The sequence below is a fragment of the Sphingomonas hylomeconis genome (assembly GCF_025370105.1).
Classification (GTDB): Bacteria; Pseudomonadota; Alphaproteobacteria; order Sphingomonadales; family Sphingomonadaceae; genus Sphingomonas; species Sphingomonas hylomeconis.
Genome location: NZ_JANQBK010000010.1, coordinates 1 through 96,025, shown reverse-complemented (window position 1 = coordinate 96,025; position 96,025 = coordinate 1). Strand labels below are relative to the sequence as shown.

91 protein-coding genes are annotated in these 96,025 nt (G+C 65.8%); 65 read left to right on the top strand and 26 right to left on the bottom strand.

Going from position 1 to position 96,025, the window contains the following annotated elements; all coding sequences use genetic code 11:
* Positions 1-70: 70 nt before the first annotated feature.
* The 3 genes from NV401_RS12800 to mtaB are packed head-to-tail and all read right to left on the bottom strand — an operon-like array spanning position 71 to position 2,906.
* Positions 71-709, bottom strand: a complete 639-nt coding sequence (locus tag NV401_RS12800; protein ID WP_261294823.1) for an inner membrane-spanning protein YciB — start codon at positions 707-709, stop codon at positions 71-73.
* Positions 706-1,635, bottom strand: coding sequence for a signal recognition particle-docking protein FtsY (ftsY, locus tag NV401_RS12795; protein ID WP_261294822.1), 930 nt, complete (start codon positions 1,633-1,635; stop codon positions 706-708). Before ftsY ends, NV401_RS12800 begins: the two co-directional genes overlap by 4 nt.
* On the bottom strand, positions 1,632-2,906 hold the full coding sequence (mtaB, locus tag NV401_RS12790; RefSeq protein ID WP_261294821.1) for a tRNA (N(6)-L-threonylcarbamoyladenosine(37)-C(2))-methylthiotransferase MtaB: 1,275 nt from the start codon (positions 2,904-2,906) through the stop codon (positions 1,632-1,634). The genes ftsY and mtaB overlap by 4 nt, the downstream gene beginning before the upstream one ends.
* Between mtaB and NV401_RS12785 the strand changes: the two genes are divergently transcribed.
* Positions 2,905-3,483, top strand: a complete 579-nt coding sequence (locus NV401_RS12785) for a DUF924 family protein (RefSeq protein WP_261294820.1) — start codon at positions 2,905-2,907, stop codon at positions 3,481-3,483. The two genes, mtaB and NV401_RS12785, sit on opposite strands and share 2 nt — an antisense overlap.
* Positions 3,484-3,516: 33 nt before the next feature.
* On the opposite strand, the gene NV401_RS12780 is transcribed toward NV401_RS12785, so the two are convergent.
* Positions 3,517-5,133, bottom strand: a complete 1,617-nt coding sequence (locus NV401_RS12780; RefSeq protein ID WP_261294819.1) for a putative bifunctional diguanylate cyclase/phosphodiesterase — start codon at positions 5,131-5,133, stop codon at positions 3,517-3,519.
* 278 nt (positions 5,134-5,411) lie between these two features.
* Here NV401_RS12780 and ffh point away from each other — a divergent pair, with 278 nt between their 5' ends.
* The 6 genes from ffh to NV401_RS12750 all read left to right on the top strand — a co-directional run bounded on the left by ffh (position 5,412) and on the right by NV401_RS12750 (position 10,362).
* Positions 5,412-6,926, top strand: a complete 1,515-nt coding sequence (ffh, locus tag NV401_RS12775) for a signal recognition particle protein (RefSeq protein ID WP_261294818.1) — start codon at positions 5,412-5,414, stop codon at positions 6,924-6,926.
* A 112-nt stretch (positions 6,927-7,038) separates the two neighbouring features.
* Complete coding sequence (rpsP, locus tag NV401_RS12770; RefSeq protein WP_261294817.1) at positions 7,039-7,488, top strand: 30S ribosomal protein S16; 450 nt, start codon at positions 7,039-7,041, stop codon at positions 7,486-7,488.
* A gap of 57 nt (positions 7,489-7,545) precedes the next feature.
* Positions 7,546-7,686 (top strand): hypothetical protein, encoded by a 141-nt coding sequence (locus tag NV401_RS12765; protein WP_261294816.1) that lies wholly within the window; start codon positions 7,546-7,548, stop codon positions 7,684-7,686.
* Positions 7,649-8,191, top strand: coding sequence for a ribosome maturation factor RimM (gene rimM / locus NV401_RS12760; protein WP_261294815.1), 543 nt, complete (start codon positions 7,649-7,651; stop codon positions 8,189-8,191). The genes NV401_RS12765 and rimM overlap by 38 nt, the downstream gene beginning before the upstream one ends.
* A 405-nt stretch (positions 8,192-8,596) precedes the next feature.
* On the top strand, positions 8,597-9,919 hold the full coding sequence (locus NV401_RS12755; protein WP_261294814.1) for an AAA family ATPase: 1,323 nt from the start codon (positions 8,597-8,599) through the stop codon (positions 9,917-9,919).
* Entirely contained in the window at positions 9,919-10,362 is a 444-nt protein-coding gene (locus NV401_RS12750; protein WP_261294813.1) for a hypothetical protein, read from the top strand. The genes NV401_RS12755 and NV401_RS12750 overlap by 1 nt, the downstream gene beginning before the upstream one ends.
* Positions 10,363-10,799: 437 nt before the next feature.
* Here the strand turns inward: NV401_RS12750 and NV401_RS12745 are convergent, their stop codons facing one another.
* Positions 10,800-11,705 (bottom strand): NAD(P)/FAD-dependent oxidoreductase, encoded by a 906-nt coding sequence (locus NV401_RS12745; RefSeq protein ID WP_261294812.1) that lies wholly within the window; start codon positions 11,703-11,705, stop codon positions 10,800-10,802.
* A gap of 82 nt (positions 11,706-11,787) precedes the next feature.
* On the opposite strand from NV401_RS12745, the gene NV401_RS12740 reads away from it, so the two are divergent.
* The 8 genes from NV401_RS12740 to NV401_RS12705 all read left to right on the top strand — a co-directional run bounded on the left by NV401_RS12740 (position 11,788) and on the right by NV401_RS12705 (position 19,131).
* Positions 11,788-12,063 (top strand): AbrB/MazE/SpoVT family DNA-binding domain-containing protein, encoded by a 276-nt coding sequence (locus NV401_RS12740; protein ID WP_261294811.1) that lies wholly within the window; start codon positions 11,788-11,790, stop codon positions 12,061-12,063.
* A complete protein-coding gene (locus NV401_RS12735) occupies positions 12,060-12,437 on the top strand; it encodes a type II toxin-antitoxin system VapC family toxin (protein WP_261294810.1) in 378 nt (125 codons plus the stop codon). The genes NV401_RS12740 and NV401_RS12735 overlap by 4 nt, the downstream gene beginning before the upstream one ends.
* Entirely contained in the window at positions 12,434-13,162 is a 729-nt protein-coding gene (gene trmD / locus NV401_RS12730; RefSeq protein ID WP_261294809.1) for a tRNA (guanosine(37)-N1)-methyltransferase TrmD, read from the top strand. Before NV401_RS12735 ends, trmD begins: the two co-directional genes overlap by 4 nt.
* Before the next feature lies 1 nt (position 13,163).
* On the top strand, positions 13,164-13,553 hold the full coding sequence (gene rplS / locus NV401_RS12725) for a 50S ribosomal protein L19 (RefSeq protein WP_261294808.1): 390 nt from the start codon (positions 13,164-13,166) through the stop codon (positions 13,551-13,553).
* A 185-nt stretch (positions 13,554-13,738) separates the two neighbouring features.
* Positions 13,739-14,479, top strand: coding sequence for an energy transducer TonB (locus NV401_RS12720; protein ID WP_261294807.1), 741 nt, complete (start codon positions 13,739-13,741; stop codon positions 14,477-14,479).
* Between the two features lie 49 nt (positions 14,480-14,528).
* The gene (locus tag NV401_RS12715; protein ID WP_261294806.1) at positions 14,529-15,125 is read left to right on the top strand and encodes a DNA-3-methyladenine glycosylase I; all 597 of its coding nucleotides are present in this window, start codon (positions 14,529-14,531) and stop codon (positions 15,123-15,125) included.
* Between the two features lie 379 nt (positions 15,126-15,504).
* Positions 15,505-16,890 carry a DUF418 domain-containing protein gene (locus NV401_RS12710; protein WP_261294805.1) on the top strand — a complete coding sequence of 462 codons (1,386 nt, stop codon included), beginning with the start codon at positions 15,505-15,507 and terminating at the stop codon, positions 16,888-16,890.
* Between the two features lie 24 nt (positions 16,891-16,914).
* Complete coding sequence (locus tag NV401_RS12705; RefSeq protein WP_261294804.1) at positions 16,915-19,131, top strand: S9 family peptidase; 2,217 nt, start codon at positions 16,915-16,917, stop codon at positions 19,129-19,131.
* Between the two features lie 113 nt (positions 19,132-19,244).
* Here NV401_RS12705 and NV401_RS12700 read toward each other — a convergent pair whose 3' ends face one another.
* From NV401_RS12700 to NV401_RS12690, 3 genes are read right to left on the bottom strand one after another with little or no spacing between them, the layout of a single operon-like run.
* The gene (locus tag NV401_RS12700; RefSeq protein WP_261294803.1) at positions 19,245-20,192 is read right to left on the bottom strand and encodes an aldo/keto reductase; all 948 of its coding nucleotides are present in this window, start codon (positions 20,190-20,192) and stop codon (positions 19,245-19,247) included.
* Positions 20,193-20,203: 11 nt separating this feature from the next.
* Positions 20,204-20,401 (bottom strand): hypothetical protein, encoded by a 198-nt coding sequence (locus NV401_RS12695; RefSeq protein WP_261294802.1) that lies wholly within the window; start codon positions 20,399-20,401, stop codon positions 20,204-20,206.
* A 19-nt stretch (positions 20,402-20,420) separates the two neighbouring features.
* Positions 20,421-20,699: a hypothetical protein gene (locus tag NV401_RS12690; RefSeq protein ID WP_261294801.1), complete on the bottom strand. Its 279-nt coding sequence runs from the start codon at positions 20,697-20,699 to the stop codon at positions 20,421-20,423.
* 122 nt (positions 20,700-20,821) lie between these two features.
* On the opposite strand from NV401_RS12690, the gene NV401_RS12685 reads away from it, so the two are divergent.
* From NV401_RS12685 to NV401_RS12660, 6 genes are all read left to right on the top strand, one after another.
* On the top strand, positions 20,822-21,781 hold the full coding sequence (locus NV401_RS12685) for an ArsR/SmtB family transcription factor (protein WP_261294800.1): 960 nt from the start codon (positions 20,822-20,824) through the stop codon (positions 21,779-21,781).
* Positions 21,778-22,719, top strand: a complete 942-nt coding sequence (gene metF, locus NV401_RS12680; RefSeq protein WP_261294799.1) for a methylenetetrahydrofolate reductase — start codon at positions 21,778-21,780, stop codon at positions 22,717-22,719. Before NV401_RS12685 ends, metF begins: the two co-directional genes overlap by 4 nt.
* A 131-nt stretch (positions 22,720-22,850) precedes the next feature.
* Positions 22,851-23,897 (top strand): homocysteine S-methyltransferase family protein, encoded by a 1,047-nt coding sequence (locus NV401_RS12675; protein ID WP_261294798.1) that lies wholly within the window; start codon positions 22,851-22,853, stop codon positions 23,895-23,897.
* 123 nt (positions 23,898-24,020) lie between these two features.
* The gene (gene metH, locus NV401_RS12670) at positions 24,021-26,693 is read left to right on the top strand and encodes a methionine synthase (protein WP_261294797.1); all 2,673 of its coding nucleotides are present in this window, start codon (positions 24,021-24,023) and stop codon (positions 26,691-26,693) included.
* Positions 26,694-26,810: 117 nt separating this feature from the next.
* Positions 26,811-28,934 (top strand): metallophosphoesterase, encoded by a 2,124-nt coding sequence (locus NV401_RS12665; protein ID WP_261294796.1) that lies wholly within the window; start codon positions 26,811-26,813, stop codon positions 28,932-28,934.
* A gap of 215 nt (positions 28,935-29,149) precedes the next feature.
* Positions 29,150-30,085, top strand: coding sequence for a right-handed parallel beta-helix repeat-containing protein (locus NV401_RS12660; protein WP_261294795.1), 936 nt, complete (start codon positions 29,150-29,152; stop codon positions 30,083-30,085).
* 7 nt (positions 30,086-30,092) lie between these two features.
* On the opposite strand, the gene NV401_RS12655 is transcribed toward NV401_RS12660, so the two are convergent.
* Genes NV401_RS12655 through NV401_RS12645 form a run of 3 tightly spaced genes read right to left on the bottom strand, consistent with a single transcriptional unit; the run spans position 30,093 to position 33,165 of the window.
* A complete protein-coding gene (locus tag NV401_RS12655; protein ID WP_261294794.1) occupies positions 30,093-30,497 on the bottom strand; it encodes an excalibur calcium-binding domain-containing protein in 405 nt (134 codons plus the stop codon).
* Between the two features lie 35 nt (positions 30,498-30,532).
* Positions 30,533-31,549, bottom strand: a complete 1,017-nt coding sequence (locus tag NV401_RS12650; RefSeq protein WP_261294793.1) for a phytanoyl-CoA dioxygenase family protein — start codon at positions 31,547-31,549, stop codon at positions 30,533-30,535.
* Positions 31,510-33,165: an alkaline phosphatase family protein gene (locus NV401_RS12645; RefSeq protein ID WP_261294792.1), complete on the bottom strand. Its 1,656-nt coding sequence runs from the start codon at positions 33,163-33,165 to the stop codon at positions 31,510-31,512. The genes NV401_RS12650 and NV401_RS12645 overlap by 40 nt, the downstream gene beginning before the upstream one ends.
* Before the next feature lie 67 nt (positions 33,166-33,232).
* On the opposite strand from NV401_RS12645, the gene NV401_RS12640 reads away from it, so the two are divergent.
* The 4 genes from NV401_RS12640 (at position 33,233) to NV401_RS12625 (ending at position 38,666) form a co-directional block, all read left to right on the top strand.
* The gene (locus NV401_RS12640; protein WP_261294791.1) at positions 33,233-35,257 is read left to right on the top strand and encodes a protein-disulfide reductase DsbD family protein; all 2,025 of its coding nucleotides are present in this window, start codon (positions 33,233-33,235) and stop codon (positions 35,255-35,257) included.
* A gap of 148 nt (positions 35,258-35,405) precedes the next feature.
* A complete protein-coding gene (locus NV401_RS12635; protein WP_261294790.1) occupies positions 35,406-36,902 on the top strand; it encodes a circularly permuted type 2 ATP-grasp protein in 1,497 nt (498 codons plus the stop codon).
* Between the two features lie 16 nt (positions 36,903-36,918).
* Entirely contained in the window at positions 36,919-37,854 is a 936-nt protein-coding gene (locus NV401_RS12630) for an alpha-E domain-containing protein (protein ID WP_261294828.1), read from the top strand.
* Positions 37,854-38,666, top strand: coding sequence for a transglutaminase family protein (locus tag NV401_RS12625; protein WP_261294789.1), 813 nt, complete (start codon positions 37,854-37,856; stop codon positions 38,664-38,666). The genes NV401_RS12630 and NV401_RS12625 overlap by 1 nt, the downstream gene beginning before the upstream one ends.
* Positions 38,667-38,705: 39 nt before the next feature.
* Here NV401_RS12625 and NV401_RS12620 read toward each other — a convergent pair whose 3' ends face one another.
* A complete protein-coding gene (locus tag NV401_RS12620) occupies positions 38,706-39,494 on the bottom strand; it encodes an arginyltransferase (protein WP_261294788.1) in 789 nt (262 codons plus the stop codon).
* A gap of 307 nt (positions 39,495-39,801) precedes the next feature.
* The gene (locus tag NV401_RS12615) at positions 39,802-41,034 is read right to left on the bottom strand and encodes a threonine ammonia-lyase (protein ID WP_261294787.1); all 1,233 of its coding nucleotides are present in this window, start codon (positions 41,032-41,034) and stop codon (positions 39,802-39,804) included.
* A gap of 58 nt (positions 41,035-41,092) precedes the next feature.
* Here NV401_RS12615 and NV401_RS12610 point away from each other — a divergent pair, with 58 nt between their 5' ends.
* From NV401_RS12610 to NV401_RS12600, 3 genes are all read left to right on the top strand, one after another.
* Positions 41,093-41,935 carry an NAD(P)-dependent oxidoreductase gene (locus tag NV401_RS12610; RefSeq protein ID WP_261294786.1) on the top strand — a complete coding sequence of 281 codons (843 nt, stop codon included), beginning with the start codon at positions 41,093-41,095 and terminating at the stop codon, positions 41,933-41,935.
* Positions 41,935-43,578: an amidohydrolase gene (locus NV401_RS12605; protein ID WP_261294827.1), complete on the top strand. Its 1,644-nt coding sequence runs from the start codon at positions 41,935-41,937 to the stop codon at positions 43,576-43,578. Before NV401_RS12610 ends, NV401_RS12605 begins: the two co-directional genes overlap by 1 nt.
* Before the next feature lie 87 nt (positions 43,579-43,665).
* A complete protein-coding gene (locus tag NV401_RS12600) occupies positions 43,666-43,992 on the top strand; it encodes a GIY-YIG nuclease family protein (RefSeq protein WP_261294785.1) in 327 nt (108 codons plus the stop codon).
* Positions 43,993-44,187: 195 nt separating this feature from the next.
* On the opposite strand, the gene ctrA is transcribed toward NV401_RS12600, so the two are convergent.
* Together ctrA and NV401_RS12590 are read right to left on the bottom strand one after the other, a co-directional pair.
* Positions 44,188-44,901 (bottom strand): response regulator transcription factor CtrA, encoded by a 714-nt coding sequence (gene ctrA, locus NV401_RS12595; RefSeq protein ID WP_261294784.1) that lies wholly within the window; start codon positions 44,899-44,901, stop codon positions 44,188-44,190.
* 239 nt (positions 44,902-45,140) lie between these two features.
* Positions 45,141-46,052, bottom strand: a complete 912-nt coding sequence (locus tag NV401_RS12590; protein ID WP_261294783.1) for a LysR family transcriptional regulator — start codon at positions 46,050-46,052, stop codon at positions 45,141-45,143.
* A 270-nt stretch (positions 46,053-46,322) separates the two neighbouring features.
* On the opposite strand from NV401_RS12590, the gene NV401_RS12585 reads away from it, so the two are divergent.
* Both NV401_RS12585 and wrbA read left to right on the top strand, forming a co-directional pair.
* Positions 46,323-47,039: a pirin family protein gene (locus tag NV401_RS12585; RefSeq protein ID WP_261294782.1), complete on the top strand. Its 717-nt coding sequence runs from the start codon at positions 46,323-46,325 to the stop codon at positions 47,037-47,039.
* A gap of 135 nt (positions 47,040-47,174) precedes the next feature.
* Positions 47,175-47,777, top strand: coding sequence for an NAD(P)H:quinone oxidoreductase (gene wrbA, locus NV401_RS12580; protein ID WP_261294781.1), 603 nt, complete (start codon positions 47,175-47,177; stop codon positions 47,775-47,777).
* A gap of 59 nt (positions 47,778-47,836) precedes the next feature.
* Here the strand turns inward: wrbA and NV401_RS12575 are convergent, their stop codons facing one another.
* Positions 47,837-48,637, bottom strand: a complete 801-nt coding sequence (locus NV401_RS12575) for a M15 family metallopeptidase (protein WP_261294780.1) — start codon at positions 48,635-48,637, stop codon at positions 47,837-47,839.
* Positions 48,638-48,666: 29 nt separating this feature from the next.
* Here NV401_RS12575 and NV401_RS12570 point away from each other — a divergent pair, with 29 nt between their 5' ends.
* Entirely contained in the window at positions 48,667-49,368 is a 702-nt protein-coding gene (locus NV401_RS12570; protein WP_261294779.1) for an RluA family pseudouridine synthase, read from the top strand.
* A 42-nt stretch (positions 49,369-49,410) separates the two neighbouring features.
* Here NV401_RS12570 and arfB read toward each other — a convergent pair whose 3' ends face one another.
* Entirely contained in the window at positions 49,411-49,833 is a 423-nt protein-coding gene (gene arfB / locus NV401_RS12565) for an alternative ribosome rescue aminoacyl-tRNA hydrolase ArfB (protein WP_261294778.1), read from the bottom strand.
* Positions 49,834-49,898: 65 nt separating this feature from the next.
* On the opposite strand from arfB, the gene NV401_RS12560 reads away from it, so the two are divergent.
* The 3 genes from NV401_RS12560 (at position 49,899) to NV401_RS12550 (ending at position 52,915) form a co-directional block, all read left to right on the top strand.
* Positions 49,899-50,381 carry a GAF domain-containing protein gene (locus tag NV401_RS12560; RefSeq protein WP_261294777.1) on the top strand — a complete coding sequence of 161 codons (483 nt, stop codon included), beginning with the start codon at positions 49,899-49,901 and terminating at the stop codon, positions 50,379-50,381.
* Positions 50,382-50,495: 114 nt separating this feature from the next.
* Positions 50,496-51,509: an RcnB family protein gene (locus NV401_RS12555; protein WP_261294776.1), complete on the top strand. Its 1,014-nt coding sequence runs from the start codon at positions 50,496-50,498 to the stop codon at positions 51,507-51,509.
* A gap of 86 nt (positions 51,510-51,595) precedes the next feature.
* Positions 51,596-52,915 carry a cation:proton antiporter gene (locus NV401_RS12550; RefSeq protein WP_261294775.1) on the top strand — a complete coding sequence of 440 codons (1,320 nt, stop codon included), beginning with the start codon at positions 51,596-51,598 and terminating at the stop codon, positions 52,913-52,915.
* A 91-nt stretch (positions 52,916-53,006) separates the two neighbouring features.
* On the opposite strand, the gene NV401_RS12545 is transcribed toward NV401_RS12550, so the two are convergent.
* Together NV401_RS12545 and NV401_RS12540 are read right to left on the bottom strand one after the other, a co-directional pair.
* On the bottom strand, positions 53,007-54,296 hold the full coding sequence (locus NV401_RS12545; protein WP_261294774.1) for a M20/M25/M40 family metallo-hydrolase: 1,290 nt from the start codon (positions 54,294-54,296) through the stop codon (positions 53,007-53,009).
* Positions 54,296-54,751, bottom strand: coding sequence for a universal stress protein (locus NV401_RS12540; RefSeq protein ID WP_261294773.1), 456 nt, complete (start codon positions 54,749-54,751; stop codon positions 54,296-54,298). Before NV401_RS12540 ends, NV401_RS12545 begins: the two co-directional genes overlap by 1 nt.
* Positions 54,752-54,893: 142 nt before the next feature.
* Between NV401_RS12540 and NV401_RS12535 the strand changes: the two genes are divergently transcribed.
* From NV401_RS12535 to lpdA, 5 genes are read left to right on the top strand one after another with little or no spacing between them, the layout of a single operon-like run.
* Entirely contained in the window at positions 54,894-56,207 is a 1,314-nt protein-coding gene (locus NV401_RS12535) for a pyruvate dehydrogenase complex dihydrolipoamide acetyltransferase (protein WP_261294772.1), read from the top strand.
* A gap of 1 nt (position 56,208) precedes the next feature.
* Positions 56,209-56,436 (top strand): hypothetical protein, encoded by a 228-nt coding sequence (locus NV401_RS12530; RefSeq protein WP_261294771.1) that lies wholly within the window; start codon positions 56,209-56,211, stop codon positions 56,434-56,436.
* Complete coding sequence (locus NV401_RS12525) at positions 56,429-56,809, top strand: acyl-CoA thioesterase (protein WP_261294770.1); 381 nt, start codon at positions 56,429-56,431, stop codon at positions 56,807-56,809. The genes NV401_RS12530 and NV401_RS12525 overlap by 8 nt, the downstream gene beginning before the upstream one ends.
* Positions 56,810-56,826: 17 nt before the next feature.
* Positions 56,827-57,249 (top strand): hypothetical protein, encoded by a 423-nt coding sequence (locus NV401_RS12520; protein WP_261294769.1) that lies wholly within the window; start codon positions 56,827-56,829, stop codon positions 57,247-57,249.
* A complete protein-coding gene (gene lpdA / locus NV401_RS12515; protein ID WP_261294768.1) occupies positions 57,246-58,646 on the top strand; it encodes a dihydrolipoyl dehydrogenase in 1,401 nt (466 codons plus the stop codon). Before NV401_RS12520 ends, lpdA begins: the two co-directional genes overlap by 4 nt.
* 56 nt (positions 58,647-58,702) lie before the next feature.
* Here lpdA and NV401_RS12510 read toward each other — a convergent pair whose 3' ends face one another.
* A complete protein-coding gene (locus tag NV401_RS12510) occupies positions 58,703-59,527 on the bottom strand; it encodes a lectin OAA family protein (protein ID WP_261294767.1) in 825 nt (274 codons plus the stop codon).
* Between the two features lie 361 nt (positions 59,528-59,888).
* Here NV401_RS12510 and NV401_RS12505 point away from each other — a divergent pair, with 361 nt between their 5' ends.
* Positions 59,889-61,163 carry a Xaa-Pro dipeptidase gene (locus NV401_RS12505; RefSeq protein ID WP_261294766.1) on the top strand — a complete coding sequence of 425 codons (1,275 nt, stop codon included), beginning with the start codon at positions 59,889-59,891 and terminating at the stop codon, positions 61,161-61,163.
* A gap of 98 nt (positions 61,164-61,261) precedes the next feature.
* On the opposite strand, the gene dapA is transcribed toward NV401_RS12505, so the two are convergent.
* Complete coding sequence (dapA, locus tag NV401_RS12500; RefSeq protein ID WP_261294765.1) at positions 61,262-62,143, bottom strand: 4-hydroxy-tetrahydrodipicolinate synthase; 882 nt, start codon at positions 62,141-62,143, stop codon at positions 61,262-61,264.
* Positions 62,144-62,230: 87 nt separating this feature from the next.
* Here dapA and NV401_RS12495 point away from each other — a divergent pair, with 87 nt between their 5' ends.
* Complete coding sequence (locus NV401_RS12495) at positions 62,231-64,225, top strand: lytic transglycosylase domain-containing protein (protein WP_261294764.1); 1,995 nt, start codon at positions 62,231-62,233, stop codon at positions 64,223-64,225.
* A gap of 66 nt (positions 64,226-64,291) precedes the next feature.
* Here the strand turns inward: NV401_RS12495 and NV401_RS12490 are convergent, their stop codons facing one another.
* Positions 64,292-64,909 carry a hypothetical protein gene (locus NV401_RS12490; RefSeq protein ID WP_261294763.1) on the bottom strand — a complete coding sequence of 206 codons (618 nt, stop codon included), beginning with the start codon at positions 64,907-64,909 and terminating at the stop codon, positions 64,292-64,294.
* 84 nt (positions 64,910-64,993) lie between these two features.
* Here NV401_RS12490 and smpB point away from each other — a divergent pair, with 84 nt between their 5' ends.
* From smpB to NV401_RS12455, 7 genes are all read left to right on the top strand, one after another.
* Positions 64,994-65,476, top strand: a complete 483-nt coding sequence (gene smpB, locus NV401_RS12485; protein ID WP_261294762.1) for an SsrA-binding protein SmpB — start codon at positions 64,994-64,996, stop codon at positions 65,474-65,476.
* A 61-nt stretch (positions 65,477-65,537) separates the two neighbouring features.
* Complete coding sequence (locus tag NV401_RS12480; RefSeq protein WP_261294826.1) at positions 65,538-66,044, top strand: DUF2062 domain-containing protein; 507 nt, start codon at positions 65,538-65,540, stop codon at positions 66,042-66,044.
* Positions 66,045-66,134: 90 nt separating this feature from the next.
* Positions 66,135-68,195: a M13 family metallopeptidase gene (locus NV401_RS12475; protein WP_261294761.1), complete on the top strand. Its 2,061-nt coding sequence runs from the start codon at positions 66,135-66,137 to the stop codon at positions 68,193-68,195.
* Positions 68,196-68,271: 76 nt separating this feature from the next.
* Complete coding sequence (locus NV401_RS12470; RefSeq protein ID WP_261294760.1) at positions 68,272-70,689, top strand: hybrid sensor histidine kinase/response regulator; 2,418 nt, start codon at positions 68,272-68,274, stop codon at positions 70,687-70,689.
* Between the two features lie 83 nt (positions 70,690-70,772).
* Entirely contained in the window at positions 70,773-71,126 is a 354-nt protein-coding gene (locus NV401_RS12465; RefSeq protein ID WP_261294759.1) for a response regulator, read from the top strand.
* Positions 71,127-71,346: 220 nt separating this feature from the next.
* Positions 71,347-72,456, top strand: coding sequence for a recombinase RecA (gene recA / locus NV401_RS12460; RefSeq protein ID WP_380816752.1), 1,110 nt, complete (start codon positions 71,347-71,349; stop codon positions 72,454-72,456).
* 257 nt (positions 72,457-72,713) lie between these two features.
* On the top strand, positions 72,714-73,352 hold the full coding sequence (locus NV401_RS12455; RefSeq protein ID WP_261294757.1) for a glutathione S-transferase family protein: 639 nt from the start codon (positions 72,714-72,716) through the stop codon (positions 73,350-73,352).
* Positions 73,353-73,479: 127 nt separating this feature from the next.
* On the opposite strand, the gene NV401_RS12450 is transcribed toward NV401_RS12455, so the two are convergent.
* Positions 73,480-74,799 carry a dicarboxylate/amino acid:cation symporter gene (locus tag NV401_RS12450; protein ID WP_261294756.1) on the bottom strand — a complete coding sequence of 440 codons (1,320 nt, stop codon included), beginning with the start codon at positions 74,797-74,799 and terminating at the stop codon, positions 73,480-73,482.
* An 83-nt stretch (positions 74,800-74,882) separates the two neighbouring features.
* On the opposite strand from NV401_RS12450, the gene NV401_RS12445 reads away from it, so the two are divergent.
* The 5 genes from NV401_RS12445 to NV401_RS12425 all read left to right on the top strand — a co-directional run bounded on the left by NV401_RS12445 (position 74,883) and on the right by NV401_RS12425 (position 81,147).
* The gene (locus NV401_RS12445) at positions 74,883-76,139 is read left to right on the top strand and encodes a M24 family metallopeptidase (RefSeq protein ID WP_261294825.1); all 1,257 of its coding nucleotides are present in this window, start codon (positions 74,883-74,885) and stop codon (positions 76,137-76,139) included.
* Positions 76,094-77,035 (top strand): diacylglycerol/lipid kinase family protein, encoded by a 942-nt coding sequence (locus NV401_RS12440; protein ID WP_261294755.1) that lies wholly within the window; start codon positions 76,094-76,096, stop codon positions 77,033-77,035. The genes NV401_RS12445 and NV401_RS12440 overlap by 46 nt, the downstream gene beginning before the upstream one ends.
* Before the next feature lie 108 nt (positions 77,036-77,143).
* The gene (locus NV401_RS12435) at positions 77,144-77,554 is read left to right on the top strand and encodes a VOC family protein (RefSeq protein WP_261294754.1); all 411 of its coding nucleotides are present in this window, start codon (positions 77,144-77,146) and stop codon (positions 77,552-77,554) included.
* Between the two features lie 157 nt (positions 77,555-77,711).
* Positions 77,712-80,378 carry an alanine--tRNA ligase gene (gene alaS / locus NV401_RS12430; protein WP_261294753.1) on the top strand — a complete coding sequence of 889 codons (2,667 nt, stop codon included), beginning with the start codon at positions 77,712-77,714 and terminating at the stop codon, positions 80,376-80,378.
* Between the two features lie 109 nt (positions 80,379-80,487).
* The gene (locus NV401_RS12425) at positions 80,488-81,147 is read left to right on the top strand and encodes a hypothetical protein (RefSeq protein ID WP_261294752.1); all 660 of its coding nucleotides are present in this window, start codon (positions 80,488-80,490) and stop codon (positions 81,145-81,147) included.
* A gap of 5 nt (positions 81,148-81,152) precedes the next feature.
* Here the strand turns inward: NV401_RS12425 and NV401_RS12420 are convergent, their stop codons facing one another.
* A complete protein-coding gene (locus NV401_RS12420) occupies positions 81,153-82,979 on the bottom strand; it encodes a cation:proton antiporter domain-containing protein (RefSeq protein WP_261294751.1) in 1,827 nt (608 codons plus the stop codon).
* A gap of 39 nt (positions 82,980-83,018) precedes the next feature.
* Between NV401_RS12420 and NV401_RS12415 the strand changes: the two genes are divergently transcribed.
* Positions 83,019-84,227 carry an FAD-dependent oxidoreductase gene (locus NV401_RS12415; RefSeq protein WP_261294750.1) on the top strand — a complete coding sequence of 403 codons (1,209 nt, stop codon included), beginning with the start codon at positions 83,019-83,021 and terminating at the stop codon, positions 84,225-84,227.
* A 4-nt stretch (positions 84,228-84,231) separates the two neighbouring features.
* Here NV401_RS12415 and NV401_RS12410 read toward each other — a convergent pair whose 3' ends face one another.
* Positions 84,232-85,455, bottom strand: coding sequence for an NADP-dependent isocitrate dehydrogenase (locus tag NV401_RS12410; protein ID WP_261294749.1), 1,224 nt, complete (start codon positions 85,453-85,455; stop codon positions 84,232-84,234).
* A gap of 143 nt (positions 85,456-85,598) precedes the next feature.
* Here NV401_RS12410 and NV401_RS12405 point away from each other — a divergent pair, with 143 nt between their 5' ends.
* The 4 genes from NV401_RS12405 to tsf all read left to right on the top strand — a co-directional run bounded on the left by NV401_RS12405 (position 85,599) and on the right by tsf (position 89,477).
* Complete coding sequence (locus NV401_RS12405) at positions 85,599-86,330, top strand: phosphatidylserine decarboxylase (RefSeq protein WP_261294748.1); 732 nt, start codon at positions 85,599-85,601, stop codon at positions 86,328-86,330.
* A gap of 7 nt (positions 86,331-86,337) precedes the next feature.
* The gene (gene pssA / locus NV401_RS12400; RefSeq protein WP_261294747.1) at positions 86,338-87,150 is read left to right on the top strand and encodes a CDP-diacylglycerol--serine O-phosphatidyltransferase; all 813 of its coding nucleotides are present in this window, start codon (positions 86,338-86,340) and stop codon (positions 87,148-87,150) included.
* Between the two features lie 401 nt (positions 87,151-87,551).
* Positions 87,552-88,457, top strand: coding sequence for a 30S ribosomal protein S2 (gene rpsB / locus NV401_RS12395; protein ID WP_261294746.1), 906 nt, complete (start codon positions 87,552-87,554; stop codon positions 88,455-88,457).
* Between the two features lie 87 nt (positions 88,458-88,544).
* The gene (gene tsf / locus NV401_RS12390) at positions 88,545-89,477 is read left to right on the top strand and encodes a translation elongation factor Ts (protein WP_261294745.1); all 933 of its coding nucleotides are present in this window, start codon (positions 88,545-88,547) and stop codon (positions 89,475-89,477) included.
* 87 nt (positions 89,478-89,564) lie between these two features.
* Here the strand turns inward: tsf and NV401_RS12385 are convergent, their stop codons facing one another.
* Positions 89,565-90,344 carry an SDR family oxidoreductase gene (locus NV401_RS12385; RefSeq protein ID WP_261294744.1) on the bottom strand — a complete coding sequence of 260 codons (780 nt, stop codon included), beginning with the start codon at positions 90,342-90,344 and terminating at the stop codon, positions 89,565-89,567.
* Between the two features lie 254 nt (positions 90,345-90,598).
* Here NV401_RS12385 and pyrH point away from each other — a divergent pair, with 254 nt between their 5' ends.
* The 7 genes from pyrH to NV401_RS12350 form a co-directional block, all read left to right on the top strand.
* Positions 90,599-91,321: a UMP kinase gene (gene pyrH, locus NV401_RS12380; protein WP_261294743.1), complete on the top strand. Its 723-nt coding sequence runs from the start codon at positions 90,599-90,601 to the stop codon at positions 91,319-91,321.
* Between the two features lies 1 nt (position 91,322).
* Entirely contained in the window at positions 91,323-91,880 is a 558-nt protein-coding gene (gene frr / locus NV401_RS12375) for a ribosome recycling factor (RefSeq protein ID WP_261294742.1), read from the top strand.
* Entirely contained in the window at positions 91,877-92,632 is a 756-nt protein-coding gene (locus tag NV401_RS12370) for an isoprenyl transferase (protein ID WP_380816765.1), read from the top strand. The genes frr and NV401_RS12370 overlap by 4 nt, the downstream gene beginning before the upstream one ends.
* Positions 92,629-93,435, top strand: coding sequence for a phosphatidate cytidylyltransferase (locus NV401_RS12365; RefSeq protein ID WP_261294741.1), 807 nt, complete (start codon positions 92,629-92,631; stop codon positions 93,433-93,435). The genes NV401_RS12370 and NV401_RS12365 overlap by 4 nt, the downstream gene beginning before the upstream one ends.
* Positions 93,432-94,589, top strand: coding sequence for a 1-deoxy-D-xylulose-5-phosphate reductoisomerase (locus NV401_RS12360; RefSeq protein WP_261294740.1), 1,158 nt, complete (start codon positions 93,432-93,434; stop codon positions 94,587-94,589). Before NV401_RS12365 ends, NV401_RS12360 begins: the two co-directional genes overlap by 4 nt.
* The gene (gene rseP, locus NV401_RS12355) at positions 94,586-95,719 is read left to right on the top strand and encodes an RIP metalloprotease RseP (protein WP_261294739.1); all 1,134 of its coding nucleotides are present in this window, start codon (positions 94,586-94,588) and stop codon (positions 95,717-95,719) included. Before NV401_RS12360 ends, rseP begins: the two co-directional genes overlap by 4 nt.
* A gap of 78 nt (positions 95,720-95,797) precedes the next feature.
* Positions 95,798-96,025, top strand: a 228-nt coding sequence (locus tag NV401_RS12350; RefSeq protein ID WP_261294738.1) for a hypothetical protein, incomplete at its 3' end; no start/stop codon positions are given.

Here is a 96,025-nt window from a genome sequence, read left to right as displayed (position 1 = left end):
CGCTGCGGTTGCGTTGCCGGCCCACCCCCTCCGTCGCGCTACGCGCGCCAGTTCCCCGTTCCGGGGAGGATCACCCCTCCGGCGGGACCGGCGGTTTCTCCGCCACCGTCAGCCCGTGCTTCAGCAGCATCGGCACGTTGGCGAAGGCGAAGATCAGCGTCAGCGGCACCGCCCCCCACAGTTTGAAGCCGGCCCAGATCTTGGTGTCGGAATCCGGCAACGGCGCATAGGTGCGCCAGACATATTCGTTGAGCAGCGCCATCGCGACGAAGAAGATCGCCCAGTTGCGCGTCAGCTTGCGCCAGCCGGCGGCGTTAACGCCGGGATAGGCGGTATCGAGCAGCATCTGCAGCAGCGGCTTGTTGGTCGCCAGGCCAAAGGCGAGGATCGCGGCGAACATCGTATAGACGAAGGTCGGCTTCATCTTGATGAACGTGCCGTCGTGAAAATACAGCGTCAGCCCGCCGAACACGAGCACCAGCGTGCCCGAAATCCACAGCATCGGCGAGATATGCCCGGCCTTGAACTTGGACACGATCATCGCCGCGGCGCTGGCGATCATGAACGCGACGGTGGCGCTGAGCAGCTTGGTCAGCGCGATGCCGGGAGCGAACATGTTGACCAGGAAGAAGACGGCGAGCGGGCCGATATCGATCGCGAGGCGCAGGCCCGTGGAGATCGGCGCGCGGGTAGGGGTGGTGGCGGTCATTTGATTGCCCCTTCGACGCCGGCAATGATGCGCGCCACCTCGTTCGGATCGAACGGGCGCAGATCGCCCATCTGTTCGCCGACGCCGATCGCATGGATCGGCAGGCCGTATTTCTCCGCCGCGGCGACCAGCACGCCGCCGCGCGCGGTGCCGTCCAGCTTGGTCATGACGAGACCCGTCACGCCGGCATCCTTGCTGAACACCTCGATCTGGCTGAGCGCGTTCTGGCCGGTGGTGGCGTCGAGCACCAGCACCACGTCATGCGGCGCCGCCGGATTGAGCCGGCCGAGCACGCGCCGGATCTTGCTCAGCTCGTCCATCAGCTCGCGCTTGTTCTGGAGGCGCCCGGCGGTGTCGACGATCAGCACGTCGGTGCCGATCGCGGTGGCCTGCTTGACCGCCTCGTAGACGATCCCCGCCGCGTCGCCACCTTCCTTGCCCGAGATGATTGGCACGCCGACCCGCTCGGCCCAGGTGGCCAGCTGGCCGATCGCGGCGGCGCGAAACGTGTCGCCCGCCGCCAGCATCACGGCATAGTCCTGCTCCATCAGCAGGTGTGCGAGCTTGGCGATCGTCGTCGTCTTGCCCGAACCGTTGACGCCGATGACAAGAATTACCTGCGGACGGGGAAACGCCTCGATCTCGAGCGGCTTGGCGACCTTGGCCAGCACCTTCTCGATCTCTTCCGCCACGATCAGGCGGATGCCGAGCTCCTCCATATTGCGCTCGAAACTGCCCTCGGCGAGCCGCGCGCGGATCCGCGCCGCGGTCTGCGGCCCGAGATCGGACGCGATCAGCGCTTCCTCGATATCGTCGAGCGTCGCGGTGTCGAGCCGCGCGGCGCCGAGCCCCGCGAGATTGCCGATCAGGCGATCCGAGGTGCGCTTGAAGCCGCCGAGCAGCTTGTCGTGCCAGGCGGTGCTCATGCGGCATGCTCCAGCGTGGGCAGGGGGGTGGCGTGGAGGATGGATTCGGTCATGCCGGTGATAGTCACTTCCTGAATGCTGCCGACGGGTAACGCGTCGCAGCGTATTTCGGCGAAATTGGGCGTATGGCCGCGGTCCCCGGGGCGTTCGACGAGCACGGATTGCGTGGTGCCGATCATCCCGCCGAGCCACGCCGTGCGGCGGTTGGCGCCGGCTGCGCGCAGCGCCGCCGCGCGCGCCTTGCGCAGCGCCGGGTCGACCTGCGGCATGCGCGCCGCCGGCGTGCCGCTCCGCGGCGAATAGGGAAAGATATGCGGATGGACCACGTCGCAATCGTCGATCAGCGCCAGCGTATTGGCGAACATTGCGGCATCCTCGGTCGGGAATCCCGCGATCAGGTCGGCGCCGATCGCGATTCCCGGGCGCGCCGCCTTGAGCCGCTCGGCCAGCGCGACCGACTGCGCGCGCGAGTGCCGCCGCTTCATGCGCTTGAGGATCAGATCGTCGCCGGCCTGCAGCGACAGATGGACGTGCGGCATGATCCGCGCTTCCTGCGTCAGCAGCGCGAACAGCCGGTCGTCGATCTCGATCCCGTCGAGCGAGGACAGGCGCAGCCGTTCGAGCGCGGGCACATCGCGCAGGATCCGCTCGACCAGCAGGCCGAGCGTCGGCGCACCGGGCAGATCGGGGCCGTAGCTAGTGAGGTCGACGCCGGTCAGCACCACCTCGCGGTGCCCCGCCGCGACCAGCCCGGCGATCCGTTCGACCACCGCGCCGGCCGGCACGGAGCGGCTGTTGCCGCGGCCATAAGGGATGACGCAGAAGGTGCAGCGATGGTCGCAGCCATTTTGCACTTCGACAAAGGCGCGCGCATGCGCGGAAAAGGCGGCGGCGAGCGGCGCTGCGGTATCGCGCACCGTCATGATGTCGCCGACCACAACCGGCATATGCGTGGCCCAGGCCGGCGCCGTCAGCTTTTCGGCATTGCCGACCACCCGATCGACTTCGGGCATCGCGGCGAAGCCGGTGGGGTCGATCTGCGCCGCGCAGCCCGTTACGACGATCTCCGCGCCCGGCCGATCGCGCCGCGCCTTGCGGATCCGGTCGCGCGTTTCGCGCACCGCATTGTTGGTCACCGCGCAGCTGTTGACCACGACGATATCGCGCCCGGACACGAGCGCGCGGATCGTTTCGCTTTCCGCGATGTTCAGGCGGCAGCCGAGACTGATGATGTCGGGATCGGCATGGTTGATAGCCGGAGAGGTGGACATGAGCGGTGATCTAGTTGCGAAGCCCCACGAAGTCCACGACGACGCCCAGGAAGTGCTGTCCTTCTGGTTCGAGGAAGTGCCGCCGGAACGGTGTTTCGCCCGCGATGCCGCGCTGGATGCGGCGATCGCCGATCGTTTCGCGCGCATCCGCGACGAGGTCGTGGCGGGCGAGGCGCACGGCTGGCGCGGCGATGCCGAGACGCTGGTGGCGGCGGTGATCGCCGCGGATCAGTTCTCGCGCCACCTGTTTCGCGGCAGTGCCGAGGCGTTTGCCGGCGATGCCTTGGCGCTGAACCTGGCGCGCGAGGCGATGCGCCAGGGCTGGGACCGGGAGCTGACGGTGGAGCAACGGACCTTCCTGTACATGCCGCTGATGCACGCCGAGGATCGCGCGGCACAGGCCGAAAGCATCGCCGCGTTCGAGGCGCTGGGCGATGCAGACAATCTCAAATTCGCGCGGGATCATGAAGCGGTGATCGCCCGGTTCGGGCGCTACCCCGGCCGCAACGCGGCGCTGGGGCGCGTGTCGACGGCCGAAGAGGTCGCGTTTCTGGCGGGGGGCGGCGCGGATTGGTGATGTCCCGGCCCACCGGTCAGGGTGGGGAGAGGGTCAGCCGGCCCGCCGCTGGCCGTCCTGCGCCAAGGGCGCCTCGGCCACGCGCAGCAACCGGTTTTCCGCCAGCATGCGCCGCGTATTGCCGGCGCTGAGCGGCGGCCCGTACAGATAGCCCTGGCCCTTGGCGCAGCCCATCTCCCTCAGCCGCACCTCGATCGCGGCATCCTCGATCCCCTCGGCAGTGATCGGCAGGTTGAGGCTGTCGCCCAGCCCGACGATCGCGCCGACGATCGCCGCGCTTTCGCTATTGTCGTTGATCGACAGGATGAAGCTCTTGTCGATCTTGATGCGGTCGAACGGCAGCGCGCGGAGATGCGCGAGGCTGGAATAGCCGGTGCCGAAATCGTCGAGCGCGAGCGCGATGCCCTGGTTCTTGAGGCTGCCGACGATCGATTGCGCCAGCGCGAGATTGTCGAACAGCGCACTCTCGGTGATTTCCACCTCGAGCCGGCTGGCCGGAAAGCCGGTTTCGGTCAGCGCCTTGATGATCTTCTGTGCCAGCCAGGCGTCTTTCAGCTGGCATGGCGAGATGTTGACCGACAGCGACAGGGCGGGATCCCAGTCGCGCGCGGCGGCGAACGCCTGGCGCATGATCGACAGCGAGAGATCGCCGATCATGCCGGTTTCCTCGGCGATGTGGATGAACTTGTCGGGCGCGATCAGCCCGCGCGTCGGATGTTCCCACCGCGCCAGCACTTCGAACCCGGTGAGATGGCCGGTGGCGAGATCGATCTGCCGCTCGAAATAGGGCACGATCTCCTGCCGCGGGATCGCCGCACGCATGCCGTTTTCCAGCTCGTTGCGCGCCTGCAGGTCGCGCTCCATCGAGCGATCGAACCAGGCATAGCGATTGCGGCCGGAATTCTTCGTCGCATACATCGCGATATCGGCTGAGCGCATCAGCGCATCGATGCTCATGCAATCGAAATCGGACCGCGCGATGCCGATCGACGCGGAGATATGCACCTGCAGCCCCTCGACGTGGAGCGGCTGCGCGAGCTGGCTGATCAGCCGCTCGGCGATCCGCTCGACCGTATCGGGATGATCGCGATCGAACAGGAAGCCGCAGGCGAATTCGTCGCCACCGAACCGCGCGGTCAGCGCGATCGGCGGCATCGCCGCGGCGATCTCCCGCGCGACGAGCTGCAGCAGCGCATCGCCCGCGGCGTGGCCGTGCATGTCGTTGACCGATTTGAAATGGTCGAGATCGAGCATGATCAGCGCCATCGCCTTGCCGCGTTTCTCGGCCCGCAGCACCATCGCCGCGCCCTCTTCGGCCAGGCAGCGGCGGTTGAGGAAGCCGGTCAGCGGGTCCTTCGACGCCAGCAGCTGCGCGCGTTCCTCGGCGGCGGTGCGCACGTTGACCTCGTCGGCGAGCTCGCGGTGCCGGCGCCAGCCGAACAGGATCAGCGCGACGTTGAGCAGCAGCGCGATGACCAGCGGCTGGTCCGGCCCCTCGCCGCCGCCCAGATAGTTGCGCAGCGCCGCCGACAGGACCGCGCTGCCGGTGCCGACGAACAGCAGGATCGCGGCAACCGTGATCGCGCCGGTGATCAGGTCACGGCGCGGGGCAGGTGCGGTGTCGGTAATGTCATCGCTCTCGAGCGCCATGCGAATAAGGGCCTTGCGGTCGGGTGGAGCGGGCGGGATGACACAGGCTGGGTGTAGATCGGGTTAAGGCGCGCGCATCGCCCACAATTTGATCGCGCATGATGGCGCTGCGGGCATAGGTTGCACTCGATGGCCGCATCCGCTAGGGGCCGTGGCGACCGCTCGTCTCGGACGAAGCGCAAAGGCAGCCCAAGGGCTACGCCGGCCGACGAGGTTTCGTCCGCCGGCGCGTTTTGCGTTTAGCCTGAGGCGTATCGTTCGCAAGGAAAGGTATTGGAGTGTTCGATAGCCTGAGTGATCGCCTTGGCGGCGTGTTCGATCGGTTGCGCGGCCGTGGTGCGCTGACCGAGGCGGACGTGCGCGCGGCGATGCGCGAGGTGCGCGTCGCGCTGCTCGAGGCGGACGTCGCGCTGCCTGTGGCGCGCGATTTCGTCGACAAGGTGACCGAACAGGCGATCGGCCAGAACGTGCTGCGCTCGGTCACGCCGGGGCAGCAGGTCGTCAAGATCGTCAACGACGCGCTGGTCGAGATGCTCGGCGGCGACAATGCCGACGCGGCCGAACTCGATCTCGGCGTTACGCCGCCGGCGGTGATCATGATGGTCGGCCTGCAGGGTTCGGGCAAGACCACGACGACCGCCAAGATCGCGTTGCGCCTGAGCGGCGGGCGCGGCGGGCGCGAGCGCAAGAAGGTGCTGATGGCGTCGCTCGACGTCAACCGCCCGAACGCGCAGGAGCAGCTCGCCGTGCTCGGCACGCAGGCCGAGGTGCAGACGCTGCCGATCGTCGCCGGCCAGCAGCCGGTGGACATCGCGCGGCGCGCGCTGCAGGCCGCGAAGCTGCAGGGCTATGACGTCCTGATGCTCGACACCGCCGGCCGTCTGCACGTCGATCAGGCGCTGATGGACGAGATGCGCGCCGTCGCCGATGTCGCGCAGCCGGCGGAAATCCTGCTCGTCGTCGATGCTCTGACCGGGCAGGACGCGGTCAACGTCGCGCAGAACTTCTCGGAGCAGGTGCCGCTGACCGGCGTCGTGCTGACCCGTATGGACGGCGATGCGCGCGGTGGCGCGGCGCTGTCGATGCGCGCCGTCACCGGCAAGCCGATCAAGTTCGCCGGCGTCGGCGAGAAGCTCGAGGCGATCGAGGCGTTCCATCCGGGCCGCGTTGCCGGGCGCATCCTCGGCATGGGCGACGTGGTCGGCCTGGTCGAGCGTGCGGCAGAGGCCGTCGAGCAAGGCGAAGCCGAAGCGATGGCCGCCAAGATGGCCAAGGGTCAGTTCGACATGGACGACCTGCGCGCGCAGCTCGGCCAGATGCGCCGCATGGGTGGCCTCGGCGCGCTCGCCGGCATGATCCCGGGCATGAAGAAAGCGCAAGCGGCAATGGCCGCGGGCAACGTCGACGAGAAGATCCTGCTGCGCATGGACGCGATGATCACCTCGATGACCAAGAAGGAACGCACCAAGCCCGAGCTGATCAACGCCAAGCGCAAGATCCGCATCGCCAAGGGCTCGGGCACGACCGTGCAGGACGTCAATAAGCTGCTCAAGATGCACATGGAAATGGCATCGGCGATGAAGAAGATCCGCAAGATGGGCGGCTTGAAGGGCCTGGGCGCGATGTTCGGCAAAGGCGGCATGGGCGGCGGCGGCATGGGCGGTGCCGGCGGCCTGGGCGGGCTGGGCGGCCTTGGCGACATGCTCGGCGGCGCCGGCGGGGGCGGGCTTCCCGGTCTCGGCGGCGGCAATGCGAAGCTGCCCCCCGGCTTCGACAAGCTTTTGAAGAAATAACCCGCCCGAGCGGCCATTCCGGCGACGTCGGAATCCAGCCGCAAGGGCGGACCCTATCCACCAATCGACCCCGGTATCTGCCGGGCAACAAGATCAACGAAGGAAGAATATCATGGCAGTCAGCATTCGCCTTACCCGTGGCGGTTCGAAGAAGCGTCCGTACTACAAGATCGTCGTGGCCGATGCCCGCGCGCCGCGCGACGGCAAGTTCATCGAGAAGATCGGCACGTACAACCCGCTGCTCGCCAAGGATGACGAGAAGCGCGTCGTGCTCGACGGCGAGCGCGCCAAGCATTGGCTGAGCGTCGGCGCGCAGCCGACCGATCGTGTCGCCCGCTTCCTCGATGCCGCCGGCGTCAAGGAACGCGCCGCACGCAGCAACCCGAACAAGGGCAAGCCGGGCGAGAAGGCCGTCGAGCGCGCCGACGAGCGTGCGACCAAGGCCGAGGCAGCCGCTGCTGCCGCCGCCGAAGCCGCAGCACAGCCGGCGCCGGAGCCCGAGGTCGAGACCGAGGCCGTTGCCGACACGGCAGAAGCCGAGCCGACGACCACCCAGGCCTAAGCGGCACCAACATGGGCATCGCGCGTTCCAGCACCTTCAACAGTGCAGGAGTGCGTGATGCCCATCGTCGATCCGGAAACGCCCGATCACGACCCCAAGGATGACGGCGACGCGACCAACCAGGGCGTCTCCGCCACCGATCCCGCCGAAGGATCCGACGATGCCCCCGCCCAAGACGACGGCTCCCCAGCCGGCTGACCGCGCGCCCGGCGACACGGCCGACGCGCCGGTGACGCTCGCGGTGGTGATCGGCGCGCACGGCGTTGCCGGCGAGGTCCGGCTGAAGGTGTTCAGCACCGATCTCGGCGCCTACAAGATCTTCAATGATGGCGCGCTGACGCTCAAGTCGACGCGCCACGGCAGCAACGGCACGATCGCCCGCATCGCCGAGGTGACCGATCGCAACGCCGCCGAGGCGATGCGCGGCACCGAACTCACCGTCCCCCGCTCGGCGCTCCCGCCGCTCGCCGAGGGCGAATATTATCACACCGATCTGCTCGGCCTGCCGGTCGTCTCGACCGAGGGCGAGCCGCTCGGCACCGTCGTCGCGATCGACGATTTCGGCGCCGGCGACGTGATCGAGGTCGAACGGCCGGCGGTCGACGGCAACAGCGGCAAGCGCTTCATGGTCCCGATGACCGCCGACGCGGTGCCGGACTGGAATGGCGAGCGGATGCTGGTCGATCCGGCGTGGATTGTTTGATCGGGCTGTAATTGTCTGTTGTTTGGGCGGTAAGGCTAAAGCTCACTAACGTTCGATATCTGTAGGTAGCTGACAGGCCGATTGGGGTGCAAATGGATGCGTCAGCCGGAACCGCGCGAGGCTAATCATTGTTCCCCAACCGGTTATATTGAAAAGCGGCAGATCAATGGATAACTATTAGTGAGGTTAGGGTTGCGAACTTCAGCATAGCATCCGCGCTTTTTTTGAACAACTAGCTCAATCGCCCCCGCTGTTATCAATATTTTGGTGTAAGGAAACGATATTACATCCGAGAATGTTGATCGTTCTAATTTCTGCCAAACGTCGATAATCGATTAACCGGATCGTTCCTTGGGTGACAACGCCCCCTAATTTTCGTAGCGTCTGACATGGGGAGGGCGTTTGATGCCTACGCTTAACATTAGTGAATTTTCCTGCCTCACAGAGGCGAGTTTCACCTTGGCTCCGGTAAATGTCATCATTGGGCCGCAAGGCAGCGGTAAAAGCGTAACGACAAAGCTATTTTACTTTTTTGCTGATATTTTATCGAATGCGATTCAGTATGCCGAGCGTGGAGACAGCATTGACGATGTAAAGAAGATTTTGTCGAAACATTTTGCGCTATGGTTTCCGCCGTCTGCTTGGGGGCCGGGTCGATTTAACATAACCTATACAGCTGACATGTTTACCGTTCGTGTTCTGCGGCGACGGCGAAACAATAAGTTATCCGATGAAGTTGCTATAACGTTTTCTGAGTGGTTTTACGACCTTTATGAAGGGATCCTTGATGTTTTTAAGGATGTTAGAGAGGGCGGCGCCGCCGGAATAGATGACACGTTAAATGTCAATGCGGTGTTGGATCGCAGTTATCGTGCAAGGGATATTGCGAACCGTCGGATAATAAAGTCTCTCGGAGACGAATATCTAGCTCAGCAGACGTTCATTCCTGCTGGACGTGCATTCTTTACAAGTATCGGTAGATTGGTCGCAGGCTTCGAGCAAGCAGGTAGCCTTGATCCTGTTACTATCAAATTTGCTAAGCTGTTTGCCGGCATCCGTGATCGGTCGAGTCGTCGCTTCAACGCAGGTCAAGCTTCAAGATTGGGTACTGACTTCGTCGAAAGAAGAGCAATGTTTATGGACAAGCTTTTCGGTGGTTCCGTGGTGTTCGACGACGAGACCGAATTTGTTGAGACAAAAGACGGTCGAAAGGTTCCATTCACCGCACTATCTAGTGGTCAGCAGGAACTGCTGCCAATGTGGTCTCTCATGGATTATTTTGGGGAGGTCGACGCTTTAAGAGCAGGGCGGCATACAGCTTCGATAGCGCCTAGGGAACTAGTCTATATTGAGGAACCAGAGGCTCATCTTTTTCCATCTGCTCAAAGTTTGCTCATGGAATTTCTCATTGGATCAATTGCCTCTGAGAGAAACAGGCGCAGTTTAATTATAACAACGCATAGTCCATACATTATGGGCAAGCTAAATGTTTTTTTGAAAGCCGGGCAATTGTCTAGGCGCAAAAAAAGAAACCTCGATATAAATGCAATTATTCCACGAGAATGTTGGCTTAACGAGGTGAACCTATCTGCGTTAGCGATCCAGGATAATCAGATAGTCGACTTGATTGATGAAGAAGGCCTTATCGACGCAACATACCTTGATGGTGTGTCGGAGGACATTTCAAGGGAGTTCTCAAGTCTTCTCGCGATCGAGGCTGAAATATAATGGCTAACGATAAGTGTACTACTCCTACGCGCAATTCAAAGATAAAAGTAGAGGAAAATGGGAGAGTAGCCGTATTTACAAACGAAGAAAACAGCAAGTTTAAGGTGATTGAGATCGATGGTTGCCTGATAACTGCAGGGGTTCGGGCGGATTATATGGTTTCAAAGGGAAAATCTGTTTCGGTAATTGTAGAGCTCAAGGGAAAGGATATTTCCCATGCTTGCGATCAGCTTTTTGCTACTGTCGAGCATGATGCTGTTAAGGAGATAATAAATCCCCAAGTTGGATTTCTTATTATCTGCAGAAGATTCCCTCGCTTCGATACTTTTGTTGCGAAAGCCAAGACGCGGAGCGCTAGGCAATACAAAGCTGGATTTCACGTGATATGCAATAAAGGCGAGTTTGATATCGACCGGGTCGCCGCAATTGACGGTCCATACTAGGGATTAGATGTATTGGTCTCGGCTTATTTTTAGATTAGAGATTTTGTATGCCTTTGGACGATCAATCCATATTCGCCGCGGGGGGTATCGTGACGTTTTAGGCGGAGTTCAGCCCTCAGTTGGCTTGGTAACGTTTTGCTGCCTATTCGGCAGGATATACCATTTCGAAATGCGCCGGCGAGGCAGGTACGGGTCCAGTAGGATCTATATATCTGCTGTGTTCAGCAGCGGCGTGCCAGCTCTAAAGCCTAGCGTCACATCCGCGCCCAATAGCTGCATCTAAAACGGACAGTTTTAATACGTCGTTGATCAACCGACATCGTGTCACTATCGCGACACCAAGCGATGACGAAGTTTCTAGCTACTCTTTCGGAAGAGCGAATTGCTCACGGCGTCAGGTTCTGGGCATCTCCCACCGGCCGCCGCCTCCCGTCCCTTCACCGCCTGATCGGCCGCTGCTCCGCCAGCAGGTTGCGGATCGTCGTGGCGGCGACGCCGGCTTCGCCCATGGCGTGGCTGATCTGGTCGAGGCCCTTCACCACGTCGCCCGCGGCGAACAGGCCGGGGATGGAGGTGCGCTGGTGCTCGTCCACCTCCAGGCAGCCATCCTGCGATGCATTGGCGCCGGCGGCGACCGCGAGCTTGGAGCGGATCACCGAGCCCAGCGCCGGATAGATGCTGTCGAACGTCAGCGGGCCGGCGGGCGTCTCCACCGCGATCCGGTCGCCGGCGATACGGATCGGCGTGCACGGGCCGTCGACATGCACGATGCCCGCCTCGTCGAGCTTGGCGCGGCAGGCATCGTCGAGCTCGTGCGCGGCGCCCGGCGCGATCAGCGTGATGTCCGGGGTGAAGCCGCGCAGGAAGATCGCCTCGCGCATGCCATGGTCGCCGGTGCCGATCACGCCGACGCGCTTGTCGGTCACTTCGTAGCCGTCGCAGATCGGGCAGTAGCGCAGCAACCCGCGCTGCAGCGCCGCGTCATGCTCGGCGGGGTCCATGTCCGGGCGGTTGTTGACCACGCCGGTGGCGAGCAGCACGGTGCGCGCTTTGGCCGTGCGGTCGCCGATCTGCACGTCGAACCCGCCCGCGACCGGCACGATCGCGGTGACCTCCGCCTGCTCGCGCGTCGCGCCGTATTTCTCCGCCTGTTCCAGCATCAGGCGGAGCAGTTCGGTGCCGGCCACGCCCGCGGGATAGCCGGCATGGTTGTGCGTGCACGGGATCAGCGCCGCGCGGCTGCTGCCGCAGTCGAACAGGCGGATCGAAAGGTGGAACCGCGTGAGGTAGATCGCCGCGGTGAGCCCGGCGGGGCCGGCGCCGATGATGATGCAATCGTCCATGACCGCGCTACGCGCGGGGCCGGGCGTTGTTCCTTGACGAGGGGAGGGCGTGTATATACATGGCGTGTATACGGAGGCGGCCATGGACGACGACATCTATCTCGGGACAACCTTCAAGTCGGGCAATTCGGTTGCCTTGCGGCTGCCCAAGGGTATGGGCATCCCGGAAGGCACCGAAGTGCGCATGGTGAAGGAGGCGCCGTTGGCGTTCAGGGTCGAGGCGGTGGAGGCACCGCGGCGGACGATCGACATCAGCGGGTTCGCGGGTAAGGCACCCGGGGCGAAGCTCGTCCCGCATGGTGACTTCGACGAGCGGCCCAGCACGATCGCCAAGCGACTGGCCGCGCGCGACACGTGACGCAATTCCTCATCGACGCGGACATGGCGATCTATGCGATGTCCGCGTTGCGCTCACGGCTGAACGAAAGACTGGCAGCGTGCCACCCGGGCGATGTGGCGATCTCGGCGATCAGTTTTGCCGAGATCGCCGTCGGCACCTTCGTCGGCAAACCGCCGAGTCCGGCGGTGCTGGACGCCTTTGTCCGCGTGATCCCGATCCTGCCGTTCGACGAGCGGGCCGCGGGTGAATATGCGCGACTGCCCTTCAAGCGCGCGCGCTTCGACCGGTTGCTGGCCGCGCATGCGCTCAGTCTCGGCGCGACTGTGGTGACCAACAACGAGGCCGATTTTGCCGACGTGCCCGGCCTGCGCATCGAGAACTGGACGCTATGACCTTCGCCGCCACCGTCCTCACGCTCTATCCCGACATGTTTCCCGGCCCGCTTGGCACTTCGCTCGCCGGGCGCGCGCTGGGCGAGGGGAAATGGTCGCTCGATGCCGTCAATATCCGCGACTTCGCGACCGACCGGCACAGCACGGTCGACGGCACGCCGGCCGGGGGCGGGGCAGGGATGGTGCTGCGCGCCGACATCCTCGCCGCGGCGATCGACAGCGTCCCCGCCGGTCCGCCGATCCTGGCAATGACCCCGCGCGGTGCACCGCTGGCCCAGGCCCGCGTCCGCGCGCTGGCCGACGGGCCCGGCGTGACGATCCTGTGCGGCCGCTTCGAAGGCTTCGACGAACGCATCTTCGAGGGCCGGCAGGTCGAGCAAGTGTCGATCGGCGACTATATCCTCTCCGGCGGCGAGATGGGTGCGCTGGTGCTGCTCGACGCTTGCATTCGGCTGCTGCCCGGCGTAATGGGCGCGGCATCTAGCGGCGTGGACGAGAGCTTCGAAGGAGGCCTGCTCGAATATCCGCAGTATACCCGACCAGTAGAATGGGAAGGGCGCACGATCCCCGAAGTGTTGCGATCGGGGGATCATGCGAGGATTTCGGCATGGCGCAAGTCGATGGCCGAGACCGACACACGGCTAAGGCGGCCGGATCTTTGGGAGCGCCATATCGGCGCTCGGGTCCAGTCGCCCTCTGGCGCGCGACGACAGAAGGACGAATGAGATGAATCTCATCCAGACGATCGAAGCCGAGAACATTGCCAAGTTTCTCGAGAACAAGAAAATTCCGGAATTCCGCCCGGGCGACACGCTGAAGGTCGGCGTGAAGGTCGTCGAAGGCGAGCGCACCCGTGTCCAGAACTACGAAGGCGTGTGCATCGCGCGCTCGAACAAGGGCATGGGCAGCAACTTCACCGTGCGCAAGATCAGCTTCGGCGAAGGCGTGGAGCGCGTCTTCCCGCTTTATTCGCCGAACATCGACAGCATCGAAGTCGTCCGCAAGGGCGCCGTGCGTCGCGCCAAGCTGTATTACCTGCGTGGCCGCACCGGCAAGTCGGCGCGTATCGCCGAGCGCCGCGACATGCGTCCGGCCAAGGGCACCGCGGCCGAGTAATCGGACCGGCCTCGAGCTGACGAAAGGGTGCGGAGACGATGGTCTCCGCGCCCTTTTTTCGTGTGCGGGTCTATCCAACCCGATAGGCTTTCCCGGCCTGCGCCGGGGAAGCGCTGGCGGTAGCGGTACGTTCATCCGCTGCAGCCTAAACGCGCGTCGCCGCGTTGAGCGGCCGGAAGGTAAGCATGGCGTTCGTTCAATCCTCGCGAGCCGATCGCCTCCGCGGCGCGGCGATCGCGATCGCGCTGCAGGGGCTGATCGGCTATGCGCTGATCGCCGGGCTGGCGGTCGGCTTCCCGCAGGCGATGACCGATACGCTCGACACGTTCAACGTGCTGCCCGCGCCGCCGCCCCCACCGCCGGAGAAGATCCAGCCGAACCGCGTGGTCAGCAAGAAGGCGGAAGGTGCCGCCTCGCCGCCCAACCTGCGCTCCCGGGCGACCGAGATCGTGGCCCCGCCGCCGATCGTCCAGCTCCCGCCGCCGCCGACCATCGTCGCGGCGGAGAAGCCCGGAATCGGCAATCAGGCCACCTCGGGCAATGCCGACATCCCCGGCCCGGGCACGGGCAGCGGCGGAGTCGGCAACGGCACCGGCAGCGGGCGTTATGGCGATGGCGACGGCAATGGCGGCAGCGAAATCCCGCCGCGCCAGATCAAGGGCCGGATCAAGGATTCGGATTGGCCGCACGAACTGTCCGATGAAGGGATCGGCGGCCGGGTCTCGGTGCGCTACGTCGTCACGGTCGATGGACGCGCGACGGACTGCGCGATCGCGCGGTCCAGCGGCAGCCGCCAGCTCGATCTGCTGACCTGCCGGCTGATCGAGGAACGCTTTCATTTCACCCCGTCGCTGGATGCCAGGGGCCGGCCGGTGGAGTCGATGATCATCCAGAACCACGATTGGGTGAACGGGATCAATCAATAGCCGTCACTCTGCGCGTGACGGCTGGGGACGCGCCGCTTAGGGTCGTGCGATGAGCGATCTCACCCGCTGCCCCTGGTCCGAAAGCTCGGACATGATGCGCGCCTATCACGATACCGAATGGGGCGTGCCCGAATATGATTCGCGCGCGCTGTGGGAGAAACTGCAGCTCGACGGCTTCCAGGCCGGGCTGTCGTGGAGCATCATCCTCAAGAAGCGTGACGCGTTTCGCGAGCTGTTCGCCGGCTTCGATCCCGCGCAGGTCGCGGCGTTCGACGCCGCCGATATCGAGCGGCTGGTAATCGACGAACGCATCATCCGCTCGCGTGCGAAAATCGTCGCGACGATCGGCAATGCCCGCGCCTATCTCGCGATGCAGGAAGCGGGCGAGGATTTTGCCGATTTCGTATGGGGCATGGCGGGCGGCACGCCGATCCTGGGTGACGGCGTGCACGTGCCGGTCAAGTCGCCGCTATCGGAGGATATGTCCAAGGCGCTCAAGAAGCGCGGGTTCAAGTTCGTCGGGCCGGTGATCGTCTATGCCTGGCTGGAGGCCTGCGGGGTGGTCGACGATCATCTCGCGACCTGCTGGCGGCACGCCGGCCATATGCCATCGTCCCCGGGCGCGTCGTCTCCGGGGCATGCCTAGGTCCGTCATGCCTAGGTAATCCCCAAAGCCGTCATCCTGACGAAAGTCAGGATCCATTTCTCCCCACGGGCGATCGGACATGAGGCGCGATGGATCCTGACTTTCGTCAGGATGACGTTCGGGGAGGGGGCAGGCCCCAGACACGGCGACCATGACCGCCATGACGATGACCACGCCACATGCCATCATCCCCAGGCGCGTCGCCCCCAGGCGCGTCGATCCCGATACGTCATCCCAAAGTCCATCACCCTCAGTTCCGTCATCCTGACGAAAGTCAGGATCCACTTCTCCCCCCCGGACGATCGGACGTGACGCGTGATGCATCCTGACTTTCGCCAGGATGCCGCTAGGAGAGGGGGCAGACCGACCAACGAGAACCATGACCGCCATTACGATGACCACGCCCGCCGAACCCGATGGCGCGCCGCGTATCGCGGTGCTCGATATCCTGCGCGGGATCGCGATCCTCGGCATCCTGTTCATGAACATCAACGACATGGGCGGTTCGCTCTGGGCGTCGACAGGCGATATCCGCCATTTCGGCTGGACGACCGCTGACCAGATCGCCTGGTGGCTGCGCGAAGTGTTCGCCAACGGCACGGCGCGCTGCCTGCTGGAAATGCTGTTCGGCGTCGGCATGGTGATCCTCACCGAGCGCGCTGCCGCTGCGCTCGGCGACCATGCGGTGTGGCGCGGCTATTACCGGCGCAACATCGTGCTGTTCCTGTTCGGGCTGGCGCATCTCTTCATCCTGCTCTGGCCCGGCGACATCCTGCATACGTACGGGCTGGCGGCGATGGTCGCCTTCCTGTTCCGCCGCCTGCCGCCGCCGGCCTTGCTCGGTATCGGGCTGCTGATGGCGCTGTCGCAACTGGCCGGGTTCGGGGTGGCGCTGCACGGCGCGCAGCAGGCGCGGATCGATGTGCCGCGGCTCGAGGCCCGGCGTGCCGCGGGCGCGACGCTGACGGCGAGCGAAACCGGCACGATCACACGGTACAACAAGGCGATCGCCGATCAGGCCAAGGCGAAGGCCGAACAGGCACGGCGCATCGCGCGCGAAGATCGCGATCGCGCGGCTGCCACCGGCACGTTCGCCAGCTGGGCCGGCAATGCCTGGCGCAATATCGCGTTCATCTGGGGCCTATCCGACGGGATCGGGACGGGCGAGTTCCTTGAGCCGCTGTTCGTCTGGGAGGCCGCGGCGACGATGCTGATCGGCGCCGCGCTGTTCAAATGGCGGGTGATCCCGGGCGGGCGATCGCGGCGCTTCTATCTCGGCATGACGATCACGGCCTATGCCGTCGGCCTGCCAGCCCGCACGATCGCGGCCTATTGCACGACGCGCTTCGACAGCTATCCCTACCTGATCTACGCGACCAGCGAAGTGACGCGGCTGGCAACGACGCTAGGGCATATCGGGCTGATCAATCTCGCCGTCACAGGCGTCGGCGGCGCGGCGCTGCTGCGGCCGTTCGTCGCGGCCGGCCGCACCGCACTGACGCTCTACGTGCTGCAGACGATCATCGGCCTGTGGATGCTCTATCCGCCGTTCGCGCTGGGCCTGTACGGCAAGAGCGGCTGGGCCGGGCTGATGCTGAGCGCGTTGGCGATCAACCTCGCCTTGCTGTGGCTGGCCAATGCCTGGATGGGCCGCTTTGCGATCGCGCCGGTCGAATGGGCCTGGCGCTCGATCGTCGAGCGGCGGCGCCTGCCGTGGCGCAAGACCCGCGACAGCGGCCGGGCGGCTGGTATAGCGGCGGTGTGATGCGTTCGAGACTGGAGATATGGAATGGCGAAATCGTGGCTTCTGGCGGGCGCGATGCTCGCCTGCATCGGGGCGCCGGTCATGGCGGCTGACGCCCCGGCGCAGAAACTGACGCTCAAGCGCGTGTTCGGTTCGCCCGATTTGTCCGGGCCGCAGCCGCAATCGCTCAAGCTGTCGCCGGACGGCACGCTGCTGACCTCGCTCCGCCCGCGTGCCGACGAGAAGCAGCGCTTCGATCTCTGGGCGCTCGACACGCGCACCGGAGTCGAGCGGATGCTGGTCGATTCCAAGAAGGTCGGCAGCGGCGCGGAGCTGTCCGAGGCCGAGAAGATGCAGCGCGAGCGCGATCGCAGCATCAGCGGCAAGACCGGCATTGTCAGCTATGACTGGTCGCCCGACGGCAAGACGATCCTCGTGCCGATCGACGGCGATCTCTATCTCGCCGGCCTCGACGGCAAGGTGACGCGGCTGACCGAGAATGTCGGCGGTGCGCTCAACCCCAGGATCAGCCCGGCGGGCGGCTTCGTCTCTTATGTGCGCGACCAGAACCTCGTCGTGCAGCCCTTGGGCGGCGCGCCGCGTGCGCTGACCGCGGAGGGCACGGGCACGGTCCATTGGGGCGAGGCCGAGTTCGTCGCGCAGGAAGAGATGGGGCGTCGCACCGGCTATTGGTGGGCGCCGAGCGACACGCTGGTGGCGGTCGAGCGGTTCGACGAGGCGCCGGTCGGCATCTTCACGCGCGCGGCGATCGGCGCGAACGGCACCAAGACGTTCGACCAGCGCTATCCTGCCGCGGGCAAGCCCAACGTGACGGTCGAGCTCTATGTGATGAAGCCCGACGGCACGGGCCGGGTAAAGGTCGATCTCGGCCGCGAAACCGACATCTATCTCGCGCGGGTGGATTGGACGCCGGACGGAAGCGCGCTGCTGGTGCAGCGGCAGAACCGGTCGCAGACCGTGCTGGACGTGCTCAAGGTCGATCCGGCGACGGGCAAATCGGTCGTGCTGTTCAGCGAGAAGGCCAAGCCCAACAGCTGGGTCAATCTCAGCGACGCCTACCGGCTGCTCGACGACGGCAGCCTGATCTGGACCTCGGAGCGCGACGGCTATGCGCATCTCTATCGCCTCAAGGGCGGCAAGTGGACGCAGCTGACCAGGGGCGCCTGGGTGGTCAACGATCTGGTCGGCGTCGATCAGGGCCGGGGGCGGCTGTTCTTCACCGGCAACAAGGATGGGGTGCTGGAGAAGCATCTCTACAGCGTCGACATTGCACATCCCAACGTCGTCGCGCGGCTGACCGAACCGGGCTGGTGGAACAGCGCGACGATGGACACGGCCGCCTCGCGGATGATCGTGTCGCGCTCCAATCCCGATCAGCCGACCCAGGTCTATCTCGCCGATGCGGCGGGCAAGCGGCTGTCCTGGGTCAACGAGAATGCGCTGAAGCCGGGCCATCCCTATTATCCCTTTGCCGGTCAGCATCAGCCGACCAAGTTCGGCACGCTGAAAGCCGCCGACGGCAGCACCCTCTTTTGGGAAATGATCACCCCGCCGCTCGAGGCTGGCAAAAAATACCCGGTCTTCTTCGAACATTATGGCGGGCCGCATTCGCAGACGGTGAGCCGCAACTGGGGCGGGGCGCTGCACCAATATCTCGTCGCGCAGGGCTATATCGTGTTCATGATCGACAATCGCGGCTCGGCCAATCGCGGCATGGCGTTCGAAAGCCAGCTGTACCGCGCGGCGGGGACGGTCGAGGTGGCGGATCAGTTGCTCGGCGCGGCATGGCTGAAGCAGCAGGCGTTCGTCGATCCGGCCCGGATCGTCACCTATGGCTGGTCTTACGGCGGCTATATGACGCTCAAGATGCTCGAGGCGTCACCCGGCACGTTCGCCGCCGGCGTGGCGGGCGCGCCGGTGACCAAATGGGAATTGTACGACACGCATTATACCGAGCGTTACATGGGCGATCCGGTGAAGGACGCGAAGGCGTACGCTGCATCGAGCGCGTTGACCGATGCGCCCAAGATCCGCGATCCTTTGCTGCTGATCCACGGCATGTCGGACGACAATGTGTTCTTCGAAAATTCGACCGCACTGGCCGCGCGGCTGCAGGCCGAGGCCGTGCCGTTCGAGATGATGTTCTATCCCGGCTTCACGCACCGCGTGTCGGGGCCGCAGGTCGGCGAGCATCTGTGGACGACGATCCTGGATTTCTACGCCCGGCGGCTGGGGAAGTAGCGCTCCCCCAGTCCCGTCATCCTGAACTCGATTCAGGATCCATCGCGCCAAACGAACGATCGCCCGCGAGGCACGATTGATCCTGACATTCGTCAGGATGACGGACTATTGGATTACGCCCCCGCCATGCTCAGCCGCTCGAGCTGATCATCGCTCAGCTCCAGCGCGATCGCGCCAAGCAGATCCTCGACCTGCTTGATGCTGGTGGCGCTGGCGATCGGCGCGGTCACGCCGGGCTGTGCCGCCAGCCAGGCCAGCGCGATCTGCGCCAGGCTCGCGCCGGTTTCCGCCGCCACCGCGTCCATCGCCGCCAGCACGTCCGCCTTGCTGTCGAGCAATTCGCCCATCCGCCCGCCGCGCACGCTCTGGCCGAGATCGTCGGCGCTGCGATACTTGCCCGTCAGGAAGCCGGAAGCGAGGCCGTAATAGGGCACCACGCCGATATTGTTGACGACGCAATAATCCTGCAGCTCGCCTTCGAATTTCTGGCGGCTGACCAGGTTATATTCGGGCTGCAGCACGTGGTAATGCGGCAGCCCGTGCGCCTTGGCGGCGTCGTTGGCAGACTTGAGCCGCTTGGCGTGGAAATTGGACGCGCCGAGCGCGCGGATCTTGCCCGCATCGATCAATTTGCCGAACGCAGCGAGCGCGTCCTCCTGCGCGACGGCATCGTCGTCCTGATGTGCGAAATACAGATCGATCGTGTCGACGCCCAGCCGCCGGAGCGAGGCATCGCAGGCCGCGGCGATGCGCGCGGGGGCGAGTTTTTCGCCGCCCTCGCCCGGCAGCATGCCGACCTTGGTGGCGATCAGCACGTCGCCGCGCTTGCCGCTGCTCTTCAGCCAGTTGCCGATCATCGTCTCGGATTCGCCGCCCTGATGACCAGGCACCCAGGCGGAGTAGACGTCGGCGGTGTCGATCATTGTGCCGCCGCCGGCGACGAACGCATCGAGCACGGCAAAGCTTGCATCCTGGTCGGCGGTCCAGCCGAAGACGTTGCCGCCGAGGACGAGCGGCGCGATGTGCAGATCGGTCGCGCCGAGGCGCCGGAGAGAGGTCATTGTGCCAATTCCTACTGAGGTTGGGCCTCGTTTTCGCCGTCGATACTAACGGCGTTGGCATCGACGCTGTTGGCGTCGAGCATCGCAGCGGCGTCGTTCAACTGCTGCTGTTCGCTCTGGCTGACCGCGCCGGGCGCGTCGTCGCCGGCGCCGCAGGCGGCAAGGAGGAGAAAGGCGGCGAGCGCCATTGGCTTGATCGACACGCGCATTCTCCCCCGGAGTCGTCGGTTAATCGGCGATCGCGTTGCCGGCATCCTTGAGCGCTTCGCCCGTGGTGTCGGCAGCGTCGTCAGCGGCGTTGCTCAGCGCGGCGGCGCTATTGTCCATCGTCGCTTCGGCCGAACCGAAAGCACGATCGGCGGCGGCATCGGTATCGTTGATCGCTTCGCCGAACGTCGCGTTGGCATCGGCCGAAATCTGGTCCGCAGCCTGCGCGGTTTCGTTCTGCGCGGCCGGCGAGCAAGCGGCGAGCAGGGCAACACCGGCGAGCGAAAAGAGCGTCTTCATGAATGTTTTCTCCGGAAAGAGACTAGAGTGATGATGGCCGCCAACGCTAGCGCGCGCGAAATGGGTCCGCAATCGCTTCCGCGTTGACCTCATATAAAGATATCTTTATATGTCGTCGGATCATGACCATCGCCCTCGATATCTTTCGCGCATTGGCCGACGGGACGCGGCTGCGCATCCTCGCGTTGCTGCGCTCGATGGAATTGTCGGTCGGCGAACTGGCGCAGGTGCTCGGGCAGAGCCAGCCGCGCGTCAGCCGTCACGTCAAGATCCTGTGCGATGCAGGCCTGGCCGAGCGACGCAAGGAAGGCAGTTGGGTGTTCGTCGGCGTTGGCGGGGCGGCGAGGGTCGCGCCGGTCGTCGCGGCATTGGATGCCTGGAACGCGGTCGAGCCGGATCACTGGGCGGTGGCGGATGCTGCGCGACTGGCGGCGGTGCGCGCCGATCGCGCCTCCTCCGCAGCCGGCTGGTTCGAGGCCAATGCCGGGCAATGGGACGCGATCCGTTCGCTCCACGTCGCGGAAGAGCAGGTCGAGGCGGCGATCGCGGATGTGCTGGGCGACGTGCCGATCGGGCAACTGATCGATATCGGCACGGGCACCGGGCGGATGCTCGAACTGTTCGGGGGGCGGGCGACACACGCGCTGGGGATCGATCGCAGTTCGGAAATGCTGCGGCTCGCGCGCGCCAAACTTTCCGAGCGCGGGATCGACAATGCCGAGCTGCGCCAGGCCGATCTGTATGCGCTGCCCTTGGGCGATGGCGCGGCAGATGCGGCGATCATCCATCACGTGCTGCATTTCGCGCAACAGCCGGGCGCGGCGATCGCCGAGGCGGCGCGCGTACTGAGCCCGGGCGGGCGGTTGCTGATCGCCGATTTCGCGCCGCACGACCGCGAGGAATTGCGCTCGCGCGACGCGCATACGCGCCTGGGCTTTTCGGACGAGCAGATCGCCGTCTGGTTTGCCGCCGCTGGCTTGATGCCGGTGCGGACCGAGACGCTGGAGGGCGGGGCGCTCACGGTGAAATTATGGCTTGCGCGCAAGGGCGCCGAGCAATTGCATGAGGTACGTGCGGCATGAGTATTTCGGTTTCGCAGCTCGAAGAGGCGCGGCGCGCGCTCGACGCGCCCCTGTTCGCCGATCTCGCGGGCGACACGGAAATGTCGTTCGAATTCTTCCCGCCCAAGACGGAGAAGATGGAGGAGACGTTATGGGCGTCGATCAAGACGCTCGAGCCGCTCGGCCCGCGGTTCGTGTCGGTGACATACGGCGCGGGCGGATCGACGCGCGAGCGGACGCACGCCACGGTGGCGCGGATCCAGCGCGAGACGTCGCTGTCGGCGGCGGCGCATCTGACCTGCGTCGAGGCGACCAAGGAGGAGATCGACCAGGTCGCGCGCGACTATTGGGCCGCCGGGGTACGGCATATCGTCGCCCTGCGCGGCGACAGCCCGACCAGTGGCCAGGCCTATGCGCAACATCCCGGCGGCTATGAGAATGCCGCCGCGCTGGTGGCCGGACTGACCAAGCTGCATCCATTCGAAATATCGGTCGCCGCCTATCCCGAATGCCATCCGGATTCGGGCGATGCGCAGATCGATCTCGATAACCTCAAGCGCAAGTTCGACAACGGCGCGACGCGCGCGATCACCCAGTTCTTCTTCCAGCCGGAAACCTTCTTCCGCTTCCGCGATGCGATGGCCAAGGCCGGGATCAAGGGCGAGGTGGTGCCCGGGATCATGCCGGTGACCAACTTCGCCAGCGTCCAGCGCATGGCGGCGATGTGCAATACCGAGGTGCCGGCCTGGATGGGGCGGCTGTTCGACGGGCTGGAGGATCATGCCGGCGCACGGCAGCTGATCGCCGCGACGCTGGCCGCCGAATTGTGCCGCAAGCTCTATGCCGGCGGGGTGAAGCAGTTCCACTTCTATACGCTGAACCGCGCCGAGCTGACCTATGCGATCTGCCATCTGCTGGGAGTTCGCGCGGCGGCCGGGGCGAAGGCCGAGGCGGCGTAGCTCTTCTTATCCCCCTCCCGCTTGCGGGAGGGGCTAGGGGAGGGCCTGTCCTCCCAAGGGGTGGCCGATTTTATAACAGGCCCTCCCCCAACCCCTCCCGCGCGCGGGAGGGGAGTCAAAAGGAAATGACGATGACGATCCGCGAAACATTCCTGGCCGAGGCCGCCAAGCGCGTGCTGATCACCGATGGCGCGTTCGGCACTGAGATCCAGAACTGGAAGCTCACCGAAGCCGATTATGCCGGCGATCTGGGGCTCCCGAAGGACCAGAAGGGCAATAACGACATCCTCGCGCTGACCAAGCCCGAGGTGCCGGAGACGATCACGCGCGAATATCTCGAGGCGGGATCGGATATCGTCTCGACCAACACGTTCAGCGCCAATCTGATCAGCCAGGCGGATTATGCCGCGGAGCATCTCGTGCGCGAGATCAATCTCGCCTCGGCGCAGATCGCGCGGCGGCTGGCGAATCAGTTTGCGGCGCAGGATGGCCGCCCGCGCTTCGTCGCCGGCGCGATCGGGCCGACCAACAAGACGCTGTCACTGTCGCCCGACGTCAACGATCCGGGCTTTCGCGAGATCACCTTCGATTACCTGAAGGACGTCTATCGTGAGCAGATCGATGCGTTGCTGGAGGGCGGGGTGGATTTCATCCTGATCGAAACGGTGTTCGATACGCTGAACGCCAAGGCCGGGGTCATGGCGGCGCTTGAGGCGGCCGATGCGCTGGGCCGCGACGTGCCGATCATGCTGTCGATGACGCTGACCGATCTCAGCGGGCGCAATCTCTCCGGTCATACGGTCGAGGCGTTCTGGCATGCCGTGCGCCACGCCAAGCCGGTAACGATCGGGCTCAATTGCTCGTTCGGGGCGGAACAGCTCCGGCCACATGTACGCACGCTCAGCGATATCGCGGACACGTTGATCATGGTCTATCCCAATGCCGGCCTGCCCAACGAACTGGGTGAGTATGACGAGCAGCCCTCGACCACCGCGGGCCTCGTGCGCGAATGGGCGGCGAACGCGCAGGTCAACGTGCTCGGCGGCTGCTGTGGCTCGACACCGGCGCATATCGCGGCGATGGCCAAGGCGGTGCAGGGCCTGCCGGCGCGGGCCATCCCGGTGCCGCCGGTAAAGACCAAGTTGGCCGGGCTCGAACCGATGACGATGGCGGCTTAACTCCCCTCCCGCTTTGCGGGAGGGGCTAGGGGAGGGCCTGTCCTCTCGCACTCCGACCGATTTGACGACATGCCCTCCCCCAACCCCTCCCGCAAAGCGGGAGGGGGGAAGAAGAAAAAGACGATGACCACGACCATTTCCGCGACCAATTTCGTCAATATCGGCGAGCGTACCAACGTCACCGGCTCGGCCCGCTTCAAGAAGCTGATCATGGCGGGCGATTATCCCGCCGCGGTCGAGGTCGCGCGGCAGCAGGTTGAGAGCGGCGCACAGGTGCTCGACGTCAACATGGACGAGGGCCTGCTCGACGCGGAATATGCGATGACCACGTTTCTCAAGCTGATCGCGGCGGAACCGGATATCGCGCGCATCCCGTTCATGGTCGACAGCTCGAAATGGTCGGTGATCGAGGCGGGGCTGAAATGCGTCTCTGGCAAGCCGATCGTCAATTCGATCAGCATGAAGGAGGGCGAGGAGAAGTTCCTCTACGAAGCGCGCAAGTGCATGCAGTACGGCGCCGCCGTGGTCGTCATGGCGTTCGACGAGGCCGGCCAGGCCGACACGCAGGCGCGGAAGATCGAGATCTGCGAGCGTGCTTATAAGGTGCTGATGAGCATCGGCTTCCCGCCCGAGGACATCATCTTCGATGCCAATGTGTTCGCGGTCGCGACAGGCATCGAGGAGCACAACAATTACGGCGTCGATTTCATCGAGGCGGTGCGGGAAATCCGTCAGCGTTGCCCGCACGTGCATTTCTCGGGCGGCCTGTCCAATCTGAGCTTCTCGTTCCGCGGCAACGAGCCGGTGCGCCGCGCGATGCATTCGGTGTTCCTCTATCACGCGATCCCCGCCGGGCTCGACATGGCGATCGTCAATGCCGGCCAGCTCGACATCTATGACGATATCGATCCCGACCTGCGCGAGGCGTGCGAGGACGTGATCCTCAACCGGCCGGCGCGGACACCCGACGAGACGCCGACCGAGCGACTGATCGCGATCGCCGAGAAGTTTCGCGGCACCGACGCGGTGGCGGAGAAAGCGGCCGCCGAATGGCGCTCGCTCGAGGTCGGCAAGCGGCTGGAATATGCTTTGGTCAAAGGCATCGACGCGCATGTCGTGGAAGATACCGAGGAATGCCGCCAGCTCTTCGCACGACCGATCGAGGTGATTGAGGGGCCATTGATGGACGGGATGAACGTCGTCGGCGACCTGTTCGGCTCGGGCAAGATGTTCCTGCCGCAGGTGGTGAAGAGTGCGCGCGTGATGAAGAAGGCGGTGGCGCATCTGCTGCCGTTCATCGAGGCGGCCAAGGAGCCCGGCGCGCGCGGCAAGGGCAAGATCATCATGGCGACCGTCAAGGGCGACGTGCACGATATCGGCAAGAACATCGTTGGCGTCGTGCTGCAGTGCAATGGCTTCGACGTGGTCGACATGGGCGTGATGGTGCCGTGGACGGATATCCTCAAGGCGGCGAACGAGAATGACGCCGACATGATCGGCCTGTCCGGTCTGATCACGCCGAGCCTCGACGAGATGGTAACCGTCGCCGAGGAGATGAAGCGGGCAGGGATGACGATGCCGCTGTTGATCGGCGGCGCCACCACGTCGAAGGTGCATACCGCGCTGCGCATCGCGCCTGCCTATGACGGGCCGGTGGTGCACGTGCTCGATGCCAGCCGTGCGGTCGGCGTGGCGTCGACCTTGGTCAGCGACACGATCCGCGACGATTTCGTGCAGAAGACCGCGGACGAATATGAGGCGGTACGCGTGGCGCGCGCCAATAAGGGGCAGAACGACCTGCTGCCCTTGGCCAAGGCACGCGCCAATCCGTTCGCCGCCGACATGACGCTGAAGCCGGGCGCGCCGCTCAAGCCCGGCGTGCACGTCTTCCGCGACTGGGATCTCAAGGATCTGCGCGAGCTGATCGACTGGACGCCGTTCTTCCGCGCCTGGGAGCTGGCCGGCAATTATCCCGCGATCCTGACCGACGCGGTGGTGGGCGAGAGCGCGACCTCCCTGTTCGCCGATGCGCAGGCGATGCTCGACAAGATCATCGACGAGAAATGGCTGACGGCGCGCGGCGTTGCCGGGCTATGGCCGTGCGCGCGCTGGGAGGACGATGTCGTGATCGACCTCAAGGGCGATTTCAATGCCGATGAACTGCGCGGCTTCGACATGCTCAATCTGGTCGACGGCACGGATATCGTGCGGCTGCCGTTCCTGCGCCAGCAGATCGCCAAGCGCGAGGGACGGGCCAATATGTGCCTGGCCGATTTCATCGATCCCAAGGGCGACTGGATCGGTGGCTTCGCCGTCTCGATCCACGGCATCGAGCCGCACCTGGCCAAATTCAAGGCGGCGATCGACGATTATAGCGACATCCTGCTGAAAGCGCTGGCCGATCGCCTGGCCGAGGCGTTTGCCGAACGGCTGCACCAACATGTGCGCATGGATCTGTGGGGCTATGCGCCCGACGAGCAGCTGACCAACGAAGCGCTGATCCGCGAGCAATATCGTGGCATCCGCCCAGCGCCCGGCTATCCGGCCTGCCCGGAGCACAGCCTGAAGATTCAGTTGTTCGAGATGCTCGACGCGCACAAGGCGACCGGCGCGACGTTGACCGAGAGTTTCGCGATGCTGCCGACCGCGGCGGTATCCGGCTTCTATTTCGGGCATCCGCAGGCGGAGTATTTCGGCGTGGCGCGGATCGGCCCAGATCAGGTCGAGGATTATGCTCAGCGGCGCGGGGTGGATCTGGCGACAGCACAGCGCTGGCTGCGACCAAACATAGATTAGGAATATGCCTTTATTTCATAAATGTATAATATATACCATGTGAAAGTGTCACTGTTATCGTCTTTTGGTGTCATGACCGGAGGTTAGGCCGCGGCTTCACCAAAGGGGGTCGCGACCATGACTGACAAACCAGAAGACGTTCACGAACCAATCGATTCGATGGCATCGCCGATCGACCAGTTCACCGCCGCGCAGCACAGCCGCCGCAACATCATGAAATGGGGCTCGATGTTGTCGGCGCTGAGCGTGACCGGGGTGCTCGCCGCGTGCGGCAGCGATGCCGACAACCAGCCGCTGCCGTCGCCGACGCCGACCCCCACGCCGGCCGCCTCGGCGCAAGTGTCGAGCTTCGGGTTGGCAGTGCTGCCCGATACGCAATTCTATTCGCGCTATGCGGTGGCCAGCAACAACCAGTTCAACCGTCTGTACGGCAGCGAGCCGTTCCGCGCGCAGACCGAATGGCTGGCGAAGAACGCTGCCGCGTTGAAGATCCCGTTCGTGATCCATGTCGGCGATGTCGTCGATCAGGTGGGGCAGGAGCCGGAATGGGTCGTCGCCGACGCCGCCATGAAGGTGCTCGAAAACGCCAAGCTGCCCTATTCGATCCTGGCCGGCAATCACGATGTGCGCGCCGATCGCGGCTATGATCCGGCACTGCCCGATCTCGGCACCGACGCCGATCGCGACCTGGCCAATGAGCCCTATCTGAAATGGTTTCCGACCACGCGTGCGCAGCAGCAGAAGACATTTGGCGGGCGCCATCGCAGCGGCTTCCACGAATATCACACGTTCGAGGCAGAGGGGCAGAAGTTCCTCGTCCTCGCCATGTCATGGCGCACCTCGCAGGCCGGGATCATCTGGGCGCAGAACGTGCTCAACGCCAATCCGACGCTGCCGTGCATTCTCGTGTGCCACGAGCTGCTCGGGATCGCCAATGACGCGGTCAGCCCGCAAGAGGGCGACTACGGCAAAATGCTGTGGGAAAACCTGATCCGTTCGAACGACCAAATCTTCATGACGTTGAACGGCCATATCCACGGCTCGTCGCGGCTGACCAAGAAGAACGATTTCGGCAACGACGTGCTCGAGATGGTGGTCGATTACCAGATGGCCTATCAGGGCGGCAACGGCCTGATGCGCTACTACGAATTCGATCTGACCAACAACAAGATCCACGCTTTGTCCTTCTCGCCCTGGGTGCCGCAGAAGCCGAAGGACACGCTGAACGCGTTCGATCAGGCGATGCTGACCGAGGACAATCACCAGTTCACGCTGAGCATGAACTTCGCCGAGCGCTTCAAGCGGTTCGCCCCGACCTTCAAGGCAGCGACGGCATCCAACCTGTCGCTGACAGCGGCGACGACGAAGCTGATCACGGACGGCTTCACGAGCGTGCCGGCACCGGCCGCAGCGCCTGCCGCCAACGCAGAGGATTACGCCAAGGTCGCCGGTACCACGGCACACTGGCGCTTCTATGGCGGCACCACAGGTGCGGCCGTACCGGTCGGCCAGGTGATCGCCGATGCCTCGGGCAACAACAACCCGCTGAAGCGCGCGCCGCTCAACGTGCCGGCGAACAACACTGCGCAGGCAGCGGACGTGACATGGAGCGACGATCACCATTATTTGTCGTCGGCACCGGGATCGGTGGTGTTCACCAACACCGCCAATGCGCCGCGGCTCAGCTATTTCTGGACCGACGTCGCCGCGCAGATGAACGACGACGCCTTCGAGCAGGGCTATACGATCGAGGCGTTCGTCAAGATTTCCAAGGATTGGACCGCGGCGAACAATGCCTGGATGAACGTGATGACGCGTGGCGGCCGCCGCGACGCCATTCCGGGGTGGGCCGGCAGCTATGGCGACTCGCCGCCTGTCCAGTTCGCGGTATCCAACCTGCGCGAGATCCAATGGGAAGTGCCGTCGGTCACCGCGGCCGGCCCGGTACGGTCGCGGACTGCATGGTCGGGCGAGATCCTGGTCGATCGCTGGATGCACATGGCCTTCGTCAACGATCCCGCAACCAAGATGATCACGATGTACATCGAAGGCGCGCCGGTGCTGCGCAACGCGACCGACGCGGTCGGGCTGCCCAATAACGGCCTGCCCTGGGTGGTCGGCGCTGGTGCGTCGAACATGGCCAGCCCCGGCGGCGGGTTCCTGGGGGCAATCGGCGAAATCCGCATCGTGCCCAAGCCGCTGCTGCCGGCACAGTGGCTGACCGCGCGCGCGCCGAAGTGAACTGAAACCGAGGGCTGATGCGCGCGCTGACATAAGCGCGCGCGGGGGGGTGGGCCGGCGGTCCGCCCCCATTCCGGCATGCGCCGGCGTATCCTTTTGAAACGACGGACAGAGCCGGTAACGTTTCGCGCGGGAAAGCGCGCGTATTAACCGGCTTTTCCCCTTCGCGGCCGGCGCGGGGCGGGGCAGGCTGCTGGCGAAGGAGCTTTCCCGCCATGCGCCACCACAATCTTGCCGCCCTGACCCTTGCCCTGGCCGCGCCTGCCGCCGCGCAGCAGGGGCAGGCCCCGTTCGTCATTGCCGAGACCGGGCAGGGCTATGCGACGATCGACGATGCCGTCGGGGCGGTGCGGATGGGGACGGCAACGATCCTGATCGCGCCGGGCGTCTACCGCCAATGCACTGTACAGGCGGGCGGGCGGATCACGTTCAAGGCGGTACGGCCGGGCACCGCGATCTTCGAGGGCGAGACCTGCGAGGGCAAGGCGGCGTTCGTGCTGCGCGGGCAGGAATCGATCGTCGACGGGCTGGTCTTTCGCGGGATGCGCGTGCCCGACGGCAACGGCGCCGGGATCCGCACCGAGATGGGCAATCTCACGGTGCGCAATTCGATGTTCCTCGACAGCCAGGAGGGCATTCTCGGCGGCGAGCCGACCAACCAGAAGATCGTGATCGATCGCTCGACCTTTTCCGGGCTCGGCCAATGCGACGAGACGGTCGATTGCGCGCATGCCATCTATCTCGCCAACCAGGGTTCGGTGACGATCACCCGTTCGCGCTTCGAACGCGGCACGGGCGGGCATTACGTCAAGCTGCGCACGCCCAATGTGTCGATCAGCGACAACAGCTTCGACGACAGCGCAGGCAAGAAGACCAATTACATGATCGACCTGCCCGAGGGCGGGACCGGGCTGATCGCGCGCAACACGATGGTGCAGGGGCGCAACAAGGAAAATTGGACCGGCTTCATCGTCGTCGCGGCGGAAGCGCGCAAATATCCCTCCGCCGGCCTGCGGATCGAGGGCAATAGCGCCAGCCTGGCGCCGGGCGAGACGCGCAGCCCGGTCTTCGTCGCGAGCTATGGCCGCGACCGGCTGGCGCTGGGGGCGAATCGGTTGGGCGCGGGGATCAGGGCGTTCGAAACGCGCTGAGCCCGCGCTACATCTCGATCTGCGGCGTTTCTGGATTGGGATCGGGCGGTGTCGGCGGTGCCTCGGCCGGCGGCGCGCTCTGCTGGGTCGAGGAAGCGAACGTCGGCGCGCTGTCTGCCGGCGCGCTCGTCATGTCAGGCGCGCTCGTCATCTCAGGCGCCGCGGCACCGCCCACCGGCTCGCAGGCGATGCCGTTCATGTTCGGATCGAGCGCCGGGCGATAGCCCGGCTGGCTTGCGCGCAAAGGTGCGGCATTGGCGGCGCGGACCGCGTCGCAATCGGCGTAAAGCACGGCGGGCGCAGCTTCGGCGACCGGCGCGGAAACCGGCACTTTGGGGGCCGTCGCGGCCCAGATGGCGGCGAAGAGCAGGACGCAGGACACGAAGGTCAGCAGGATGAAACGAGGGGTCACGCGGCGGGCATAGCCGGCAGGGCGTTGCCGTTCGGTTACCGCCACACCGGATGATCGACCAGATCGGGCGGATACATCGTGATATAGTGCGCGAGGCGCGGCCGGGTCGTGCGGTTCGCGCTCGCGCCGTGCGGCAGTTCGTTGCGCCAGATCACCAGGTCGCCGGCACCGGCGGGAACGGTGGTGGCCTGATCGGACAGATCGACCGCGCGCGGATCGGCGTCGCCCAGCGCGTCGAGCCACGGCGCGAGGCGATGATGAAACCCGCGCACGACCTGCAACGCGCCCTGATCGGCGGCGGTGTCGGTGAGATACAGGATGCCGCCCATCGACAGCGGGATCGGCTGCGCGATGCTGGTGTCCCAGTGCAGGTGCGGGCCGGGAAACGGGTGCCGCGTCGTCTCCGGCGGATTGAAGCTCAGCCGGTCGGTGGTCGCCCAGAGATCGGCGGTACCGAACAGCTGCGCGAACGCCTTGTGGATGCGCCGCGCGCGACGCGCGGGTTCTAGCGCGGGATGCTGGAAGACCTGCAGCATGATGCCCTGTGTGGGCCGGCCGTACCAGGTGGCGGGATCGTCGGGCGACGCGCCCAGTCGCTGCCACAGCAGCCGTTCGGCGGCCTTCGCTTCGTCCGCCGTGATCGCCGCGCGCAGCACGACGACGCCGTCTTCGTGCCATTGCGCAAGATCGTCCGCATCGAGCACCGGCGGCATCGCCGCGATATCGGCGAGCAGGTCGCGCGTCGCCGGGGGCGGCGGGTCGCCGGCCAGCCAGGCATGATAGCGCGCCACTTTCGCTGGATCGGGCGCGCCGGCGGTGGCCAGCACCCAGACCGCGAAGGTCGCAAAATCGGGCCGCTCACGCAGATAGGTGGCGACCTGCTCGATGCCCAGGCCGAGCGTGTCGAGCAGCAGCCGCGCCTGCGCCGGCGGCACGTTCGGCGCGCCGGGCTGGAAGGTGCGCTCGGCCCATAGCGCGTCCAGGCCAAGGACGGCCGGTTCGGCCGCCGTCGTCACCGGCAGACTGCGCCGCCGCGTGTCAGATCGAGGCATTTGCCGTCCACGCCGGGCAACGGCAGGCCGATCGTATGCGCCAGCGTCGGCGCGATATCGACCGTTTCGATCCCGCCGGCATGATCGAAGCCGGTCATGCCGGCACGCCAGAACAGGATCGGCACGCGGCGATCGTAATTCCACGGGCTGCCGTGCGTCGCGACATAGCCCTTGGTCGGATCGGGGATTGGCGTGACGCGCGGTTTGAGGAAGACGAGCAGATCGCCCGAGCGCGTGGGATCGAACGAGGCACGGGCCTTTTGCGGCACGGTCCAGTTTTCCGGCGGGCCGCTCGGCATCGGCGTGGCCGCGATCTGCGCGGCGGTCAGCACGCTATGGACCTGCGGCAGCGCCTTGTAGCGTGCGATCGCCTCGGCCAGCACGGCCTTGCGCTGCGCCGGCGTCAGCGCGGTGGAAAGCCAGATGTCGCCATTGGGAATGTCGCCGAACAGCGTCGGGCCGGCGATGCCGAGCTTGGCGGCGATCGCCTTGCCCATCACGGCGGGCGCCAGTGCGACGTCGACGCGTTGCGCCTCGGCCATGCCCGCGCCGATCTCGCGCTCGGGCAGATCGTTGCCGCCATGATCGGCGGTGAGCACGACCTCATAGTCGACTCCGGTCGCATCGAGCACATCGAGGAAGCCGCCCAGGCTGCGGTCGAGCTCGCCCTGCTGCAGGCACATCTCGGCGCCTTCGGTGCCGTAGGTATGGCCGACATAATCGGTCGCCGAGGCGCCGACGGTGATGATGTCGGTCTGCGGGCCCTGGCCCAGCTTCATGTCCTGCACCAAGCCGGCGGCGAGCGCGAAGACCGAGGCGTCGAAGGCGGGCGAGGCGCGGAAGCCCTTGGCGTCGCCCGCGGCGCGCTCGAAATGGCCGGTGCCCACGCTCTTGCCCGCGCCGATCGCGATCGCCTTGTCCTTGGACAGGCAATTGGCGGGAACCGGCAGAGCCGCCTGCGGACGCGCGATCAGCGCGCCGATCGCGGCGTTGGCGCGGGTGACGACGGCAGGCGTGGCGCGCCCGGCATAGCTGACGAACGTCTTGCCGCCCCACCACCAGATCTCGTCGACCTTGTGGCCGCCCATCATCACGGCGGCGCGATCCTTGCCCGCGACCGAGACAACGCGGGTGCGCGGATCGGCGATCTTCATGCGCTCGCCGAGTGTCGGCACCTTCAGATGCTTGTCGGAAACAGTGTAATTGTCCGATGTGCTGCCGGGGACAGTCTCGTCCTCCGCGCAATAGACGCTCTTGTCGGCGCGGAGCGCCGCCTGATCGGTCCAGTTGTTGGCGATGATGCCGGTATGGGCCGGGCGATAGCCGGTGGTGATCGTCGAATGGCCGGGGCAGGTCTCGGTCGCGGCATGGCTCTGGAAGCCCGAAGGGAACACCGCGCCCCTGGCGAGCCGGGCCAGGCCATCATTATAGGTCGCGCGATATTCGTCGAACAGATCGGCGGAAAACTGATCGACCGAGACGACCACGATCAGTTTGGGCTTGCCCTTCGGGGCGCTCGGCACGGGCAGGCGGGGGCGCGCATTCTGTGCCGAAAGCGGCATCGCCGTGGTGGTGAGCGCAAGCGCGATGAAGGCGGCGATGGCTTTCACGAACATTTCCTTCGAGTGCAATTCGGATGCTGCCCCGCTATGCGCGAGGGCGATGATGGGGACAAGGATGCCGATGCGCCGGTTTTGGGTCATGTTCGTGACGCTGTGGGCGATTCTCGCCCCGCTATCGCCGGCAGCCGCAGCGGACACCCTGCCGCTGGGCGGCACGCAGCATCTGGCGATCGCGCTGGTCGCGGAAAGCCAGCGGCCGGCGGCGGGATCGCGCGTCACGCTGGCGCTCGACACACGGCCCGAGCTCGGTTGGCACGGCTATTGGTCCAATCCCGGCGATGCCGGCTTTCCGGCAACCTTGGCCTGGACCTTGCCCAAGGGCGTCACGGCCGGCGCGCCTGCCTATCCGGTGCCGGGGACACTGCTGATCGCCGGGCTGATGAACTATGTGTTCGAGAAGCCCTATGCCCCGCTCGTCACTCTCACCGTGCCGGCCGGCCTCTCGCCCGGGACTAGGCTGCCAGTGCGGCTCAAGATGAATTATCTGGTCTGCACCAAGACGTTGTGCGTGCCGGAGGCGGCGGATCTGGCGCTCGATCTGGCCGTCGGTGATGGCGCGGTGACGCCGGAGGACCGGGCGCGCTTCGACGCGTGGCGGCGCGCGATCCCCAAGCCGCTCGACGTCAAGGCGACGTGGCAGGTGACGGACGGGGTCGCGACGATCGCGGTGCCCTATCCGGCCGGCGCGCCGCTCGCCGACGGCTATTTCTTCCCCGCGACCAACGCGATCGACAATGCTGCGCCGCAGACGATCGCACGCGATGGCGATCGCGTCCTGGTCACCACCAAGGCGAAGACGGGCGGGCAGCAACTGGACGGCGTGCTGCGGGTTGGACCGGATCTGGCCTTGGCGGTGACCGCGCAGCCGGGCGTGGTGGCGTCCGGCGGCGCGTCTGGCGGGATCTGGCTGGCGGCGCTGCTCGCGTTCGGCAGCGCGGTGCTCGGCGGGTTGATCCTCAACGTCATGCCCTGCGTGTTTCCGATCCTCAGCATCAAGGCGCTGAGCCTGGCGCGCGGACATCTCGACGAACGCGCCGCGCGCCGCGAGGCGCTGGGCTATGCCGGCGGCGTGATTGCGGTGTGCGTGGCGCTGGGCGCGTTGATCCTTGCCTTGCGCGCCGGCGGGGCCGCGGTCGGCTGGGCGTTCCAGCTGCAGGATCCGCGTGTCGTCGTGCTGCTGCTGCTGCTGACGGTCGCGCTTGCGCTCAACTTCGCCGGACTGTTCGAAATTCCCACACCGCGTTTCGTCGGCAATAGCGGCGGGGTGAGCGGCGCCTTCGCCACCGGCGCGCTGGCGGCGTTCGTCGCGACGCCGTGTACCGGGCCGTTCATGGGGGCGGCCCTGGGCGCGGCGCTGCTACTGCCCTGGCCCGCCGCGCTGGCGATCTTTGCCGGGCTCGGGCTTGGGCTGGCCTTGCCGTTCCTCGCCTTGGGCTTCGTGCCGGCGCTCCGTCGGCGGCTGCCCAAGCCGGGAGCGTGGATGGAGACGTTCCGCCATGTGCTGAGCGTACCGATGTGGCTGACCGCGCTGGCGCTGGCCTGGGTGCTCGGCCGGCAAGCGGGCGTGGACGGGCTAACGCTCGGTCTGGGCGGCGCGCTGCTGATAGGGATCGTATTGTGGGTGTGCGGGCGGCGGCAGCGGCGCGGGCGGGGCTTCGGGCTGGCCGGCGCGGCGTTGCTGATCGCGATCGCGGCCGGCTCGACCGTGCTGGTGCAGCCTGCGCCCGCCGCGGCGCAGGGCGGCCAGACCGCCGGGCACGAAGCGTTCAGCGAGACGCGGCTGGCGGCATTGCGCGCCCAGAAGCGGCCGGTCTTCGCCTATTTTACCGCCGATTGGTGCGTCACGTGCAAGGTCAACGAGGCAGTGGCGATCGACACGGCGGCAACGCGCGATGCCTTCGCCGCGAACAAGGTGGCCGTCCTGGTCGGCGACTGGACCGATGGTGATCCGGTGCTGGGTCGCTTCATCGAGGCGCATAACCGCGCCGGCGTGCCGCTGTATCTTTACTATCCGCCGGGCGCGGCCGAGCCGCAGGTCCTGCCGCAGCTCCTTACGCCGGGATTGCTGGCTGGCCTGGGGGCCTAGGTAGCGCGCTCTGCCCGGGCGGGCAGGGCTTCGCTTATGCAGTAGCGGATGAAATGGTGCCCCCGCACATTTCTGCTCGCTGCCGCTTGTGCAGCGCAGCAATCCGTTCCAGCATGGAACCCAATCGATACGGGGGCATTACGATCCGATGGGGAATGGCCAAGCGTTCGACGAAATAATGGGATGTGGGGGGAGCACCACGCCCCGCCCGGAAATGGCCGCGCTCGGCCAGTGGATCGAGGACACGCCGGCGCACGAACTCCGCCGCCGCCAGGAAAGCGCCGAGGCGACGTTCCGGCAATTGGGCATCACCTTCGCGGTGTACGGCGAAAGCGACGCCAGCGAGCGGATCATCCCGTTCGATATCGTCCCACGCATCTTCCTGGCGGACGAATGGCGCCGCCTGTCCGAGGGGCTGGTGCAGCGGGTTGAGGCGATCAACGCGTTTCTCGACGATATTTACGGCGCCCGGAAAATCCTCGATGCGGGCGTGCTGCCGCCCGATCTGATCTTCGGCAACGCGCAGTTTCGCCCCGAAATCGCCGGCATGCGCCCGCCGCACGGTATCTGGGCGCATATCTGCGGGATCGATCTGGTGCGCACCGGGCCGGACGATTTCTTCGTGCTGGAGGATAATGCACGCACGCCCTCGGGAGTCAGCTACATGCTGGAAAATCGCGAGGCGATGCTGCGGCTGTGCCCCGAGCTGTTCCGCGAATTCCGCGTCGCCGCGGTCGATTCCTATCCCGATCGCCTGCTCGAGACGATGAAGTCGGTGGCGCCGCATGGCGCCATGAACCCGGTCTGCGTCGTGCTGACGCCAGGCCATTACAATTCGGCCTATTATGAGCATTCTTTCCTGGCGGATTCGATGGGCATCGAGCTGGTCGAGGCGGCCGATCTGGTGGTCGATGACGATATCGTGTGGATGCGCACGATCGGCGGGATGGTGCGCGTCGACGTCATCTACCGTCGGATCGACGACGATTATCTCGATCCTTTGGTGTTCCGGCCGGATTCGATGCTCGGCGTGCCCGGCCTGATTGCGGCCTATGCGGCGGGCAATGTCGCGCTGCTCAACGCACCGGGCAACGGCATCGCCGATGACAAGGCGATCTACAGCTACATGCCCGAGATCGTGAAATTCTACTCCGGCGGCGAAGCCAAGCTGCCCAATGTCGAGACCTGGCGGTGCCGCGAGCCGCAGGCGTTGAAATACGTGCTCGATAATCTCGACAAGGTGGTGGTCAAGCTGGTCGACGGATCGGGCGGCTATGGCATGCTGGTCGGGCCGACCGCGTCCAAACAGGAGATCGAGGATTTCCGCGCCGCGCTGATCGCCGAACCGGAACGCTATATCGCGCAGCCGACGCTCGCACTGTCGACCGTGCCGACGCTCGCCGACAGTGGCCTCGCGCCGCGGCATGTCGATTTCCGGCCGTTCGTTCTGACCGGGTCGAAGGGGGTACAGGTCGTCCCCGGCGGCCTGACGCGCGTCGCGCTCAAGCCCGGGTCGCTGGTGGTCAATTCGTCGCAGGGCGGCGGCACGAAGGATAGTTTCGTATTGATGGACGGGCAGGGGCAACGCCCGCCGATGGCGCAGAGCCAGACGATGGGCGGCATGACGCAGGGGCAGCAGCAGTGAGGGCGCGCGCATGCTGATGCTGTCGCGCACCGCATCGTCCCTCTACTGGCTGGGGCGCTATATCGAGCGGGCGGATTTCGTCGCGCGGCTGGTCGAGGCGACGGTGCGGCTCGACGTGCTGTCGCCGCGCCCGGCAGGCGAGGCGGCGTGGGTCAGCGCGCTGCGCGTGACCGAGACGGACACCGCGTTCGACCAGACGCCGGGCGAAGTGTCGCAGAAGAACGTCGCGCATTTCCTGACCATCGACAGCAGCCACCAGGGATCGATCGTGCGCTGCCTGGATATGGCGCGCAACAACGCCCGCGCGGTGCGCACGGCGCTGACGCGCGAGGCGTGGACCGCGGTCAATCGCGCCTGGCTGGTGTTCGACAAACGCGCGAGCGTGGGCGGCGCGGTGGCGACGCTCAATCTGGTCGAAGCGGTGCAGACCGAGGCGCGCGGGTTCGAGGGCGCGATCCACAAGATGCTGCGCAACGAGACGACGCAGTTCATCCGCCTGGGGCAGGCGGTGGAGCGTGCCGACAATACCGCGCGGCTGCTCGACGTGAAATATCACCTGCTGCTGCCGGAGGGGGAACGCGTCGGCGGCGTGGTCGATCGCGACCAGTGGACCACGATCCTGCAGACCGTCTCGGCCGTGACGGCCTATCGCTGGCTCTATTCTGAAGGGTTGAAGCCGGCCAACGTGATCGATCTGCTGATCGCGCGGCACGAATTGCCGCGCAGCCTCGCCGCATCGGTCGAAGAGACGGTCGACATTCTCGCCCGGCTCGCCAAGCGCACCGGGCTGCATGGCGAGGCTGACCGCATGGCGCGGATGCGCCACATGCGAATGGCCAAGACGCGCACGGGGGAAGTGATCGTCAGCGGGCTGCATCAATATCTGCAGGCGTTTCTGTCAGAAAACGATCTGCTCCACGAGGCGATCGGCCGCCAGTTCAAGTTCGGCTGATGCGGCTCAGCATCGATCATCACACGATCTATCGTTTCTCGGTGCCGCAGGGGCGGCTCACGCAGATGCTGCGTCTGACGCCCGAAGATACCCACGACCAGACGGTGGCGTCATGGCACCTGCACGTCGATTGCGATGCGCGGCTGCGGCCGGGGCGCGACGGGTTCGGCAACAAGGTGACGATGCTGTACGTGGCGGGGCCGATCGACAGTATCGAGATCGCCGTGTCAGGCGAGGTGCTGACCAACAGCGCCGATGGCGTGGTGCATGGCGCGCACGAGGTGCTGCCCCCGGCCTTGTTTTTGCGCGCGACGCCGCTGACGCTGGCGACTGCGGCGATCGCCGATTTCACTGCGTCGGCGGTGTCCGCCGGCACCGATCTGGTCGGTCGACTGCACCGCCTGAATCTCGCGCTCAACGCCCGCTTCGTCGCCGATCGCGACCGGCCGGTGACGGGGCGCACCGCCGCGCAGGCCTTCGCGCTGGATCGGGCGACGCCGCGCGACATGGCGCATGTATTCATTGCCGCAGCGCGCACGCTTGGCGTGCCGGCCCGCTACGTATCGGGCTATAGCCGGTTCGCGTTCGGCGGCGAGCATCGACCGGCGCCGCATGGCTGGGCCGAGGCCTATGTCGCGGGGCTGGGCTGGGTGGCGTTCGATCCGTCCGCCGGCCGGTCGGCGGACGAGGCCTATGTGCGCGTCGCGGTGGCGCTCGATGCGGCGGGCGCGGCCGCGGTCGCGGGGTCGCGGCTCGGCGAGGGCGACGAGGAAATGGATGTCGATGTGACGGTGGCGCCGGCGTCCGATTGAGCGCGCGCGGGTCCGGCAACCCACGCCCGGTCGCCTCCCTCAGGCCAGTTCGCGTTCCAGCGCAGCCTGGCGCTGCGGCGAGAGCGCGACCGCGGCGATCTCTTCCGGCGGCAGCAGCGTCCAGCCCGACGGCCCGAGCACTTCGAGCGGCTGATAGCGCGTCTTGTACTCCATCCGCGCCGAACCCTTCACCCAATAGCCGAGATAGACATAGGCGAGCCCGACCGCGCGCGCGCGCAGGATATGGTCCATGATGATATAGTTGCCGAGGCCCGCGACGTCGGCGTCGAAGAAGCTGTAGATCATCGACAGGCCATCGGCCTGCTGGTCGGTCAGGCAGCAGCCGACCAATTTTCCCGGTCGGCCGTCGACCGGCGCTTCGCGATATTCGACGATGAAGCTGTTGACCGGCGAATGCTCGACCATGTCGGCATAATCGCTCTCGTCCATGCCGGCCATGCCACCGCCGGGATGCCGCGCGGCAAGATAGCGGCGCAGCAACTGGAATTGCTCGTCGGTCGCCCACGGGCGGCAGGCGGCGACCTCCAGCGTCGACAGGCGTTTGATCAGCTTGCGCTGCGTGGCATTGGCCGCGAAGGCCGAGGCGATCACGCGCACCGAGACGCATGCCGTGCAGCCCGCACAACTCGGGCGATAGGCGACCGACTGGCTGCGCCGGAACCCGATCCGGCCGAGCGCATCGTTCAGTTCGCCGGCATGCGGCCCGTTCAGTTCGGTGAACACCTTCCGTTCCTGCCGGCCCGGCAGATACGGGCAGGGGGCCGGGCTGGTTACGAAAAAGCGTGGAAAACGAAATGGCGCAGTCACCGCCGGTGGCCCCCTTTTGGTGCCGCGAGATCATGCGGCTTGAGGCCGTTATGAATCGCTTCTCTCATGATGAAAAGCGGCTTTACCATGATTGGGGGTTAACGCGATATTATCGATATTTGTTGGGAAATCGCGGCAAGGCGCGCGGCGCGATGGCGCGCCTGATGGATCGTCGATGTACGGAACGCCTTACCCCAACATGCTGAATCTAGCGGACTCGGCAGGCGACGGGAAGCGTGCATCGATTCGCTTCGTCGCACGCCCGATTCCGCCTGGCGCGTTGCACGTGAGCGCCGCCGGGGGGCGGCTAGGCGAGCTCCACCGGACTGGCCTCGTAACCCGCCTGGTTGAGCGCGGCCATCAGCCGATCGAGATGCGCGCGATCGCGTGTCTCGCATTCGATGTCGGTGATCAGGCCCTTGGCCGGCAGCGTGGTGAAGACCCGCTGGTGATAGATTTCGATGATGTTGACGCGCTGCTGATCGAAGATGCGCGCGACGTTGAACAGCGCGCCGGGCTGGTCCTGCAGCCGGATCCGCAGCCGGGCGAGGCGGCCGGAGCGCGCCAGATCGCGCAGCAGGACGTTGGCGAGCAGGCGCGTGTCGATATTGCCGCCGCAGAGGATCACGCCCACCGTCTTGCCCTTAAAGCGCTCGGGATGCTGCAGCAAGGCGGCCAGGCCGGCGGCACCGGCGCCCTCGACCACGGTCTTCTCGATCTGCAGCAACAGGCTGACCGCCTGTTCGAGGCTGCGTTCGCTGACCAGCACGATATCGTCGACCAGCGCGGCAACCATGCCGCTGGTGATCGCGCCCGGTTCCTTGACCGCGATGCCCTCGGCCAGTGTGTCGCCGGCGCACGGCATGTCGGTGCCGTTGATGCGGTTGTACATCGACGGGTACAGTTCCGCCTCGACGCCGATCACGTCGATCGGGCGACCGGCGGCGCGCGCGACCGTCGCCATGCCGGAGATCAGCCCGCCGCCGCCGATCGGCGTGATCAGCGTGTCGATCGACGGCACGTCGGCGAGCATTTCGAGCGCGACGGTGCCCTGGCCCGCGATGACCCGGACGTCGTCGAACGGGTGGACGAAAGTCAGGCCGTTGACCGCCTCGAGCTCGCGGGCATGGGCATAGGCCGCATCATAGGTTTCGCCGTGCAGCACGACGGTGGCATGGTGGCCCTCGGTCTGCGTGACCTTCACGGTCGGCGTAGTGGTCGGCATGACGATCGTCGCCGGGATGCCCAGGCGATGCGCGTGATAGGCCAGGCCTTGCGCATGGTTGCCGGCCGAGGCGGCAATCACGCCGGGCGTGCCGGCGGGCAGTTGCAGCAGCGTGTTGAGCGCGCCGCGCTCCTTATAGGCCGCGGTGAATTGCAGGTTCTCGAACTTGAGATAGACGGTCGCGCCGGTCAGCCCGCTCAGCGTGCGGCTGATGAAGGTCGGCGTGTGCACGATCTGGTCGCGGATCCGCGCGTGCGCTGCGTGCACATCGTCGATTGTTACGGGCAGGGCGGAGGAGAGCGGAAGACTTGCCATAGGCCTGCGCGCCTAGACCATCTGGCGCGGCGAAGAAACACTGACTATCGCGGGCGTCATGGCAAACATCGCATTCATCGGCACCGGCGTCATGGGCGCCCCCATGGCGCGGCATCTCGCCGCGGCGGGACATGACGTTACCGTCTATAATCGCACGCGCGGCAAGGCGGAGGCGACCGGCCTTGCCGTCGCCGACACGCCGGCCGCTGCGGCGGCCGGAAAGGACGCGGTGATTACCTGTGTCGGCAACGATGACGATCTCGCCCAGGTGACGCTGGGCACCGACGGCGCGTTCGCGGCGATGCGCGGCGATGCGGTGTTCGTCGATCACACCACCGTATCCGCCGCAATCGCGCGGCGGCTGGCGGCGGCGCGGGCGCTGTCGGTCGACGCGCCGGTCTCGGGCGGGCAGGCGGGTGCCGAAAACGGCACGCTGTCGATCATGTGCGGCGGGTCGGCCGCAGCGATGGCCAGGGCCGAACCGATCCTCGGCGCCTATGCCGCGCGCATCGTGCATGTCGGCGCGGCGGGCGCGGGGCAGACGACCAAGATGGTCAACCAGATCGCCATCGCCGGCGTGCTGCAGGGCGTGAGCGAGGCGTTGCGCTTCGCCCAGGCCAGCGAACTCGATCTGGCCAAGGTATTCGAGGCGATCTCCGGCGGCGCGGCGCAGAGCTGGCAGATGGTCAATCGCTGGCAATCGATGGGCGAGGACCGGTTCGATTTCGGCTTCGCGGTGGATTGGATGCGCAAGGATCTGGGGCTTGCGCTGGACGAGGCGAAGCGCAACGGCGCGGTGCTGCCGGTCGCGGCCTTGGTCGATCAATTCTATGCCGAAGTGCAGAAGATGGGGGGCGCGCGACAGGATACGAGCGCGCTGGTCAGGAGATTGCCGAAGTGATGCGTTTTGTACTGGCGACGGTGTCGCTGCTGGCCCTCGCCACACCCGCTTTGGCCGATGCGCTGGTCGACAACGTCAACGGCATCACGATGGACAAGGATGGCAAGCCGATCCAGTTCACCGGGGTGCTGATGTCCGCCGACGGCAAGGTGACGAAGCTATTGCAACGCGGCGACAAGCGGCCCGACAAGCTCGATTGGCGGGCGGACATGAAGGGCCGGACCTTGCTGCCCGGCTTCGTCGATGCGCATGGCCATGTCATGGAACTGGGCTTCCGCGCCCTCGCGCTGGACCTGTCGGATACTAAGAGCCTGGCCGAGGCACAGGCCAAGATCGCGGCCTATGCCAAGGCCAATCCGGACCGCAAATGGATCCTCGGCGGCGGCTGGAACCAGGAAGTCTGGGGCCTCGGCCGCTTTCCCACTGCCGCCGACATCGACGCCGTGGTCGGCGATCTGCCGGTCTGGCTGTCGCGCGCCGACGGCCATGCCGGTTGGGCCAACAGCGCCGCCATGAAGGCCGCCGGGGTGACCGCGAAGAGCGTGTCGCCGGCGGGCGGGCGGATCGAAAAGACGGGCGCCGCGCCCAGCGGCGTGTTCGTCGATGCAGCGCAGAAGCTGATCGACAAAGCGGTGCCGCAGCCCCTGCCGAGCGATCGCAACATCGCCTTCGTCCGCGCGCAGAACATCCTGTTGTCCTACGGCATCACCGCCACGGCCGATATGGGCACCAGCCTCGACGACTGGCTGGCCTATCGTCGGATGGGCGATCTCGGCGCGATGCGCGTCCGCGTGATGAGCTATGCCAGCAGCGTCGATACCGCGGTGCAGATCGCCGGGCGCGGGCCGACGCCGTGGCTGTATGGCGACAAGCTGCGGCTCGGCGGGGTGAAACTATACGCTGACGGCGCGCTCGGCTCGCGCGGCGCCTGGCTCAAGGCGCCGTATAGCGATGCGCCGAAGGAACGCGGGCTTGGCTTCATGGCCGAGGACGTGATCCGCAACCTGATGAGCCGCGCGTCGCTCGAGGGGTTCCAGGTCGCGGTGCACGCGATCGGCGACGAGGCCAATCTGCAGGCGCTCGACGCGATCGAGGCGATGTCCGACACCTATAAGGGCGATCGGCGCTGGCGCATCGAACATGCGCAGATCGTCGACCCGGTCGATCTGCCGCGGTTCGGCAAATACGGCACGATCGCCTCGATGCAGCCGGTCCACCAGACCAGCGACCGCACGATGGCCGAGGCGCGGCTCGGGCCGGCACGCCTGAGCGGCGCCTATGCGTGGAACTCGATGCTGAAGAACGGCGCGAAGCTGGCGTTCGGATCGGACTATCCGGTCGAGCGCCCGGATCCGTTCGCCGGCTGGGCCGCGGCGTTCACCCGGACCGACGCCGCCGGCCAGCCGTTCGGCGGCTGGCGACCGGAAGAGGCAGTGACGCGCGAGCAGGCTTGGTGGGCGTTCACGCAGGGCGGCGCCTATGCCGGGTTCGCCGAGGACAAGTTCGGCCGGCTGGCACCGGGCCAGCGCGCCGACTTCATCATCGTCGATCGCGATCCGCTGCTGGCCAGCCCGAGCGAATTGCGCGCGACCAAGGTGCAGGAAACCTGGGTGGGGGGCGAGAAGGTGTGGGAGCGGAAGTGAGTTTCGGCTGACACAGCGCAACTCTTGCCGTCATCCTGAACTTGTTTCAGGATCCAGGCGCGGTCACCGGCGGCATGGATACGGCAGATGGAACGCACCCCCGCGGTCTATATTCTGGCGATCCAGAAGCGTGGCTCGTTATATATCGGGGTAACGTCAGTGCCGGTGGGCCGGATGGTGCAGCATCGCGACGAACTCGTGCCGGGCTTTACCACGCGCTACGGCATCAAGCGTCTCGTGCTGATCGAATTTTTCGGCTCGATGGAGACGGCTGTCCTGCGCGAGAAGCAGTTAAAGTGCTGGCATCGCGACTGGAAGATCAACCTGATTGAGGCTGACAACCCGACATGGCGCGATCTGGCGCTGGATTACGGGTTGCCCCCGTTGGCCGTGCCGCGGTGGATCGGGAAATAGCGTTTTCATGGATTTGGCTGCGGATCGAGGCGCGGCTGACTGCTTCCTCGACACCGTCTTTGGGTCTGCTGACCGCGCCTGGATCCTGAAACGAGTTCAGGATGACGGTGTTTAAGCGGAGATGACAGGTAAAAACGAAAGGCCGCGGCACCCCCCGATGCCGCGGCCTCGCCCCCCGAAAGTGGTCAGGTCAAATTACGCGACGGCGGCTTCGGTGATCGGCATGCCGACTTCGTCCGGCTCGCGCAGCACATAGCCGCGGCCCCAGACGGTCTCGATGTAATTCTCGCCGTCGCATGCCAGGCTCAGCTTCTTGCGCAGCTTGCAGATGAACACGTCGATGATCTTGAGCTCGGGCTCGTCCATCCCGCCATAGAGGTGGTTGAGGAACATTTCCTTGGTCAGCGTGGTGCTCTTGCGCAGGCTGAGCAGCTCGAGCATCGCATATTCCTTGCCGGTCAGATGCACCCGGCTGCCATCGACCTCGACCGTCTTGGCGTCGAGATTGACCGCCAGCTTGCCGGTGCGGATGACCGACTGGCTGTGGCCCTTGGACCGGCGCACGACGGCGTGGATGCGCGCGGTGAGCTCTTCGCGGTGGAACGGTTTGGTGACGTAATCGTCGGCGCCGAAGCCGAAGCTGCGCACCTTGGAATCCATTTCGTTGACGCCGCTGAGGATCAGCACCGGGGTCTGTACGCGGGCGACGCGAAGCTTCTTGAGCACGTCATAGCCATGCATGTCGGGCAGGTTGAGATCGAGCAGGATGATGTCGTAATCGTACAGCTTGCCGAGATCGAGGCCTTCTTCGCCCAGGTCGGTGGTATAGACGTTGAATCCTTCGGTCGTCAGCATCAGGTCGATCGCCTTGGCGGTCGAGGGCTCGTCTTCGATCAACAACACGCGCATCAGGCCGTCCCCTGTCCACTCGCAACGTATCGAGGCCTCCCTTGGCCCGACCTGATTGCGCATAAACCATTAACCTCATCAGTGATGAACGCAAAAGGTTAATTTCGGATTAAGTGGCTTGAGTCCGCGAGTCGCCAGCCACCGGAGCGGTGTGTCGGCGAGTCGGTTGCGGTGTTGCCATCGCTAATGGCGCAGAAGGGTAAACGAAATGCGCGCGCATGCCCGGGTGGCGCGCGGCGTCAGCCGAAACCCTCCGCCGTGCACACGCTGCGCATGCGATCGGCCAGGAACGTGATCAGCGTCTCGACCCGCGCCGGGCGCAGATTGCTGGGCGGCGTCAGCAGATGCAGCGCGATCGGGGGCAGCGACCAGTCGGTCAGGATCGCGACAAGCGAACCGTCGATCAGGTCGGGCCCGACGATAAAATCGGGCAGGATGCCGATGCCGAGCCCCGCGCGCAGCGCCGGCAGCAAGGCGTCGCCGCTGTTCGCGCTCAGCGGGCCGGTCGGGCGCACTGCCGCTTCGCCGCCGTCCGGGCCGTGAAAGCGCCACGGCCCGGTCACGTTGGTATAGGCAAAGCACGGGCGCTCGCCGAGTTGCGCGGGATGCGTCGGTCGGCCGTGCAGTTGCAGATAGGATGGCGCGGCGACGATATGCGCGGTGACGGGGCCGAGGCGGCGCGACCGCAACGAACTGTCGGGCAGATCGGCGATGCGCAGCGCGACATCGAACCCCTCGGCGACGATATCGACCTTGCCGTCGGTCAGATTGAGATCGATTTCGATGCCGGGATGCAAGGCCAGAAATTCGGCGATCAGCGGCGCCACGTGGAGCAGGCCCAGGGTCATCGGCGCCGTCAGCCGGACCAGCCCGGTCGGTGCGGTCGCCGCATCGCGCGCGGCCTCCTCGGCGGCATTGGCCTCGGCCAGGATGCGCGCGGCATGCTCGGCCAGCGCCTTGCCGCTTTCGGTCAGCGTCAGGCGGCGCGAGGTGCGGTGGAACAGCGATTGGTTGAGATGCGTCTCCAGCCGCGATATCGCCTTGGAAACGGTCGCCTTCGACACGCCGATGGCATCCGCCGCGCCGCTGAACGAGCGATGCTCGACGACTTGCGCGAAGATCGCCCAGGCTTCCAGGTCGGGCAGGCGCATTGCTTGTTTCTCCGTCATGTTGACCGCAGGTGGCGCGCTTCGGCAGGCTCGGGCACGCCGCGATCCCGATCGGCGAGCACCTCTTCACCCCGCCGCGGCCACGGACGGCACGGCAAGGGCAGGTGTTCGTCAGGCGGAAGTCCGCGCCGGCACGCTGAAACACGTCCAGGGATTCATTATAGAGGGAAACGATCGGTTTCCAGCGTTTCCATTTACGATATGATGGAAACCCTTATCTTGGCGGCAACAACTCGTTCAGAGGACTGCACCATGATCGATACCAAGAGCAAAATCGACAAGCGCTCGTTCGACAGCCTGGGTCACGCCAATCACGGTTGGCTCAACGCCCGCCATCATTTCTCCTTCGCCAATTATTACGATCCGGCACGCATGGGCTGGGGCGCGATCCGCGTGTGGAACGATGACGAGATCGGCCCGAACAGCGGCTTCCCGGCGCATCCGCACAAGGACATGGAGATCATCACCTATGTCCGCAGCGGGGCGATCACGCACCAGGATTCGCTCGGCAACAAGGGCCGCACCGGCGCCGGCGACGTGCAGGTGATGAGCGCGGGCACCGGCGTGCGTCATGCCGAATTCAACCTGGAGAATGAGACGACCACCTTGTTCCAGATCTGGATCGAGCCGACGCGCAAGGGCGGCGCGCCCAGCTGGGGTGCCAAGCCGTTCCCCAAGGCGGCGCGCGACGGCCAGTTCCAGGTGCTGGCGAGCGGCTTTGCCGAGGATGTCGGCGCGCTGCCGATCCGCACCGATGCCCGCGTGCTGGGCGCGACCGTGTCGGCGGGCGAGCGCTTGACGCATACCGTCGGCGCGGGGCGCCATGCCTATTTCGTGCTCGCCAAGGGCGCGCTGGAGATCGACGGCGTGCGCTTCGATGCGCGCGATGGCGCGGCCCTCGAAGGCGGTCAGACAGTCGAACTGCGCGCGATCGAGGATAGCGAGATCGTGCTGGTCGATAGCGAATAGCGACTCAACCCCTCCCGCTTGCGGGAGGGGCAGGGGTGGGCTCGCGCTCGCCCTCGACTGCAACGCTTGCCGCTAGCGCGAGCCCACCCACAACCCCTCCCGTACGCTGGAAGGGGGAAGCTAAAGGAAACTGCCATGACCAAGGTCCTCGTTCTCTATTATTCGTCCTACGGCCATATCGAGCAGATGGCGGATGCCGTTGCCGAAGGCGCGCGCGCCGGCGGTGCCGAGGTCGATATCCGCCGCGTGGCCGAGACGGCACCGGCCGCCGTCGTCGCCGCTGCGCACTTCAAGACCGACACCGCGCACCCCGAAATCGAGAATGTGCAGGCCTTGGCGAATTATGACGCGATCATCATCGGCGCGCCGACGCGCTTCGGGCGGATGCCGAGCCAGATGGCCTCGTTCCTCGACCAGGCCGGCGGCCTGTGGGCGAGCGGCGCGCTGAACGGCAAGGTCGGCGGCGCCTTCACCTCGACCGCCAGCCAGCATGGCGGGCAGGAGACGACCTTGTTCTCAATCATCACCAACCTGCTGCATTTCGGCATGACGATCGTCGGGCTGGACTACGGCTTCCAGGGGCAGATGGGCGTCGATGAGGTCAAGGGCGGATCGCCGTATGGCGCAACGACGATCGCCGATGGCGATGGCAGCCGCCAGCCGAGCGCGAGCGAACTGGATGGCGCGCGCTATCAGGGCAAGCGGATCGCCGAAGTGGCAGGCAAGCTGAACGCCTGAGCATTTGGCTGAACCACTGAAACGGCCGGTCGGGATCTCCCGATCGGCCGTTTTCGCGTCTACAGGCCGGGGACGCGCGGCCAATAGAGCGGGAAGCCGGGCCTTGGCAGAGTCGGCACGACCGGCGGCGGCTTGAGGTACACGCCCGGGATCGCCGGATATTTGGCTGCGGCGCGGGCGAACACCGCGCGCGCCGCCGCTGCGCCCGGCGCCTTGGGCGACACGCCAACCCAGCGCCAATGCCACGGCTCCCACGATACGCCCTGCGCATTGCCCGCCGGGAAGGACAGTTCGAAGCCGAAATCGCGGGCGTGCGCCAGCAACCAGCGCCCGGCCGGGTGCCAGATGATGCAGGCATCGACATCCGGGCAATCGGGCGACGGGCGGACGGCGAAATCGAGCGTATAGCCGGTAGCATGTTCGCTATAGGCCGGCGGCGCGGCAACGCGGGCGCGTTCGGCGGCATTGGCGAAACGCTGGCCTTGGCCGATCTGCGCGCAGAACACCTGGCGCTGATATTCGATCGGGCGGAAGCAGGAAACGCCGCGCAGCGTGCCGGCAACACCGGGAACGGTGTCCGCGGCCTGCAGCAGGCGGATGAGGTCGACCATGGCGGCGCGGTGCAGCCGGCACGGGCCGCCGATCGCGAAGCCGGGCGGCGCAGGCAGCAGATCGGCCTCGGCGCCCTGGCCGTAAGGCAGGTGGCCGAGCACGCGGCCGTCGGTACCGGCTTCGGCGTTTTGCGTCGGGCACAGCGGGACGGTCATCGCCAGCGCCAACCCCGGCGCCAGGCCGATCGACCAGCCGCACGCGCCGACGAGAAATTTGAACAAGGGATTCACCGGGTGTTTCTCTGGCATGCGCGCCCAAGCGGTGGCAAGGGGGCGGGATGCTTGCAAATCATGTTCTCTTCCTCGACGGCGAAGCGCTGGTCATCGACAAACCCGCCGGCCTGCCGGTCGATCGCCCGCGCGATGGATCGATCAGCCTCGAAAACCATCTCGCCGGCCTGACCTTCGGGTTCCGTCGCTGGCCGCATGCCGTGCACCGGCTCGATCGCGACACGTCGGGGTGTCTGCTGCTGTCGCGCAACCCCAAGGCGCATGCGCGCCTGCAGCAGGCGTTCGAACAGGGGCTGGTCACCAAACGCTATCTGGCGGTGCTCGAGGGCGTTGTCGAAGGCGAGGGCGTGATCGATCTCGCGCTGTCGAAGATCAGCAGCGCCGAGGACGGCTGGCGCATGAAGGGCGATCCTGCGGGCAAGGCGGCGCGCACCGGTTGGCGCGTGATCGAGGTCAAGGATGGGCGTTCGTTCGTCGAATTCACCCCCGAGACGGGGCGGACGCACCAGATCCGCGTGCACGCCGCCGAGGCGCTGGGCGCGCCGGTGGTCGGCGATCCGGTCTATAGCTCGGGCGGCAAGCACAGCCTGCTCCACGCCGCCGGGCTGACCGTCCCGCGCGCCGGCAAGCAGCCGATCGTGGCGGTCGCGCCGCTGCCCGCGCGATTCGCCGAGGCCGGGTTTACGCTGCCCGAGGGCGCCGAGGTGGCCACGGTGGTGACGGATTTCGAGGCACCCGAGGGCGCCTGAAGCTGCCGTCATCCCGGACTTGATGCGGGATGGCGGAGAGGGTCAGTCCCGCACTTTCCCGCGCAAGTTCTTCACCGTGCTGCGCTTCACCTTGCCCTCCACCCGCCGGGTCTGCGACGCGCGCGTCGGCTTGGTCGGGCGGCGCTTCTTGGGCACGATCGTCGCTTCCTGGATGAGCGCGATCAGCCGTTCGCGCACCTCCTGGCGGTTGAGCAATTGCGAGCGGGTGCCTTCGCTGCGCAGCACCAGCACGCCGTCGCGCGTCAGCCGCGAGCCGGCGAGGATCGCCAGCCGGTTCTTCACCGCCAGCGGCAGATTGGGCGAATTGCCGACATCGAAGCGCAGGATCACCGCGCTGTCCGTCGTATTGACATGCTGGCCGCCGGCGCCGCCCGAACGGGTGGCGCTTTCCTGCAGCTCGTCGCTGTCGATCGAGATCGAGCGGGTAACGGGAATGGCGACCATGCCGAAAGCGATTGCGCAGATCGGCGACTGCCGCAACAGGGACGGCACGAAAGACGGAGAAACCCATGTACCAGTTCGACATCGCCAATAGCAGCAAGGCCGAGCTCTACCGCGACCTCGGCGCCGCGCTCGACGCGCTGACCGCCGACGAGCCCGATGCGATCGCCAACATGGCCAATGCCGCGGCGCTGATCTGGCAGTATCTGCCCGATCTCAACTGGGCCGGCTTCTACCGCGCGGTCGATGGCGAACTGGTGCTCGGCCCGTTCCAGGGCAAGGCGGCGTGCATCCGCATCGCGATGGGCAAGGGCGTGTGCGGCACCGCTGCCGCCACCCGCACGACGCAGCGGGTCGATGACGTGCACGCCTTTCCCGGCCATATCGCCTGCGACGCGGCAAGCCGGTCGGAACTGGTCGTGCCGATCGTCTCGCAGGATCGGCTGATCGGCGTGCTCGATCTCGACAGCCCGGTGGCGGCGCGGTTCGACGCCGGGGATGCGGCCGGCTGCGAGGCATTGATGGCGTTGCTCGCGCCACGGCTCGGATGATCCGATTCGGGACAGTGCACGATCTGGCGAACGAGCGTCCCGAATGGTAAGGACCGCGTTAAGGATTTTTTGCGGCGACCGGGGGCGTTTACCGCAGAACCAGGAGTGTTGACCATGCGGACCCTGACTTTTGCGGCACTTTCGGCGGCGCTCCTCGTGTCGGCTGCCCCGCTCGACGCGCAGCGACTCGGCAGCAGTGCGACGCAGACGAGTTCGGCGCGCAGCATGTCCTCGGTGCAGTCGCGTGGCAGCTGGAATGCGCCGCGCCCGGCACAAGGTGGCAATTGGAACGGTCCGCGCCCGACCATGCCGGCCGGTGGTTGGCATAGCGGTCCGCGCCCGACGCCGCCCGCAGGCGGTTGGAACAACACTCCGCGCCCGACACCGCCGGCCGGCGGGTGGCACAACAATCCCCGCCCGACCCAGCCCGGCAATTGGCACAACAATCCGCGGCCCGTGCCCGGCAACTGGGACCATCCGCGCCCGTCGCGCTGGGGCAACAAGATCGATGGCCACTGGTATGCCGGGCATCAAGCGCCGGGCGGGTGGAAGAATTATCGCCGCCCGACGCGCGGCTGGACACTGCCGCGCTACTGGATCGCGCCGAGCTTCTTCATCAGCGACTATTCGTCCTACGGCCTGGCCACGCCGCCTTATGGCTACAATTGGACGCGCTATTATGACGATGCCGTGCTGATGGACCAGCGCGGCCAGGTGTGGGATTCGGTCAGCGGGCTCGATTGGGACCGCTATGACGACAGCTATGGCGCCGGCTATGACGATGGCGGCTACGATGCGGGCTACGGGTATGACGGCGATGTTGCGCCGGGCGACGGCTATGGCGCCGGCTATCCGGTGCCGCCGGTGGTCTATGGCGCGCCAAGCGAAGTCGTGCAGGGCGGCGGCTATACGGCCGGTGGCCAGCGGGGCGGCTATGTCGCGGGCGGCTATTGGTATCCCCCGGCGACGACCACCACGGTGACGGTCACCAGCCCACCGGCCTATGTCACGACGACCACTGAGTATATCGACACGGTGACCTATACCGCGCCGCGCCGCACTCATGCCAAGAAGAAGGTGTGGCGGCCGACCAAGGTGCGCCAGTGCAACTGCGCCTGCCGCTGCTGACGGCGTTCGCCCGGGACAATCGCGAGCCGCGCTCTTAAGGTAGGGTTGGGAAATGAACGTCCTGCGCGCCCAGGGGTTCGTAGCGCATGTTCGAAACCTTCACCTGGCCGCCCGAGCCCTATATCCTCGCCATGACCGGCGCGGGGCTGCTCATCGCGCTCGTCGCGTGGCTGCCGCTGGCGCTCAAGAAGCTGCCGCTGTCGCTGCCGATCGTGTGCATCGCGATCGGCGCCGCCTTGTTCTGTTTCCTGCCCCTGCCGATCGCGCCGCTGCCCACGCGGCATCCCGTGTTCGTCGAGCATTTCACCGAATTCGTCGTGATCATCGCGCTGATGGGCGCGGGGCTCAAAATCGATCGCGTGTTCGGCTGGAGGAGTTGGGGCGCGACCTGGCGGCTGCTCGGGCCAACCATGGTGCTGACGATCGGGGCAATCACGCTGCTCGGCGTCTATGCGCTGGGCCTGCCCTGGCCGGTGGCGATCCTGCTCGGCAGCGCGCTCGCACCGACCGATCCGGTGCTCGCCGCCGACGTCCAGGTCGGCCCGCCCAAGACCGGGGAGGAGGACGAGGTGCGCTTCGGCCTGACCTCGGAGGCCGGGCTCAACGACGGGCTCGCCTTTCCCTTCGTGCATCTGGCGCTGGCGCTCGCCGCGGCGGCGGCGACGGGCGAGGCCTGGGCGACGAAATGGGTGTTGCACAGCGTCGTGTGGGAAATCGCCGCGGCGGTGGTGATCGGCTGGGGCATCGGGCGGCTGATCGGCTGGGTCACCTTCCATATTCCGGCTGAAAGCAAGCTGGCGCAGACCGGCGACGGGGTGATCGCGATCGCCGCGACGTTCCTCGCTTACGGTCTGTGCGAAATCGCGCAATGCTATGGCTTTCTCGGCGTGTTCGTCGCCGCTTTGGCCCTGCGCCATTCGCATCGCAGCCATGATTTTCAGCGCGACATGCACGATTTCGCCGAACAGATCGAACGGCTGGCGATGATGGCCGGGCTGCTGCTGTTTGGCGGCGCGCTGGTCAGCGGGCTGCTGGCGCCGCTGGGCTGGATCGAGGTGGCGGTGGCGGTGCTGGTGCTGTTGGTGGTGCGACCGCTGGCCGGCGCGCTCGGCTTTCTCGGCTCCCCCGCCAAGCGCAGCGAGAAGCTGACCCTGGCCTTTTTCGGCATTCGCGGCATGGGCTCGTTCTATTATCTCGCGTACGGGCTCAACCATATGCAGGCGGCCAACGCCGAGCGCCTATGGGCGCTGATGGGGCTGGTCGTGCTGCTGTCGATCCTCATGCACGGCCTGACCGTGACCCCGGTCATGCGACGGCTCGATCGGCTGCACGGGCGCGATCCGGATGCGGACGAGGTGGCGAACGACGGCAGTGTGGAGCCTGGGATGGAGGCAAGCGCCCGGTGATCGCCATCGTGTTCCTGCGAACGCAGGAAACCAGGGTAACCGGAGATACCGTTCGTGGCCATGTGCTCCTGCGTGCGCAGGAGTACAGCTGTTACCGCCGCGCGCGTTCGCCGAACGTGACGAGGCTTTCCGCGCCGTCCGCCGCGATGGCCGAGACGCCGATGAAGTGATCGTCGACCGGCACGTTGGCGAGCACGGCGCGCACGTCCGTCGCGTCGCGGCTGGCGGTCCAGTCCTGTGCCTCGTTGCGCCGCCAGCGAATACGATATTTCGCCGCGCCGGAGATCGCTGGCCAGGACACCGTCGTGTCGCGGGACAGGTCGCCGGCGATCGTCACCTTGTCGGGGGCGGCCGGCGCCGCGGCCAGCCGGGCGATCGTCGCGACGTTGATCGCGGTAATCTTGGCGAGATAGGCGAAATCCATCCGGTCGACCGTGTCGCCATAGGTCACGCCCCGTTCGCTGCGCAGGTCCTGATGCTGTGCATCCCAATTCTCGACCGCCGACGAAAAGCGCACGGCAGGAAAGCCGAGTTTCAGGAACGGCTCGTGATCGCCGCCGCGGCCGAAGCGATCGGGGCGGCGATCGACGAACACGTCCACGCCCTGCGGGATCGTGCCGGCGATCCCGTCGATCGCTTTGGCCAAAGCGCGCGACGGGCCGTCATCCTCGCCGCCATTGCCGCGCCGGGCGATCTGTTGCGCCAGATCTTCCGAGGCGCGGATGCCTTCGGAAAACACGCGCACCTTGGCCGCGTCGCGCACGCCGCCCTGGCCCAGGCTGTTGCCGACGATATCGTTGTTGAGCATCGCGCTGACCGTCCAGCCCTTCTCGCGTGCGGTTTCGGCGAGCAGTTGCGCGCCGAGCAGCCCCTGTTCCTCGCCCGAGAACAAGACGTAGACGATCGTCGCGCGATATTTGTGCTTGGACAGCAGCCGCGCCGCTTCCAGCACCAGCGCCGATCCGGAGGCATTGTCGTTCGCGCCCGGCGCATCGCTCTTGGCGTCCATCACGTCGGTGACGCGGCTGTCGATATGCGCGCCGACGATCACCACGCGCTTGGGGTCGCTGCCCTGCTGGAAGCCGAGCACGTCGACGATATTGGCGCCATCGGGGGTGCGCGGCGAGACCATCGTGCGCGCGATGTTCGACACGACGATGCAGCCGTTGCAGGCATCGGCGATCCGCGTGAACTCGCCGCCGGCCCAGGCGCGGGCCGCGCCGATGCCTCTCGCGGGATCGTCGGGCGAGGACAACGTGTGGCGCGTGCCGAACGAGACGAGCTTCTCGACATCGGCCTTGAGGCGGGTGGGGGAGGGCTTGTCCTGCGCAGCGGCGGCAGGGGTCGCGAGAACGAGCGCGATAAGCGGTAGGGTTTTCATCAGCTGAGCCTGTCGATGGCGTCGCGGGTCAGCGAGCCGGGGATGATCATGACCGGGATGGGCAGTGCGCCGGCATCGGTGCCGGCGAAATGCGTGACGAGCGGGCCGGGCGGGCCGATCGCCGCGGCGCCGAGCACCAATGCGGCGATATCGGGATTGGCGGCGATCATCTCGCGCAGGATCTTGGGCCCGTCGCCCTGGCGCAGCGTGATCGACGGGCGCAGGCCGGATTCCTCGATCAACGTGCCTGCCGCGCCGCTGACCAGCGCCTCGGCGTGAAGCCGCGCCTCCTCCTCGATCGTCGCCTGCACGCCGCCCCACGGGCCGAATTCCGATGGCGGCAGCAAGGACAGAATCTCGACGCCGCCACCGGTCTTCACCGCGCGGCGCGCGGCGAAGCGCAGCGCAATGCCCGCCTCGGGCGTTTCGTCGACGACGACCAGATAGATCCGCATGCATGCTCCCCTAAGAGCGGCCTAGGTGCCCGATATGCGGCTGTCGGCGCAAGGGGCGGTCTTGACCCGGGCGGTGGCGGAGGCGAAGGATCGCGCGCATTCACGGAATCACGTCCTCCCCAGGAACGAGTTAAGGATTACCATGCCGATCGAGATCAAGATGCCCGCTCTGTCGCCGACGATGGAAGAAGGCACGCTGGCCAAATGGCTGGTCAAGGAAGGCGATACCGTCAAATCCGGCGACCTGATGGCCGAAATCGAGACCGACAAGGCGACGATGGAGTTCGAGGCAGTCGACGAGGGCGTGATCGGCAAGATCCTGGTCGCCGAGGGCACCGACAATGTGAAGGTCGGCACGGTCATCGCGACGTTGCTGGAGGATGGCGAGAGCGCCGATGCCGCGCCGACCGAGAAGGCGGCTCTTGCCGCGCCGAAAGAAGAGCCCAAGGCGGAAGCGCCGACGGACAAAACCACGTCAGAAGCGCCGGTCGAGCCTGCGCCGGCCAAGCCGGCGTCGCCTGCTCCTGCTCCGGCCGCATCCGGCGAGCGGATCAAGGCCAGCCCGCTGGCCCGTCGCCTTGCCGCCGAGAAGGGGATCGAACTGTCCGCGCTGACCGGCTCGGGCCCGAACGGGCGGATCATCAAGGCCGATCTCGCCGACGCCAAGGCGGCGGCCGCGCCTGCGGCATCCAGCGCTGAAACGGCCGCCGCGCCGCAGGCCGCGGCCGCCCCGGCTGCCGCCGCCAAGCCGGCCGCAATCCCGGACATCCCGCACGAGGCGACCAAGCTCAGCAACGTGCGCAAGACGATCGCGCGCCGCCTGACCGAATCCAAGCAGACCGTGCCGCATATCTATCTGACCGTGGATATCCGGCTCGACGCGCTGCTCAAGCTGCGTGCGGAGCTCAACAAGAGCCTTGAGGCGCGGGCTGTGAAGCTGTCGGTCAACGATCTGCTGATCAAGGCGCTGGCGGTCAGCCTGATCCAGGTGCCCAAGTGCAACGTGATGTTCACGCCCGATCAGCTGATCAGCTTTGCCCGCGCCGACATCTCGGTCGCGGTCAGCGCGCCTTCCGGGTTGATCACGCCGGTGATCACCTCGGCCGATACCAAGTCGCTGTCGGCGATTTCGACCGAGATGAAGGATCTGGCGGCGCGCGCGCGCGAGCAGAAGCTGAAGCCGGAGGAATATACCGGCGGCACCGCGAGCATCAGCAACATGGGCATGTTCGGAATCAAGAATTTCGACGCGGTGATCAATCCGCCGCAGGGCATGATCATGGCGATCGGCGCGGGCGAGAAGCGCCCCTATATCATTGACGACGCGCTCGGCATCGCCACCGTGATGTCGGCAACCGGCAGCTTCGACCACCGCGCGATCGACGGCGCGGACGGCGCCGAGCTGATGCAGGCGTTCAAGAACCTGGTCGAAAATCCGCTCGGCATGTTGGCCTGACATGCCGGTGCGGGCGCTCATCGAGCTGCTGCACATCGCGGTTGGCGTACTGGCGACGCTGTTGTTGGCCTGGCTGGCGGCCTGGTCGGTGCCCAACGCGCGGGAATCGATCACGCTCGTCGCGTGGATCGTGGTGGGTGTCGTGGTGCTGAGCGGGCTGTGGTCATTGCGCCGCGCGCGGGACCACGGACGCGTGCCGCAGGCCGATGACGCCGCGTCCGATGCCTGAAGGTCCGCCCGCAACGGCGCCGGCGATCCGCGCGACCGCGATGGCGGCGGATGCCAATCCATACGGCAAGATTTTCGTCGGCTGGCTGATGGGGCAGATGGCGCTCGCCGCCGGCTCGGTCGCATCGCGGCATTCGGGCGCGCGCTGCCCGGTCGTGGCGGCAGACGGGTTCAGCTTCACCGCGCCGGTCGAAGTCGGCGACGAGGTGTCGTTCCACGCCGAGATCGTCGCCACCGGACGCAGTTCGATGACCGTCGCGGTGCAGGTATGGCGGCGCGACCGGCACGGCGAGGGCGGTTCTCGGGCGGCGGCGGGCAGCTTCACCCTGGTCGCGATGGGCGAGGACGATCGCCCGCGGGCGGTGAACGGCTGATGTTTCGGCTTGGCTTCGTGATCGCGATTCCCGTGCTGCTCGGGCTTGTCGGCGGCCCCTTGCTGCTGTTGTTTCAGGCCAATGGCGCGCTGCCGGGGGCGGGTGTGTCCCGCACCGCGGTCGGCGGCCTCGCCACGGCGGCCTTGCTTGGCGGCGCGCTGGGGCTGCTCGCGATCGTGCCCAATGCGCTGGGCGCGCAGATCGTCAACAAGATCGGTCTGCGATCCTGGGCGATCAACACCGGCTTGTTCGCCGGCATCGCGATCGCCACCTTCGGTTTCCTCAGCGATTGGATCGACACGATGCTGCGCGTGGTCGGCGGTGTCGATCTGTTCGGGGAACGAACGCTGCTGTGGCTGTTCTTCCTGCTCAACCTTTTTCTCTGCTGCGCGGTGCATCGCCGCCGCTTCCTCCCCAAGAAAGTCAGGACCGTATCGTGAGCGATTCCTATGATCTCATCGTGCTGGGCTCCGGCCCCGGCGGCTATGTCGCCGCGATCCGCGCCAGCCAGCTCGGGCTGAAAGTCGCTATCGTCGAACGCGAACTGCTTGGCGGCATCTGCCTCAACTGGGGCTGTATCCCGACCAAGGCGCTGCTGCGCTCGGCCGAGATCCTGCATTATATGCAGCATGCCAAGGATTACGGCCTGACCGCCGACAACATCACTGCCGATCTCGATGCGGTGGTGAAGCGCTCGCGCGGCGTGGCCAAGCAGCTCAATCAGGGCGTCACCCACCTGATGAAGAAGAACAAGATCGCGGTGCACATGGGCACGGGCAAGCTCACCGCGCCGGGCAAGCTGACGGTAACGGACAAGGACGGCAAGGCGAGCGAGCTGACCGCCAAGAACGTCATCGTCGCCACCGGCGCGCGCGCCCGCGACCTGCCGAACCTTCCGGCCGACGGCAAGCGCGTCTGGACCTATCGTCATGCGATGACGCCGGCCGAGCTGCCGAGCAAGCTGCTGGTCATCGGATCGGGCGCAATCGGCATCGAATTCGCCAGCTTTTACAATGATATGGGGGCAGATGTTACGGTCGTGGAGATGCTCGACCGGATCGTGCCGGTCGAGGATGAAGATGTCTCGGCCTTCCTCGAAAAGGCGCTCAAGAAGCAGGGAATGCAGATCCTCACCAGCGCGAAGATCGAGAAGATCGCCGCCAGCGAAACAGGCGTTGCCGCAACGATCACCGCCAAGGACGGCAAGGCGACGACCGCCGAGTTCAGCCACGTCATCGTCGCCATCGGCATCGTGCCCAACACCGCCGATATCGGGCTCAAGGAGCTCGGCGTCGACATGGACGAGCGCGGCTTCCTCAAGACCGGGCCGGACTGCAAGACCAACATCGACGGCCTCTACGCGATCGGCGACATCACCGCGCCGCCCTGGCTCGCGCACAAGGCCAGCCACGAGGGCGTGATCGCGGCCGAGGCGATTGCTGGCGGTCATCCGCATGCGATGGACCCGAAGAACATCCCGGGCTGCACATACTGCCATCCGCAGATCGCCAGCGTCGGGCTGACCGAGGCCAAGGCGAAGGAAGCGGGCTATGAGCTTAAGGTCGGCACTTTCCCGTTCATCGGCAACGGCAAGGCGATCGCGCTGGGCGAAGCCGAGGGCTTCGTGAAGACGGTGTTCGATGCCAAGACCGGCGAATTGCTCGGCGCGCACATGATCGGCGCCGAAGTGACCGAGCTGATCCAGGGCTATACGATCGGCAAGACGCTCGAAACGACCGAACAGGAACTGATCGAAACCGTCTTCCCGCACCCGACGCTGAGCGAGATGATGCACGAAAGCGTGCTCGGCGCTTATGGTCGGACGCTGCACATGTAACCCGGCAGCGGGCCCGGCCAAGGGGTAAGTCGGCCGGGCCCGCGCCGGAGCAGCGATCAGGCGTGGGACAGCGCCTTGACCGTGCCGGGGACAAGCTCGAGCCCGATCGGACCTTCGCCAGTATAGGTCATCGTGCCGGACAGACCGTTGCCGCCGGCATTGTTGACGTTGATCGCCACTACCCCCTGATCGGGACGACAGCCGAGCACCCAGGTGCCGCCGAGATTCCACGGTGCGCTGTCGCCGCCCCATTGGTTCTCGACCGCATAGGTGTCGGCCATCGTCCGCTTGCCCCTGAAGCCGATCGGGCCTTCGCCGAAATATGTCATCCAGCCGTTGAGCGTGTTGCCCTGATCGTCGCTGGTCACATCGAGTGCCACCACCGGCTGATTGGCACGGCATCCGATCACCCACAGGCCGCCCGGGTTCCACGGAGCGCTACTGCCGCCCCATTGATTGGCCGCGACGAAAGCGACGCCCTCGGACAGCGTTCCCTGCACGCCGATCGGGCCTTCGCCGTCATAGGTCATTGTGCCACGGAGCGTCTGGCCGCCGTCGTTGGAGGCGAGTTCGAACGCGATCGGCTTCTGGTCGGCGCGCGCGCCGAGCAGGAACAGGCCGGCATCGTTCCACGGCGCCGCATCGCCGCCCCACTGGTTCTCGACCTGATAGGTGTGGGTGGTCGTCAAAGTACCGCGAAAGCCGATCGGCCCCTCGCCTTGATAGGTCATTGTGACGGTGAAGGTCTGTCCGCCGTCGTCCGACCTGATCGACAGGGCGATCGGCTGCTGGTCGGCGCGATTACCGATGCTCAGCACGCCGCCATCGTTCCACGGCGCGCTGCTGCCGCCCCACTGATTTTGTGTATTGTATACGGTCATCACATCATTCCTCTCTGATGATTCCCGCCAAAGTCGAATGAACAAAGTTGCGTTAAAGCTTTGTCTTGCGCAGAAGACAACGTCGTCAATCGATGAAGGGCGAGAAATACTACGTTGATGTTACAGGACCCTGCAAATCGAGTCGAAGACTCGGCTTGGTACAATCATCATACTGCTTGGCCACGTTCTATGCCAATAATATCCGGTATTGTACTGCGGTTTATCTTAATCGTGTGGCGCAAGCAGCGTTTGGCAGGATTTCGGTGGCCACGAAGATATTTTTCTTCGGTGATCGTCGATGCTGGACAGACCCGTCCCGCGCACGCCACAGTAATCGGCTAGAAAGAGGGGGATCGCATCGATGAAATCTGTCCGCACGCTGCTGGCGTCGCTTGCCCTGACTGCCGCCGCCGCCCCGCCCGCTGCGGCCGAGACGGTGATCGTGACAGCCGACCGGATGGTCGACGTTCTTGCCGGAAAGGTGGTCGAGCATCCCGCCGTCACGATCGTCGACGGCCGCATCACCGGCATTGCCGATGCCCGGACGATCAAGTTCGGCGGCGACATCAAGCATATCGACCTGGGCGGCAAGACGATCCTGCCCGGGCTGATCGACATGCATGTGCACCTGACGTCGCTGGCCGAAATCGGCGGCTATCGCGGCCTGCAATATACCGACAGCTTCTGGAGTGCGGTCGGCGTCGCCAATGCGAAGAAGACGCTCGACGCGGGCTTTACCTCGGTGCGCAATGTCGGCGCGGCAGACTTTCAGGATGTCGGCCTACGCGAGGCGATCGATGGTGGCTGGGCAATCGGCCCCAGGATCACCACCGCCGGTTTGGCGATCGGCGCGACCGGCGGGCATTGCGATGACAATAGCCTGCCGCCCTCGCTCGACCGCAAGAGCCCGGGCGTGGTCAATTCGCCGGACGAAGCGCGCGCCAAGGTGCGGTGGCTGCACAAATATGGCGCGCAGGTGATCAAGATCTGCGCCACCGGTGGGGTGTTCTCGCTCGGCGACAGCGTTGGCGGGCAGCAGTTGAGCCTGGAAGAGATGAAGGCGATCGCCGACGAAGCGCACATGCTGCACATCAAGGTCGCGGCGCATGCGCATGGCGACGAGGGAATCCGCGCCGCGATCCTCGCCGGGATCGACACGATCGAACATTGCAGTCTGGCGTCGGACGAGACGCTCAAGCTCGCCGCGCAGAAGCGCACCTGGTTCGACATGGATATCTATAACGACGATTATATCCTGGCGACGGGCACCGCCAACGGCACCGAGCAGGAGAGCCTGGACAAGGAGAAGATCATCGGGCTCAAGCAGCGCCAGACCTTCCAGCGCGCGGTGAAGGCGGGCGTGCGGATGATCTTCGGCACCGATGCCGGCGTCTATCCGCATGGCGACAATGGCCGGCAGTTCGCCAAGATGGTCGAATGGGGCATGACGCCGCTGGGCGCGATCCGCGCCGCGACCTCGGACGCCGCCGAGGCGCTCGGCCAGACCGGTGATGTCGGCGCGATCGCGGTCGGGCGCTACGGCGATATCGTCGCGGTGGACGGTGACCCGCTGGCCGACGTGCGCCTGCTGGAAAAGGTCAGCGCAGTGATCAAGGGCGGGGTGCGGGTGAAGTAAGGCCGGCACCGCCAGCCAGGGTGAACGCTGGGGTCTTCCCGGGGAGGGGCGCTGCGCCCGCCCCCGGGAAGATCCCTGCGGTGCCAGCATATTGGTTCCTACAGCAGCCCGGCGGTCCGCAGCCCTGCATCCACCGCCGCACGGCTCGCCTCGCTCGGCGGCGTCATTGGCAGGCGCAACGCCATCGGCCATTCCGGCTTGATCATGCTCAGCGCATATTTGACCGGCCCCGGCGAGGCATCGGTGAACAGCGCCGTGTGCAACGCAAACAGGCGATCCTGCAGATCGAGCGCGAGCGTATAGTCCTCGTCCGCGCAGGCCGCCTGGAACTCGGCGCACAGCCGCGGCGCGACATTGGCGGTGACCGAGATGCAGCCCACCCCGCCGCTCGCATTGAAGCCCAGCGCCATGTCGTCGTTGCCCGACAACTGGCAGAAATCGGGCCCACAGGCGAGCCGCTGCGCCGAGGCGCGCTGGATGATCCCGGTCGCGTCCTTGATCCCGACGACGCTCGGAAACGCCTTGGCGATCCGGCCGACCGTCTCGACCGCGATATCGGTGACCGTGCGGCCGGGTACGTTGTAGAGCACGATCGGCAGATCGCAGCTATTGGCCACCGCTTCGAAATGGCGGAAAATGCCCTCCTGGTTGGGGCGGTTGTAATACGGCGGCACCATCAACGCGGCATCCGCGCCGGCATCCTTGGCGGCCTGGATGTTCTGGATCGCGACGCGCGTGTCGTTCGAGCCGGCGCCGGCGATCACAGGCACGCGGCCGCGGGCCTGATCGACGCACACGCGCACCGCATCGTAATGCTCATCGGCCGAGAGCGTTGCCGCCTCGCCGGTGGTGCCGCACGGCACCAGGCCCGACGAGCCCTCGGCGATCTGCCACTCGATGAATTCGCGATACGCGCTTTCGACGAACGCACCGTCGGGCGCGAACGGCGTGACGAGCGCCGGGATCGATCCGGAAAACATGGTTTATCTGCTCCTGGGGCGCGGAAAAGAGCCCGCTGCCGATTTTTGTTCACTGACAGTTACTGTCGCCTGGCGTAGGCTGTCCACATGTTACCAGCTTTGTTCGAAATCGCCCTGCTCGCCGCCGCTGCTTCCGGTGTCGCGCTTCCCACTGCCACGCAGGAACAGCTCGGCTGGGGCCGCGCGCAGCAATTGCTCAAGACCCAGGCCGCGCCGCAGGATGCCATCCTCGCTTCGGCCGTCGGACAGTGGAATGCGCTACGCCAGACCGACAGTCTGCCGTTCGATTCCTACGCCCGCTTCCTGCTCGCGCATCCCGGCTGGCCGGGCGAGGCTGCGATGCGCCGCACCGCCGAGCGCGCGCTGTCCAACGGCAACGGGGTGCCGGCAACCGTTGTGAGCTTCTTCACGCGTTTCCCGCCGCTCACCGCCAGCGGCGGCGCGGCCTATGCCCAGGCGCTGTCGGTCACCGGTCAGCGCGATGCCGCCTATGCCGCCGCCCGCAAGGCGTGGGTCACCGGCGTGCTGTCGGTGCCCGATGAAGCGCTGCTCGTCTCGAGCTTCTCCGGCGCACTCACCCCGGCGGATCACGACGCGCGGATGGACGAACTGCTGTGGCAGGGGGCAACCACCTCCGCCGCACGGCAACTGGCCTTTACCAGCCCGGGCAAGCGCGCGCTGTTCGAGGCGCGGCTTGCGTTCCGCACCAATGCACCGGATGCCGCGCAACGCTCGGCGCAGACCGAGGCGCTGGGCGCCAGCGATCCCGGCTATATCGCCGATCGCGCGACCTGGCTCCGCAACAGCGCGGCCGCGCCCAGCGCGCGTGCCTGGCTGGCCCGCCCGCGTGCGCTGGCCAGCCGACCCGGCGACGTCGAAAAATGGTATGAAGTGCTGCTCGCCAATGCGCGCGAAGCGGCCAATGACGGGCAGGCCCAGCTTGCCTACGATATCGCCAGCAGGGTCGACGACGCCTATCCCGCCGGAACCGACGTCAGCCGTACGCCGCTCGGCGAACGCGACGATTATACCAGCCTGGTGTGGCTTGCCGGGCAACAGGCGATGAAGAAGGCCAACCGGCCGGTGGATGCGATCGGCATGTTCGATCGCTATGCGCGCGGTTCGGCGACGCCGCAGTCGCAGTCGAAGGGCTATTATTGGGCCGGCCGCGCCGCGGAGGCGGCCGGGCGCCAGGCCGATGCTACGGCATTCTATACGCGCGCCGCGGGCTATCGCGATCTGTTCTACGGTCAACTCGCGATCGAGCGGCTCGGTCGCTCGCTGACCCCGCCGGTCGAGCCGGTCGCGCGCAGCGTCGATCCGGCAACGCGCACGGCATTCTTCGGTCGCGAAACGGTGCGTGTCGCGCAATATCTCGGGCTGGTCGGGCGCTGGGAGGATCAAAGCCTGTTCGTCCGGCAGATCGCGATCGACGCGAAGAGCGACACCGATCACACGTTGGCGACCGAGCTGGCGCGGCTGATGGGCCGGCCCGATCTCGGCGTGATGGTCGGGCGCAGCGCGGCGCAGAACGGCCTTACCGATTATACCACAATTGCCTTCCCCAGCGTGCGCGTGCCCGATTCGCACGCCGCCAACTGGACGATGATCCATGCCATCGCGCGCCAGGAAAGCCAGTTCGATCGCGCCGCGATCAGCCATGCCGGGGCGCGCGGGCTGATGCAGCTGATGCCCGGCACGGCGCGCGAGCAGGCCGGCAAGCTCGGCCTGTCGTACGATGCGGCAGCGCTGACGGTGAACACGGATTACAACATCCAACTCGGCTCGAGCTATTTTCAGCGCATCTATGCCCAGTTCGGCAGTTATCCGCTGGCCGTGGCGGCGTACAATGCCGGCCCGGGCAACGTGAACAAATGGCTGCGGGCCAATGGCGATCCGCGGACCGGCTCGGTCGACGTGATCGACTGGATCGAGGCGATCCCGTTGCAGGAGACGCGCAACTACGTTCAGCGCGTGCTGGAAAATGCTGTCGTCTACGACCTGCTGAACCCGCAGCGTGCACGCTCGGCAGGTGCGACCAACAAGATCAGCTGGTATCTCGGCAAGGGCCGGCCCGGCTGAGCGGGCAGGGCGGTCACCGCGGGCACAGCCCCGGCCTTTGTGGGCAAAGGGCGTGCGTCGCGGACGTTATTGAACGGTAAGGCGTTGCTGGTTCGGCGTCCCGGATTTTAGCCCTGCAAACGACGGCTGGCCGGGATTTGCCATGCTCGTGACGCGCATCGCCGCGTCGTGTTGATCGCGCTGATATAGCATCCGCAAACGCGGCCGCCTGGCATAATCCGGGGCCATCTGCGCCGCGCCGACCGCGGCGATTGCCGCCGCCACTGCCGACCTGCCCTGCGCAGTGAGCGTGATCGTCACATCTTCCTCGATCATCCCCAATGCCGCCATCGCCTTGATCAGGTGGGCAGCGATGGCGGGGCCGACCGTGGTGGTCGTTGCCAGCTCTGCCCCGCCCATCGCCACGCCTTCATGTTCACCGACGAACAGCGCGAGCAGCATGTCCAGGCCCGGATCATGCAACAGGTGAACCGGCAGATGGCGCTGCAACGCGCGTCGTGCGGCGATCATGCCGCGGGCGATGTCCAAGGGGGATCGTGTCGCGCGCGCATGCTTCTGCGCGCGCAATTCGGCAAAACGTTTGAACATATACAGGCCCGGATCCCTGACACCGTTGTCGGAGCGGCCTATGGGCGATGTCGGCGCTCCGGAAAAGTACGTATTATTGCAATAGCGATGATCCATCTGGCGGGTGGAACCGTCGTGCCGACGAAAAGCGCGGCCACGTGCTTTCCTTCCGCCGCCGCCGCGCCTACATCGCTGCCTCCCATGGCCAGACCAAAACCCGCCGCTTTCGAAAAGACCAAGATCGTCGCCGAGAACCGGCGCGCGAAATTCGACTATTTTATCGAAACGGTGTTCGAGGCAGGCATCGCGCTCGTCGGCACCGAGGTGAAGAGCCTGCGCACCGGGCAGGGCTCGATCGTCGAGAGCTATGCCGAAGTGAAGGATGGGCAGGTCCATCTGATCAATTCGAACATTCCCGAGTTCAGCCACGGCAACCGGTTCAACCACGAACCCAAGCGCCCGCGTAAGCTCCTGCTCCATGAGCGCGAGATCAAGAAGATGTTCGGGGCGGTGATGCGGGACGGCATGACGCTCGTCCCGTTGTCGATCTATTTTAACCCGTCGGGCAAGGCAAAGATCGAACTTGCCCTGGCCAAGGGCAAGAAGGCGCACGACAAGCGCGACACGATCAAAGAACGCGACTGGAAGCGCGAACAGGGCAGGATCATGCGTGATCGTGGCTGACGGACCTCCCGCGTCCAAGCCTGGCCTGTTCACGCGGCTGGCGTCATGGTGGCGTCGCTCGATGCCGACGCGCGAGAGCCTAGAGCACAACCGTTTCCTCAAGCCCGTCGCGCATCGCGTGCTTGCGCCGGAATTGTGGCGCTTCACGCGCCGCTCGGTGCCGCGTGGTGTGGCGCTCGGCATGGTCACCGGTATCCTGTTTCCGGTCGCCCAGATCGTGCTGTCGGCGATCTTCGCGCTGCCGTTCCGGGCCAATATCCCGACCGCGGCGGCGACCACGTTCATCACCAACCCGCTGACCACGCCGCCCTTGTGGGTGGCGGCCTATTGGCTCGGCCATTCGATCCTGCGCTTCGATGAAAAGGTACCCGGCCAGCCGATCGCGGACACCGTCGCGGCGAATACCGGCTGGCTGCACTGGCTGTGGGCGGGGGCGCTACCGGCGACACTGCTCGGGCTGCTGGTCATCACGGTGGTCCTCTCGGTCGCCGGCTATGCGCTGACGGCGCTCGGGTGGCGGCTGTGGATCGCGCACAAGTGGCGCCATCGGCACGATCGCGCGGGCTGAACTAGAAATCCGGTAAGATCTGTTACCAATATTTGACAAGCGTATTGGCCGGGTGGAACAGGCGGCATCCACGTACCGGAGTCGCGTTTCATGAAATTGTCGCTCGCCCTTCTTATGTCCGCCACCATGCTCGCCGGCTGTGCGACCACAACCGAGCAGCCGCTGGCCGATACCCCAGCCGTCACGCCGATCGCTGGCACCGTGACCACGCCGAAGCCTGCTTATGGGACGTTCGGATTCGATGAGGCCGGCATGGACAAGACCGTCCAGCCGGGTGACAATTTCTACGGTTATGCCAGCGGTACCTGGGCGAAGAACACGCCAATCCCGCAGGACAAATCGAACTACGGCGCGTTCAACATCCTTTCCGACCTGTCCGAATCGCGCACCCGCGAGATACTCGACGGCGTGGCCAGCGATCCCAATTCCAAGATCGGCGTCGCCTATGCCACCTATCTCGATCGCGCGGCGATCGACGCCAAGGGGCTGGCACCGGTCCAGCCGCTGCTCGCCCGGATCAAGGCGACGCCAAAGTCGGGCTATTCCGCGCTGATCGGCGAGCTGTCGACAATCGGCGTGCGCGGGCCGATCAATGCCGGTGTCGGCCAGGACGACAAGAATCCCAACGCCTATATCTTCGGCATCTATCAGGGCGGGCTGAGCCTGCCCGATCGTGATTATTATCTCAGCAAGGATGCAAAGCTGGCCGAGGCCAAGGCGGCGTACCAAGTGCATATCGCCAAGATGCTGACGCTGGCCGGCGAACCGGATGCGGCGCGGCGTGCAAAGGCGATCGTGGATTTCGAAACCGCCATTGCGCAGGTCAGCTGGACCCGGATCGACAGCCGCGACGCGACCAAGACCTATAACAAGATGACGCTCGCCCAGGTGCAGAAGCTGGCGCCGGGCATCGACTTTGCGGCGATGATCAAGGCTGGCGGCGTTGCCACGGTCAGCGATCTGGTCGTGGCGCAGCCCAGCGCCGTTGCCGGCATCGCCCGGCTGATCAAGGCCGCACCGATCGACGTGCTGCGCGATCAGCTCATCGTCAACGCGCTGGGCAATTTCGCCGACGTGCTGCCCAAGCCGCTCGACGACGAGAACTTCGCCTTTTACGGCACGATCCTGGCCGGCACGCCCCAGCAGGAAGAACGCTGGAAGCGCGCCGTGCAGTTCACCAGCAGCGCGCTCGATGACGAGGTCAGCAAGCTCTACGTGGCGAAATATTTCCCGCCCGAAACCAAGGCCGCGGCCGACACGCTGGTCAAGAACATCATCTCCTCGATGAACACGCGGATCGACCAGCTCGACTGGATGGCGCCCGAGACCAAGGTCAAGGCCCATGCCAAGCTTGCCGCCTTCGTGCCCAAGATCGGCTATCCCGATCGCTGGAAGGATTATTCGGGTCTGCGGATCACCGCCGGCGACGCGTTCGGCAACAACGTCCGCGCCAACCAGTTCCAGACCGCCTATCAGGTCGGCAAGCTGGGCAAGCCGGTCGAGCGCTGGGAATGGGGCATGACGCCGATGACGGTGAATGCCTATGCCAATTTCGGCATGGTCGAGATCGTCTTCCCCGCCGCGATCCTGCAACCGCCATTCTTCGACCCGGCCGCCGATCCGGCAGTCAACTATGGCGGCATCGGCGCGGTGATCGGCCATGAACTGAGCCACCATTTTGACGATCAGGGCGCGAAATACGATGCGTCGGGCACGCTTTCCGACTGGTGGACGCCACAGGATGTGAAGAATTTCACCGCGCTGACCGGAAAGGTGATCGCGCAATACGATGCCTACGAGCCGCTGCCGGGCATGCACGTGAAGGGCGCGCTGACGCTCGGCGAAAACATGGCCGATCTTGCTGGCCTGACCGTCGCCTACGATGCCTATAAGAAGTCGCTGAACGGCAAGCCGGCACCGGTGATCGACGGCTATACCGGCGACCAGCGCTTCTATCTCGGTTGGGCACAGGTCTGGCGGCGCAGCTACCGCGAGGCGACCTTGCGCCAGCGGCTGCTGACCGATCCGCATAGCCCGTCTGAACAGCGCACCGCGATCGTGCGCAACATGGATCCTTGGTACGGCGCGTTCCAGCCCAAGCCGGGCGAGAAACTGTATCTCGCGCCGGCCGACCGCCTGAAGGTCTGGTGATCCCACGCCCCTCCCGACCGGGAGGGGCGGCGCTAGCCCCTTGACGCGCCCGCCACAGGCTCCAAGACAAACGGCCATGGCCAGCCTTCCCCGATTGCCGACGAAACCCGACGACACGCGCGGCGCTGCGCTTTTTGCGATCGGCGGCGGCATTGCCGCGGCCGGCGTTATTCTTTGGCTGATCGGCGACCTGACCGTCGCTGCAGCCTTTTTCGCCACTGCGCTTGTCATCGCCGGTGGCCTCGTCGCCGCGCGCCGTCTGTTCCCCCGCGCCAAGGCGGGGGAGATCGAGCCCGATTGGTCGGTGGCGCGTATGCTCGCCGCGAGCAGCGCGGATGCCGTGGCGATCACCGATCGCGCCGGCCGCCTGATCTGTGCCAACGACCAGTACGAGCAGTTGTTCGAGGGTTTCCCCACACCGCCCGGGCTGCCAGTCGATCCCGCCGGGATCGAGCAGCTCAGCAACGCCGGCCGCGCTGCCTGGCGCGATGGCAGCGCCAGCGTGGCGCGGATGCTCGCCCGCGGGCGACCGCTCGGTGCGATCGTCGAGCGCGCCGGGGAATTGGACGATCTGCTGGTCTGGCGGTTTCGCGGTGCCGAGGGGCTCGACATGGCCGCCAGCGTCGAGGCGATGATCGCCGGCCCGACCGGCGACCGGCTTGCTTCGGCGGGTATCATGACCGCACTGATTGGCCCGGATGGCCGCATCCGCCAAGCCAATCGCGTGCTTCGCGCCCGTGCCATGGGGCATGAGGAGGGCGCGATCTCGGGGCGCGATTTTGCGCGCTTCCTGATCACCGACACGCATGGGCAGGTCCGTTTCGAGCGCGAGGGGCTGACCGGCGTGCCGCTGCGCGTGCTGCAGATCCCGTTCCTCGATGGCGACGATGCACCGATGCTCGTTGCCCTGCTTGACGAGGAAGGCGCCGGTGCGCCCCCCGCGATTGGCGCCAGTGCCAGCGCGCATGTCCGCAGTCTGGTCAGCCTGATGCCGTTCGGCATCGCGCTGGTCGATCGCGACGGGCGCTTCATCCAGATGAACGACGCCTTTGCGCGCGCCGCGCAGGTCGATGCTGCCGCGCCGCCGCTCTATCCCGGCGATCTGCTGGTGCGCGAGGACAAAGGCGTGGTTGCCGACGCGATCCGCCGCTTCGCCAATGGCGCGACGCATTCGACCGATCTCGCCGTCCGCCTGAAGGACCATCCCGACGAACCCGTCGCGCTGACCATCGCCGGCGCGCGCGGGCTGGGCGAAGCGTCGGTGCTGCTCAGCCTTAAGGACAATGGCGAGGAGACGCGGCTGAAGCGCGAGGTCGCGCAGGCGACCAAGATGCAGGCGGTAGGCCAGTTGGCGGGCGGCGTGGCGCACGATTTCAACAATATCCTGACCGCGATCATCGGGCATTGCGATCTGATGCTGATGCGCCACACGCCGGGCGACGGCGATTATGACGATATCCAGCAGATCCGCGCCAATTCCAATCGCGCGGCCAGCCTGACGCGGCAATTGCTCGCTTTCTCGCGCCAGCAGACGCTGCGGCCGCAGGTGTTGCAACTGCCCGACGTGATCTCCGAAGTCTCCAATCTGCTCAAGCGGCTGCTCGGCGAGACGGTAACGCTCACCGTGAAGCACGGCCGCAACCTGGGGCCGGTGCGTGCCGATCCGGGGCAGCTCGAGCAGGTCGTCGTCAATCTCGCGGTCAACGCGCGCGACGCCATGCTGTCGCAGAATGCGCGGGGCGGCGGTACGCTGTCGATCCAGACTCGCGCCGTCTCCGCTGCGCAGGTGCGCCACATGGGGTCGGACATTCTGCCGATCGCCGATTATATCGCGCTGGACGTTGCCGATACCGGCACCGGCATCCCGGCCGACGTGTTGCCCAAGATCTTCGAGCCGTTCTTCACTACAAAGGAAGTGGGCAAGGGCACGGGGCTCGGCCTGTCGACCGTTTACGGTATCGTCAAGCAGTCGGGCGGCTATATCTTCGCCGAGAACAATCGCGGCGGGCCTGGTGCGACCTTCACCATGTACCTGCCGGTGCATACCGCCCCGATCTACAAGGAAGGCACCACGCCCGAGCCGGTCCGCACACCTGTGGCTAAAGCGAAGCCGGTCGATCTATGGGGGACGGGCACGATCCTGCTCGTAGAGGACGAGGACATGGTCCGCGCGATCGCCGAGCGCGCACTTAGCCGGCAAGGCTATACCGTGCTCACCGCCGAACATGGCGAGGCGGCGCTCGACGTGCTTGCGAACAACGACAAGCCGGATTTGCTTATTTCCGACGTGATGATGCCGGTGATGGATGGCCCGACGATGGTTCGTGCGGTGCGTGCGCGCTATCCCGACCTGCCGATCCTGTTCATGTCCGGCTATGCGGAGGAGACGCTGCGCAAGTCGATCGATCTCGACAATGTCCACTTCCTGGCCAAGCCCTTTTCGGTGCAGCAACTCGCCGAGGCAGCGCGGACCGTGCTCACGACCAAGCCATGACGCGATCATCATCACGCCACAGCGTTTGGGCGCGGTACCGAAATGACTTGGCGGCGGGGCGGACGATTGGCTAAGGGCGGACGATGAATGGCCCGCAACGTATCCTGATTGTCGAGGACGAACCGCTCATCGCGATGATGCTCGAGGACTTTCTCGAGATACTCGGCCATCAACTGGCGGGGCAGGCGGACAATGTCGCGGACGCGCTTGGCGCGGTCGAGGCCGGCGGCGTCGACGCTGCAATCCTCGATGTCAATCTGAGCGGCGGCGAGAAGAGCTGGCCGATCGCTGACGCGCTGGCGGCGCGCGGCGTGCCGTTCGTCTTTGCCACCGGCGGATCGCAGGACGGCGTGATCGAGGCGCATCGCGCACGACCGACCCTGGCCAAGCCGTTCACGATGGACGGCGTGGCAAAGGCCCTGGATAGCCTCGCCTGACGCTCTGATATCGGCACTATCCCGCTTGCCCGGCGCATATCAGGGGCGACTCACATGATCTCGATCGGCCACCACTGTGGGCAGTCGACGCACGGGGCAGCCGCGCGTCCCAGGACGCGCAAATAGCTGCGTTCCCCCCTTGTTCCCATAGAACAAATACGATACACCCTGCATCACGCATTGAACGCATCTGGCGTTCGGTCTAGCGATGGAGGCTCCAGTGGCGGCATCTCTCAAGGTTATCGACAGCAAAATGGCAGCAGCATCAGACAAGGCCGGCGAGAAGGCCGCAGGCGAACGTGCCAAGGCGCTCGAAGCGGCGCTCGCACAGATCGACCGGGCGTTCGGCAAGGGGTCGGCAATGAAGCTCGGCTCGAAGCAGACCATGCAGGTCGAGGTGATCTCGACCGGTTCGCTCGGTCTGGACATCGCGCTCGGCGTCGGCGGCCTGCCGCGCGGCCGCGTGATCGAGATTTATGGCCCTGAATCGTCGGGCAAGACCACGCTCGCGCTGCATGTCATTGCTGAGGCACAGAAGGGCGGCGGCACTGCCGCGTTCGTCGACGCCGAGCATGCGCTCGATCCGGTCTATGCCAAGAAGCTCGGGGTCAACATCGACGAATTGATCGTATCGCAGCCCGATACCGGCGAGCAGGCGCTCGAGATCGTTGACACGCTGGTGCGCTCCAACGCGATCGACGTGCTGGTGGTCGATTCGGTCGCCGCCCTGGTGCCGCGGGCCGAAATCGAGGGTGAGATGGGCGACAGCCATGTCGGCCTGCAGGCGCGCCTGATGTCGCAATCGTTGCGCAAATTGACCGGCTCGATCAGCCGTTCGCGCTGCATGGTGATCTTCATCAACCAGCTGCGCATGAAGATCGGCGTGATGTACGGCAATCCGGAAACCACCACCGGCGGCAACGCGCTCAAATTCTATGCCTCGGTCCGCCTGGACATCCGCCGCACCGGTCAGATCAAGGATCGCGACGAGATCATCGGCAACACGACGCGCGTCAAGGTCGTCAAGAACAAGGTCGCGCCGCCGTTCAAGCAGGTCGAGTTCGACATCATGTACGGGCAGGGCGTGTCGAAGATCGGCGAGATCCTCGATCTCGGCGTCAAGGCCGGTCTGGTCGAGAAGTCGGGCGCCTGGTTCTCCTACGACAGCGTTCGCATCGGCCAGGGACGCGAGAATTCGAAGACCTATCTGAAAGAGCATCCGGAAATGTGCGACCGGCTCGAGCAGTCGATCCGCACGCGCACCGACAAGGTCGCCGAGGAAATGATGGCCGGTCCCGAGCCCGACGAGGACGGCGACGACGAACTGTAAGACGTTCGCGGCGGTACATCGTCGCACGATTGGAAAGGCCCGCTCGTGTCAGCGGGCCTTTCGCGCGTCCGCCGAGGGGGGGCGGGGGCGGGGCAGGCGTCCGTGCCCTAGCCTTCGTCCGACCCGCCGGCCATAGAGCCGATCGGGATCACCCGCAGCCTACCCCCGGGTCCGGCGCCGCCTATACCGTGCGATTCGACAGCGCCGCTCGACAACCGCCGCCACAGCACTAGCTTGGGCGCAAACCGGAGAGCGTCATGACCATCATCGTCCATCATCTCGAAAACTCGCGCTCGCAGCGCATCCTTTGGATGCTCGAAGAGCTCGGCCTGCCCTATGAGATCAAGCGCTACGAGCGGAACAAGCAGACCATGCTGGCCCCGCCCGAACTCAAGCAGGTCCATCCGCTCGGCAAGTCGCCGATGATCGAAGACACCGAGGCGGGCGCGGGGCGCGTAATCGTCGAGACCGGCGCGATCGTCGAATATCTCGTCGAAAAGGCCGACGGCAAGTTCGGACCGCTGGCGCACCGCGATTCGGTGCTGCGCTATCGTCAGTTCCTGCATTACGCCGAAGGTTCGATGATGCCACCGTTGTTGCTGTTGCTTGTCCTAGGGCGTATTCCACTCTTTGGTAAACGCGCGCTCAAGCGCGTCCAGCCGATGGTCGATGTCCATCTCGACTATGTCGAATCCGAGCTAGCGCAGCGGCCATGGTTCGCGGGCGACGAAATCACCGCTGCCGACATCATGATGAGCTTCCCGCTAGAGGCGGCGCGCAGCCGGGGCGGGCTGGATGAGTCGCGGCCAGCAACGATCGCTTGGCTGGCCAAGATCCACGCCCGCCCGGCGTACCAGGCCGCACTCGCCAAGGGCGGGCCTTACGCCTACGCCTGAGGACCATCCCTACCTGGCGGCATAGCCCCGCTACGGCTTGGGCAATGCATGGCGACGATCGATAGGCCGCATCGATCGTCGCCACCGAAACAACGCCTGTGTCGGGAAACGCCGAGGCCGGGGACGGTTACCCTCCGAAGCGATCCCGATCCACCGCCGGCCCATGGCCGAACGGTGCCGGTAGCGGGTCGATCTCGGCGGGCTCGAGTACGTCTAGCTTGCCCTCCCACTTGGCGATGACCACGCTCGCCACGGCATTGCCCACCACATTGGTCGCGCTGCGCCCCATGTCGAGGAAGTGATCCACGGCCAAGATCAGCAGCAGGCCCGCCTCCGGAATATCGAAGAAGGCCAGGGTAGCGGCGATCACCACCAGGCTGGCGCGCGGCACGCCGGCCACGCCCTTCGACGTGACCATCAGCACGAGCAGCATCATGATCTGCTGCCCCACCGTCATGTCGATGCCGTACGCCTGGGCGATGAATACCGTCGCGAAGGTCATGTAGATCATCGAACCGTCGAGGTTGAACGAATAGCCGAGCGGCAGCACGAAGCTGGCGATCCGCGGCGGCACGCCGAACCGGTCGAGCGCCTCGAGCGTGCGCGGATAGGCCGCTTCGGACGAGGCAGTCGAGAAAGCGAGCAGCAGCGGCTCGCGGATATATTTGACCAGCAGCGCGGTGCGTGGGCCAACGATCAGGAAGCAGGCGCCGATCAGCAGGCACCACAGCAGTCCCATACCGATATAGAAGGTGCCCATGAAATAGGCCAAGCTGCCGATGATCGAGGGGCCACGCTCGGCGAGCGTCCCCGCCACTGCCGCAAACACCGCAAACGGCGCGAAACGCATGACGTAATTGGTCACCTGCAGCATGACCTGCGCCAGCGCGTCGATCCCGCGAACCAGCGGTGCCGCCTTTTCGCCCACCGCGGTGATGCCCACACCGACGAAGATCGAGAAGACCACGATCTGCAGGATCTCGTTCTTGGCCATCGCATCGATCATCGACGACGGCACGATGTGCGAGATGAAATCCTTGAGATTGAACGCCGCCTTGTCGACGCCGCTTGCGGCATCGATCGGCGGGATCGGGATCGCCAGGCCGACGCCAGGCTGGAAGAAATTCACCAGCACGAGGCCCAGTACCAGTGAGACCAGGCTGCAGCACAGGAACCAGGCGACGGAGCGGAACCCGATCCGCCCGAGCGCCTGCGTATCGCCCATATGCGCGATGCCCACCACCAGGGTGGAGAAGACCAGCGGGGCGATGATCATCTTGATCAGGCGCAGGAACAAGGCCGTGACGATCGAGAAATAGCCGGCAATATCGGCCGCCTGTTTGGTGCCCGCGCCGCCATTGTCGTCGAAATAGGCGTTCACCGCCAGGCCGACGATGCCGCCAAGCACGAGCCCGATCAGGATATAATAGGTAAGGCGCTTGCCCATGGATGCTCCGGTATTGATCTGTGGCGGCAGGGAAGGGGATTGCGGCCGTGCGGTCAAGCGCCGTATCGTTTGTGGCGATGCCAATGCCCACCCCCAATCGCCGCCAGATGCTCCGCGCCGCGGCGGTGTTACCGCTGCTCAATGTTGCCGGCGCCCTCCGCGCCGCCGAACCCGATCTTTCTGCGCTGCGCGATATCACCGGCGGCACGCGCCCGATCGGCACGGCCGAACGCACTGCCCGGCTTGCTCGCGCGCAGGCACTGATGAGGGCGAACGGGATCGGCGCGGTGCTGATCGAGCCGGGCTCGTCGCTGATCTATTCCACCGGCGTGCGCTGGAGCCGCAGCGAGCGGCTGACCTGCGCGATCCTGCCGGTTGAGGGCGAGCCGTGCATCGTCACGCCGTTTTTCGAAGAGCCGTCGGTGCGCGAATCGCTCGGCATCAACGCCGAGGTGCGCGTGTGGCAGGAGGATCAGAACCCGCTTGCGGTCGTCGCCGGGTTCCTGCGAGATCGCAAGCTCGCCGCCCGCCCGATCGGGATCGAGGAGACGATGCGCTTCTTCGCGGTCGACGCGCTCCAGCATGTTCTGCCCGACGCCAGGATCGTCACCGCCAACCCGGTCGTGCGCGGTTGCCGCATGATCAAGACCGCCGCGGAAATCGCGCTGATGCAGGCCGCCACCGAGGTGACGATCGCCGCCTATCGCTGGACCTATCCGCGCATCGAGAAGCGCATGACCAACCGCGACATCGCCGCGCTGATGAACGCGGCGACGCGCAAGCTGGGCGCCGATCCCGAATTCGAACTTGTCCTGGTCGGCGAGGCCGCGGCCTATCCACATGGCAGCCGCCAGCCGCAGATCGTCACCGATGGCGGAATCGTGCTGATGGATTGCGGCTGTACCGTGCAAGGCTATCAGTCCGACGTGTCGCGCACCTTCGTCCATGGTCGCCCAAGCAAGGCACAGCGCAAAGTATGGGGCGAGGTTGCGCAGGGCCAGCAGGTTGCCTTTGCCGCCGCCAGGATCGGCACGGCCGCCGGCCAAGTCGATGATGCCGTGCGGCACTATTATACCGGGCTCGGCTACGGCCCGGATTATACACTGCCCGGCCTGTCGCACCGCACCGGTCATGGCATCGGCATGGACGGCCACGAACCGGTCAATCTCGTCCGCGGCGAGGCGACGAAGCTCGCGGCCGGCATGTGCTTTTCCAACGAACCCGGCCTTTACCTGCCGGGCAAGTTCGGCGTGCGGCTGGAGGATTGCTTCCACATGACCGCTGCCGGCCCGCAATGGTTTTCGACGCCACCGGCCTCGATCGACGCGCCGCTCGGGTGAGTGCTGCCGTTCCGGTGCTGATCAACGCTGCTGGCGGCACCGCGGCGGCGAAAGGCGATGGACTCGGGGCCGAAGTCCGCGCCGCCTTCGACCAGGCTGGGCTCGAGATCCATCTACACCTGATCGACAGTAGCGACATTCGCGCTGCCGCCGAGAGACACGCGCACCTCCCGCTGGTCGTGGTGGGGGGCGGCGACGGCACGTTGGGTAGCGCGGCGGCGGGGCTCATGAAGGGGAAGGCTGCGCTCGGCATCCTGCCGCTCGGCACGCGCAACCACCTTGCGCGCGAACTTAACGTCCCGCTCGACCTGCCCGGTGCGGCAACGCTGATCGCAGCGCGGCCCACGCGCCGGATCGACATCGGCCAGGTCAACGGCCATCTGTTTCTCAACAACGCCTCGATCGGCCTGTACCCGGAGATGGTGCGGCTGCGCGATGAACGGCAGATGCAGCACGGTCTGCCCAAATGGCTCGCCGCCATTCCGGCGTCCTGGGCCGCACTTAAGCGGCTGCGCCACCATCGCCTGCGCCTGCACGGCCCAGATGGCGAGCAGGAGGTGATCACGCCGATGCTGTTCGTCGGCAACAACCATTATGCATTGGCGGCGGGGCAGATCGGTACGCGTGATGCGCTGGACGATGGCTTGCTTTCCGTCTTCGCCGTCGCCGCGCGCCGTCGTCGTGCGCTGCTCGGCTTCGCGCTGCGCACGCTGACGGGGCGGGCGGACCCGCAGGAGGATTTCGCAGCGCTCGGCGACGTCCATGCGCTTGCGGTCAGCGGGCGGTCGCGACAGATCGATATCGCCTTGGATGGCGAGGTGAGGGCGCTGCGCATGCCCCTTGAGTTCAGCATCCAGCCCGGCGCGCTGACCGTGGTCGCGCCCAATGCCGACTGAACAGTGCCTTGCCGAGCCTACAGCCGGGATGATGCGGCGTTACCGTCGCTGGCGGCTGCCTGTTCCCGGTGATATCGCGCCGGTTTCCAATCTACAGGGAATGGGTGAGTGACCGAGCTGGCTGGATTTCATCATATCGGGATCGTTGTCGCGGATATCGAGGCCAGCGCCACCTGGTATGGCGAGACGCTAGGGTTTGAGCGGCTGTTTACCTATGGCTGGCCTGGCGTGCAGGCCACGTTCATTGCGCGGGGCGGCTTGAAGATCGAGCTGTTCCAGAACGAGCAGGCAGCGCCCATGGCGATGGAACGACGGCAGCCCGAAACCAACCTCAGGATCGGTGGGATCAATCACTTTGCGATCGAAGTGGCGGACCTCGACTCCATGATCGCGTCGCTGCGGGACAAGGGCGTCGCCATCGTCTCGCCGCCGCGCGAAGTGCCGAACAGTGGCGGTTGTCGCTTTGCGTTCATCCACGACAACGAACAGCAACTTGTCGAGCTGTTCCAGCCTGCCTAGGCCCACATTTTGGGGCATAGCGACCGCGAGTTCGGTGGCTGCTTGCCCCGCCGGGCCGTTCGGCAGCACACAATCGGCATTGCGACTGTCAATCCCGATCCCGCACCGCCACCAGACGACTTGAGCAACCGCGTCTGCTCGCCTAGATCGCATCCCCATGACCGCACACTATATGTCCACCAACGACATCCGCCGTTCGTTCCTCGATTATTTCGAGAGTGAAGGACATGCCCGTGTGCCCTCGGCACCGCTCGTGCCGCAGAACGATCCAACCTTGATGTTCGTCAATGCCGGCATGGTGCCGTTCAAGAACGTCTTCACCGGACTGGAAACGCGGCCGTATGTCACGGCGACGTCGAGCCAGAAGTGCGTCCGCGCCGGCGGCAAGCACAACGATCTCGACAATGTCGGCTATACCGCGCGCCACCACACCTTCTTCGAGATGCTCGGCAATTTCTCGTTCGGGCAATATTTCAAGGACCAGGCGATCACCCACGCCTGGACACTCCTGACGAAGGTCTGGGGCCTGCCCGCCGACAGATTGACCGTCACCGTCTATCATACCGACGACGAGGCGTTTGAACTGTGGCAGCGGATCGCCGGCCTGCCGGACGACCGCATCATCCGCATCGCCACCGCGGACAATTTCTGGACGATGGGCGATAGCGGGCCGTGCGGGCCGTGCTCGGAGATCTTCTACGATCATGGCGACCATATCCCCGGTGGCCCGCCGGGCAGCCCGGACGAAGATGGCGATCGCTTCGTCGAGATCTGGAACCTCGTGTTTATGCAGTACGAGCAGCTCGACAACCAGATCGTCGGCGATCTGCCCAAGCCGTCGATTGATACCGGCATGGGGCTGGAGCGCGTCGCGGCGGTGCTGCAGGGCGTGCACGACAATTACGATACCGACACGTTCAAGGCGCTGATCGCGGCCTCCGGCGCGCTGACTGGCACCGCCACGACCGGCGACAACCAGGCCAGCCACCGCATCATCGCCGATCATCTGCGCACCAGCGGCTTCCTGGTTGCGGACGGGGTGCTGCCGGCCAACGAAGGCCGCGGCTATGTCCTGCGCCGGATCATGCGCCGTGCGATGCGCCATGCGCATCTGTTGGGCGCCAAGGAGCCATTGATGCACCGGCTGGTCCCCGCGCTGATCGCCGAGATGGGCGCTGCCTATCCCGAATTGCTGCGTGCGCAGGCGTCGATCGAATCGACGCTGTTGCAGGAGGAAAAGCAGTTCCGTCGCACGCTGACCAACGGCTTGCGCCTGCTCGACGAAGCCACGGCGGACATGTCGGCCGGCGATACGCTGCCCGGCGAAACCGCGTTCAAGCTCTACGATACGTTCGGCTTCCCCTATGATCTGACCGAGGATGCGCTGCGCGGGCTCGACATGCATATCGACCGTGCCGGCTTCGACACCGCGATGGCGGAGCAGAAGCGCGCCGCGCGCGCCGCCTGGAAGGGCTCGGGCGCCAAGGCTTCCGACGACATCTGGTTCGACATTGCCGAGCAATCCGGTGGCACCGAGTTTCTCGGCTATAGCGCAACGGCGGGTGAGGGGCAGGTCGTCGCCCTGGTCAAGGACGGCGCACGCGTCGAACATGCCACGACCGGGGACAGCGTATCGATCGTCGTCAACCAGACGCCCTTCTACGGCGAGAGCGGCGGTCAGGTCGGCGATACGGGCATGATCGCCAATGATGAAGGCCTGCGCGCCAATGTGACGGAAACGTCGAAGCAGCTTGGCCGTATCTTCGTCCATCATGCGCGCGTCGATGCCGGCGGGATCAAGGTCGGCGATACCGTCAAACTGCAGATCGATGTCGCACGACGCGATCAGATCCGCGCCAACCATTCGGCCACGCATCTGCTGCACGAGGCGTTACGCCAGCGGCTCGGGCTACACGTCGCGCAGAAGGGCAGCCTGGTCGCGCCCGATCGCCTGCGTTTCGATTTCTCGCAGCCGACCGGTATCGATCCGGCGCGAATCGGCGAGATCGAGGCCGACGTGAATCATCACATCCGCGCCAATTCGCCCGTTTCCACCCGGCTGATGACGCCCGACGAGGCGATCAAGGAGGGAGCAATGGCGCTGTTCGGCGAAAAATACGGCGACGAGGTCCGCGTCGTCTCTATGGGCACCGACGGCGACAATACCTATTCGCTCGAACTGTGCGGCGGCACGCATGTCACGGCATTGGGCGATATCGGGCTGTTCAAGGTGGTCGGCGAGAGCGCGGTATCGTCAGGCGTGCGGCGCATCGAGGCACTGACCGGCGAGGCCGCGCGGCAATATCTGGCATCGCGCGACGAAAAATTGCGCGAGACGGCCGCTACATTGAAGTCGACACCGGATGAGGTTCCCGCACGCGTGGCGGCGCTGGTCGAGGATCGCCGCCGGCTGGAGCGTGAACTGGCCGAGGCCAAGAAGGCGCTCGCCTTGGGCGGGTCGGGCGGCGGGGCCGGGGCCATGCCGGCCGGGCCGGAGCAGATCAACGGGGTCAACTTCGTCGGGCAGGTGCTAAACGATTTCGACGCGAAGGGGCTGCGTGGCGCAGTGGACGAGGCAAAGCAGCGCATCGGCTCCGGCATTGCAGTCATGGTGGCGGTGAACGACGGCCGCGCGTCGATCGCGGTCGGCGTCAGCGCGGATTTGATCGCGACCTACAATGCGGTCGATCTGCTGCGCGTGGCGGTTGCTGTGCTGGGCGGTCAGGGTGGCGGCGGTCGGCCAGACATGGCGCAGGGCGGTGGTCCCGAAGGAACCAAGGCAGATGAGGCACTTGCCGCGATCCGCGCAACTTTGACGCCATGACATCGTTAAGCTGATGGTTAGGTACGTTGTGCCAGACCATCGGCAACACGATATTGCGATTGGGCGGCGATCGATGCGTTTTTCAACCAGGTCTTTGCCGTTCGTGGGTGTGGCCGCGCTTGTTGCAACGGCACCCTGCGTCGCCGCGGCGGAAACGCCGCGCGACGTGCTCACCACCGCCGTCTTTGCCGATCGCGACAAGGCGACGGCGCTCGCCAAGATCGATCGCGTCCATCAGGTGACCGGTGCGCGACTTGCCCGTTCGGCCGATGATCAGGAAGCGGCCATCGTGCAAGCGACCGCCATCGGCTATCGGGCGAAGCTGACCGGTAACCGTGCGGGCGCGGTCGAGGCGCGGCGCCGGTTCGAGGCACTGATCGCGAAATACCCCAACAATCCCGAGGCGCATCTCGCCCTCGGCGCCTGGCATGTCGGCGTGATCGCCACGTTCGGCCAGTTCGTCGGTCGTGCGGCGGTCGGTGCGCAGAAGAGCGTCGGCTATGCCTCGATCGATCGCGCGCTCAAGCTCGGCGGCGACCGCGCCATGTATATTGGGCTGGCCGCGCTGCTGCGGCTCGAGCTGGACGGCAATGACGCCCGGGGCAAGCAACTGGCCGAAGCGGCGACGCGGGCGGCTGCGCCGACCGCACTCGACCGGATCATGCAGCGCGCCGCCAACCTGATGCTCGTCCCGCTCCGGAACGGCGACCGCAAGGCGACGCAGGTGCTGGCCGACCGGCTGCTACCGCTCGGCCAGATCGGAAAATAACAGGCTCAGGCAACGTTTTCGCCGAGCGTGCTGTGCCCTGGCGTTGCCTGGCGCAGGCGCCGCAAGCGCGGATCGCGATCCATCTGCGCCGAGGCGCGGATTTCCTGGCGGAGTTCGTCGCGCTTCTCATGGATCGAGGCGATCACCGGCCCGACCGCCACGCCGAGATCGACCAGCACGGCCTCCGACAGTTGCAGCGAGCTTTCGAGCGTCTCGGGCACGGCATCGGTCGCGCCGGCCTTGTAGAGCTGCGCGGCATGATCGACATCGCGGGCGCGGGCGACGATCGTCAGGTTGGGCACCCAGCCGCGCACGCGCCGCGTGAGGTGCACCGACAGGACTGGATCGTCCATCGTCAGAATCAGCGCCTTGGCGCGGCCGAGATTGAGCCGGTCGACCAGCTCCGACCGTGCGACGTCGCCGAAGATCACCGGATAGCCGTCGCGCCGCGCCGCCGCGACGACATCGATATCCGCCTCGACCGCCACGAACGGCTGATTGTGCACCTTGAGCATGTCGGCGACCATCTGGCCGACGCGACCGAAACCGATCACGACCGTGCCGGGGCCCTCGGCAGGGATTTCGGTATCCGTCGGGTCGCCCGTGGTGCGGCGCTCGATGCCCTTGGAGACACGCTTGCCGAGTTGCGACAGCAGTGGCGTGATGGTCAGGCCGATCGCGGTCACGGTCTGCCAGAAGCTCGCCGTGGTGGCGCCGATCAGGCTCGCCTGGGCCGCGGTGCCGAGCACGATCAGCGTGGTTTCGGAAGGACTGGCCATCAGCAAACCGGTCTCCGCGGCGACGCCGTTGCGGATCCCAGAAAGCTTGAGCAGAAGGAAGGTCACCGCGGTCTTGATCGCGATCACCCCGACGATCGCCGCGATCAGGCCGACCCAGTTTTCCGCGATCATGCGGATGTCGAGGCTCATGCCGACCGTGATCAGGAACACGCCCAGCGCCAGGCCCTTGAACGGCGCGGTGATCACCTCGACCTCGTTATGGTAATCGGTCTCGGCGATCAGCAGGCCGGCGAGCAAAGCGCCGACGATCGGCGACAGGCCGGCCGCCGTGGTGGCCAGGCTCGCGGCGATTACGACCAGCAATGAGGCGGCCAGGAACAGTTCGGGGCTCTTGGTGCGCGCCGCCTGGGCGAACAGTTTCGGCAGCAACAGCCGGCCGCCAATGAAGATGATCGCGACGGTCAGCGCCCCGCGCCCGAGCACGCCGAGCACATTGGCCAGGCCATCGCCCGCGGAAGCCGGGGCCAGCGCGGCGAGCACGAAGATGATCGGGACCAGCGCAAGATCCTCGAACAGCAGCATGGCGAAGGCGGAGCGCCCGACCGGGCTGGTCGTGCCGGCGATCGGCAGCACCAATGCCGTGGATGACAGCGCCAGCGCGATGCCCAGCGCCGCGGCGCCGGCGAAACCCAGGATCGTCGCGTCGACCGACACGCGTTCGTAGCAATACAGGCCCAGCCCGATCAGCGCGCCCGAGGCGAGCAGCTGCGCCGCCCCGGTGCCGAACACCAAGGCGCGCATCGCCCAAAGGCGCTTGAGCGACAGTTCGAGGCCGATCGAGAAGAGCAGCATGGTGATGCCGAATTCGGCGAAAGGCTCGATCGAATGCGCGTCGGAAATGGTGAAATAATAGAGCCACGGATGATCGGCGACAAGCGTGCCGAGCCCGGACGGGCCGACCAGCAGACCAACAAGGATGAACCCGATCACCGGGCTGATGCGAAACCGTGCGAACGCCGGGATGACGATCCCTGCCGCACCGAGAATGACCAGCGCATCGCTGAATCCGTTATTGAGTAGGGGTGCTGCCATGGGCAGTATGTAACCGCGAACTGGAGACAATGTCAGCCCATGCGCGAGACGGATGTCCTTATTGTCGGCGGGGGGCCTGCCGGCATGATGGCCGGGTTGCTCTTTGCGCGCGCCGGCGTGACGACGATGGTGCTGGAGAAGCACGGCGACTTCCTGCGCGACTTCCGCGGCGACACGGTGCATCCGTCGACCTTGCGGCTGTTCGACGAACTTGGGCTGTTGTCCGCCTTGCTCGAGCGGCCGCACGACAAGATCGCACAACTCGGGGCGCGGGTGGCGGGGCAGGCGCTGCGGCTGGCGGACTTCCGCAGGTTGGATGTGCCTGCACCTTATATCGCGCTGATGCCGCAATGGACGTTCCTCGATTTCGTTGCCGGCGCGGCGCGGCGCTACCCGGCCTTCACGCTGCGCCAGGGATGCGAGGCGCTCGCCCTGATCGAGGATGGCGGGCGCGTCGCGGGCGTCCTGACCGCGACCGGGGAGGAGCTCCGCGCCCGACTGGTGATCGCCTGTGACGGGCGCGATTCATCGTTCCGCGCGGATCTGCCCGCGACCGACATCGGCGCGCCAATGGACGTGTTCTGGTTTCGGCTGCCCAAGACGCCGGGGCGGGACAACGATACGCTGGGGATCGCCGATAGCGGGCGGCTGTTCGTGCTGATCGACCGCGGTGCGTATTGGCAATGCGCCTTCGTCTTCGCCAAAGGGCGCGCGGCGCAGATCAAGGCCGAGGGGTTGGCGGCGTTTCGCGATCGCGTGCGCGCGGTCGGCCCGGAAACCGCAGGGGTCGATCAAGCGATCACCGACTGGGCGCAGATCAAGCTGCTGACCGTGACGGTCGATCGCCTGCGGCGCTGGCACCGGCCGGGATTGCTGGTGATCGGCGATGCCGCGCACGCCATGTCACCGATCGGCGGGGTGGGGATCAATCTGGCGATCCAGGATGCGGTCGCCGCGGCGAACATTCTCGCAGGCCCGATGGCGGCCGGCGCACACCCCGACCAACTGCTGGACAGGGTACGTCAGCGACGGATGCCGGCCGTACGATTGACGCAGGGCGCACAACGACTGATCCAGGACCGCATCATCGCGCCGTTGCTGCGGTCGACCAAACCGCTGAAGCGACAGCCGCTGGCGGCGCGGCTGCTCGATCGCTTCAGCCTGCTGCGGCGCATCCCCGCCCGCCTGATCGGCATGGGCGTCCGCCCGGAACATATCCGCTCGCCGGATGCCGGCGAGCGGATGTGAACGATCAGCCGGTGATCTCGCCCATCTTGGCTTCGAGGTTCACGCGGACCTGCTCGAAGAACTGCTCGGTCGTCATCCACGGCTGCTCGGGGCCGATCAGCAGCGCGAGATCCTTGGTCATGTGACCGTCCTCGACCGTCTTGATGCAGACGCGCTCGAGCGTCTCGGCGAACTTGGTCACCTCAGGCGTGCCATCGAACTTGCCGCGATACTTGAGCCCGCCGGTCCAGGCGAAGATCGACGCGATCGGGTTGGTCGACGTCGCCTTGCCCTGCTCGTGCTGGCGGAAGTGGCGCGTGACGGTGCCGTGCGCGGCTTCCGCCTCGACCGTCTTGCCATCCGGCGTGAGCAGCACCGAGGTCATCAGGCCGAGCGAGCCGAAGCCCTGCGCGACCTGGTCCGACTGGACGTCACCGTCATAGTTCTTGCACGCCCAGACGAATTCACCGTGCCACTTGAGCGCCGAGGCGACCATGTCGTCGATCAGCCGGTGCTCGTAGACGATGCCCGCTTCCTTGAACTTGTCCTTGAATTCGCTCTCGAACACCTCGGCGAACAGGTCCTTGAATCGGCCGTCATAGGCCTTGAGGATCGTGTTCTTGGTCGACAGGTACACCGGCCACTTCAGGTTGAGGCCGTAATGCATCGAGGCGCGTGCGAAATCGCGGATCGAATCGTCGAGATTGTACATCGCCATCGCGACGCCCGGCGACGGGAACTGGAACACTTCCTGGTCGATGACCTTGCCGTCGTCGCCCTCGAACACCATCCGCAGCTTGCCGGGGCCGGGGACGAGGAAATCGGTCGCGCGATACTGATCGCCGAACGCGTGACGGCCGACGACGATCGGGTGCGTCCAGCCCGGGATCAGGCGGGGGACGTTCTTGATCACGATCGGCTCGCGGAAAATCGTGCCGCCGAGGATGTTGCGGATCGTGCCGTTGGGCGACTTCCACATCTTCTTGAGGCCGAATTCCTCGACGCGCTGCTCGTCGGGGGTGATCGTCGCGCACTTCACGCCGACGCCATACTTCTGGATCGCCTTGGCGCTGTCGACGGTGATCTTGTCGTCGGTGCCGTCGCGGCTCATCATGCCGAGGTCGTAATATTCCAGATCGATATCGAGATAGGGGAGAATCAGGCGCTCGCGGATCCACTGCCAGATGATCCGCGTCATCTCATCGCCATCGATTTCCACGACAGGCGTCTTTACCTTGATCTTCGCCATGATGCTCTTTCCGTGAGGGGGAGGTTTGGCCAAGCGTCTAGGAGCAAGGCGCGAACGGATCAACCTCCCGGATGTCCGCAGGGCGACCGGCGGGTGGGCAAGGGACGTTGTCAGTCGGTGACGCGAGCGGTAGAACGAAGCCTATGGCATCCCTAGACAAGCCGCCGCTGGCGACGACTACCGTTAAATGGCGGTTCCCTGATATGCATCCCGAGGGGCGCAAATATGTGCTCGTCGCACTGGCGGTCACGCTGCTGGGTACCTGGATGATTTCCAACGTGCTGTTCTGGCCACTGCTCGGCGTGACGGCCTGGGTCGTGACGTTCTTCCGTGATCCGGTGCGTACCACACCGCAGGGTGAGGACCTGATCATCGCGCCGGCCGACGGGCTGATCACGATGATCGAGCGGATGCCTGTGCCGCGCGAACTGGCCGGCGAAAACGGCCTGGGCGATGCGCCTTTGGTGCGCGTGTCGATTTTCATGTCGGTGTTCGACGTGCATATCAACCGCACGCCAATCGCGGGTACGATCCGGCAGGTCGTGTATATTTCGGGCAAATTTCTCAATGCCGATCTCGACAAGGCAAGCGAGGAGAATGAGCGCCAGCATATCGTCGTCGAGGGCAAGGACGGGCGCCGCGTCGGATTCACGCAGATCGCCGGGCTGCTCGCCCGCCGTATTCTCGGTTTCGTGAAGCCGGGCGACATGGTCGCGACCGGCCAGCGCGTCGGGCTGATCCGCTTCGGTAGCCGCGTGGACGTGTTCCTGCCCAACGATGTCGCCTGCCAGGTATGCCTCGGCCAGCGCAGCGTTGCCGGCGAGACCGTGCTCGGGCGGGTCGGCGGCACCGTGCCTACCGGCATCGCACAGTGACGCGCGCATGAGGCGCCCCCTGCCACGCAAGCCGCGAGGCCTGCCGCTCCGCGCCGTCGCACCCAACGCCATCACGGCCCTGGCATTGTGCTCGGGTCTGACTGGTATCCGGTTCGCCATCTCGGGCAATTTCGAGATTGCGGTGCTGATGATAGTCATCGCAGCTGTGCTGGACGGGCTCGATGGCCGGATCGCACGCCTGCTCCAGGGCGAAAGCCGGTTCGGGGCCGAGCTCGATTCGCTGGCTGACGTGATCTCGTTCGGCGTATCGCCGGCGCTGATCATGTATCTGTGGTCGCTGAAGGACCTGCCCCGGCTCGGCTGGCTATGTTCGCTGGTGCTCGCGGTATTCTGTGCGCTGCGCCTGGCGCGGTTCAACGCGCAGATCGACGAGACCGAGCAGCCGCACAAATCCGCCGGGTTCCTGACCGGGGTGCCGGCACCGGCAGGGGCCGGCCTGGCGATGCTACCGCTGTTTTTCTGGGTGTGGACCGGCGAAGCGGTGTTCCGCTCGCCGTTGCTCGTCGCGCCGTGGGTGGCGCTGGTCGCCGTGCTGATGATCTCCAGCATCGCAACCTATTCCTGGGGGTCGCTCAAGCTGCGGCGGCATGTGCGGTTCGAAGCGCTGGCGGTCGTGGTACTGGTGGGGGCGGCGATCATCTCGGCGCCGTGGCACACCGTATCGCTGCTCGCGGCAGCCTATTTCCTGTCCGTGCCGTTCAGCATGCGGTCCTACTCCCGGATCAAGCGGCTGCGCGCTGCGCCGGTGCCGTCTGCGGCTGGGCCAGTCGCGCCCGCGACGACGACCGACGATCCCTGAGCACGAGGTGCGGCATCGCGGCGACATCTTCACGACCCTGCAGCAGTGCGATGATACGCGGAAGCGCCGGCATCAGGGTGTGGAACATCACGGCAAGGGATGTTCCCAATGCGGTCGCGAACAGCAGGTATGAAACGAACGTCATCATGGCCCAACTCCCTAGAATTCCGGGCAGAAATCGGAACGAAAACCCCCTGAGGATTTCGAAAGTTCCATGTCCTGCTTACGGACCCTTTATGTTCCACTGATGTTCCGCCGTCAACACTTGATTTCGTACGTGGCGCGCGGTAAAGGGCGCGCCTTCACACCGCATGGGAAGCATACATAGCCGGTGTCCGGCGGGTTCCACCCGCCACATGGATCACTCGCTTCCCAGAGGCTCAACCGGAAAGGAAATATCTATGGCGGCACCAGTCGTCTCCATGCAGGCGTTGCTCGAAACGGGCGCGCATTTCGGACACCAGACGCATCGCTGGAACCCGAAGATGAAGCCCTACATCTTTGGCGACCGCAACGGCGTCCATATTCTCGATCTTTCGCAGACCGTACCGCTGTTCGCGCGCGCGCTTGAGTTCGTCGCGGCATCGACCGCGGCTGGCGGCAAGGTGCTGTTCGTCGGCACCAAGCGCCAGGCGCAGGAGCCCGTCGCGGACGCAGCGCGTCGTTCGGGCCAGCATTTCGTCAACCATCGCTGGTTGGGCGGCATGCTCACCAACTGGAAGACCATCTCGGGCTCGATCAAGCGCCTCAAGACGCTGGAAGAGCAGCTGTCGGGCGACACGCACGGCCTGACCAAGAAGGAAGTGCTGCAGCTGACCCGCGAGCGCGACAAGCTCGAACTGTCGCTGGGCGGCATCCGCGACATGGGCGGTATTCCGGACGTGATGTTCGTGATCGACGCCAACAAGGAAGAGCTGGCGATCAAGGAAGCCAACACGCTGGGTATCCCGGTCGTTGCGATCCTCGATTCGAACGTCTCGCCCGATGGCATCGCCTTCCCGGTTCCGGCCAATGATGACGCCAGCCGCGCCATCCGCCTGTATTGCGAAGCGATCGCCATTGCCGCGACCCGTGGCGGCCAGGAGCAGCAGGCGCGTCACGTCGACGTCGGCGCGCTCGAGCAGCCCCCGGTCGAGGAAGCGCTGACGGTTGCCCCGGTCGAGGCATCGCCGTCGGTCGCTGCCGACACGTCGGTGACGGAAGCCGATTTCGCGCCCGCCGCTGCTGAAGCTGCCGATCCGGAGACGCCTGCCGCGTCGACCGAGCCGGAAACGGCCGCCGAAGGCGAGCGCCAGATCGACGCATAAGCGTCACCTTGCTGAGTTAGCGGGCGGGGTGGGGCGAGAGCCTTTCCCCGCCCGCGTCACATTTGCAGACTGAAAAGGATTAGAGACATGGCCGAGATCACGGCAGCAGCGGTGAAGGATCTGCGCGAAAAGAGCGGCGCGGGCATGATGGATTGCAAGAAGGCACTGACCGAAGCGAATGGCGACATGAACGCCGCGGTCGACTGGCTGCGCGCCAAGGGCCTCGCGGCCGCCGCCAAGAAGTCCAGCCGCACCGCCGCTGAAGGCCTGGTCGGCGTCGAAGTCAACGGCACCAAGGGTGCTGCGGTCGAGGTGAATTCGGAAACCGATTTCGTCGCCAAGAACGACCAGTTCCAGACCTTCGTGCGTGATGTGACCGCGGTAGCGCTCGCGCTCGGCGATTCGATCGACACGATCAAGGCCGCTTCGCTCGGTGAAAAGACCGTCGAGGAAACGCTGACCAACAACATCGCCACGATCGGCGAGAACCAGGCGATCCGTCGCGCCAAGCGTCTCGAAGTGAGCGTGGGCGCTGTCGTGCCGTACGTGCACAATGCGGCTGCGCCGGGCCTGGGCAAGATCGGCGTGCTGGTCGCGCTCGAGAGCGAAGCCGATGCCGAGACGCTCAACGCGCTGGGCCGGCAGATCGCCATGCACATCGCGGCAGCCTTCCCGCTCGCGCTGAACGAGGAAGATCTTGATCCCGAGGTGATCGAGCGCGAGCGCGCAATCGCCACCGAAAAGGCGGCCGAAAGCGGCAAGCCGGCCGACATCATCGCCAAGATGGTCGAAGGCGGCATCGCCAAGTACCGCAAGGAAAACGCGCTGGTCAGCCAGTTGCTGGTGATGGACGGCAAGACCAAGATCTCCGACGTCGTCGCCAATGCCGCAAAGGCCGCGGGCAAGCCGATCAAGCTGGTCGACTATGTCCGCTTCCAGCTCGGCGAAGGCATCGAAAAGGAAACCAGCGATTTCGCGGCGGAAGTCGCTGCCGCTTCGGGCGTCAAGCAGCCGGTCTGAGGATCGGTTGCTGCGATCAAGCAGGAGGGCCGCGTCGAAAGACGCGGCCCTTTTTGCGTTTGATCGGGTGCGGCCCGATCGGGTCTGTCAGCCCGGCGTGGCGGCCGATCCGGCGAGCAGCCCGCCGTCGATGTTGAGTTCCGTGCCGGTGATATAGGTCGCTTCGTCGGACGCGAGCAGCACGGCGATCGCGGCGACTTCGTCTGGCTGGCCGAAGCGCTTGAGCGGCGTGTCGGCAACCAGGGCCTGCATCCGATCCTCGCGGTCCGGGCCGGTGCCGAGCATCGGCTCCCATATCGGCGTGAGAATCGCCGCCGGGTGGATCGAGTTGCAGCGGATTCGCCAGCCTTGCTGCGCGCAATAGAGCGCGACGCTTTTCGTGTGGTTGCGGATCGCCGCCTTGGACGCCGCATAGGCCGCGGCGAGCGGGATGCCGACCAGCCCGGAGCGCGACGAGATGTTGATGATCGATCCCGTGCCCTGCTGCTTCATCGCGCCGATCGCATAGCGGCAGCCGAGGAACGTGCCGTCAAGATTGACGGCATGAACCGCGCGCCAATCGGCCAGGCTGGCATGTTCGGGATCGTGCGGGCCGCCGCCGTGCTCGAAGCCGGTGATCCCGGCATTGTTGACCACCACGTCGGCGATCGGAATGCGCTCGGCGAGGCGCGCCCAATCGACTTCCTCGCGCACGTCGAGCGGCTCGAAGTGGCAGCCGATGGTCCGCGCTGCGGCGGCGCCGGCGGCGCGATCTATATCGGTGAGGATAACGCTGCCGCCCTCGTCGTGAAAGTGGGCGGCGATGCTGAGGCCGATGCCGCGCGCGGCACCGGTAACGACACAAATCTTGCCAATCATTCTGGGCATGGAAATCTCGATATCAGGGTCCTGGGTGGCGGCTCGCGCCGCCGTCAATGCTGTGCCGCCTTAGCGGAAACGCTGGACCATGATCGAAACTCCTCGGGCGGAGATTAACCCAAGGCGGCGTGCTGCGCAACGCCGCGCAGGGGGGCCGCGCCGGGTGGGGCCGCGCTTACGTCCAACGCCCGCGCTTCGCCCTTCCAATCGCTCCCGCGCACCACTAAGGTCCGCGCCGCCCGCCTTCAGCATATTGGACCCCCGTGACGACACCCCGCTACAACCGCATCCTGTTGAAATTATCCGGCGAAGTCCTGATGGGCGAGAATGGCCTCGCCATCGATCCCGCCGTCACCGCGCGCGTCGCCGGCGAGATCGCCGACGTCAAAGCGCAAGGCTATGAGCTGTGCATCGTCGTGGGAGGTGGCAATATCTTCCGCGGTCTCGCCGCCGCCGCCAAGGGCTTCGAACGCGCCACCGCCGACCATATGGGCATGCTGGCCACCGTGATGAACGCGCTCGCGGTGCAGAATGCGCTCGAACAGATCGGTGTCTCGACGCGCGTGCAGTCCGCCATTTCGATGGACAAGATCTGCGAGCCGGTGATCCGCCGCCGGGCCGAACGCCATCTCGAAAAGGGCCGCGTGGTGATCTTCGCCGCCGGCGTCGGCGAGCCGTATTTCACCACCGACAGCGGCGCGGCGCTGCGCGCGGCGGAGATGAAGTGCGACGCCTTGTTCAAGGGCACCTCGGTCGACGGCGTCTACGATGCCGATCCCAAGATCGTGCCCACCGCGACGCGCTACGATACGGTCAGCTACGATACCGTGCTGGCGAAGAATTTGAAGGTCATGGATGCCAGCGCTATCTCGCTGTGCCGTGACAACGATATCCCGATCGTCGTCTTCAATATCCGCGAGCACGGCAATTTCGCCGCCGTGCTGAGCGGCGAAGGCGTCTCGACGACCGTACAGAAGGAGCAATAACATGGCCGCATACGACAAGGCCGATCTCGAACGCCGCATGGCCGGCGCGGTCGAGGCGCTGAAGCACGATCTTTCCGGCCTGCGCACCGGGCGTGCTTCGACCTCGCTGCTCGATCCGGTGACGGTGGAAGTGTACGGGGCGCAGATGCCACTCAACCAGGTCGCCACCGTCTCGGTGCCCGAGCCGCGGATGATCTCCGTGCAGGTATGGGACAAGTCGAACGTCGGTCCGTGCGACAAGGCGATCCGCTCAGCCGGACTGGGGCTCAACCCGATCGTTGACGGCACCACGCTGCGCCTGCCGATCCCCGATCTGACCGAGGAGCGCCGCAAGGAGCTTGCCAAGCTGGCGGGCAAATATGCCGAGGACGCGCGCATCGCCGCGCGCAACGTGCGCCGCGATGGCATGGATTCGCTCAAGGCCGACGAGAAGAAGGGCCTGTTCGGCGAGGACGACCGCAAGAAGCTCGAGACCGAAGTGCAGAAGCTGACCGACAAGACGATCGGCGAGCTCGATGCGGCGGCGACCGCCAAGGAAAAGGAAATCCTGGGCAAGTGAGCGCGGCGCCTGCCATCGCGCCGGAGCCAGTCCCGGGAAGTCGCGTCGGCGGCGGCGCGTTGCCGCGTCATGTCGCGATCATCATGGACGGCAACGGGCGCTGGGCCAAGAAGAGGTTCCTGCCGCGCGTCGCCGGGCACAAGGCCGGCGTCGAGGCGGTGCGCGCGGTAACCCGCGCGGGCCGCGCGATGGGCATCGAGGCGATGACGCTGTATGCCTTTTCGTCGGAAAATTGGCGGCGGCCGGAAGAGGAAGTCAGCGACCTGATGGGTTTGCTGCGCATCTTCATCCGCAGCGATATCGACGAGTTGGCGCGCGAGAACGTGCGGCTGCGCGTGATCGGCGATTATCGCCGCTTCGCACCCGATCTGGTCAAACTGGTAGACGATGCGATCGCGCGGACGCAGTTCAACACCGGACCGATTCTGGCGATCGCGCTCAATTACGGCGCGCAGGCCGAAATCGCGGCGGCGGCGCGGCGGCTCGCCGCCAAGGCGGTCGCAGGCGAGCTCGCGATCGAGGCGATCGACGATGCGGCGATCGAACACGAACTCGACACGCGCGACCTGCCGCCGCTCGACCTGCTGATTCGCACCTCGGGCGAAGTGCGGCTGTCCAACTTCCTGTTATGGCAGGCGGCCTATGCCGAATTGCTGTTCGTCGACACGCTGTGGCCCGATTTCGACGCCGCGGCACTAGCCCAAGCGGTGGCGACGTTCGCGCAACGCCAGCGGCGTTATGGCGGCCTGTGACCGCGGCAAAACGTAAATCGGACCTCGCGGTCCGGGCGGGTACTGGCGTGTTGCTGATCGCAGTTGCCGCGGTAGCGCTGTGGCTCGGTGGTATCGCCTTCTGGGTGCTGTGCACTGTCGGCGCCCTGTTCATGATGGCCGAATGGGCCGATCTTGCTGCCACGGGCGCACGGGCCGATGCGCGCAACAAGCGGGTCGCGCAGTTCGCGCTGTCGGTGCCGCTGGCGACGATGGCGCCGGCCTCGCTGATCATCGAGGTGCATTATTTCTTCACGTTGGGGCTGCTCGCCGGCGCCGCCTTCTTCACCGTGATCGTCACGCGCCAGCCGCGCCTGGCCTCGGGTATCGTCTATTGCGGGCTGCCGGTACTGTCGCTGGTATTCCTGCGCCGCGCCGATCACGGCTTGCTGTTCGCCTTCTGGACGCTGGCGCTGGTCTGGGCATGCGATATTGGCGCCTATTTTTCCGGGCGTTCGATCGGCGGGCCGAAGCTCGCGCCGGCGATCAGCCCGAACAAGACGTGGGCCGGCCTCGCCGGAGGCGTGGTCGCCGCCGGCCTGTTCGCCATGCTGCTGCACGTCCAGTTCGGCCTGCCCTGGCGGATGACGCTGGCGACGCCCGTATTGGCGGTAGTGGCGCAGGGGGGGGATTTGTACGAGAGTTGGCTGAAGCGGCGGGCAGGGGTCAAGGATAGCGGCAATATCCTGCCCGGCCATGGCGGCGTGCTCGATCGGCTCGACGGGCTGGTGCCGATCGCGCCGCTTGCTGCGCTGTTGCTGATCCTGCCACGGTTCTACGCATGAAGACCGTCACCATCCTTGGCGCGACCGGGTCGGTCGGCAGCTCCACGCTCGACCTGATCGAGCGCGAGCCGGACAAGTTCCAGGTGCTGGCGCTGACCGCCAATGGCGATGTCGAGAAACTGACGCAGGCGGCGGTGCGCACGCGCGCGCAGCGTGCCGTGGTGGCGGACGAGACCTGTCTGCCGGCGCTCCGCGAGCGGCTGGCCGGGACGGGGATCGAGACCGCGGGTGGACGCCAGGCGTTGCTCGATACTGCGGCGATGGGCGCGGACTGGACGATGGCGGCGATCGTCGGCTGCGCGGGTCTGGAGCCGGTGATGGCCGCGGTGGAGCAGGGCGGCACGGTCGTGCTGGCCAACAAGGAGCCGCTGGTCTCGGCCGGCGAGATCATCCTCGCCGCCGCCGCCAGGCACGGGGCGACGCTGCTGCCCGCGGATTCCGAGCATAATGCGATCTTCCAATGCTTCGACGCGACCCGGCCCAAACGCGTGCGGCGGATCATAATCACCTGCAGCGGCGGCCCGTTCCGCGACTGGTCGACAGAACAGATGCGGATCGTGACGCCCGAACAGGCGGTCGCACATCCCAATTGGTCGATGGGTGCGAAGATCTCGGTCGATTCGGCAACCTGCATGAACAAGGGGCTCGAACTGATCGAGGCGGCACGGCTGTTCCCGGTGCCGTACGAGCGAATCGAGATCGTCATCCATCCGCAATCGGTGATCCATTCGCTGGTCGATTATGTCGACGGATCGGTACTGGCGCAGCTGGGTCCACCCGACATGCGCACCCCCATCGCGCATTGCCTGGCCTGGCCCGACCGCATGGCGACGCCGATGCAGCCGCTCGATCTGGTGGCGCTTGGCCGACTCGACTTTGCCGCCCCCGACGAGATGCGCTTCCCGGCACTTCGCCTGGCGCGCGATGCGCTCAATGCCGGCGGTGCGCGACCGGCGATCCTGAATGCCGCCAACGAGATCGCGGTGGCGGCTTTTCTCGCGCGGCGCATCGGCTTCCTCGAAATTGCCGCAATCGTGTCCGATACGTTGCTGCGTTATGACCCGCCCGCGCCGACGACGCTGGACGAGGTCCTGGCGATCGACGCGGGGGCGCGTGCTGCAGCGAACGAGCTTGTGAAGGATCGCGTAATTTGATCGAGACCCCCGGCCTGTTGTTGACCATCCTGGCGTTCGTGCTGGTGATCGGGCCGCTCGTGTTCGTGCACGAGATGGGCCATTACCTGGCCGGGCGCTGGTGCGGCGTGAAGGCCGAAGTGTTTTCGATCGGTTTCGGCCGGGAAGTGTTCGGCGTGACCGACAAGCGCGGCACGCGCTGGAAGTTCAGCTGGCTGCCGCTCGGCGGCTATGTTAAATTCGCCGGCGATCTCAATGCCGCGAGTCAGACTGATCCGGCCTGGCTCGCGCTGCCCGCTGCCGACCGTGCGCAGACCTTCCCGGCCAAGCCGCTTTGGCAGCGCGCGATCATCATCGCCGCCGGCCCGCTGGTCAATTTCCTGCTCGCGATCCTGATCCTGATGGGCTTCGCCTTGCTGTACGGCGACGTGCGGACACCGCCGGTCGTGCGCGAGGTCGTGCCGAGCAGCGCCGCGGCCAAGGCCGGGCTGCAGCCCGGCGATCGTATCACCGCGCTCGGCGGGCGTGGCGTCGGCACGTTCGACGACGTATCGCGCTATGTGAAGATTCGCGCCAACGAACGCGTCCAGATCGATTTCGATCGCGCCGGCACGGCGCAGCGCCGTGATGTCGTGATCGGCACGCAGGCGCAGGTCGATCGGTTCGGCAACACATACGAATTCGGGCTTCTCGGCATCGCGCCGGAAAGGCCGGTGCTGGTCGAGGTCGGGCTGCTCGACGCGCCGGTCGTCGCTCTGCGCCAGACGCGCGATATCGTCGTGACGATGGTCGAGACACTGGGACAGGTGATCAGCCGTCGCCGCTCGGTAAAGGAACTGGGCGGGCCCTTGCGCATCGCCAAGATTTCCGGCGAACAGATCAGTATCGGCCCGGAAGCATTCGTTTTCCTGATCGCGCTCGTGTCGATTAACTTGGGGTTCATCAATCTCTTGCCAATTCCGATGCTTGATGGCGGCCACCTGTTTTTCTACGCAATCGAGGCTATAGGGCGGCGTCCGGTGAATCCGGCGGTGCAGGAATGGGCCTATCGTGGCGGGCTGATGGCGCTGCTGGTGTTCATGATGTTCGTCACGTTCAACGATCTTGGCGCATTCGGCCTGTGGAAGAATCTGGCCGGCTTGATCGGCTGACGTAGGTAAGGCAGGGCGGGCGCGTTAGTTTTGGCGACCCGCGTAATTTCTCCGGTTTGGGGTGGGATAGTGACAAGCATGGTTTCGAAATTCGGCGTACGCGCCACGACGGCGTTGATGGCGGGCACGATCCTGTCCGGCCTGCCCGTCGCGGCGAGCGCGCAGGGCGCCCCCCCGCAGACCGCGCCGACGCTGGCGCCGGTGCCGGCCAATGTCGCGCCGGCGGTGGTGCGCCAGATCAAGACGCTGCGCGTCGAGGGTTCGCAGCGGATCGAGCCGGACACGGTATTGTCCTACACCAAGCTG

Excerpts from the sequence above, each read along its gene's own strand:
- NV401_RS12575 (WP_261294780.1), bottom strand. The coding sequence starts at position 48,637 with ATGCCAGAGAAACACCCGGTGAATCCCTTGTTCAAATTTCTCGTCGGC.
- NV401_RS12605 (WP_261294827.1), top strand. The coding sequence starts at position 41,935 with ATGCGTTTTGTACTGGCGACGGTGTCGCTGCTGGCCCTCGCCACACCC.
- NV401_RS12610 (WP_261294786.1), top strand. The coding sequence starts at position 41,093 with ATGGCAAACATCGCATTCATCGGCACCGGCGTCATGGGCGCCCCCATG.
- dapA (WP_261294765.1), bottom strand. The coding sequence starts at position 62,143 with ATGTTTTCCGGATCGATCCCGGCGCTCGTCACGCCGTTCGCGCCCGAC.
- NV401_RS12440 (WP_261294755.1), top strand. The coding sequence starts at position 76,094 with ATGGTTTTCGACGCCACCGGCCTCGATCGACGCGCCGCTCGGGTGAGT.
- alaS (WP_261294753.1), top strand. The coding sequence starts at position 77,712 with ATGACCGCACACTATATGTCCACCAACGACATCCGCCGTTCGTTCCTC.
- NV401_RS12740 (WP_261294811.1), top strand. The coding sequence starts at position 11,788 with ATGGACGACGACATCTATCTCGGGACAACCTTCAAGTCGGGCAATTCG.
- rpsP (WP_261294817.1), top strand. The coding sequence starts at position 7,039 with ATGGCAGTCAGCATTCGCCTTACCCGTGGCGGTTCGAAGAAGCGTCCG.
- pssA (WP_261294747.1), top strand. The coding sequence starts at position 86,338 with ATGAGGCGCCCCCTGCCACGCAAGCCGCGAGGCCTGCCGCTCCGCGCC.
- NV401_RS12385 (WP_261294744.1), bottom strand. The coding sequence starts at position 90,344 with ATGCCCAGAATGATTGGCAAGATTTGTGTCGTTACCGGTGCCGCGCGC.
- NV401_RS12635 (WP_261294790.1), top strand. The coding sequence starts at position 35,406 with ATGGGGAATGGCCAAGCGTTCGACGAAATAATGGGATGTGGGGGGAGC.
- NV401_RS12645 (WP_261294792.1), bottom strand. The coding sequence starts at position 33,165 with ATGTTCGTGAAAGCCATCGCCGCCTTCATCGCGCTTGCGCTCACCACC.
- NV401_RS12545 (WP_261294774.1), bottom strand. The coding sequence starts at position 54,296 with ATGAAAACCCTACCGCTTATCGCGCTCGTTCTCGCGACCCCTGCCGCC.
- NV401_RS12570 (WP_261294779.1), top strand. The coding sequence starts at position 48,667 with ATGCTTGCAAATCATGTTCTCTTCCTCGACGGCGAAGCGCTGGTCATC.
- trmD (WP_261294809.1), top strand. The coding sequence starts at position 12,434 with ATGACCTTCGCCGCCACCGTCCTCACGCTCTATCCCGACATGTTTCCC.
- rpsB (WP_261294746.1), top strand. The coding sequence starts at position 87,552 with ATGGCGGCACCAGTCGTCTCCATGCAGGCGTTGCTCGAAACGGGCGCG.
- NV401_RS12630 (WP_261294828.1), top strand. The coding sequence starts at position 36,919 with ATGCTGTCGCGCACCGCATCGTCCCTCTACTGGCTGGGGCGCTATATC.
- rplS (WP_261294808.1), top strand. The coding sequence starts at position 13,164 with ATGAATCTCATCCAGACGATCGAAGCCGAGAACATTGCCAAGTTTCTC.
- NV401_RS12510 (WP_261294767.1), bottom strand. The coding sequence starts at position 59,527 with ATGACCGTATACAATACACAAAATCAGTGGGGCGGCAGCAGCGCGCCG.
- NV401_RS12465 (WP_261294759.1), top strand. The coding sequence starts at position 70,773 with ATGAATGGCCCGCAACGTATCCTGATTGTCGAGGACGAACCGCTCATC.
- metH (WP_261294797.1), top strand. The coding sequence starts at position 24,021 with ATGACCACGACCATTTCCGCGACCAATTTCGTCAATATCGGCGAGCGT.
- rimM (WP_261294815.1), top strand. The coding sequence starts at position 7,649 with ATGCCCCCGCCCAAGACGACGGCTCCCCAGCCGGCTGACCGCGCGCCC.
- wrbA (WP_261294781.1), top strand. The coding sequence starts at position 47,175 with ATGACCAAGGTCCTCGTTCTCTATTATTCGTCCTACGGCCATATCGAG.
- NV401_RS12650 (WP_261294793.1), bottom strand. The coding sequence starts at position 31,549 with ATGCCTCGATCTGACACGCGGCGGCGCAGTCTGCCGGTGACGACGGCG.
- frr (WP_261294742.1), top strand. The coding sequence starts at position 91,323 with ATGGCCGCATACGACAAGGCCGATCTCGAACGCCGCATGGCCGGCGCG.
- NV401_RS12420 (WP_261294751.1), bottom strand. The coding sequence starts at position 82,979 with ATGGCAGCACCCCTACTCAATAACGGATTCAGCGATGCGCTGGTCATT.
- NV401_RS12750 (WP_261294813.1), top strand. The coding sequence starts at position 9,919 with ATGGCTAACGATAAGTGTACTACTCCTACGCGCAATTCAAAGATAAAA.
- NV401_RS12495 (WP_261294764.1), top strand. The coding sequence starts at position 62,231 with ATGTTACCAGCTTTGTTCGAAATCGCCCTGCTCGCCGCCGCTGCTTCC.
- ftsY (WP_261294822.1), bottom strand. The coding sequence starts at position 1,635 with ATGAGCACCGCCTGGCACGACAAGCTGCTCGGCGGCTTCAAGCGCACC.
- NV401_RS12715 (WP_261294806.1), top strand. The coding sequence starts at position 14,529 with ATGAGCGATCTCACCCGCTGCCCCTGGTCCGAAAGCTCGGACATGATG.
- NV401_RS12505 (WP_261294766.1), top strand. The coding sequence starts at position 59,889 with ATGAAATCTGTCCGCACGCTGCTGGCGTCGCTTGCCCTGACTGCCGCC.
- NV401_RS12535 (WP_261294772.1), top strand. The coding sequence starts at position 54,894 with ATGCCGATCGAGATCAAGATGCCCGCTCTGTCGCCGACGATGGAAGAA.
- NV401_RS12710 (WP_261294805.1), top strand. The coding sequence starts at position 15,505 with ATGACCGCCATTACGATGACCACGCCCGCCGAACCCGATGGCGCGCCG.
- NV401_RS12525 (WP_261294770.1), top strand. The coding sequence starts at position 56,429 with ATGCCTGAAGGTCCGCCCGCAACGGCGCCGGCGATCCGCGCGACCGCG.
- NV401_RS12360 (WP_261294740.1), top strand. The coding sequence starts at position 93,432 with ATGAAGACCGTCACCATCCTTGGCGCGACCGGGTCGGTCGGCAGCTCC.
- NV401_RS12780 (WP_261294819.1), bottom strand. The coding sequence starts at position 5,133 with ATGGCGCTCGAGAGCGATGACATTACCGACACCGCACCTGCCCCGCGC.
- NV401_RS12785 (WP_261294820.1), top strand. The coding sequence starts at position 2,905 with ATGAGCGGTGATCTAGTTGCGAAGCCCCACGAAGTCCACGACGACGCC.
- NV401_RS12540 (WP_261294773.1), bottom strand. The coding sequence starts at position 54,751 with ATGCGGATCTATCTGGTCGTCGTCGACGAAACGCCCGAGGCGGGCATT.
- NV401_RS12615 (WP_261294787.1), bottom strand. The coding sequence starts at position 41,034 with ATGGCAAGTCTTCCGCTCTCCTCCGCCCTGCCCGTAACAATCGACGAT.
- NV401_RS12450 (WP_261294756.1), bottom strand. The coding sequence starts at position 74,799 with ATGGGCAAGCGCCTTACCTATTATATCCTGATCGGGCTCGTGCTTGGC.
- NV401_RS12625 (WP_261294789.1), top strand. The coding sequence starts at position 37,854 with ATGCGGCTCAGCATCGATCATCACACGATCTATCGTTTCTCGGTGCCG.
- NV401_RS12705 (WP_261294804.1), top strand. The coding sequence starts at position 16,915 with ATGGCGAAATCGTGGCTTCTGGCGGGCGCGATGCTCGCCTGCATCGGG.
- NV401_RS12600 (WP_261294785.1), top strand. The coding sequence starts at position 43,666 with ATGGAACGCACCCCCGCGGTCTATATTCTGGCGATCCAGAAGCGTGGC.
- NV401_RS12700 (WP_261294803.1), bottom strand. The coding sequence starts at position 20,192 with ATGACCTCTCTCCGGCGCCTCGGCGCGACCGATCTGCACATCGCGCCG.
- NV401_RS12660 (WP_261294795.1), top strand. The coding sequence starts at position 29,150 with ATGCGCCACCACAATCTTGCCGCCCTGACCCTTGCCCTGGCCGCGCCT.
- NV401_RS12665 (WP_261294796.1), top strand. The coding sequence starts at position 26,811 with ATGACTGACAAACCAGAAGACGTTCACGAACCAATCGATTCGATGGCA.
- NV401_RS12475 (WP_261294761.1), top strand. The coding sequence starts at position 66,135 with ATGAAATTGTCGCTCGCCCTTCTTATGTCCGCCACCATGCTCGCCGGC.
- NV401_RS12720 (WP_261294807.1), top strand. The coding sequence starts at position 13,739 with ATGGCGTTCGTTCAATCCTCGCGAGCCGATCGCCTCCGCGGCGCGGCG.
- NV401_RS12675 (WP_261294798.1), top strand. The coding sequence starts at position 22,851 with ATGACGATCCGCGAAACATTCCTGGCCGAGGCCGCCAAGCGCGTGCTG.
- NV401_RS12410 (WP_261294749.1), bottom strand. The coding sequence starts at position 85,455 with ATGGCGAAGATCAAGGTAAAGACGCCTGTCGTGGAAATCGATGGCGAT.
- smpB (WP_261294762.1), top strand. The coding sequence starts at position 64,994 with ATGGCCAGACCAAAACCCGCCGCTTTCGAAAAGACCAAGATCGTCGCC.
- NV401_RS12550 (WP_261294775.1), top strand. The coding sequence starts at position 51,596 with ATGTTCGAAACCTTCACCTGGCCGCCCGAGCCCTATATCCTCGCCATG.
- NV401_RS12685 (WP_261294800.1), top strand. The coding sequence starts at position 20,822 with ATGACCATCGCCCTCGATATCTTTCGCGCATTGGCCGACGGGACGCGG.
- NV401_RS12490 (WP_261294763.1), bottom strand. The coding sequence starts at position 64,909 with ATGGATCATCGCTATTGCAATAATACGTACTTTTCCGGAGCGCCGACA.
- metF (WP_261294799.1), top strand. The coding sequence starts at position 21,778 with ATGAGTATTTCGGTTTCGCAGCTCGAAGAGGCGCGGCGCGCGCTCGAC.
- NV401_RS12765 (WP_261294816.1), top strand. The coding sequence starts at position 7,546 with ATGCCCATCGTCGATCCGGAAACGCCCGATCACGACCCCAAGGATGAC.
- NV401_RS12590 (WP_261294783.1), bottom strand. The coding sequence starts at position 46,052 with ATGCGCCTGCCCGACCTGGAAGCCTGGGCGATCTTCGCGCAAGTCGTC.
- NV401_RS12585 (WP_261294782.1), top strand. The coding sequence starts at position 46,323 with ATGATCGATACCAAGAGCAAAATCGACAAGCGCTCGTTCGACAGCCTG.
- NV401_RS12800 (WP_261294823.1), bottom strand. The coding sequence starts at position 709 with ATGACCGCCACCACCCCTACCCGCGCGCCGATCTCCACGGGCCTGCGC.
- mtaB (WP_261294821.1), bottom strand. The coding sequence starts at position 2,906 with ATGTCCACCTCTCCGGCTATCAACCATGCCGATCCCGACATCATCAGT.
- NV401_RS12755 (WP_261294814.1), top strand. The coding sequence starts at position 8,597 with ATGCCTACGCTTAACATTAGTGAATTTTCCTGCCTCACAGAGGCGAGT.
- ctrA (WP_261294784.1), bottom strand. The coding sequence starts at position 44,901 with ATGCGCGTGTTGTTGATCGAAGACGAGCCCTCGACCGCCAAGGCGATC.
- tsf (WP_261294745.1), top strand. The coding sequence starts at position 88,545 with ATGGCCGAGATCACGGCAGCAGCGGTGAAGGATCTGCGCGAAAAGAGC.
- NV401_RS12480 (WP_261294826.1), top strand. The coding sequence starts at position 65,538 with ATGCCGACGCGCGAGAGCCTAGAGCACAACCGTTTCCTCAAGCCCGTC.
- NV401_RS12445 (WP_261294825.1), top strand. The coding sequence starts at position 74,883 with ATGCCCACCCCCAATCGCCGCCAGATGCTCCGCGCCGCGGCGGTGTTA.
- NV401_RS12405 (WP_261294748.1), top strand. The coding sequence starts at position 85,599 with ATGGCATCCCTAGACAAGCCGCCGCTGGCGACGACTACCGTTAAATGG.
- NV401_RS12470 (WP_261294760.1), top strand. The coding sequence starts at position 68,272 with ATGGCCAGCCTTCCCCGATTGCCGACGAAACCCGACGACACGCGCGGC.
- NV401_RS12555 (WP_261294776.1), top strand. The coding sequence starts at position 50,496 with ATGCGGACCCTGACTTTTGCGGCACTTTCGGCGGCGCTCCTCGTGTCG.
- NV401_RS12455 (WP_261294757.1), top strand. The coding sequence starts at position 72,714 with ATGACCATCATCGTCCATCATCTCGAAAACTCGCGCTCGCAGCGCATC.
- NV401_RS12560 (WP_261294777.1), top strand. The coding sequence starts at position 49,899 with ATGTACCAGTTCGACATCGCCAATAGCAGCAAGGCCGAGCTCTACCGC.
- NV401_RS12745 (WP_261294812.1), bottom strand. The coding sequence starts at position 11,705 with ATGGACGATTGCATCATCATCGGCGCCGGCCCCGCCGGGCTCACCGCG.
- NV401_RS12530 (WP_261294771.1), top strand. The coding sequence starts at position 56,209 with ATGCCGGTGCGGGCGCTCATCGAGCTGCTGCACATCGCGGTTGGCGTA.
- NV401_RS12640 (WP_261294791.1), top strand. The coding sequence starts at position 33,233 with ATGCGCCGGTTTTGGGTCATGTTCGTGACGCTGTGGGCGATTCTCGCC.
- NV401_RS12690 (WP_261294801.1), bottom strand. The coding sequence starts at position 20,699 with ATGAAGACGCTCTTTTCGCTCGCCGGTGTTGCCCTGCTCGCCGCTTGC.
- NV401_RS12415 (WP_261294750.1), top strand. The coding sequence starts at position 83,019 with ATGCGCGAGACGGATGTCCTTATTGTCGGCGGGGGGCCTGCCGGCATG.
- arfB (WP_261294778.1), bottom strand. The coding sequence starts at position 49,833 with ATGGTCGCCATTCCCGTTACCCGCTCGATCTCGATCGACAGCGACGAG.
- NV401_RS12695 (WP_261294802.1), bottom strand. The coding sequence starts at position 20,401 with ATGCGCGTGTCGATCAAGCCAATGGCGCTCGCCGCCTTTCTCCTCCTT.